The organism is Saccharibacillus sp. WB 17 (genome assembly GCF_008634075.2).
Lineage (GTDB): Bacteria > Bacillota > Bacilli > Paenibacillales > Paenibacillaceae > Saccharibacillus > Saccharibacillus brassicae.
The window spans coordinates 313,332-394,686 of record NZ_VPFK02000020.1; the positions used below are offsets into that span (position 1 = coordinate 313,332).

At 59.6% G+C, this 81,355-nt stretch carries 69 protein-coding genes and 1 tRNA gene (1 of these 70 running past the window's edge); 47 read left to right on the plus strand and 23 right to left on the minus strand.

All coding sequences use genetic code 11. From position 1 onward, the window contains the following. Nucleotides 1-217 carry the end of a PepSY domain-containing protein gene (locus tag FTE24_RS10745; protein ID WP_150233407.1) on the plus strand. The gene continues 485 nt to the left of window position 1, outside the view, so the window shows 217 of its 702 coding nt (coding positions 486-702); the start codon falls outside the window, past its left edge; its stop codon occupies nt 215-217. Nucleotides 218-434: 217 nt separating this feature from the next. After that, the gene (locus FTE24_RS10750) at nt 435-1,445 is read left to right on the plus strand and encodes a DUF418 domain-containing protein (RefSeq protein ID WP_150233409.1); all 1,011 of its coding nucleotides are present in this window, start codon (nt 435-437) and stop codon (nt 1,443-1,445) included. Nucleotides 1,446-1,513: 68 nt separating this feature from the next. On the opposite strand, the gene FTE24_RS10755 is transcribed toward FTE24_RS10750, so the two are convergent. The 11 genes from FTE24_RS10755 to FTE24_RS10805 all read right to left on the minus strand — a co-directional run bounded on the left by FTE24_RS10755 (nt 1,514) and on the right by FTE24_RS10805 (nt 13,704). Further along, the gene (locus FTE24_RS10755; RefSeq protein WP_160441725.1) at nt 1,514-2,182 is read right to left on the minus strand and encodes an S-layer homology domain-containing protein; all 669 of its coding nucleotides are present in this window, start codon (nt 2,180-2,182) and stop codon (nt 1,514-1,516) included. Nucleotides 2,183-2,320: 138 nt separating this feature from the next. Continuing rightward, on the minus strand, nt 2,321-3,394 hold the full coding sequence (locus FTE24_RS10760; RefSeq protein ID WP_150233414.1) for a hypothetical protein: 1,074 nt from the start codon (nt 3,392-3,394) through the stop codon (nt 2,321-2,323). Between the two features lies 1 nt (nt 3,395). Further along, a complete protein-coding gene (locus FTE24_RS10765) occupies nt 3,396-5,219 on the minus strand; it encodes an HSP90 family protein (RefSeq protein ID WP_150233416.1) in 1,824 nt (607 codons plus the stop codon). A gap of 204 nt (nt 5,220-5,423) precedes the next feature. Then, complete coding sequence (locus tag FTE24_RS10770) at nt 5,424-6,725, minus strand: pyrimidine-nucleoside phosphorylase (RefSeq protein WP_150233417.1); 1,302 nt, start codon at nt 6,723-6,725, stop codon at nt 5,424-5,426. Nucleotides 6,726-6,847: 122 nt separating this feature from the next. Next, complete coding sequence (deoD, locus tag FTE24_RS10775; protein ID WP_141446525.1) at nt 6,848-7,555, minus strand: purine-nucleoside phosphorylase; 708 nt, start codon at nt 7,553-7,555, stop codon at nt 6,848-6,850. Between the two features lie 139 nt (nt 7,556-7,694). Then, complete coding sequence (gene deoB, locus FTE24_RS10780) at nt 7,695-8,876, minus strand: phosphopentomutase (RefSeq protein ID WP_150233420.1); 1,182 nt, start codon at nt 8,874-8,876, stop codon at nt 7,695-7,697. A 43-nt stretch (nt 8,877-8,919) separates the two neighbouring features. Further along, entirely contained in the window at nt 8,920-10,113 is a 1,194-nt protein-coding gene (locus tag FTE24_RS10785) for a NupC/NupG family nucleoside CNT transporter (protein ID WP_150233422.1), read from the minus strand. A 178-nt stretch (nt 10,114-10,291) separates the two neighbouring features. Continuing rightward, nucleotides 10,292-10,690: a cytidine deaminase gene (locus tag FTE24_RS10790; RefSeq protein WP_150233580.1), complete on the minus strand. Its 399-nt coding sequence runs from the start codon at nt 10,688-10,690 to the stop codon at nt 10,292-10,294. 160 nt (nt 10,691-10,850) lie between these two features. Beyond that, entirely contained in the window at nt 10,851-11,516 is a 666-nt protein-coding gene (gene deoC / locus FTE24_RS10795) for a deoxyribose-phosphate aldolase (RefSeq protein ID WP_150233424.1), read from the minus strand. A 159-nt stretch (nt 11,517-11,675) separates the two neighbouring features. Beyond that, a complete protein-coding gene (locus FTE24_RS10800) occupies nt 11,676-12,626 on the minus strand; it encodes a hypothetical protein (RefSeq protein ID WP_150233426.1) in 951 nt (316 codons plus the stop codon). A gap of 139 nt (nt 12,627-12,765) precedes the next feature. Next, complete coding sequence (locus FTE24_RS10805) at nt 12,766-13,704, minus strand: sugar-binding domain-containing protein (RefSeq protein ID WP_150233582.1); 939 nt, start codon at nt 13,702-13,704, stop codon at nt 12,766-12,768. Between the two features lie 378 nt (nt 13,705-14,082). On the opposite strand from FTE24_RS10805, the gene FTE24_RS10810 reads away from it, so the two are divergent. From FTE24_RS10810 to FTE24_RS10820, 3 genes are all read left to right on the plus strand, one after another. Further along, nucleotides 14,083-20,883 (plus strand): non-ribosomal peptide synthetase, encoded by a 6,801-nt coding sequence (locus tag FTE24_RS10810; protein ID WP_150233428.1) that lies wholly within the window; start codon nt 14,083-14,085, stop codon nt 20,881-20,883. Between the two features lie 132 nt (nt 20,884-21,015). Continuing rightward, nucleotides 21,016-21,360, plus strand: a complete 345-nt coding sequence (locus FTE24_RS10815) for a hypothetical protein (protein WP_150233431.1) — start codon at nt 21,016-21,018, stop codon at nt 21,358-21,360. Between the two features lie 165 nt (nt 21,361-21,525). Beyond that, nucleotides 21,526-22,761 (plus strand): methyl-accepting chemotaxis protein, encoded by a 1,236-nt coding sequence (locus FTE24_RS10820; RefSeq protein ID WP_150233433.1) that lies wholly within the window; start codon nt 21,526-21,528, stop codon nt 22,759-22,761. 196 nt (nt 22,762-22,957) lie between these two features. Here FTE24_RS10820 and FTE24_RS10825 read toward each other — a convergent pair whose 3' ends face one another. Together FTE24_RS10825 and FTE24_RS10830 are read right to left on the minus strand one after the other, a co-directional pair. Next, nucleotides 22,958-23,218 carry a GlsB/YeaQ/YmgE family stress response membrane protein gene (locus FTE24_RS10825; RefSeq protein WP_150233435.1) on the minus strand — a complete coding sequence of 87 codons (261 nt, stop codon included), beginning with the start codon at nt 23,216-23,218 and terminating at the stop codon, nt 22,958-22,960. A 225-nt stretch (nt 23,219-23,443) separates the two neighbouring features. Continuing rightward, complete coding sequence (locus FTE24_RS10830; protein ID WP_150233437.1) at nt 23,444-24,682, minus strand: outer membrane protein assembly factor BamB family protein; 1,239 nt, start codon at nt 24,680-24,682, stop codon at nt 23,444-23,446. Nucleotides 24,683-25,089: 407 nt separating this feature from the next. Between FTE24_RS10830 and FTE24_RS23015 the strand changes: the two genes are divergently transcribed. The 3 genes from FTE24_RS23015 (at nt 25,090) to FTE24_RS10835 (ending at nt 26,529) form a co-directional block, all read left to right on the plus strand. Next, entirely contained in the window at nt 25,090-25,245 is a 156-nt protein-coding gene (locus FTE24_RS23015; protein WP_202111823.1) for a hypothetical protein, read from the plus strand. Between the two features lie 168 nt (nt 25,246-25,413). Then, a complete protein-coding gene (locus tag FTE24_RS23020; protein ID WP_202111824.1) occupies nt 25,414-25,725 on the plus strand; it encodes a hypothetical protein in 312 nt (103 codons plus the stop codon). Nucleotides 25,726-25,812: 87 nt separating this feature from the next. Next, nucleotides 25,813-26,529 carry a class I SAM-dependent methyltransferase gene (locus tag FTE24_RS10835; protein ID WP_160441726.1) on the plus strand — a complete coding sequence of 239 codons (717 nt, stop codon included), beginning with the start codon at nt 25,813-25,815 and terminating at the stop codon, nt 26,527-26,529. Nucleotides 26,530-26,783: 254 nt separating this feature from the next. On the opposite strand, the gene mnhG is transcribed toward FTE24_RS10835, so the two are convergent. Genes mnhG through FTE24_RS10870 form a run of 7 tightly spaced genes read right to left on the minus strand, consistent with a single transcriptional unit; the run spans nt 26,784 to nt 32,935 of the window. After that, on the minus strand, nt 26,784-27,284 hold the full coding sequence (mnhG, locus tag FTE24_RS10840) for a monovalent cation/H(+) antiporter subunit G (RefSeq protein WP_141446514.1): 501 nt from the start codon (nt 27,282-27,284) through the stop codon (nt 26,784-26,786). Then, the gene (locus tag FTE24_RS10845) at nt 27,256-27,546 is read right to left on the minus strand and encodes a Na(+)/H(+) antiporter subunit F1 (protein WP_141446513.1); all 291 of its coding nucleotides are present in this window, start codon (nt 27,544-27,546) and stop codon (nt 27,256-27,258) included. Before FTE24_RS10845 ends, mnhG begins: the two co-directional genes overlap by 29 nt. Beyond that, complete coding sequence (locus tag FTE24_RS10850) at nt 27,546-28,025, minus strand: Na+/H+ antiporter subunit E (protein ID WP_141446512.1); 480 nt, start codon at nt 28,023-28,025, stop codon at nt 27,546-27,548. Before FTE24_RS10850 ends, FTE24_RS10845 begins: the two co-directional genes overlap by 1 nt. A 6-nt stretch (nt 28,026-28,031) precedes the next feature. Further along, a complete protein-coding gene (locus tag FTE24_RS10855; protein ID WP_150233441.1) occupies nt 28,032-29,510 on the minus strand; it encodes a Na+/H+ antiporter subunit D in 1,479 nt (492 codons plus the stop codon). Beyond that, nucleotides 29,507-29,863, minus strand: a complete 357-nt coding sequence (locus FTE24_RS10860; protein ID WP_141446510.1) for a Na(+)/H(+) antiporter subunit C — start codon at nt 29,861-29,863, stop codon at nt 29,507-29,509. The genes FTE24_RS10855 and FTE24_RS10860 overlap by 4 nt, the downstream gene beginning before the upstream one ends. Beyond that, on the minus strand, nt 29,863-30,288 hold the full coding sequence (locus FTE24_RS10865; protein ID WP_150233442.1) for a Na(+)/H(+) antiporter subunit B: 426 nt from the start codon (nt 30,286-30,288) through the stop codon (nt 29,863-29,865). The genes FTE24_RS10860 and FTE24_RS10865 overlap by 1 nt, the downstream gene beginning before the upstream one ends. Next, nucleotides 30,281-32,935, minus strand: coding sequence for a Na+/H+ antiporter subunit A (locus FTE24_RS10870; RefSeq protein ID WP_150233444.1), 2,655 nt, complete (start codon nt 32,933-32,935; stop codon nt 30,281-30,283). Before FTE24_RS10870 ends, FTE24_RS10865 begins: the two co-directional genes overlap by 8 nt. 180 nt (nt 32,936-33,115) lie before the next feature. Here FTE24_RS10870 and FTE24_RS10875 point away from each other — a divergent pair, with 180 nt between their 5' ends. Next, the gene (locus FTE24_RS10875) at nt 33,116-33,874 is read left to right on the plus strand and encodes a GNAT family N-acetyltransferase (protein WP_150233446.1); all 759 of its coding nucleotides are present in this window, start codon (nt 33,116-33,118) and stop codon (nt 33,872-33,874) included. A gap of 200 nt (nt 33,875-34,074) precedes the next feature. On the opposite strand, the gene FTE24_RS10880 is transcribed toward FTE24_RS10875, so the two are convergent. Both FTE24_RS10880 and FTE24_RS10885 read right to left on the minus strand, forming a co-directional pair. Further along, nucleotides 34,075-35,268, minus strand: coding sequence for an asparaginase (locus FTE24_RS10880; protein WP_150233448.1), 1,194 nt, complete (start codon nt 35,266-35,268; stop codon nt 34,075-34,077). A 335-nt stretch (nt 35,269-35,603) separates the two neighbouring features. After that, on the minus strand, nt 35,604-36,557 hold the full coding sequence (locus tag FTE24_RS10885; protein ID WP_150233450.1) for a bifunctional helix-turn-helix transcriptional regulator/GNAT family N-acetyltransferase: 954 nt from the start codon (nt 36,555-36,557) through the stop codon (nt 35,604-35,606). A gap of 333 nt (nt 36,558-36,890) precedes the next feature. On the opposite strand from FTE24_RS10885, the gene FTE24_RS10890 reads away from it, so the two are divergent. The 6 genes from FTE24_RS10890 (at nt 36,891) to FTE24_RS10915 (ending at nt 44,814) form a co-directional block, all read left to right on the plus strand. Beyond that, nucleotides 36,891-37,856, plus strand: coding sequence for an ABC transporter permease (locus tag FTE24_RS10890; protein ID WP_150233452.1), 966 nt, complete (start codon nt 36,891-36,893; stop codon nt 37,854-37,856). 37 nt (nt 37,857-37,893) lie between these two features. Beyond that, nucleotides 37,894-38,781 (plus strand): carbohydrate ABC transporter permease, encoded by an 888-nt coding sequence (locus FTE24_RS10895; protein WP_141446504.1) that lies wholly within the window; start codon nt 37,894-37,896, stop codon nt 38,779-38,781. 55 nt (nt 38,782-38,836) lie between these two features. Then, complete coding sequence (locus FTE24_RS10900; protein WP_150233454.1) at nt 38,837-40,492, plus strand: extracellular solute-binding protein; 1,656 nt, start codon at nt 38,837-38,839, stop codon at nt 40,490-40,492. A gap of 166 nt (nt 40,493-40,658) precedes the next feature. Continuing rightward, nucleotides 40,659-42,554: a cache domain-containing sensor histidine kinase gene (locus FTE24_RS10905; RefSeq protein WP_150233456.1), complete on the plus strand. Its 1,896-nt coding sequence runs from the start codon at nt 40,659-40,661 to the stop codon at nt 42,552-42,554. After that, entirely contained in the window at nt 42,551-44,119 is a 1,569-nt protein-coding gene (locus FTE24_RS10910) for a response regulator (RefSeq protein WP_150233458.1), read from the plus strand. Before FTE24_RS10905 ends, FTE24_RS10910 begins: the two co-directional genes overlap by 4 nt. Before the next feature lie 113 nt (nt 44,120-44,232). Further along, complete coding sequence (locus FTE24_RS10915) at nt 44,233-44,814, plus strand: copper amine oxidase N-terminal domain-containing protein (RefSeq protein ID WP_150233460.1); 582 nt, start codon at nt 44,233-44,235, stop codon at nt 44,812-44,814. Between the two features lie 117 nt (nt 44,815-44,931). Here the strand turns inward: FTE24_RS10915 and FTE24_RS10920 are convergent. Continuing rightward, nucleotides 44,932-45,005 (minus strand) — tRNA-Arg (locus FTE24_RS10920). Nucleotides 45,006-45,333: 328 nt separating this feature from the next. On the opposite strand from FTE24_RS10920, the gene FTE24_RS10925 reads away from it, so the two are divergent. From FTE24_RS10925 to obgE, 32 genes are all read left to right on the plus strand, one after another. Next, nucleotides 45,334-46,176, plus strand: a complete 843-nt coding sequence (locus FTE24_RS10925; protein WP_202111825.1) for a hypothetical protein — start codon at nt 45,334-45,336, stop codon at nt 46,174-46,176. 174 nt (nt 46,177-46,350) lie between these two features. Then, nucleotides 46,351-47,667, plus strand: a complete 1,317-nt coding sequence (gene tig / locus FTE24_RS10930; RefSeq protein WP_141446498.1) for a trigger factor — start codon at nt 46,351-46,353, stop codon at nt 47,665-47,667. A gap of 277 nt (nt 47,668-47,944) precedes the next feature. Continuing rightward, nucleotides 47,945-48,535, plus strand: a complete 591-nt coding sequence (clpP, locus tag FTE24_RS10935) for an ATP-dependent Clp endopeptidase proteolytic subunit ClpP (RefSeq protein ID WP_150233463.1) — start codon at nt 47,945-47,947, stop codon at nt 48,533-48,535. Nucleotides 48,536-48,554: 19 nt separating this feature from the next. Then, nucleotides 48,555-49,811 carry an ATP-dependent protease ATP-binding subunit ClpX gene (clpX, locus tag FTE24_RS10940; protein WP_150233465.1) on the plus strand — a complete coding sequence of 419 codons (1,257 nt, stop codon included), beginning with the start codon at nt 48,555-48,557 and terminating at the stop codon, nt 49,809-49,811. A 157-nt stretch (nt 49,812-49,968) separates the two neighbouring features. Further along, nucleotides 49,969-51,111 carry a flavodoxin-dependent (E)-4-hydroxy-3-methylbut-2-enyl-diphosphate synthase gene (gene ispG, locus FTE24_RS10945; RefSeq protein WP_141446495.1) on the plus strand — a complete coding sequence of 381 codons (1,143 nt, stop codon included), beginning with the start codon at nt 49,969-49,971 and terminating at the stop codon, nt 51,109-51,111. A gap of 170 nt (nt 51,112-51,281) precedes the next feature. Continuing rightward, entirely contained in the window at nt 51,282-53,645 is a 2,364-nt protein-coding gene (lon, locus tag FTE24_RS10950) for an endopeptidase La (RefSeq protein ID WP_150233467.1), read from the plus strand. An 85-nt stretch (nt 53,646-53,730) separates the two neighbouring features. Next, a complete protein-coding gene (gene yihA, locus FTE24_RS10955) occupies nt 53,731-54,450 on the plus strand; it encodes a ribosome biogenesis GTP-binding protein YihA/YsxC (protein ID WP_237401721.1) in 720 nt (239 codons plus the stop codon). 168 nt (nt 54,451-54,618) lie between these two features. Further along, entirely contained in the window at nt 54,619-55,206 is a 588-nt protein-coding gene (locus FTE24_RS10960) for a non-ribosomal peptide synthetase module (protein WP_150233469.1), read from the plus strand. 144 nt (nt 55,207-55,350) lie between these two features. Next, on the plus strand, nt 55,351-56,706 hold the full coding sequence (gene hemA / locus FTE24_RS10965; protein ID WP_150233471.1) for a glutamyl-tRNA reductase: 1,356 nt from the start codon (nt 55,351-55,353) through the stop codon (nt 56,704-56,706). 12 nt (nt 56,707-56,718) lie between these two features. Continuing rightward, nucleotides 56,719-57,546, plus strand: a complete 828-nt coding sequence (ccsA, locus tag FTE24_RS10970; RefSeq protein WP_150233473.1) for a cytochrome c biogenesis protein CcsA — start codon at nt 56,719-56,721, stop codon at nt 57,544-57,546. A gap of 4 nt (nt 57,547-57,550) precedes the next feature. Continuing rightward, nucleotides 57,551-58,201, plus strand: a complete 651-nt coding sequence (locus FTE24_RS10975; protein ID WP_150233475.1) for a precorrin-2 dehydrogenase/sirohydrochlorin ferrochelatase family protein — start codon at nt 57,551-57,553, stop codon at nt 58,199-58,201. Between the two features lie 2 nt (nt 58,202-58,203). Continuing rightward, nucleotides 58,204-59,136, plus strand: a complete 933-nt coding sequence (gene hemC / locus FTE24_RS10980) for a hydroxymethylbilane synthase (protein ID WP_150233476.1) — start codon at nt 58,204-58,206, stop codon at nt 59,134-59,136. A gap of 4 nt (nt 59,137-59,140) precedes the next feature. Further along, the gene (gene cobA / locus FTE24_RS10985) at nt 59,141-60,703 is read left to right on the plus strand and encodes a uroporphyrinogen-III C-methyltransferase (protein ID WP_150233478.1); all 1,563 of its coding nucleotides are present in this window, start codon (nt 59,141-59,143) and stop codon (nt 60,701-60,703) included. 298 nt (nt 60,704-61,001) lie between these two features. Next, nucleotides 61,002-62,009 carry a porphobilinogen synthase gene (gene hemB / locus FTE24_RS10990; protein WP_141446487.1) on the plus strand — a complete coding sequence of 336 codons (1,008 nt, stop codon included), beginning with the start codon at nt 61,002-61,004 and terminating at the stop codon, nt 62,007-62,009. Nucleotides 62,010-62,058: 49 nt separating this feature from the next. Further along, nucleotides 62,059-63,360 carry a glutamate-1-semialdehyde 2,1-aminomutase gene (gene hemL, locus FTE24_RS10995; protein ID WP_150233480.1) on the plus strand — a complete coding sequence of 434 codons (1,302 nt, stop codon included), beginning with the start codon at nt 62,059-62,061 and terminating at the stop codon, nt 63,358-63,360. Continuing rightward, the gene (locus FTE24_RS11000) at nt 63,360-64,370 is read left to right on the plus strand and encodes an RluA family pseudouridine synthase (RefSeq protein WP_150233482.1); all 1,011 of its coding nucleotides are present in this window, start codon (nt 63,360-63,362) and stop codon (nt 64,368-64,370) included. The genes hemL and FTE24_RS11000 overlap by 1 nt, the downstream gene beginning before the upstream one ends. A gap of 501 nt (nt 64,371-64,871) precedes the next feature. Next, nucleotides 64,872-67,544: a valine--tRNA ligase gene (locus tag FTE24_RS11005; RefSeq protein WP_150233484.1), complete on the plus strand. Its 2,673-nt coding sequence runs from the start codon at nt 64,872-64,874 to the stop codon at nt 67,542-67,544. Between the two features lie 12 nt (nt 67,545-67,556). Continuing rightward, the gene (locus FTE24_RS11010) at nt 67,557-68,930 is read left to right on the plus strand and encodes a bifunctional folylpolyglutamate synthase/dihydrofolate synthase (protein ID WP_150233486.1); all 1,374 of its coding nucleotides are present in this window, start codon (nt 67,557-67,559) and stop codon (nt 68,928-68,930) included. 8 nt (nt 68,931-68,938) lie between these two features. Then, complete coding sequence (gene murC / locus FTE24_RS11015; RefSeq protein ID WP_150233488.1) at nt 68,939-70,318, plus strand: UDP-N-acetylmuramate--L-alanine ligase; 1,380 nt, start codon at nt 68,939-68,941, stop codon at nt 70,316-70,318. Between the two features lie 350 nt (nt 70,319-70,668). Further along, the gene (locus FTE24_RS11020) at nt 70,669-71,286 is read left to right on the plus strand and encodes a Maf family protein (RefSeq protein WP_237401722.1); all 618 of its coding nucleotides are present in this window, start codon (nt 70,669-70,671) and stop codon (nt 71,284-71,286) included. Nucleotides 71,287-71,392: 106 nt separating this feature from the next. After that, nucleotides 71,393-72,085, plus strand: a complete 693-nt coding sequence (radC, locus tag FTE24_RS11025; RefSeq protein ID WP_150233492.1) for a RadC family protein — start codon at nt 71,393-71,395, stop codon at nt 72,083-72,085. 95 nt (nt 72,086-72,180) lie between these two features. Beyond that, nucleotides 72,181-73,212, plus strand: a complete 1,032-nt coding sequence (locus FTE24_RS11030; RefSeq protein WP_141446479.1) for a rod shape-determining protein — start codon at nt 72,181-72,183, stop codon at nt 73,210-73,212. 62 nt (nt 73,213-73,274) lie between these two features. Further along, entirely contained in the window at nt 73,275-74,159 is an 885-nt protein-coding gene (gene mreC, locus FTE24_RS11035; RefSeq protein ID WP_202111826.1) for a rod shape-determining protein MreC, read from the plus strand. Next, nucleotides 74,156-74,686: a rod shape-determining protein MreD gene (gene mreD / locus FTE24_RS11040; protein ID WP_141446477.1), complete on the plus strand. Its 531-nt coding sequence runs from the start codon at nt 74,156-74,158 to the stop codon at nt 74,684-74,686. Before mreC ends, mreD begins: the two co-directional genes overlap by 4 nt. An 84-nt stretch (nt 74,687-74,770) precedes the next feature. Next, the gene (minC, locus tag FTE24_RS11045; protein ID WP_150233496.1) at nt 74,771-75,457 is read left to right on the plus strand and encodes a septum site-determining protein MinC; all 687 of its coding nucleotides are present in this window, start codon (nt 74,771-74,773) and stop codon (nt 75,455-75,457) included. 3 nt (nt 75,458-75,460) lie between these two features. Then, on the plus strand, nt 75,461-76,258 hold the full coding sequence (gene minD / locus FTE24_RS11050; protein ID WP_141446475.1) for a septum site-determining protein MinD: 798 nt from the start codon (nt 75,461-75,463) through the stop codon (nt 76,256-76,258). A 170-nt stretch (nt 76,259-76,428) separates the two neighbouring features. Continuing rightward, nucleotides 76,429-77,667, plus strand: coding sequence for an Rne/Rng family ribonuclease (locus tag FTE24_RS11055; protein ID WP_150233498.1), 1,239 nt, complete (start codon nt 76,429-76,431; stop codon nt 77,665-77,667). Between the two features lie 167 nt (nt 77,668-77,834). Beyond that, entirely contained in the window at nt 77,835-78,146 is a 312-nt protein-coding gene (gene rplU / locus FTE24_RS11060) for a 50S ribosomal protein L21 (protein WP_141446473.1), read from the plus strand. Nucleotides 78,147-78,160: 14 nt separating this feature from the next. Further along, complete coding sequence (locus FTE24_RS11065; RefSeq protein WP_141446472.1) at nt 78,161-78,493, plus strand: ribosomal-processing cysteine protease Prp; 333 nt, start codon at nt 78,161-78,163, stop codon at nt 78,491-78,493. A 22-nt stretch (nt 78,494-78,515) separates the two neighbouring features. Further along, nucleotides 78,516-78,827, plus strand: a complete 312-nt coding sequence (gene rpmA, locus FTE24_RS11070; RefSeq protein WP_141446471.1) for a 50S ribosomal protein L27 — start codon at nt 78,516-78,518, stop codon at nt 78,825-78,827. A gap of 205 nt (nt 78,828-79,032) precedes the next feature. After that, nucleotides 79,033-79,770 carry a Spo0B domain-containing protein gene (locus FTE24_RS11075; protein WP_150233500.1) on the plus strand — a complete coding sequence of 246 codons (738 nt, stop codon included), beginning with the start codon at nt 79,033-79,035 and terminating at the stop codon, nt 79,768-79,770. A 152-nt stretch (nt 79,771-79,922) separates the two neighbouring features. Further along, the gene (gene obgE / locus FTE24_RS11080; RefSeq protein WP_150233502.1) at nt 79,923-81,233 is read left to right on the plus strand and encodes a GTPase ObgE; all 1,311 of its coding nucleotides are present in this window, start codon (nt 79,923-79,925) and stop codon (nt 81,231-81,233) included. The last annotated feature ends 122 nt before the right edge of the window (nt 81,234-81,355 follow it).

Below are 81,355 nucleotides of genomic sequence, written 5' to 3' on the forward strand. Positions count from 1 at the left end.
CGTCGGCAGCGGCACCGTAACCGACAACGACCTCGATCGCGACGACGGCCGTTACGTTTACGAGATCGACATCCGCACCGCGACGGGCAGCGCCGACGTCAAAATCGACGCCAACACGGGCAAAGTGCTGTGGAGCGATATCGATAACGACGACGATGACCATGACGACGATCGTTACGACGACAACGATGATGACAACGACGACGACGATAACTAAGCGCGCGTAAGCGGACGAAGAAGCGGGATTTCCCGCTTCTTTTTTTGCGTCCGCTATTCCGGGCGTGCCGCTCTCCGATCCGATACAGCCGAACGCCGGCTTACTTCCGCTGTAAGCCGGGCGTAAGGAACATCGCTGGCGGCTCGCGGCTTGAAGCGGTAGGCTGGTCAGGAGAATAAGCGGACCGGGAAGATCCGTATACAGCGGAGGGATATTTATGAAAAGACTGGAATCGATCGACATCGTCAGGGGATTCGCCCTGCTGGGCATCCTGTTCGTCAACATGCAGCAGATGCTGTATCCGAATACCGATATCGACGCAAGCTGGACAGACCGGTTGTTGTTTAATACGTTGGAATATGGCATCAGCCACCGGTTTTTCGTCATTTTTGCGTTTTTGTTCGGGACCGGTTTTTATTTGTTTATGCAGAGCGCACAGCGAAAAGGACTGCGCGCAGGATCGTTGTTCGCACGCCGGCTGCTGATTTTGCTGCTGATCGGCCTCGTTCACCATCTGTTCCAGCCCGGCGAAGTGTTGGTGTATTACGCCATCCTCGGATTTTTGCTGCTTCCGTTTGGCCGGGCCAAGTCGTGGATGCTGCTTGCGGCCGGTCTTGTCGTCAGTGGACTTGGCCTCTATATGGGCTCGATCATCCTCACGTACGGCATGTTCCTGCTCGGCTATTGGGCCGGCCGGATCGGCCTGTTCGAACCGGGCCGGCACGTCAAGGCGTTGTCGGCGGCGTTGGTCGTTGCACTGCTGCTGATCTATCCCGCCGCCAGGCTCCAGCAGTTCGTCATGGATCAGACCGGCCTGTACGATACGGCAAGCGCGCTCGGCGGCCTGCCGCTCAGCGTCTTTTACGTCACGGCCCTTATGCGGCTGTGCGATTTCGCGGCTGTCCGCCGAAAGCTTGCGCCGCTTGGGGCGATGGGCCGCATGGCGCTGACGAACTATTTGCTGCAGACGGCAATCATAGTGTCGCTGTCCGCGGCGTTCGGCTGGAGGGAAAATATTACGCTGCCCGTGCTGTGCGTGGTCGCGATCGCCATTTTGATCGTGCAGGCGGCAGGCAGCATGCTGTGGATGCGCTTCTTCACGATGGGGCCGTTCGAATTTCTGTGGCGGCTCGGCACCTACGGCCCGAAGTCGGTTCATTCGCTGCGGCGGCCGAAGAACGAACAGATGCGCAGCGCGACACCTGACCAGGAAGTTCGTTCCGAATAAAAAGCGTCTCCCCGCGGGGAGACGCTTTTTGACTTCCGATCTTGCCGATCCTGCATGGGCAAGCCGCTTTACTGTTCTTCGATCACGTTCGCCAACACGGCTGCGCGGTACAGAATATCCGCCGCCGCGGCCCGCGTCAGCTGCTCGTTCGGGCGAATGTTTCCTTGGTCGTCCAGCTCCAGCAGGCCGAACGCGAGCGCTTCCTGCATCGGTCCGCTGCTGCCGTCCGGAATGGACGCTTCGTCCGTGATCCGGACCGGAATCAGCTTGAATACCGGCAGGGCGCTTTCGTTCTGGCCGGCCCGAATAAGCAGGGAAACGAACGAAGCGCGGGTCGCCGCGGCGTTCGGATCGAGGTCTTTGGGCAAATCGAGGTCGTTGTACGACGCGATGACGAGCGCTTCGGCGTACCAGGCTTGATCGTCGGCTTTGGGGAAATAATCGGACGCTTCCGGTTTGCGGACGAACTGCAGCCCGCCGAGGTCCAGATCGAACATGTCCACGACGAGCCGGATCGCCTGGGCGTTGGTCAGCGTGCCCTGCGGCCGGAACTGGCCGTCCGCCGAACCGTGCACGAGACCGGCCTGCTGCAGCGCGCGGATCTTGGACGCTTCCGGCACCTGGTTCAGGTCGCCGAACGGCGACGCCGCGTAGGCCGATCCGCCGGACAACGCCGTGAACAGAATCGCCGAAGCGGCTCCGATCGAGATCCATTTCGGTGCGGGTTTCTTTTTCATCATCAGATGCTCCTCTCGCTGCCTGTTATGTCTTCCAGACGGCTGTTCGCGCAAGAAGGTTGCAGCGTGGGTCAAAAAGGAAACGGGGCGCAGGTCCGCTTTCCGATCGCAAACGGCTCAAAAAAAGGAGAGGGGCGCTCAGCCTCTCTCCTTCAGCAGGTTATGACCGTACTCCGCATAGTAGACATTGCCGTTGCGCCGGTCGAGCGCGGCAGCCGTCTCGAACGCTTCGCTCTCAAGCTTCGCGCGCAGTTCGTCCGGCCGGTCCGCCAGCTCGTAGAAGCGCGAAGACGGAGGCAGGTTGAGCACGAAAGGTTCGCCGGTGCGGATCAGCTTGCCCAGCAGTGCGGCAGCGTTGAGCAGGAACATCATCCGGTTCAGCGGATCTTCGTGCGATTCTACCTGCGGCAGATGACGTTCCACCAGCGGCAGGCCGCGCTGCGGATCGACAATCGACAGGTAGCCGATGTGCTCGCCGAATTCGTGTGTAAATTGCAGGTTGTCGCGGATCAGCCTGTAGCTCTTGGGCTGCATGGCTTCGGCTTCTTCGGTTCGTCCCAGACGATGCAGCGGCAGCAGCAGAAACGGAAGCGTCGCGTGCGGCACATGCGCGCAGCTCTCGCGGCCGTCGATGATCGGCTTCGCTTTGCGCACGGCGGCTTCGTCCTGCCCGGTGAGCAGCAGGTAGCGGACCTGTTCGTCCAGCTCGCAGGCGGAACAGTCGCTCATTTCATCTTTTTTGAGCTTGCCGAATTCCCGGAGCGATTCGCCGGCTTTGCCGAGATCGCCCATGTACATCGCCAATCGGAAGCGGTAATACCAATACGTGCGCTCGCCGGCGCCGTAAGCCTGGTAGCGGCGGCGCAAATCCTGCAGCAGCGATTCGATCTGCTCGCCCGGGACGTCGGGGAACGACGGCACGTCGTCGATGACCCATTTGTAGCTCCAATGCAGCGTGTGCGCGTCGAACGCGTCCGGATTGCGGTCGTATTGGCCGAGCATCCAGGAATAGGCGACGATCGCTTTCATCGGGAAACCGCCGAAGCTCGCCGCTTCCACGATCGCTTCGCGTGCTTCGTACCCGGCTTCGACGTCTCCGGCGAGATCGGCGATTTCCGCGGCGCGTTCCAGCAGGGCGATCTTGGCCGCTCCGTTGGGCAGGTCGTACGCCTGTTCCATCAAATCTTCGAATTCCATCATGAAGTCTTCCACGTTATTCTCCTCCTTGTTCCGATTCCATGCTCCAATCGATCAGCGACAGGATGCCCGCGTTGAGCAGAGCCAATTCCTGGCGGCTCATCGGATAATGGCCCATCATCAGCGCGTTGGCGTACAGCATCTCGACCAGCGTAGGCAGCTTCGCGTTCGGCGGGCCGGCGAACAGTTTGTCCACGACCGGATTATTCAGATTCAGGTACAGGATCGACTGCGCGCTGCCCTGCATGGAACCGCCGAGGCTGCCGAGCACCGAAGCGAACGCCTGCGGGCTTTCTTCGCCGGCGCGTTCGATCGAGCGCAGCGTCGCGGCTTCTTCCGGCAGCGTGAACAGGGCAGGCAGTTCTGTCGGCTTGAACCGCTTGAGCAGCACCCGGCAGCGGAAACGCTGAAGCGAGAGGTCGGCCGCGCGGGCGGCCTGCAGCGTCGCCGACCGTTCTTCCGCGTTCAAGTCGGTAAAAGCGAGCGAGACGTCTTCCGGCAGCAGCCTGCGCGTATCGGCTCCGCCTACGATGCGGGGCAGCGACTGAAGCAGCTCCGCTTCATAGATGTAGCCGCCGTTCACGACGAGCAGCGACTGCGCGGAAGCGACGTGGCGCAGCTGGCGGTAATGGTCGAGCGAAGCGGTGTAATACAGTGTCCGGCGTTCGTCGAGCAGCTCGCCGAGCGTCTTGTGGCCGTATGTACTTTCGAACGGCAGCCAGCGGTAGATCATGCGGTAAAATTCGTCGTCTTCCACGGCCAGGCTTTTCATCGAGAGCGCGTGCAGTTCGAGGATGCGGCGCAGCCGTTGCTGATCCGAGGCACCCATGCCGATCAGTTCGGAGCGGATCGATTCGCCGAGTTCGCCGCGTACCCGTTCAAGCTGTTCGTTCTCGTAGAAGTGTTCGCGCGAAGCGGTCGGCTGCAGCTCGTCGGTCCAGATCAGGCATTTGACGAAAAAAGCCCACTCCGGCAAAATATTGTCCGCCTGTTCCGAGATCAGCATGCGCTTCAAATAGACTTTGTGCGAACGTTTGGCGTTCAGGCTGACGGCATGCGGCAGCACGTAGGCGATACCGCCTGTGCGCCCGTTCGCTGTCCGCAGCGGGATAAAGTCGCGGAAGCGTTCGCCGAGCCGTTCTTCGCCGAAGCGAAGCACTTCGTCCCGATGGACGTCGGCCAGATCCGGGCTGAAGATCCAGGCCGGCGGTTCCGGGTTGATCCGGCGTTCCCGGCCGCCTTCGGCCAGGCGGATCGGATACGGCAGCAGGGCGCCGTAATGGAGCAGATCGAGTTCGACGGTCCCGGCTTCGAAAAAGAGGTCGGTCTCCGGCTTGGCGCGCAAATACACTTTGGTGCCGGGCGTCAGCGACGATTCGAGCTTGCGCAGCGTATACGTGCCGTCCGGTCTGCCGCGCCATTCGATCGACGGGCCGCCCGAAGCCGATTGGGTCAGCATGACGATCTCGTCGCTGACCATGAAGCAAGACAGCAGGCCGATCCCGAAGCGGCCGATAAACGACGTCTCGCCCAGCAGTTCGGTGCCGCCGCGCTTCGACGAATGGCCGATCATGGCGAGAAATTCATGCACATCGTCTTCGGTCAGGCCGACGCCGTTATCTTGAAGCAGCAGCGTCGAATTTTCGCCGGAGCCGGCCAGTTCGACGAATACTTCGCCCCGGTGCCCCGGCTCCGAATCCAGGCGCGCCGTAATGGCGTCGGTCGCGTTTTGCAGCAGTTCGCGCAGGAAGACGCGCGGACTGCTGTAGAGGTGGTTCGATAAAATGTCGATCATTCCGCTCAGATTGACCTGAAAGCGGTATTCCTCGGAATCGGACATCGGGAAGCCTCCTTGTTTCGCTCGTATGCTTTCTTTCGTATTTTAACGCGTCCCGGTTTGTTTTCCAAATTCCGATCTGCCGATCTTCGCGGGAACCCTCAAAAAAGCCGCTTCCGATCCCCGAAGGGACAGAAGCGGCTTTTTGGCTGTGGCGTATGATCGCCGGGCTTCGATATTGGAGCTGCGAAGCCCGGGAATTCGGAATTATTCGGTAATCGTGCCGTAGATCAGCGTCGGCGCTTCGGCGCTGTCCGCGATCGAGATCGCCGCGAGGATTTTGGCCTTCACGTTATCGACGTCTTCGCTGTTCGCGTGAATGGTCACGAGCGATTCGCCTTCCTGCACGGCTTCGCCGACCTTTTTGTTCAGCATCAGGCCGACCGCGAGGTCGATCTCCGATTCTTTGGTCGCGCGGCCCGCGCCGAGCCACATGGCGGCTACGCCGATTTCGTCGGCGACGATCTCGGACACGACGCCGCTGCGCGGAGCCGGTACTTCGATCTTGTAAGCGGCCTGCGGCAGGCGTTCCGGATGGTCGACAACCGAAGCGTCGCCGCCCTGGTTCGCGAGGAAATCGCGGAACTTGTCGAGCGCTTTGCCGTTCGCGATCACTTCGCGCAGCTTGTTCTCCGCGTCTTCAAGCGAGGAGGCTTTGCCGGCGAGGAAGACCATCTGGCTGCCGAGTGCCAGGCACAGGTCTTCCAGGTCTTTAGGGCCGTGGCCTTTGAGCGTGTCGATCGCTTCCTGCACTTCCAGGGCGTTGCCGATCGCGGCGCCAAGCGGTTGGCTCATGTCGGAGATGACGGCCATCGTGCGGCGGCCGACGTTGTTGCCGATGCCGACCATGGCGCGCGCCAGGTCTTTGGAGCCGTCGAGCGTCTTCATGAACGCGCCCGCGCCGGTCTTGACGTCGAGCACGATCGCGTCCGCGCCGGCCGCGATCTTCTTGCTCATGATCGAGCTTGCGATCATCGGGATCGAATCGACCGTCGCGGTTACGTCGCGCAGGGCGTACAGCTTTTTGTCGGCTGGCGTCAGGTTGCCGCTCTGGCCGATAACGGCGATTTTGTGCTCGTTGACGAGCTTCACGAACTCTTCGTTCGTGATCTCGACGTGGAAGCCGGCTACCGCTTCCAGCTTGTCGACGGTGCCGCCCGTATGGCCGAGACCGCGTCCGGACATTTTGGCGACCGGCACGTCAAGCGCCGCGACAAGCGGAGCGAGCACGAGCGTCGTCGTGTCGCCGACGCCGCCGGTGGAGTGCTTGTCGACTTTGACGCCTTCGATCGCCGACAGGTCGATCGTGTCGCCGGAGTTGACCATCGCCATCGTCAGGTCGGCCCGTTCGCGCTGCGTCATGTCTTTGAAAAAGACGGCCATCGAGAAGGCGCTCACCTGGTAATCCGGAATTTCTCCCTTGGTGTAGCCTTCGATGATGAAGTTGATTTCTTCCGTCGTCAATTCTTTGCCGTCGCGTTTTTTCTCGATCAAGTCTACCATTCTCATATGTGTAGGCCTCGCTTTCGTTAAATGAATCCGGCCGTCTTGCGCGCTGTGCGGAAGTCCGGCCGGTCGATGCGTATTGCACGGTACGTGTCGTATTGCAGGATACTCGTTACCGATTGTTTTTACAGGGTCAGGGCTGTCTCCAGCGCCACTTCCATCATGTCGCCAAACGTCGATTGACGCTCGGCCGACGTCGTCTCTTCGCCGGTCAGCAGGTGGTCGCTGACGGTCAGGATCGTCAGGGCGTTCACGCCGAATTTCGCGGCCAGCGAGTACAGCGCCGTCGTCTCCATCTCGACGCCGAGCACGCCGTGCTGCATCAGCTTGGTCGTGACCGTCTTGTCGTCGCGGTAGAAGATGTCGGAGCTGAGGATGTTGCCGACGTGCACGTTCAGGCCTTTGGCCACGGCGCGCTCGTACGCTTCCTTCAGCAGGCCGAAGCTTGCGATCGGAGCGAAGTCGAAGCCCGGGAACGTGTTGCGGTTCATGCTGGAATCGGTGCAGGCGGCCTGCGCCAGAATGACGTCGCGCACGCGTACGCTTTCCTGCATGCCGCCGCAGGTGCCGACGCGGATCAGGTTCTTCACGCCGTATTCGCTGATCAGCTCATTGGCGTAGATCGCGAACGACGGGATGCCCATGCCGGAACCCTGAACGGAAATGCGCTGGCCTTTGTACGTGCCGGTGAAGCCGAGCATGCCGCGGACCTGGTTGTAGCAGACGACGTCTTCGAGATATGTGTCGGCGATAAATTTCGCTCTCAGCGGGTCGCCGGGGAGCAGGATCGTTTCGGCGATATCGCCGACTTTGGCTTCGATATGAACACTCATGGGATGAAAACCTCCGGTTTGGGGATGTGGGATGCGAAAGCTGTCAATAGATGGACGCTGCGAATGGGACAGGCCTGCAATGGCCGCTCACAGATGCCTCCTGTTCGCTTCGTTCAATTCCGTCGGGTTCAAAACGCGTTTACTTCAAATCGCCGAGGAAGCTGGTGCCGTATTCCGGCATCTTGACGCCGAAGTTCTCGGCGACGGTGGCGGCGATATCGGCGAAAGTGGTGCGCACAGGCAGTTTGGTGCCGCCATTTTGGAAGCTCGGCGAGTAGGCGAGCAGCGGGACGTATTCGCGCGTATGGTCGGTGCCGCGGTACGTCGGGTCGTTGCCGTGGTCGGCGGTGATCAGCAGCAGGTCGTCGCCGGTCATATTGGCGAACACTTCCGGCAGGCGGGCGTCGTATTCTTCGAGCGCCTGGCCGTAGCCCTGCGGATCGCGGCGATGGCCGAACAGGGCGTCGAAATCGACGAGGTTCAGGAAGCTGAGACCGTGGAACGGCTTGCCCATTTCCTCGACGAGCTTGTCCATGCCGTCCATGTTGGACACGGTGCGAACGGATTTGGTCACGCCTTCGCCGTCGTAGATATCGGCGATCTTGCCGAGGGCGATCACGTCGAAGCCGCCGTCTTGCAGTTCGTTCATCGTCGTGCGGCCGAACGGTTTGAGCGCGTAGTCATGCCGGCCGGACGTGCGCTTGAACGCGCCGGGTTCGCCGACGAACGGACGGGCGATGATGCGTCCGAGCATGTACGGATCTTCCAGCGTGATCTCGCGGCAGAACTCGCAGATTTCATACAGTTCCTTGAGCGGAACGATGTCTTCGTGCGCGGCGACCTGAAGCACGGAGTCGGCCGACGTATAGACGATCAGCGCGCCGGTCTTCATATGTTCTTCGCCCAGTTCGTCGAGAATCTCGGTGCCGCTGGCCGGCTTGTTGCCGATCACTTTGCGTCCCGTTTTCTGTTCGATCCGGGAGATCAGCTCGTCGGGGAAGCCGTCCGGGAATACGCGGAACGGCGTATCGATATACAGGCCCATTATTTCCCAATGGCCGGTCATCGTGTCTTTGCCGCGGGAAGCTTCCTGCATTTTGGTGTGGTAGGCGAGAGGGCGGTCGGCTGCGGGCACGCCCTGTACCTCCTCGATGTTGGACAGGCCAAGCTTGGCCATGTTCGGCATGTTCAGGCCGCCCATTTCGCGGGCGATATGGCCGAACGTGTCGACTCCGAAATCGTCGAACTCCGCGGCATCCGGCGCTTCGCCGATGCCGACCGAGTCCATGACGATCAGATGAATGCGTTTGAATGTGGACATGGTTTAAGCTCCTTTCGAAAGATTCTATTCTACACCTTGCGCGTTAAATGAACAATCCGACGATGATGGCGGACAGCATGCTGACCAGCGTCGCGCCGTACAGGAGCTTGAGGCCGAATCTTGCGACGACGTTGCCCTGTTTTTCATGCAGGCCCTTCACCGCGCCGGCGATAATGCCGATCGAGGAGAAGTTGGCGAACGAGACGAGGAAGACGGACACGATGCCGATGGTGCGGTCGCTCAGGCTTCCGCCTTCGATCAGCGTTTGCAGGCTTACCATCGCGGCAAATTCGTTGGTCATCAGCTTGGTAGCCATGATGCCGCCGGCCGTTACAGCTTCGTTCCACGGCACGCCCATGACGAAAGCGAACGGCGAGAAGACGTAGCCGAGCATTTCCTGGAACGAGATGCCGAAGATTGCGGCGAAGATACCGTTCAGCATGGCGATCAGGGCGACGAAGCCGATCAGCATCGCGGCCACGATAATCGCGACCTTGAAGCCGTCCATGATGTATTCGCCGAGCATTTCGAAAAACGACTGCTTCTCTTCTTCTTCCTGCACTTCCAGTATATCTTCTTCCGGCTCGACTTTATAAGGATTAATGATCGAAGCGATGATAAATCCGCCGAACAGGTTGAGCACGAGCGCGGTGACGACGTACTGAGGCGGAATCAGCGTCATGTAGGCGCCGACAATCGACATGGAGACGGTCGACATGGCCGAGGCGCACAGCGTGTACAGCCGGTGCTTGGGCAGCAGACCGATCTGTTTTTTGACGGAAATGAACACTTCGGACTGGCCGAGTACGGCCGATGCGACCGCGTTGTACGATTCCAGCTTGCCCATGCCGTTGATCTTGCTCAGCACGAGCCCGATGTAGCGGATAATAAACGGCAGGATGCGCAGGTATTGAAGAATACCGATCAGCGCCGAGATGAAGACGATCGGCATCAGCACGTTCAGGAAGAATACGGACGGACCGTCTTCCGGCACGAGACCGCCGAATACGAAGTTGATACCCGCTTTGGCGTAATCGAGCAGCGCTTCGAACGTCGTGGATACGTACGTAATCAACGTCGTGCCGAGCACGGTGTTGAGCAGCAGGAACGCCAGCAGCGCCTGCAGCACGACCATGACGATCAGCGGACGGTACCGGATTTTGTTTCGGCCGTTGCTGGCGACGAAGGCGAGGCCGAACACGATGGCCAGGCCGAGCAGAGCGATAAGAATATTCATGGACGCAGATCTCCCGGAAATTATTTTTTTGGGTAGCCCACATGGGCAGCACATACACATAAATGAAAAGCAAGAAAAAGATTGAAGCGGTTACAAAAACAGTGAAAGAACGAAAATCCGGACAAGCCGGTAACCGGTCCGCCACCGCTCGGGGCGCGGCGGAACGGCCGTCAGCCGTTTAGTTCGTCTTGTCCATGTCTTTGGCCTGGAAGTATCCCGGAAGCAGACGGTCCATCGTCCATTCCTCGGTGTTGCCGTGCAGGTTCGTCAGGTAGATGAGCGTATGCTCGTCGGCGAATTCGGCAATGACCTGACGGCAGGCGCCGCAGGGCGAGACCGGGCCGGCGGTGTCCGCGACGATCGCGATTGCTTCGATCCGGCGAACGCCTTCGGAAGCGGCTTTGAAAATGGCGGTGCGTTCCGCGCAGTTCGTCAGGCCGAACGATGCGTTCTCGACGTTGCAGCCGGAGTAGACGGTGCCGCCGGCAAGCAGCGCGGCGCCGACTTCGAAGTGGGAATAAGGCACATAAGCGGACGACCGGGCTTCGATCGCGGCTTCGATGAGACGGTCTTTCATGGGATGGCTCATAGCGGAAGACCTCCTGGGATCATGGATGGTTAACAAAGGGCGAAACGCTTACAAAGGTCCGCCGCGGCGAGGTCCCGTTCAACGATCGACGGGACCTTGCAGCGAAGCGGGCAGCGGTTACCGACGACAGGGGGCGAGGAGACTTCGATCAGTACGAAGAGTCGGACTGGCCGCCCTGCATGATCTTCACGCCGGAGCTTGCGCCGATGCGCGTCGCGCCTGCCTGGATCATCGCTTCCATGTCTTCGCGGCTGCGTACGCCGCCGGAAGCTTTGACGCCGAGGTCGGGGCCGACCGTTTTGCGCATCAGGGCCACGTCTTCGGCCGTTGCGCCGCCTGTGGAGAAACCGGTGGACGTCTTGACGAAGTCAGCGCCCGCCCGGACGGACATTTCGCAGGCGAGCACTTTTTCTTCGTCGGTCAGCAGGCACGTCTCGATGATGACTTTGACGATCGCTTTGCCCGAAGCCGCTTCCACGACTGCGCGGATATCGCGTTCGGCCAGTTCGACGCTGCCGCTTTTGAGGGCGCCGATATTGAGCACCATGTCGATCTCGCCGGCTCCTTTTTCAATGGCGTCGCGGGTCTCGAACGCTTTGGTCTCCGGCGTGGACGCGCCCAGCGGGAAGCCGATCACGGTGCATACTTTCACTTCGGTTCCGGCCAGACGTTCCGCCGAGTACGCGACCCACGTCGGGTTGACGCAGACGGACGCGAACTTGTACGTCTTCGCTTCTTCGATCAGCTTGGCGACTTCGCTCTCTACGGCGTCGGCGCGCAGAAGTGTATGGTCGATCATGGATGCAAGATTCATGTTGGATCTCTCCTTCGGATTCGGATATACGTCTATCATACCATCTTCGTGAACAAATGCAAAAGGTTACATGAAATTTTGTTCAAAGAAAATGAAAGCGCAACAAAGCCCGCTATCGTCCGTCTCCGCAGGGAGAGTCAGAAGATAGCGGGCCTGCTGTTATTTCTTTTTGGAGACCGGCTTTTTCGCGACCGGCTTCGCCGCCAGTTGGCTCGCGGACGGCTTGGATAGCAGCGTTTTCCAGCCTTCGTAATCGTGCACGTCGAATCCGGCGAACGCCGGGCTTTGCTTGAACGTCCGCCGGGTGTCTTCCAGCTGGGCGTTCAGTGCGTCCGGGCCTTCTTCGTAAAAGGTGACCTTGGGCGTCTCGGCGGAGCGGTTCGTCTCGACGGCGATCCGGACCGGCTTGCCGAGCTTGTCGCCTTCGGCCAGTTCGGCGCGGGCCGCTTCGACGATCGCTTCCGCGGAATCGCGGTAAGCCATAATCGTCACGCCGTCGAAACGGTCGATGATCCATGCGCTCAGCGTCGAGGTCTCGTCGGGCATGGCCTGTTCGTGGAACCAGAACGGAATATCGGCCTCGGCGCTCAGATGCAGTCTGCGCGCTCCGGCCAGCACGACGTTCATGTGGGTCTTCCAGGACCGCAGCAGCGCGTCCCTGCCGGTCGTCCATTCCGGCAGCAGATACGGTTCCACGTCGATATGGATACCGGAGAACCGTTCATTTGCCTCGGCGGAGTCCTGATACCCGGTCAGCCAGGCCAGGAAAGCTTCCGGCAGCCGGCGGTCCGTCGCCCAGGCCGGCGCGCCGTCGAGCGCGTGCACCTCGATCCGCTGCGACGAAGCGCGGCGGATAAAGGCCGCGTAATCCGCCGCCGCAAGTTCCGGGTCGATCTGCACGTAGAGCGTCGTCACGCCGTTTGCGGCTGCAAAGCGCAGCAGTTCGTCGGGCGACGAGCGCAGCAGCCACGGATTCCAGACCCACGTCGAGAATCCGTTCGTTTCGCGGGAAGCGGCGCCTGCCGCGCTGCCCGGCGCAAGCGAACCGGCGGTCCAGGCCAGCAGCAGGCACACAAGCAGGCAGCGGGGAAGGGAGTGGCGAGTGTTCATGGGGATTCCGCCCCTTTCGATAGATCCGTGAATCGGAGAGTTGTTCGTTCGGTCTGTAGCTGAGCCGTCCGTCTCGCGCAGACAGCAGGGCGCATCGATCCGCGCCCTGCTGTCTATATCGGTCGTTCGGGCGGCAAATTCAATCCGCCAGCAGCGACAGCGCCGTAAATTGGTCGGTCACGAGAATGTTGGCGTAGCGTCCGGCCAGAGCGGCACGGATCGCGCGAATCTTGCGCGGACCGCCGGCGACGAGAATCGATTTTTCTTTGCGGCGCAGTTCCGGCAGGTCGATGCCGACCGTGCGGGCATTCACTTCCTCGCTACAGATCCGGCCCTGGTCGTCGAAGAAGCGGGAGCAAATATCGCCGGCCCCGGTCTCCTGCAGCTTCTGCCTCTGGCGGTCGTCGAAGTAGCCGAGGCGAAACAGCAGGGCGTCTTCTTCGACCGTGCCGACCGTGAACACCGCCACGTTCGCCTGCCGGCCCAGCTCGATGATGCGCTGGATATGGCGGTCTTCCTCGACCATCCGCTTGAGTTCGACGCTGTCGAAGATGACCGGCAGCGGCAGATAGCGGGCGACGGTGCCGAACGCCTCGGCGAACATATTGGCCGTTTCCGCCGCGTAGGTCGGCACCTGCGAATGGCTGACGCCGCCTTTGAGCTGGACGACTTCGACGCCCCGTACCGGCTTGTGGCGCAGACCGAGCGCGAGGGCGTGCATCGTCGTGCCCCACGTGATGCCGATGATGTCCCCGTCCTGGATCGTCTCGTCCAGGTAGGCCGCGGCTTCCGCCGCGATCCGTCCGCGAATCTCGCGATAATCGTTTTGCGGCGAATGGCAGACCCGTGCGGCCTGAAGCCCGAAGCGCCGCGAAAGCTCCATGCCCAGCGCGTCGAGGTCTTCCAGCGGATCGGAAATGCTGATGCGGACGAATCCGTTCTCTTTGGCGTGCTGGAGCAGGCGCGAGACGGTCGGGCGGGAAACGCCGAGCCGGGTCGCGATCTCCTGCTGGCTGTAATCCGACATATAGTAGAGCCGCGCAGCCTCTATGCTGAGCCGCTGTCTGTCCAGATCGATTTTGTCCGTCATGATCGTCCCTCGTTTTTTAGGTTCATTATACGTGCCCGCTTTGCCGTTTGCACGGAAGAAAGAAAGAGAGCTTGAAGCTTGGCGTAAAAAATGGGTCAAAAGGATGAAAAGAGGTTTTTTTCTTGAAAGTATTTCATTTTTCAGTCCATGTTCCGATAAAGTTTGTATGAGTTTTTTTGGTATCGTAGGGACGAAGAACGAATTCTTTGCTTTTTGACTGTCTTTTTCGGGAAGCGGAGAAGGAGCTTGGTGCCTATTGACGTTTGGCCCGTTACTTTGTATGGACTCCCTTGAAGGAGCCAATCACAAGCCGCGGAGCAAGAAAATACAAAGGTTACCATATTCGGAAGGGGAAAAACAAGAGCGATGAATGTTGAGTTGAAACAGGTTCCGGGAATCGAACAATATTGGTTGGAGCAGCTGCGTGCGGTCGAAGAAAAGACGCGTTTGGTTGGGCAGACGCCGCCGACGGCGGAGGAAGGAATCGGCAGCGTGCAGCGCGATTTTCTCGCCGTCGATCCGGCCCTGCTGCGCGGAGGCGCGCTGCCTGCGGCCTGGTCGGTGCTGCTGCAGCGTTATTTGCGCGCCCGCGAACTGTCGTTTGCCGTACATAGTTCGGCTGCGGACGCCGCTTTTCCGCTGCTGCTGAGCGTCGATCCGGCGGATACGCTGCGCGAACGTACCGAACGCGCGGAAGCCGCCCTGCGGAAGAGCGGGGAACGTCCGCTTGAGGCATCCGTTCTCGGACAGTGGCAGGCCGCGGGCACGATCGAGCTTCCCTACAATACCGGCATCGGATTGAATCCGGCGCTGAACGCCGCCGAAGCGCTTGCGGCGTCGGGCTGCGACCTGTTCATCGTCTTCTCCGGCACGGAGCGCATCCGCGCCCACGCCGCGTTCCGCCGGTCGGTCTTCGGCGAAGACTTCGTACAGGAAGCGCTGGCGCATCTGCAGGGCATCGTCGTTCGCATGAGCACCGAACCGGAAGCCGCCGTCGGCCGGGAGGACCTGCTGGACGATCAGGAACGGGAGATTTTGCTCAATCTCTGGAGCGGCCTCGACGCGGCCGCCCCGTTCAAGGCGGACGTTCCGATCCACCGGATGATCCGGGAGCAGGCGGCACGTACGCCGGATCGCGCGGCGGTCATCCATGCGGCAGGCGAAGCGCTGACCTATGCCCAGCTGGACCTTCGCTCCGACGTGCTGGCGGCCGAACTGCGCGAAGCGGGACTCGGCCGCGGCGACATCGCGGGCATTCTGGCCCGTCCGTCGGCCGAAATGATACTGTCGGTGCTGGCCGTGCTCAAGACCGGCGCTGCCTACCTGCCGATCGATCCCGAATACCCGCAGGAACGGGTGCGCTTCATGCTCGAAGACAGCGCCGCCGGGCTGCTGCTGCTCACGCCGGGCCTTGAAGCGCCGGCCGCTTACGCGGGACCTTCGCTGCGCGTCGACAACGGCCGCGATTGGACGGCGCCGGCCGGAAGCGTCGGCGATTTCGGCACGCCCGACGATCCCGCCTACGTGATCTATACGTCGGGTTCCACCGGCACGCCGAAGGGCGTCGTGGTCGAGCATCGCTCGCTGATCAACCTGGCGCAGTGGCATATCGACCATTTCCGGATCACCGAAGAAGACCGGACCGTCAAGTATGCCGGATTCGGCTTCGACGCCTCGGTCTGGGAAATTTTCCCGTACCTGCTGAGCGGAGCTTCGATCCATATGATTCCGGAAGACCTGCGTCTCGATCCGGCGGGATTGAACGATTACTTCAACGCGGAAGGTATCACCGCCGCGTTCCTGCCGACCCAACTGTGCGAGCAGTTCATGGACCAGGACAATTATTCGCTGCGCGTCCTGCTGACCGGCGGCGACAAGCTCAAGACGTTCCGCCCGCGGCCGTACGAGCTGCACAACTGCTACGGTCCGACCGAGAACACGATCGTGACCACGTCCCATCTCGTGACCGAGATGGAAGACAATATTCCGATCGGCAAGCCGGTGCGCGGCTCGCAGATCCTCATCCTCGACGACTACGGCCATTTGCAGCCGATCGGCGTCGCGGGCGAACTGTGCGTCGCCGGCGACGGCCTGGCGCGCGGTTATCTCAACCGTCCGGAACTGACGGCGGAGAAGTTCGCGGCCCATCCGTACCGCGAAGGGGTGCGCATGTACCGGACCGGCGATCTGGCCCGCTGGAAACGGGACGGCACGATTGAATTTCTCGGCCGGCTCGATCATCAGGTCAAGATCCGGGGCTTCCGGATCGAGATCGGCGAGATCGAGCAGCGCATTCTGGAGCGCGAAGGGGTGCGCGACTGCGTCGTCGTCGCCCTCAGCGACGACCGCGGCGACGCGTATCTGTGCGCGTACGTCGAAGCGGACGCGGAGCGCAGCCACGCGCAGTGGAGCGCCGACCTGGGAGAGATGCTGCCGGATTATATGGTGCCGGCGCATTTCGTCACGCTGCCGAAGCTGCCGGTCAACGCCAACGGCAAGATCGACCGGCGCGCGCTGCCCAAGCCGCAGGCGCGGCAGGCGGCTGGTTCCGCCGCTCCGGTCGGGGAGACCGAAGAAGGGCTGCATGTTCTGTGGAGCGGCATTCTCGGCCACGACCGCTTCGGCGCGGCGGACTCTTTCTTCGAGATCGGCGGGCATTCGCTGCAGGCCGCCATGCTGAGCGCGCGGATCGAGCGCCGGTTCGGCGCGAAGCTGTCGATTCGCGAGCTGTTCGAACATACGACGGTCCGGGCGCAGGCGGCCGAGATCGCGAGCCGCGCGGGCGAAGCGGCACCGGCGCCGGAGCTGCCGGTGCTGTCCGCGCCGGAATCGGCGGACGGGCGTTACCCGGCTTATCCGGCGCAGAGCCGCCTGTTCCTGATCGAGCAGATGGAAGGCGCCGGCACGGCGTACAACGCGCCCGTGCTGCTGCGCGTCGAAGGCGAACTGGACGCCGCGAAGCTTGAGCGGTCGCTGCAGCAGTTGATGCTGCGGCACGAAGCGCTGCGGACGTCGTTCGAACTGCTCGGCGAATCGATCGTGCAGCGCGTCCATCAGGACGTGGAGCTGCGCCTTGACGTTATGCAGGCGCCGGAAGAAGACGTCCGGGCGCTGATGGACGACTTCGTGCGTCCGTTCGATCTGGGCGCCGCGCCGCTGATGCGGGCGGGACTTGTCTCGTGCGGGGAACATCTGCATTTCATCCTGCTCGATTTTCATCATATCGCCGTGGACGGCGTCTCGATGCATGTCTTTTTCGAGGAATGGTCGCAGATTTACCGCGGCGAATTCCCGGAGAGCGCGCCGGCTCAATTCAAGGACTTTGCGGTCTGGTACGAGCGCGAAGGCGCATCGGCGATCCGCGAATCGCAGTTCGGCTACTGGCGGGAGCGCCTGTCGGGCGAGCTGCCGATGCTTCAACTGCCGACCGACAAGCCCCGTCCGGACAAGCAGAGTTTCCGGGGCGACACGCTGCATACGGCAATCGGAGCTGCGCTGCAGGCCGATCTCAAGCAGTTGGCCGAGCGGACGAACACGACGCTGTTCATGGTCATGCTGGCCGCCTACGGCACGCTGCTCAGCCGCTATGCGGGCCAGGAAGACCTGATCGTCGGCGTGCCGGTCGCGAACCGCGGCCGTGAAGAGCTGCACGGCGTTATCGGCATGTTCGTCAACACGCTGCCGCTGCGGACGTACCCGGACAAACGCAAAACGTTCGCCCGTTATCTCGAAGAAGTCCGGGCCGAACTGCTCGGCGCGTTCGACCATCAGGAATACGAGTTGGGCGAGCTCGTGAACGAGCTGAACGTTCCGCGGATCGGCGGACGCAGTCCGCTGTTCGATACGATGTTCGTCATGCAGAACACCGGCAGTCTGGCTCCCGAGCTGGAAGGCAGCCTGACCGCGGTCTCGACGTACGCGCCGAAGATCGCCAAGTACGATCTGATGGCCGACGTGACCGAGCACGAGAGCGGCATCCGGGTCGATTTCCAATACTGCACCGAGCTGTTCGACGAATCGACGATCCGGTCGATGGCGAATCAGTACGCGGCGCTGCTGGAAGCGGCCGCAAGCAACGAACACCGCGCGCTGCACGAACTGCCGATGCTGAACCGCGAAGAAAACGCCGACCTGGCGTTCGGGCTGAACGATACGGCTTCGCCGTACGAACGGACGCTGACGATTCAGGCAGCGTTCGAGCGCCGCGCCGTCGAACGGCCGCAGCATCCGGCCGTGACGTTCGAAGGGACGACGCTGACCTATGCGGAGCTGAACGAACGCGCCAACCGATTGGCGCATACGCTTATCGAAAAAGGCACGGCTGCCGATAAACTGGTAGGATTGATGGTGGATCGTTCGCCGGAGATGATCATCGGCCTGCTCGGCATTCTCAAAGCGGGCGGCGCGTACGTGCCGATCGACCCGGAATACCCGGAAGACCGGATCCGCTACATGCTGGAGAACAGCGGATCCGATCTGCTGCTGACCCAGCGGCATCTGGTCGGCAGGGTCGATTTCGCGGGGCAGAGCCTCTGCCTCGACGAAGCGGAAGCCTACTCGCCGCGGACGGACAATCCGCGCGATCGCAGCGCCGCCGCCGATCTGCTGTACGTCATCTACACGTCCGGCACGACCGGCCGTCCAAAAGGCGTCATGCTGGAGCACCGCAACATGGTCAATCTGCTGCATCACGAATATACGCATACGAACATCGACTATTCGGGCCGGGTGCTCCAGTTTACGACGCTGAGCTTCGACGTATGCTCGCAGGAGATCTGGTCGACGCTTGTCGCGGGCGGCACGCTGTGCATGATCCGCAGCGAGACGCGGCGCGAAGTCGGCGAGCTGCTGGATCTGATCGAAGAGCGGCAGATCGGCGTCCTGTTCATGCCGGTCTCGTTCCTGAAGTTCATCCTGAGCGAAAAAGAATACGAAGAACGGTTCCCGACGTGCATTCGCCATATCGTCACGGCGGGCGAGCAGTTGGTCGTGCCGGAGAAATTCCGGGAGCATCTGCGCCGCAACGGCATTTTCCTGCACAATCATTACGGACCGTCGGAGACGCACGTGGCGACCGCCCATACGGTCGATCCGTCGGGCGATATCCCCGAGCTGCCTCCGATTGGCAAGCCGATAGCCAATACGCGCGTTTATCTGCTCAATGACGCTCTTCAGCTGCAGCCGAGAGGCGCGGCCGGCGAGCTGTACATCGCGGGCGAATGCGTGGGTCGCGGCTATTACAACCAGCCGGAGCTGACGCTGGAGCGTTACCTGCCCGATCCGTTCGAAGCGGGCGGACGCATGTACAAGACCGGCGATCTGGCCCGCTGGAACGGCGACGGCGATCTGGAATTCCTCGGCCGCCTCGACCATCAGGTCAAGATCCGCGGCTTCCGTATCGAGCTCGGCGAGATCGAGACGGCGCTGCTGGAACATCCGTCCGTCAAGGAAACGATCGTGCTGGCCAAGGAAGACGGCACGGGCGGCAAGTATTTGTGCGCCTACACCGCTTCTCCCGCCCAGCCGTCCCAGCGCGAACTGCGCGACCATCTGGCGGGACGCCTGCCGGATTACATGATTCCTTCGTACTTCGTGCAGCTGGGCAGCATGCCGCTGACGCCGAACGGCAAGATCGACCGCCGGGCGCTGCCGGAGCCTCAGCCGGGAGAACTGGCGACGGGAACCGAATACGCGGCGCCGCAGTCCGAAGCGGAGCGCCGGATCGCCGAAGTGTGGCAGACGGTGCTCGGTATCGGCCGGGTCGGCCTGCACGACAACTTTTTCGAACTCGGCGGCCATTCGCTGAAAGCGGCCGTCATGGTCGCGCGCCTGCAGGAGCAGTTCGAACTGAGCATCAACGACGTGTTCGAGCATCAGACGCTGTCGGCGCTGGCCGCGGTCGTCAAGCCGGCTTCGGGCCGGATCGCGGAGAAGCTGGCGGAACTCAAGGAAGCGAGCCTGCGCAGCGGGGAAGATACGCTCGTCGAAGACCGCCGCAGCTATCTGGACCGCGCCCGCCGGGACGCGGAAGCGGTCGACGTCGCGCCGCTGCGCGATTACCGCAGCGTCCTGCTGACGGGAGCGACCGGGTACGTCGGCGCGCATCTGCTGCGCGACATGCTGGAGCATACCGACTGGACCGTGTACGCGATCGTGCGCGGGGAAGACGACGAAGCCGCTTTCGGGCGTCTTCGGGCGAAGCTCGGCTTCTATTTCGGCGCCGAAGCTTTGAACGGTCTGCGTTCGCGTCTGGTCGTCTTCGCCGGCGATCTGTCGGAAGAGGCGATGGGGCTCGGCGAGGAGCCGTATGCCGCGCTGCGATCGGAGATCGACGCTATCGTGCACGCGGCGGCGACGGTCAAGCATTACGGCAGTTACGAAGACTTCAAGCGCCACAACGTCGAAGCGACGGAGCGGCTGCTGGAACTGGCCGAATCAGGGCGCCGCAAAGACATGCACCATGTGTCCACGCTCGGCGTGGCGACCGGCATCATCGCGGAGCGCAGCGAAGCGTTCTTCGGCGAGTATGATCTCGACCTCGGGCAGGAATACGAGAACTATTATGCGAAAACGAAATATGAAGCCGAGCAAAAAGTCGTCGAAGCCAGACAGCGAGGACTGCGCACGAGCATTTACCGCCTCGGCAACGTCGTGTTCCATTCGGAAACGGGACGCTTCCAGGAAAATATCGCGGAAAACGCGTTCTATACGATGATGCAGTCGTTCGTGCGGCTCGGTCTCGTCCCGGAAATGCAGCCGGATACGGACTTCTCGTACGTGGACGGAATCAGCCGGTCGATCCTGCTGCTCATGCGGCCGGAAAGTTTGCAGAACGAAATTTTCCACCTGCTGAATCCGAACCTGAAAAGCATGCACCGGATTTTGAGCGAAGAACAGGTCGGCCGCCCGATCCAAACGCTCGAATTCGCAAAATTTGTCGACAAAATCGGCGAGAAATTTGCGGCGGGCGAATCGCGCGAAGAGATCGACAAAATCATGCTGCATTACGGCTGGCTGGAAAGCGCCCAGATTCAGACTTCGTTCGAAATTGCGTCGGACCGCACCACGGCTTACTTGAAAAAGCTCGGGTTCGAATGGAAACCGATGGACGAAACGATGACGCGGCGAATGATGGATTACGCGAAACAAACCGGTTTTTTGGATTAAGGTTACAAAACATTTACACTTGAATGAAAATGAAGAACTTTAAAGAAAATATGCAATTTTTTTCTTTGAATTCGACAATTTTTTTAGTACACTGTATAAGAAGGTCTATCATTGAATCGAGGGGGATTTACCATGTTTAAGATTGAATATTTTCCAGCCAAAAATCGCGTAGTTTGTACCGTAGAGAGCATCACGATGGACGAAGTGGCTTCGTACCAAAAAGAGTACACCGAAGCGATGAAAAAGGTTAAACCCGGCTTTACCGGATTGACCGACCTGAGCAAAGGCAAACTGTTCACGCAGGAAGTCGCGGTGGCGCTCGCTCCGCTGGGCGAAATGTCCGTCGAAAAAGGCTTGACCAAATGGGCATACTACACTGGTTCCGCCGTGTCGAAAATGCAAATGAAGCGCATGTTCGGCGATATCGTCGTGTCGTTCGAAAAGCTCGAAGACGCGGAAGCTTACCTGAACAGCTAATTCGATACGTGCAGCAAAAAGTCCGCGCCGGGGAACGCCCCCGGAGCGGCGGAAGCAAGCCCGGCATGCCGGGCTTTTTTCGTGGACGTTGCGGGGGAGCCGGTAGTTCGAAACGTTTCGGTCAGACGGAACGGAACGCAAAATAAGGGAGTCGTGGGGGAAACCATGAATACGGAAACCAATAAACGCATGATTTGGATCGGGGCGGGAGCTGTTGCCCTGTTGGAAGTCTTGATCGCGCTGCTGTTCATGATGCCGGGCCGAGGCTGGGGGAGCTTCGTGCCGGGCCTGATTCTGGGCGCCGCGTTGGGCGGCGGAGCGTTCGTGGCGGGCATCGTGCTCGTGCTGCGCGAAGCGGATCGCAGAGCGTCGCAGATGAACGGCATGTTCGCCGCGTCGGGCGCGGGAGAGACGGCGGAAAGCACCGAATCGCACGAGCCGGGGCAGGCTTCGCACAAAACGATGGAACGCATGCAAACGTATTTGCTGGACATCGATCAGAACGTGGAGCAGGTCAAATCGAGCGCCGATGTCGGCGTGTTCGTCTCCGACCTCATCGCAGAGTCGGCCCGCAGCGCGTCCGCGCGCTCGCTTGAACAGAGCGAGAAGATGAAGGAAATCGCGCGGACGACGAACGAGATGACCGCGGCGGTGCAGCAGGTGGCCGGCAGCGCCGACGAAGTGGCCAGCGCGACGCTTGTCACTTCGGAACAGGCGTCCACCGGTTACGGCCAGCTGGTCGACGCGATGGAGCAGGTGCGCAAGACCGACGGCACGATCCAGACGCTGCTCACGCAGGTCAATCGTCTCGACGAGAAATCGGGCGAAATCGAATATTTCGTCAGCATCATTACCGAGATCGCGTCGCAGACCCATCTGCTTGCGTTGAACGCGGCGATCGAAGCGGCCCGCGCGGGCGACTACGGACAGGGCTTCTCCGTCATCGCGTCGGAAGTGCGCAAGCTGGCCGAGCAGTCTTCGGAGTCGGCCAAGCGCGTCTCGACGATCAATGCGAGCATCCAGCAGGATACGAACGAAGTCGTCGGAACGTCTTCGCGGGTCGCCGACGACATGAAGCAGGGCATCGGTTCGCTTGAAGAAGCCGGACGTTCGTTCCAGTTCATCCAGGCGGCGGTCGACGAAGTGAACGTGCAGATGCAGGACGTTTCCGCCGCGGTAGAGCAGATTGCCGCCCACACCGAACAGGTAAGCGACACGATTGCCCGCGCGGAAGAAATGGCGGCCAGCACGTCGGAAGAAGTGGCGACGGTGCAGCAGGCGGCCGAAGAGCAGCTGTCGGGCATGCAGCAGCTGTCGGAGACGGTCGGCGGATTGTCCGAGCTGACCGGCGGCGTCAAGCAGGCCGTCGAACATTTTCGCGAGCTGCAGACGGCCAACTGAGCCGGCATAATTTTACGGCTGCTCCGGCGAAGCCGGAAGCATCTGCTGCGAACTTTGCCGCGCCATCTCGCAAAAAGCAAAAAAAAGAGCACATTTCCGGTTAACGGAATGTGCTCTTTTTTATCGGTACGCATGCGCTTGGAAGAGATCGAGTAAGTGTACGCGGCGTACCCGAAGGGGGAAAGATCCGTGACGGTTACGCCCGGTTTCTACGACCCATCGAACGCATGATCAGGCTGACTACAGCTACCAGTACGATAGCGCCGATCAATGCCGGAATGATGTAGAATCCGCCCATTTCCGGACCAAGTTCACCCAGAATGACTCCACCGAGCCAACCGCCGATGAATCCGGCGATGATGTTCCCGATGATACCGCCAGGAATGTCTCTGCCCACGATGAGTCCGGCCAACCAACCGATGATGCCGCCAATAATTAACGACCAAATGATACCCATTTTGTATCGCCTCCGCTTATGTTTTTGTTTGCTCAACTACAACTTAACCTTCTAGCAAGCATTTGAATAACAAGTTACCAATTTTATTTTGAAACAATCTGAATAAAGGTATTTTCAACAGCGCTTTCATAGGGGGATTCGGCTCGAAAAAGCGGCGTCGGGCCTAACAAAAAACGGGTTTCCTCATTATAGCGAGGAACCCGTGTTTGATGCGGCTTATCTTTTTTAACTCTTGGATTTTTCCAACACATATTTGACGAGCGAACCGTTCTCCGCAGCATACAGCGTGCCTCCGGCGTAAGCGAACGCGTAATCGGAACGCAGCGGACGGTTCGATACGGCCTGCACGATCTCCAGTTTGTCCGGATCGAGCACATACAGCGTATCGGCCATGTCGATCTGCAGTCCGCCGTCGTCGGACTGTTCCAGCACGACGATCTGGCCGGGCTGATCGTCGAGCTTGCGTTCGGCGAGCTTGCCTCCGAGGGTAAACGCGGTCAGCGTGCGATTCGAATACGTGACGTAGCCGCTGCCCGTCGAAGCGATAACGGAGTCGGCCGGAATCGTGCGTCCCCAGAGCACTTGGCCCTGCGGCGACAACGCGATCAGCTTGTTGACCGTTCCGGCGATCGAACCGCGGAAGATGACGGTGCCGTCGGCCTGCACGAGAATCGGCGGCCCGCCGCCGTCGCCGAGCAGGTTGATGCTGGATGGGAACTTGTAGGCGTACACGCGCTTGAGATCCGGCGTGTACACTTCGACGGACGGGCTCGGGGAGCGGTCCCAGACGCCGCCGCTTTTGACGAGGCGGCTGGCGTCGACCACGATGCGTCCGCCTTCGGCGGTCAGTACGCGGCCCGTCAACGTCTTCGAAGCGAGCGTTCGGCCGTCGGAGCCGCAGCGGACCACCGCTGTTTTGGCTGTCCCGCGGCTGTCCGTGCCGAGTTGCGACGCGATCAGCAGGCTTTCGTCGCCGAGCAGGTAGACGTCGCTGCCGAACGGAAGAGAGCGGCTCCAGAGCTGTCGGCCGTCCGGCTTGAGCGCATACAGCGTCTGGGTCTTGTCGGAGAAGGTGCCGGTGAAGTACAGCGTGCCGTCGCCGGCGTACAGGAGGGAGCTTGCGATCGTGTACGGACCCGCTTTGTCATGAAAAGTCCGCGACCATTTCTGCACGCCTGTCGAGGCGTCGAAAGCGGTCACGGTCTCCAGATACCAGTCGTAGGAAGTTTTGGACGAGCTTTTTTTGACGTTTTGCACGGTGTGGGTATAGACGAGGCCGCGCGATTTGACGAAACGGACCTCATGCGCCGATGCGGACGAAGTGTCGTAGACGGAAGCGGATGTCCAGCTGGGCTGGGGAAGCGTGCTGTCCGCGACGATTCCGGCGGCGTGCGCATAACCGGGGGCGCTCAGCAGCACGGCTGCGCTGAGGACAAAAGCGCCCCATTTCTCGGTTGATTTCATAAAAGAGTTTCCATTCCTTTCCCTGAATCTAACGCCCGGTGTGAATTGGCTATGCTGATTATACACGCTGCCTGCGGCGTTTACCAGAAGTTTACGTTTGTAAACGTTTATACCTAGAACATCTTTCTTCTGATTCAAAGTGCCGGGTTTTTTATGATTTTTGCCAGCCGATAGACTTGGTTTACGCTTGTAAATAGCCTTTTTTACAAAAAAAGGACGTTTTCTTGCTCTCTAGTTACCAAGTCTCATGCACTGTGGCTGCGGTTGCAATTTGCTCCAAAACCGTAGACCTTTATCCCTGAAAAGCGTGAAATCGGTTTATTTGCAGCGGGGTCCGGTTATATAGTCGTAACGAGAAAGCGAGCGACTGATAACGGCTGCAGAGGCGGCAGAAGGAGAGAGCGAACATGAACTTGAGCATACATAATCTGATGGCCTTCAACCCCCATCACTTCAGAGCGCAGGCTACGGTAACCCCGCAAAAAGGCACGGATACGGACAAGGAAAAAAGTTTCCAGGACATCCTGAACGAGAAAATGGCGCGTCCGTTGACAACGCGGTAACGCGAAGTGGCCCGGCGGCCGGGTCAAATGTTGGGCGGCCGTGTATAATGAATAAGTACGGACAGGGCAAAGAGAGCGTGCGGCGTTCTCTTTCCCATCGTGCAGGCGCCCGGGCGCCTGCCGTTTTGTCGTTGTATGCAAGCAAGTTCAGGAAAGGGGGCGAAAAGCATGGAATTCGATTACGCGACGATTGTGCTGGCGATTATCGTCTTTTCGCTGATGCTGATGGTAATTCGGCTGCGCTTCGACGTGAGGCAGCTGCGCGAGGAGATCGACCGGATCGCTTCGGGACCGCGCCTGTACCGGCCTGCGCCTTCCGGGATGCAGGAAGGGGAACGGGGGTCGCGCACAGCCGCGGGCGGCGACGAGGAGCTGCGTACGCTCGTGGCCAAAGGCCGCAAGATCGAAGCGATCAAGGAAGCGAGAGAGAGATATAACCTGTCCCTGAAGGAAGCCAAAGATTACGTGGAGTCTTTGTAGCGCCGCCGCCTGCGGCGGATGCCGCACCGCACGCTATCGCGGCATCGCGGCGTACAAGTCGGCTTGAGGAAGTCGGGAGGAATGTCCATGTTCGATTCGACGCGGTTCCCGGGCGACGGCGAAGCGGGAAGCTATTCGCCGCCGCGCACCGAAGACGGCTTCGTGTACGCGATCCGGCCGCAGCAGATGCGGCTGTCCAATGCCAGGGCGATGGCGCTGTACGACCGGATCGCGCGTTTTCACGCGGTGGCGAACCGGCTGTACCTGAAGCTGCGCTTCGGCGGAGAGATTCATTACCGCTGGACGTTTCTGTCGCAGCTGGACGTCCGGCGCGGCGAACGGGTGCTCGAAGTGTCGGTCGGCACGGGCGGCAATCTGCCGCTGCTGCCTGCGGGCGCGCATCTGTACGGGCTCGATCTGTCTCCCGCCATGCTGAGGCAGGCGGCGCGGCATTTGCGGGAATGGGGCACCGAGGCGGAGCTGATCCACGGGGAAGCGGAACATCTGCCTTTTCGCGGCGATACGTTCGACTGCGTGTACCATATCGGCGGACTGAGCGAGTTCGGCGATCCGGCTCTTGCGCTGCGCGAGATGATCCGCGTAGCCAAAAGCGGCACTCGTATTCTGGTCGCCGACGAAGTCGACCGGCGCACCCGCGCGCGCCGGCCGCGCATTTCGCTGGCCAAGCCCGGCGATCTTCCGCGGCCGGACGTGCTGCGCATGCTGCCGGCCGGCATGCTGGACGTCCGTTACGAAGAAGTCTGCAAAGGTCTCATGTACCGCCTGACGTTCCGCAAGCCTTGACGGTGGGGGCAGCCGGTGTATTCCGCCGGCCCGGCAGCTTGCAGCCCGGCAGCTGCCTCGTCGATCACTGCGGCATCGATACATAAGCCGCGGAAGCCGGATTGCCGCGGCACGCACAAAAGCGCTTTTCGATCGCGAGAGGTTCTTTCCACGGAAAGAACCTCTCGCGCCGAAAAGCGCTTTTTGATTTTGGAAAATGTGCGCGGCGCTCTCTAAGCTTTGTTCTATGCGCGGTGTTCGCCGGACTTCGGACTTCATAAATCGTCTGGTTCCGGAGGCTCCTGCCGGCCGCCGCGGCGTTCGCCGGGCTTCTCCGCCGGAGGAGGACCGCCCGGCATTTCGTCGGGCAGGGCGCCCGGCGCAAGCTCGGCCGTCGAAGTGCCGGCATCGGGCACGCCCGACGCTTCGGCGGCTTCGGCCAGCTCGTCCTGAATACTGCCGGTCCACAGCGGCACCCCGCTTCGGTGCGCGGCCCGGCCGTTCAGATGGCCGGCCACGGGCGCCGTGATGAAGAAGAAGACGATACCGAGCAAAATGTTCATGCTGGCCGTCTGCATGCTGGAGGCGAAATACAGGAACACGCCGGTCAGCACGCAGAGAACGCCGAGCGTGGAGCTTTTGGTAGCCGCATGGGAGCGCAGGTATACGTCCGGCAGCCGGATCAGGCCATAGGCGCTGAACACGCTGAGCAGGGCGCCCAGCAGGATCAGCAGCACCGAGATCCATTCAATCATCAGTTGAATCGTCTGGAGCATTCAGCACCCGCCCCCTTTCCATGTAACGGGCCAAAGCCACGGTGCCGAGAAAGGCAAGGATGCCGATCAGCAGCACCAGTTCGAAGTACGCGGTAGAGCGCATATAGGCGCCCGCAACGGCGACTTCGGCGGCGACGTTGACGCCGATCGTGTCAAGCGCCGCGATCCGGTCGGCGATCGAAGGGCCTTTGAGCACCCGGTAGAGGCAGCCGCCGATCGCCAGCGCCAGCAGAATCATCGAAATCAGCAGGACGGTTTGCATCAGCTTCGGGTCACCTCCATGATCGCTTTTTCGAACGTTTCGCGGATATGTTTCTCTACGCCGTGGGCTTCCTGCATGTCCATCGCATGAATGTATAGCGTCTTCTCGTCATGGCTGACTTCGAGCAGCAGCGTGCCCGGCGTCAGGTTCATCAGCGCGCACAGCAGCGTCAGTTCCCAGCCGGGATGCAGTTCCGTCTCGTAAGCGAAAATGCCCGGAGACAGCGTCAGCTTCGGCTTGACGATCTGGCGAATGACGGCGAACGAAGATACGACCAGTTCTTTGAGCAGCAGTCCGAGCAGTTTGACGCAGGCCCACACTTTGCGCGGATAAAAAGGCCGGGGGAAAAATCGCCGCATCAGCGTCATCAGCAGCAATCCGATCAGCAGGCCCACGAGGAAGCCCGATATCGTCATGTCGCGCATGAGCAGCATCCAGACGAAAGCGATCGCGAGATTGAGCAGCAGTTGAAAAGCCAAGGGCATCTACTCCTTAAATACGGCTTGAATATAGATCGTCGGATCGATCAGCACATTCGAAGCGCTCTCGATATACGGCATGACCGGTTCGGCGAACAGGCCGAGCAGTACGATCAGCAGCATCAACGGGGCGGAACCGAGCAGCAGCTTGCGCGATTGTTTCCACTGCGCTTCGCGCGGCCGGCGCGGTTTGCCCCAGAAGCCGAGAATGAAAATTTTGATCAGCGAGTACAGCAGCATCAGGCTCAGCAGCACGCCGGCCGCGGCGATGACGTATTGGCCGTTCTCCAGGCTGCCCTGGATAATGAGCAGCTTGCCCGGGAACCCGCTGAGCGGGGGAACGCCCACGACGGCGAGCGAAGCGATCAGGAACATCCAGCCGAGCAGCGGGGAATGGGTCAGCACGCCGCCCATCCGGTTGATCCGCTCGGTGCCCGTCTCGGCCACGAGAATGCCGGCCAGCAGGAACAGCAGCGCTTTGACGATCATGTCGTGTACGAGATAGAACACGGCTCCCTTGAGCGCGTCTTCGTTGGAGACGGACAGCGCAAGCGACATGAAGCCGATACTGGCGATAACGTTGTAGCCGAGAATCCGGTTGACGTTCGTCTGGGACACGGCGCCGAATCCTCCGAGCACAATCGTGGCGATTGCCATCGTGCCGATCAGCATATGCGTCACTTCGGTCTGGTGATAGAAGATCAGCGTGAACGTGCGGATCAGGGCGTACATCCCGACCTTGGTCAGCAGCGCGCCGAACAGCGCGGAGATCGCGGCGGGCGGCGCGCCGTAGGAGCCGGGCAGCCAGAAGAACAGGAACAGCCCGGCTTTGACGCTGAACACGACGAGCAGCAGCGCGGAGACGACCGTGATCGGTCCGGTCTGGCCGCTCTCGGCGATGCGCATCGACAAATGCGCCAGATTGAGCGTGCCGGTCGCGCCGTACAGGTAAGCGACGGAAGCGACGAACAGCGTGGACGACAGCACGTTGATCAGGATGTAATGCAGCGTCTCCCGGAACTGCCGCTTCGTTCCGCCGAGTACGATCAGCGCATAGGAAGACATGAGCATCAGTTCGAAGCAGACGAACAGGTTGAACAGGTCGCCGGTCAGGAACGAGCCGTTGACGCCGGCGATCATGAAGTGCACGAGCGAATAGAAATAATGGCGTTCGCGCTGCTCGTCGATCCCGCGGAACGAGTAGAGCAGGCAGCAGGCGGTGACGATCGAAGCGGTCAGTACGAGCAGCACCGCGAACATGTCCGCCACGAGCACGATGCCGTACGGCGGCGCCCAGCCGCTCATATTCAGCGTCTGGATGCCGGTATGCTGCACCTGGTACAGCAGGAACACGGCCACGGCCACGTTCAGCAGGGCGCTCAGCAGGCTGATCCAGCGCTGAAGCTTCAGCTTGTTATGCAGAAAGATCAGGATGACCGCCGTAAACAGCGGGATGAGCATCGGAGCGACTACCCAGTTGTTCATTGGCGACGCCCCCTATGTCTGGACGATTCGCTGCGCATCCGTTCCATGTCGGTCGTATCGAGCTTCTGGTAAGCCCGGTAGGACAGGACGAGGAAGAAAGCGGTGATTCCGAAGTTGATGACGATCGACGTCAGAATCAAAGCCTGCGGCAGCGGATCGACGAATTGTTCTTTGCCACGGCCCAGCAGGGGCGCCGCGCCGGTCTTGAGCATGGACATGGCCATTAACAGGAGGTGCACGGCATGGGTCAGCAGCGAAGTGCCGAGTACGATGCGCAGCAGGTCCTGGGTCAAAATGAGATAAATGCCGACGGCGAACAGCACGCCGACGATCACGGCTACAATGACTTCCATCAGCTATCCTCCCCAATCGTGAGCAGAATCGTCATGGTTACGCCCACGACGGCCAGATACACGCCCAGATCGAAGATCAAAGCGGTATGCAGCTCGGTCTCGCCGAGCAGGGGGAGCTGGAAATAACCAAAAGCATGCTTGAGGAAAGGCTCCCCGAAAAAGAGGGCACCGGTTCCGGTGCACAGGGCGATCAGCAGGCCAAGCGCCGTAATCAGCTTGAAATCGAACGGAATGACTTTGCGCACCGTTTCGATATCGTAGGCGAGCGCCAGCAGCAGCAGCGCGCCCGCGCTCATCAGCCCGGCAATGAATCCGCCGCCGGGGCTGCCGTGGCCGGTGAAGAACAGGTACAGGGCAAAAGCCAGGACGATGAAGACGACGATTTTGGAAATGTTTTGCAGGAAAATATCGCTGCCTCTAGGCATCGGAATTTCCTCCTTTCGGGCGTTCGCCGACGCTGTCGGCTCCGTCGGCCGCGTCGACTTCGTCCAGGTCCTCGGCATCGCCTTGGGCAGGAGCGTCGGAATCGGAAGCGTGCGGGCCGAAGTCTTCGTGGGAAGACCCTTTTTCGTGCACGTCTTCGCCGGGACCGTCGTGTCCGTACTGCGATCTGCGGAACAGGGCCGCATCGTCGTCGGACTCGTCTCCTTCGTGGGAGACGTGGCGCGAACCGACGTCGGTCGCTTTGCGCCGCAGCTTGATCATGTTGTAGATGCCGATCGAAGCGACGCCGAGCACCATGATCTCGATCATCGTATCGAAGCCGCGGAAGTCGACGAGAATGACGTTGACGATATTTTTGCCGCCGGCCGATTCGTAGCTTTCGCGTACGTAGTAATCCGAGACGGGATCGAACGGATTGGTGCCGAGTACGGCAAGTGCGACGAGCGTCATCAACACGCCGACGGCAATCGCCACGAGGAAGTTGGGCAGCCGGAACCGGACGGCCTGCTGCTCGGTACGCAGCTTGGGCAGGTGGTAGAAGCACAGCAGGTACAGCGTGACGGAGATCGATTCGACGACCATCTGCGTGAGCGCAAGGTCCGGCGCGCGCAGGAAGACGAACATCAGCGTCATCATGTACCCGACCGTGCCGGTCAGGATGATCGCGACCGGCCGCGATTTGGCGAACGGAACCGCAAGCGCTCCGGCGGCCAGTCCGAGCAAAATGACCCATTCGTACGGGGCGATCTGCGCGTAGGCGCCGACCCGGAACGTAATGTCGGTCGAATTGAACAGGATGAAGCCGAGCACGAGCATCATGAAACCGAGAATGTATTTGACGTAGCTGCGCGAAGAACCGTTCATATAGAGCGCGGTAACGCGCACCGTGATCCGTTCGAAGAACCGCAGGCTGGAATCGTAAAAGCGGTTGATCGACATGCGGCGCGGCACGAACGAATACAGCTTGATCCAGTATCGGACCGTCAGCGCGAGCGCCGTGCCGACGCCGATCACGCCGATCGTCATCCACAGCGCCGGCGTGAAGCCGTGCCACAGCTTGATATCAAGCGGCAGGTTTTCCCCGGAAGCGGTCACGATCGGCATCATCGCTTCGGCCGCCGGGCGGACGAGCGAATAGGCGACCAGACCCGGGAACAGTCCGAGCGCGAGGGCGAGAAATGCGAGAATCGCCGGCGGAATGAACATGAGCGGCGGAGCCTCGTGAATCTTTTTGCTCCGCAGCGCTTTTTTGCGCGGGCCGAGGAACGTGCGGAACACGAACAAGACGGAATAGACGAACGTGAGCACGCTCGCGATCCAGGCGATGACCGGGAACAGCGCGGCCCATGTCTCCAGTCCGAACACTCCGGCATGCAGCGGTTCGATGACCGCTTCAAGGAACATTTCCTTGCTGAGGAATCCGCCGAACGGAGGCAGCCCGGCCATCGAGAGCGCGCCGAACAGCGAAATCGTGAACGTGACCGGCATCAGCTGGGCGAGTCCGCCAAGCTTGCGGATATCGCGGGTGCCGGTCTCGTGATCGACGATTCCGGCGGCCATAAACAGCGCGCCTTTGAACACGGCATGGTTAAGCAGGTGGAAAATGGCGGCGGTGCCGGCCGCGGCATACAGCATGCGTTCTTCGCCTTCGAAGACGCCCGCCAGCGAAGACAGGCCGAGCAGGCACATGATCAGGCCGAGCTGGCTGATCGTCGAATAGGCCAGAATGCCTTTGAGGTCGGTCTGCCTGACTGCGGCGATCGATCCGTACAGCAGCGTGATCAGCCCGCCGAGCGAGACGATCCAGAACCATTCGGACGCGCCGGCGAATACCGGGCTCATCCGCGCGACGAGATACAGTCCCGCCTTGACCATGGTGGCGGAATGCAGATACGCGCTCACCGGGGTCGGAGCCTCCATCGCGTCGGGCAGCCAGATATGGAACGGGTACTGTGCCGATTTGGTAAAAGCGCCGAACAGGATCAGGATCATCGCCGGCAGGAACAGGGGGTGCGAGGCCAGCGGCGCTCCGGCTTCGAAAAGTTCGCGAATCCGGTAAGTGCCGCTCATCACATACAGCAGGATAAAGCCGCTGAGCAGGCCGAGTCCGCCCGCCATCGTGATCAGCATCGACTTGAGCGCGCCGTAGCGCGATTTGTGCTTCTCATGGTTGTAGCCGATCAGCAGGAATGACGTGATGCTGGTCAATTCCCAGAAACCGTACAGAGTCAGTAGGTTATCCGACAGCACGAGTCCGAGCATCGCGCCCATGAACACCAGAAGAAAAACGTAAAATCGCGTCAGCGGATCTTTGGAAGCATCCATATAGGCAATCGAATAGAGGGAGACGAGGGCTCCCATTCCGGTAATCATGAGGGCGAACAGGAGAGACAATCCGTCGAGATACAGAGTGAACGAGATGCCCAAGGACGGAATCCAGGCAAACGATTCGTTAATCGGGGAACCGGCGCGAATATTGGCCGAGTAACCGAGCAGGGCTGCGAAGACCAGCACCGACAATGCGGCGGCAAACCATCCTTTGTGCAGACGGGGGACCGCTTTCCCGAGCAGCGGGAGCAGAGCGGCGAGCAGGAACGGCGACAGCGTCAAGAGATGGAGTAGGGACAAACGGCTTCTCCTTTCCGCTTCATAAATTTTGCGGCTCGGCAGCTTTCAACCAAGCTTTACTTTTTAATATTACCCGACTTTTGGTAAGATAAAGCTAACAAAATGGTTTTTTATACAAAAACATCGTTCGCGCGCCCTCCGAAAAGAGAGGAATAAAGCGAACGGAAGGAGAGAATCGCTTTGAACGAAAACAAGTTCGGGCAAGCAGACAAGTCCAGACAAATGCAAGATTACGATCTGATGGATCGGCAGGCGCGAACGCTGTTCGTGCATACGCCGAACGGCCGGCTCGCCGCGGTCAACGAACCCGGCGGCGGAGAAGCGCCGCTGTTCTTCGTCAGCTCCGCGCCGGGCGTCCGGCTGCTGCGGTTCGCGGACAGTCTGTCCGCGGCAGCCGAACGCCGCATTGCGCATCAGCTCGATCGCGAAGCCGATCCGGGCGCCGCGCTGCGCGCGCTCGGCGGCGGCCTGCGCGTTCGCGCCGTCTGGTCCGGTCCGGCTTATCTCATCCGGACCGGACCGACCTTCGGCAGCGCGGCGCCGCTGCCGCGGTCTGTCCGCGTCGAAGCCGTGCATGCCGGCAACGCGCAGGCGCTCGGCGCGCATTTTCCGCGGCTGCGCGCGGCGTGGAGTGCGCGTCTGCCGATGGCGATGGCGACGCTTGACGGCATCGCCGTCTCGGTCTGCTTCGCCGCGCGCCGAGGCGAAGAGGCCGCGGAAGCCGGCCTGGAGACGGCGTCCGCTTTCCGCGGACAGGGGCTGGGCCCGGCCTGCACGTTGGCCTGGGCGGAGCAGGCGCAGGCCGAAGGGCTGCTGCCGCTGTACAGCACTTCGCACGACAACGCGGCTTCGCGGCGCATCGCCGAGAAGCTGCGGATGCGCGCTTACGGCACGAATTTTCACGTGACCGGCGATTGGACCGGAGGCTGGCCGGGTTGATCCCAATAGTTCCAATGGTCCGAATCGTCCGAATGGCCCAAATCGTTCGAATGATCCGAATAGCCCGAATGAAGGATCGGACCTGAAGGAGGTCCAGCCACGTTCGTTCGCCTGAAGCGCACGCAAAAAGCTCGGGACACCTGCCGTCCCGAGCTTTTTGCGTGCGAACCGATAGGAGCGGGGCCGCGCCTCTTCAGGCGTTATTTTTTCGGCACGCTTACCTGTCCGGCTCCGTACGTGTCGAACCAGCCTTTGATCGTGTCGAAGTCGCTGGAGAAAGACAGCGACAGCAGCAGCATCAGGCGGGCATGCACCGCGTTCAGATTGTCCCCGGCAATGATATTGGCGCCGCTGGAGTAGTTGCTGCCCGATCCGGTTCGGGTCGTGGCGACGAAGATCGTATCGTGCTCCGCGATCGCCGCGGTCCGCTCGGCGCTCATCGCCCGCGAAATGCCGCCCGCGCCGGTGCCCGCCGTCACGATGCCGTCGGCTCCGTCCGCGACAAAAGCGGAGATGGCGCCTGCGCCGGCATCCTGGTACGAATAGGCGATCTCGACTTTGGCCAGACTTTTTTTGTCGAGCTTGGCGAGATCGAACGGCGTTTTCCAATCGGCGGCGCCCAGCAGCGCCCGATACGGCGCGCGGTAGACGCGCACGCCGGCTTCGTCGATATAACCGAGTGCGCCGAGTTCCGGCGTGACGAACGTGTCCGTCCGGTAAGCATTCGATTTCGTCACTTCGCGCGCGGCATGGAATTCGTCGTTCAGCATAAGCACCGTGCCGAAGTATTCCGTTTTGCCGCTTGCCGCAAGCTTGATAGCGTTGTACAGATTGGCCTGCGCGTCGCTGCCGATTACGGTCCAGGGGCGCATCGAGCCGGTGACGACGACAGGCTTGGAGCTGCGGACCGTCAAATCGAGGAAGTAGGCGATTTCTTCCATCGTGTCCGTGCCGCTTGTGACGACGACGGCATCCTGCGTTTCCAGCGCTTTGTCGACGCGCAGCGACAGGTCGTACAGGTCGGGAATGCTGTAAGCGCTCGAACCGGAATTGCCGAATTGGTATGTACTGACCTGCGCGATCTTGTTTTTGTCCGGAAGCTCGGCGACCATGTCCGCGATCAGCAGCGTGCCGGCCCGGTAGTTGGCGAAGCTCGTGGCGTCGGCGGATTGTCCGGCGATCGTGCCGCCGGTGGCGATCACTTCGACTTTGGGCAGCGTTTTGGCGGCCGGGGTCGCGGAAGTTCCCGCCGGGGCCGGCGTGCTCGCGACGACCGTGCCGGGGATCGTTTCCGCCGCGGAAGCGCCGGGCAGGCGTACGACCGGGGCCGCAGCCGCGGCGGTGACTCCAAGGGCAAGAACCGCTTTCATGACTTTCATGGACAATGTGGACATCAAACTCCTCCTTGGTAGTCAAATGAGCCGGAAAGAGAGATAACATAACGCTGCTTGCTTCCCGATGTCCATAAATATAAATCGGTGTCAGTTTATTTAACAAATCCAGAAAAAGACCGATTAAGCGCTTTATTCGTGTTTATTCGTCAAATATTGCTGAATATCTGCCTTTTTCTAAATCGTTTTTTTATTTTTTACAGCTAAAAAGTCGAATGTGCCTGTACCATTGTCAGGAAAATTAACTTAATCGACTTCCGAAAATCAAAAGCGATATATTCATCTTTGCATATGAATATATATACGTTAAATAGAATTAATATTCAACATGCGCACATTTAGGCTTGCTCGCTTTGCAGATCCAATTGCCACGTTTCGACCTCGAACTGAATGCCGTAATACAGCACGACAGATTGTTCTGCCAGCTTGAAGCCTTTTTTGGACAGCAGCCCCTGCAGTCGGCGTTGATCCCGGATGACCCATAACAGCACTTGGGAACGGCCGGCACCCCGGGAGAAAGAGATCGCTTCGTCGAGCAGACTGCCGCCGATGCCGAGTCCCCTGCGCTTGGATTCGACCATGAACAGCTTGATTTGGGCGCGCCGGGCGTCCAGCAGGTCGAGCACGATCGAACCGGCGCTTTCGCCGTTCATCTCCGCGATCCAGCAGCGCGCCGACGGTTCTCCCGAAGCGCCGAACAGCTGGGCGGCCGTATCGGTCAGCACGAGGCGGAATTGTTCGGACGGGCCGAATGTCTGCTCGAACAGCGCTTCGTACGCCTGGACGATACGGTCGGCGTCCGACGGTTCGGCTTCGCGCAAAAAAAAGCGAATATCGAGCGTATGCGCGGAGCGCGCTGCGTTGATCTCGTCGATCGTCCGGATCGCGTCCATCAAGCGAACCTGATCCGGCTCGGACAGGCCGGCGAGATATTCCGCGACGTCGTCGTCGACCCGTCGATGGAGCAGGCGGGCGATCCGGACGCCTTGTTCGGTCAGCTTCAGCACCCGTCTGCGTGCGTCGCGTTCGCTGCGAGGGCGTTCGATAACGCCGCCCGACTCCAAGCGGCCGAGCAGCCGGCTGAGATAACCGGGGTCGAGCCCGAGATTGCGGCTCAGGTCGGTGGCGGTCAGGCGGGGCTCCCGCGAGATTTCCAGCATGATGCGCGATTCGGTCAGCGAATACGAGCTGTGCAGCAGCCGTTCCCGCAGTACGCCGGCCTGCATCGTGTCGCTGTAGTTGAATGCGCGCAGCGTTCGAATCCTTTTTTTCCAGATCAAAGGGTCGGGCATCGGTTCACTTCCTTTCCCGGCTTGGAGAGCCGGTCGCCATTTATAGAGATAGAGGTAGATTTGGCAGCACCTTCCGATTATAACAAGAAAGACAGCCGGGAAAAAAGAACGCCTGATCCGAAATTTTGTGACTAGGTTACAAATTTCGAATCTACACTTGATCCGAAATTTTGTGACTAGGTTACAAATTTCGAATCTATGCCCGATCCGAAATATTGTAACTCCAATATGAAAAATGAAGCCTTACCGCAGCGCCAAACGAACGATACAATAAATTTAGAAAATGTAAGCACTTACAAAATGAACCGGTTACAGACCGGAGGGGGTCGGAAGATGGAGAGAAAAATTGCGGCGCGGACGGCGGAACTGCCGTCCGATCGGGAAGGGAAAGCGCGCAGATGGTGGAGAAGGCTGCTTCAGCAGCGGCATTTGCAGACGATGGCGCTGCTCGGCATCGCCTGGATGTTCGTCTTCAACTATATTCCGATGTACGGCATCATTATCGCGTTCAAGGAATACAATATCGTCGACAGTATCGCAAATTCGCCGTGGGTCGGCCTGACTCATTTTCGCGAGTTTTTGCAGGACGACGAACTGGCCGGAGTCATCCGCAACACGCTCGGCATCAGCTTGATCAAGCTTGTGATCGGGTTTCCGCTGCCGATTATCTTCGCGCTGTTCCTCAACGAACTGCGTTCGGTCCGCTTTAAGAAAACGGTACAGACGATCTCGTACCTGCCGCACTTTCTGTCCTGGGTTATTCTCGGCGGCATTCTCGCGACGTGGCTGGCCGACGTCGGCATCATCAACAATGTACTGATGGGCCTCGGCTTGATCAGCGAACCGATCTCCTATCTGGCGGAGCCGAAATATTTCTGGGGCATCGTCATCACGTCCGACATCTGGAAAGAGCTGGGCTGGTCGGCGATCATCTATCTGGCCGCCATGGCGAGCGTCTCGCCGGAGCAGTACGAAGCGGCGACGATGGACGGAGCCGGGCGGTTTCAGAAAATGTTCTACGTCACGCTGCCGAACATCCGCCCGACGATCGCGATTCTGTTCATTCTGGCGGTCAGCGGCGTGCTGAACTCCAACTTCGACCAGATTCTCGTGCTGCGCAATTCGCTGAACGAGAGCGCCAGCAGCGTTATCGATATTTACGTGTACCAGACCGGTATCCAGCAGGGCCGCTTCTCGTATTCGACCGCGGTCGGACTGCTCAAATCGGTCATCGCGCTCATCCTGCTGCTGATCGCGAACGGCGTGACCAAAAAATTGAACAACACTTCGCTTTTCTAAGCCGATTTTCTAAACAAACGGAAGGAGGAACCGCGGCATGTTAACGTTAAAACGCAAAACGAGAAGCGAAGCGATTTTCGATTTTCTGAACGTCGTCGGGATGGCGCTGATCTGCTTCGTGACGATCTATCCGATCTGGTACGTGCTGGTCAACTCGTTCAACGACGGCACGGACGCGATGCGCGGCGGCATTTACTGGTGGCCGAGACAGTTCAGCCTGGACAATTTCGGCGCCGTGTTTCGCAGCGAAGGAATCATGATGGCGATGGGCGTGACGGTAGCGAAGACGCTGGTCGGTACGGTCGCCCACGTTTTTTTCACCGCGATGGTCGCTTACGCTTTTTCCCGCAGAGGACTGATCGGAGGCAAAATCTACATTCTGATCGGAACCGTTACCTTGTTTTTCGGAGGAGGGCTTATCCCGACCTATCTGCTGATCCGGGACCTGCATCTGCTCGACAATTTCCTGGTCTATATCATTCCGGTGCTGTTCAGCTTTTTCGATCTGATCATCTTCATGACCTTCTTCCGGGAAATTCCCGAAGGACTGGAAGAAGCGGCGCGTATCGACGGGGCGAACGACTGGTCCATTTTTCTGCGAATCGTGCTGCCCGTCTCGATGCCGGTACTCGCCACGATCGCGCTGTTCCACGGCGTCTATCAATGGAACGATTATTTTACCGGGATGATCTATATCAACAATACCGATTTGCAGCCGATCCAGACGTATCTGTACCGGGTCGTGGCGGAATCCAGCTCCAACCAGATGATGGCGGCAGTCCCGGGAGGCGTTACGCGTTCGGTCACCTCGCAGTCGATCAAGCTTGCGACGATGGTCGTGACGACCGCGCCGATCGTGTTCGTGTATCCGTTCCTGCAAAAATATTTCGTCAAAGGCATGATGATCGGCTCGATCAAAGGTTAAGCACAGACAGACCGCTGCACCCGGCAGTACCAACCTAAAGAAAAGGGGTACACACATGAAAAAAAGAGGGAAAAAGTTCTCCATGCTGCTCGCGGCGATGCTGATGATCTTCAGCACGGCCTGCTCGTCGGGCGGACAAAGCAAAGAAGCGGCGGAAAAAGAAGAAGCGGCGCAGGCGGCGGTCGATCCGAGCCAACCGTCCTGGAAAAACGACACGTCGCCGATCACGTTCGACTGGTACATCAACTTCGCGTGGTACACCGGAACCGACTGGGGCAAAGACCTGACCAGCCAGTATGTGACCAAAAAGACCGGCACGAGCCTCAACTTCATCGTGCCGGCCGGCAACGAAGCCGAGAAGATGAACACGATGATCGCGTCCGGCAAACTGCCCGACTTCGTCACGATCGCCTGGAGCGACGACGCGGTCAAAAAAATGATCGAAGGCAAACTGGTGCTGCCGCTGAACGAGCTGGCGGACAAATACGATCCGTTTTTCGTGTCCAACGTCGCCGATCCGGCCAAGCTGTCATGGTACACGCAGGAAGACGGCAACGTCTACGGCTATCCGAACGCGTCGTCTTCGCCGGCCGATTTTGAGAAATACGGCGAAAACTACGTGTCCAACCAGGTGTTTGTCGTGCGCAAAGACATGTACGAAGCGATCGGCAAGCCGGATATGAGCACACCGGAAGGGTTCCTCGCGGGACTTCAGGCTGCCAAAGACAAGTTCCCCGACGTCAACGGCCAACCGATGATCCCGATCGGCCTGCACGAGTTTACCGACAACGGCAACTATTCGCTTGAAGGCTACCTGCAAAACTTCCTGGCGATTCCGCAGCAAAAAGACGGCAAGCTGTACGACCGCCAGACCGATCCCGAATATATTCGCTGGCTCAAAACGTTCCGGCAGGCGAACGAGAACGGGCTGCTCGCCAAAGACATCTTTATCGACAAGCGGGCGCAAATGGAAGAGAAAATCGCACAGGGCCGCTATTTCGCCATGATGTACCAGCGCAGCGACTTCACGAACCCGCAAAACGCGCTGTTCGCGAACGACCCGAATTCCGTCTACATGGCGATCGACGGACCGGCCAACGCCGCTTCCGACGAACCGACGCTGTCGGGCCCGGGCATCTCCGGCTGGACGCTGACGCTGATCTCCAAAGACGTGAAGGACAAAGCACGCGCGATCGGCTTCCTGGAATACCTGACAAGCGAAGAAGGCCAGCGCGACCTGTATATGGGCGAAGAAGGCGTGACGTACGACATGGACGGCGACAAGCCGGTGTTCAAGCCGGAAGTGCTGGAGATGCTCAATAGCGACCGGGCCGCGTTCGACGCGAAATACGGCGCTTCGCACAAATACTGGATGATGATGGACACGAACGTGACCGATCAATGGGCGCCCGCGCCGGTTGATCCGTTCAAGCAGATGATGGACTGGACCCGCGGCAAAACGGTCAGCGCGTCCGAGTTCGACCAGATCAATCCGACCGGCAACTCCAAGGAAGGCATCGCCAATACGAAGCTTGGCCAGCTGTGGGGCAAGACGCTGCCGAAGCTGCTGCTCGCCGCTTCCGATGCGGAGTTCGACCAGCTCTGGAGCGATTACGAAGCGAAGCGGGCTTCGACCGGCCTCGCCGAAGTGCAGGCTTACCAGCAGACGGAATACGAGAAAAATCTCGAAAAGCTCGGCGGCACGAAATAATCGACCGGTTCCAACCTGCCTCCCGCCTCACCCCGACGAGTCCCGAGCCCCGGCCGCATGCGCCGGGGCTCGCGGGCCGTGTCGGGGTTTTGGGTCTTGTCAGCGTCCCCGGCCGCTTTGTATGATAGGAAGACTCGCCGTATGAAAACGGATACAGGGGGAGCCGATGGGACGAAGATGGAGAGAAGCCGGGAACGCCGCCCGGCGCTGGATGCAGACCCGTTCACTGCAAAGCCGCCTCGTGGCAGCTTACGCGCTGCTGATTTTGATACCGAGCACGCTGCTGTCCACGTATGTCTATACCGATATCCGGGACAGTTATATCGAAGATACGGCCGTCAAAAGCGAATATTTAATGCAGATCGAGAAGCAGGTGATCGTGAACCAGATCGAGACGATGGAGCGGGCCGCCCAGCTTCCGCTGTCCGATCAGAGCGTGCGGCGCTATTTGACGGAAGAGAACGATCCGACGACGGCGGAACTGGTCGATTTCAATAATACCGCCTATGCGAACCTGGCCCGGATTCCGCTCAACAATCCGGCCATCTTGCATCTGCGTCTGTATACGGCGAACGAGCGCAATTACGAGATCTGGCCGATCATTTTCCGCGAGAGCCGGGTGCGCGAACAACCGTGGTTCAAGCTGACGCAGGGATTGGGCGAACGCCAGGCGTGGCATTTTCGGCCCGAACCTTCCCGGCCGGACGTCGGCGGTTCGGAAGAAGAGCCGCCCAAGCTGTCGCTGCTGCGCGAGATCAACCTGCCCAAAGACCGGCATATCGGCGTCGTGCAGGTGGATATGCGGCTCGACCAATTTTCGCCGCGCACGTTCGGGGAGCTGCAGGAAGACGGTTCGCGCATGCTGCTCGTGACGGAAGACGGCGTCTATACGCGGAAGTCGGAGTCGTCGCTGTCCGGCGATTCCCCGGCGGCGGCGTACGCGGTGTCGCGTATCCGCGCGCTCGGCGATCCCGGCAGCGTGCCGAATATCGCCGACGATTCTTTTCGCTACGACAAAGACGGCACTTCCTACCTGATGACGTACACGCCGCTTGAGCGCATGGACGGTTATCTGCTGAACGCCGTGTCGCTGGAAAAAGTGCTCAAAGACGTCAACCGCACCCGCGGCATGCTGATCTACGCCAATATCGGCTTCGTGCTCGTGCTGGCGCTGCTAACGTACATCATGAATTCGTTTATTCTCAAAAATCTCAAACAGCTGGCCGACGCGATGAAAAAAGTGCGCAAAGGCGAACTCCAACCGGCGCTCGACCTGGGCGGAGGCGGCGAAATCGGCGATCTGGCGCATCATTTCAACAAAATGACGCTGACGATCAACGAGCTGATCGCCGAAGCGGTGCGCAAGCAGGCTCTAATGAAAGAAGCGGAACTGCGCACGCTGTACAACCAGATCGATTCGCATTTTCTGTATAACACGCTCGAAAATATCAAGATGCTGGCGGAGATCGAAGACCAGCGGCAGATTTCGGATGCGCTGACGTCGCTCGGCGGCATGATGCGCTACAATTTCAAATGGACCGGCGAATACGTCAAGCTCAAAGACGAGATCCGGCATATCCGCAATTACGTGGAAGTGACCAATATCCGCTTCGACGAGCCGGTGGAGCTGATTTGCGACATGCCCAAAGCTTTTCTCGAACTGGAGATTTTGAAAATGTCGCTCCAGCCCATCGTGGAAAATGCCGTCAAGCATGCCTGGCAGGAGCTGGGCGAAGCCGGAAGCCGCACGTTTTCGATCGAAGCGCGCGAGATCGAAGCGTCGAAGATCGAAATCCGTATGACGGACAACGGCAGCGGCATGGACGCCCGGCGATTGGCCGAACTGAACGCCGAGATCCGGCAGATCGAAAGCGAAGGAACGGGTTCGGCGTATACCGGCATCAAGCTCGGCGGGATCGGGCTGCGCAACGTGCATCAGCGTATCCGGCTTTTTTACGGGAACGAATACGGCCTGGCGCTGGAAAGCGGGGAAGGCGCGTATACGCGCGTCGTGCTGACGATTCCCAAAGTGCTGCTTACCGGAGGAGGAGGGGACGAATGAGACAGCTGCTGATCGTGGACGACGAGAAAAATATCCGCCACGGCCTGAAAGTGATGATCGAGCGGGAAATGGGCGATGCCTGTCAGATTCGCCTGGCGGCGAACGGGCGCGAAGCGCTGGAACTGCATGCGCGGCAGGCAGCGGAGATCGTCATTACCGATATCCGCATGCCCGTCATGGACGGCATGGAACTGCTGACGCAGCTGCGCCTGATGCAGCGCGCGTCGGAAGGCCCCGTCGTGCTCGTGCTGAGCGGCTACGACGAATTCGAATACGCCAAGACGGCGATCCGGTATCAGGTACGCGATTACCTGCTGAAGCCGATCCGGCGCGAAGACCTGTTCGGCGCGCTCGGCCGCGCGCTGGAAGAACTGGACGGCCGCGTCTCCGAACACGAGCGGGTCAACGCCGTGCAGGAGTACAAGCAGCGGCTGCGCCTGGCCGCGCTCGGCCGGCTGATCGAAGCGGAAGGCGGAGAATTGGAGCGCCTGCTCGGGGAGCTGGAAGCGGACGAAGCGGGGCTGCCGATGCCGTTCTCGCTGGCCGTGCTCGCCTATCGGCACGAGCAGGGCGGCAGCATGGAGCGGAGCGAACTCGAAGCCGTCATCGAACGGCTGGACGGCCCGCCGGGCCGCGCCTATGCGGCCGCCCTGTGGGACCGGGAAGGCCGCCTTGTGCTGATCGACCGCTCGGCCGAACGCTTTGCGCAGCTGGCGGAACTTGCGGAGCGGCGCGAGCTTGGCGGACTGCTGATCGGCCTCGGCCTGCCGGGCGCGCGGCCGCAGGATCTGCCGGCCAGCTACCGGACCGCCTGCCGGGCGCTGCAATATACCTTTTTGCATCCCGGCGTCCATCTGGTCGATGCGCGGGCCGTCGGGAGCGGGCGGCAGATGTTCGAGCCGCCCGAAGAAGAGATCCGGCTGCTTGGCAACCTGCTCGGCACCGATCGCAAAAAAGAGATCAACGAACGGCTGTACCGCATTTTCCGGATTGACGGTCTGGCCCGGATCGATCTCTCCTATATTGAACGGACCGCCCGGTTGATCAACGAAAAGGTGCTCGACGAAGTGTTCCGCCGCTACGGCGAAGCTTCGATGGAAGTGCTCAAGCTGTACCGCAAAGTCGGGAACTGGAACAACTTTCGGTATTTCCACGATTATTTCCGCAGCCTGGAAAATCTGCTGTGCAGCCTGAACGATTATATCAAGCAGGTGCGCCTGGCCCATACGGAGAACGAAAACCTCAAGGAAGCGGTGGAGTTCATCGAAGCCCAGTACGCCCGCCCGCTCAATATGGCCATGGTCAGCAACCACGTGTCGCTCAATTATTCGTATTTCAGCGAAGCGTTCAAAGCGTATACGGGCGAAAGTTTCGTCGTCTATCTCAAAAAAGTCCGGATCGAACGCGCCAAGCAGCTGCTCGCGGACCATGCGCTCAAAACGGCCGAGATCGGCGAAGCGGTCGGGTTCGAGAACGTCAAGCAGTTCGCGCGGGTGTTCAAAGAGCTGGAAGGCATCTCCCCGCACGAATACCGGAGCAAAGCCCATGCGCCGCATTTCGGCTGAACGTTGGGGTCTGCCGGCGCTTTCGCGCGGGCATACCTGCAAAAAGGCAGGGCCCGAACCGCGTTAAACCGTGCTCAACCGGTTAAAAATGGGTAGAAGAAGGGAGCGTGCCGATGATGAAGAACAGATTCGAAGGGCAGAAGAAAAAAGCGCTGCTTGCGGTGCTGGCCGCTGCGCTGATCGCGCCGCTGCCGCTGCTGCCGCAGGCGGAGACGGCTTCGGCCGCGGCGGGGGCGACAGTCTACATAAACGGGAGGGTCGCTTCGGGCGACGTGCTGTTCCGGAAAGGGCGCACGTATTTGACGCTGACCGACATGAAAGCGCTGGGCGACTATACGTTCCGCTACAACAAGACGTGGAAGACGATTACGATTACCGGGGGAGACGACGGCGCGCGCCACGTCCTGACGCTCGGCAGCCGGGAAGCCCGCCGCAACGGGCAGAACCTGACGCTCGAAGCGGCGCCGCTGTCGTACGAGAACAAGACGATGATTCCGGTCCGCGCCGCGGCGCAGCTGTTCGATGCCGAACTGGAATGGGACGAGGCCGGCAATCGCATCCTGCTGACGAAGGAGCCGGAGACCAACGGCTCTTCGACGCGTCCGCCGACGTCGCCGTCCCGTCCGCCCGTCTCGCCGCCGGGGCCTTCCGGGCCGTCGGTGCCGAAGCCTCCGACGCCGCCTTCGATACGCTGACAAAAAGTCCGGGCTCCCTTTGCGGGAACCCGGACTTTTTGGGTGAGCGCGGCCGGAATCGCCGCGATCGGAACAACGAAAAAAGAGCCTTCCCGAAGGAAGGCTCCCGCTCTTGTACGTCCCAGGAGGGATTCGAACCCCCGACCGTGCGCTTAGAAGGCGCATGCTCTATCCGACTGAGCTACTGGGACAAAAGTGAAAAACAGAACAGAAATTAATATACCACGTACGGAGGTTTCTTGCAAGCTTATTTGCCTAAAAAGCTGCGCGACCCGTTCTGCATTCCGTTTGCTACATCTAATAGCGGATCATGGCGGGGAAGGCCGGCGGCATGGCCGCAAGACAAGGCGACTGCCGCCGGTTTGTGCTATAATTTAACCTCACGATCATCTTGCGAGCGGACACGGGCCTGCAGCCGAGAAGGAGGGATGACTTATCGATCATGTAACAAAAAAGGACAAGGCGGGCGTCGTCCTGCTGCCCGGAACGCTTGACCATTACCAGGAGCAGGTTACCGGCATGCTGGAGACCGAGCGCTACGGCGAAGCGATGCAGACGCTGGAATTTCTGCTGAGCTGCGAAGGGCAGGATGAGCGGCGGCGCCAGGAATGGAGCACGCTGCTCGAATGGCTGCGCGTCGCGTTTCCCGGAGGGGCCGGGGACGCTTACCGCAACGAAGCGGTGCTGGCCGGCGAAGAGCCGGAAGACGCGTCGCGGGCGCTCAAGCGGCGGACGCTCGAGAAGCACCGGGAAGATGCCGGCTACGCGGAGCGGCTGCTGCTGCGAGTGACGCAGGAACCGATGACGGAACGCGGCCAGATCGCGCTGGAGCAGCTGTCTTATCTGGAAGACGCCGGCACGGATGCGAAGCTTGCGGACTGGATGGAGCGGGAGACGCTGCATCCGCTGCTTCAGTTCCGGGTGCTGCAGACGCTGCGCCGCCGCGGAGCGACCGGAACGGTCCGCCTGCCGCGCGGGGGCATCGCGCTGGAGCTGGAGATCGAGCGGACGCCGCTTGAGCCGCACGAGTTCCCGCTCGCCGTCGCCGAAGTGCTGTCGCGCGTATCCCACCAGACGGAGAACGAAGATCCTTCGCTGTTTTATTTTGCGCGGGAATTGTGGATGCAGTTCATGATGGCGACGTACGGCACGGCCGATTACGAGAATCTGACGCGCGGCGCGGAGAGCGAGCTGGACGCCTGGGCGGCGGCGCTGCATGCGCAGGCGTCGGAGACGCTCGAAGGCGGCGGCAAAGCGGAGCGGATCCGGGACGCCTACGGGATCACGGGCGAGCTGCGCTTCCTGTGCGAGCGCGCGGAAAAGTCGCTGCGGGCGTTTTCCCGGGGAACGCTCCAAAGATAGCGTGCCCGGAAACGGTTACTTTTTTGCCCGAAACGGCGTCTTTTGGCGTGGCATTGGCGTTTGCGCTTGAAATCTGCTTCGCATTTGGGTATGATAAGATGGTTGTTGCGAACGTGAAAGCAGTATGTTAAATTTACTTAATTGATAGCTAATTGTTGGAGGGGAATACTCAATATGACAGCAAGTTGGGAAAAAACCGAGAAGAATCTTGGCGTTCTTGAAGTTGAAGTTGCAGCGGACCGTGTTGAAGCCGCGCTTGATAAAGCATTCCAGAAAGTCGTAAAGAAAGCGAACGTTCCTGGTTTCCGCAAAGGCAAAGTGCCGCGTTCGATCTTCGAAGCGCGCTTCGGCGTGGAAAGCCTGTACAACGACGCAATCGACATCCTTCTGCCTGAAGCTTACAGCGAAGCGGTAGAAGAAGCGGGCATCTTCCCGGTCGACCGTCCTGAAATCGACATCGAGCAGTTCGGCAAAGGCCAAACGCTGAAATTCAAAGCGAAAGTAACCGTTAAGCCGGAAGTTACCCTGGGCGAATACAAAGGCGTGGAAGTGCCGGTATCCGAAATCAGCGTAACGGACGAAGAAATCGCGTCCGAACTCGAGCGTCTGCAAAGCCGTCATGCCGAGCTGATCGTCGTTGACGAAGAAGCGGCAGCGAACGGCGACACCGTATCGATCGATTTCGACGGATACGTGGGCGACGAAGCGTTCGAAGGCGGCAAAGCCGAGAACTATTCGCTCGAACTCGGATCGGGTTCGTTCATCCCGGGCTTCGAAGAGCAGGTCGTGGGCATGTCCACGGGCGATTCCAAAGACGTTACCGTAACGTTCCCGGACGAATACCATGCGGCCGAACTGGCCGGCAAAGAAGCGGTCTTCAAAGTGAAGCTGCACGAAATCAAACGCAAACAGCTTCCTGAGCTGGACGACGAATTCGCCAAGGACGTTAGCGAATTCGAAACGCTGGACGAGTACAAGGAAGACCTCAAAAAGGAAGTAGCCGACCGCAAAAAACGCGAAGGCGATGCAGCGCGTGAAAACGCCGTTGTTGAAGCCGTAGCGGCAGCCGCGGAAGTCGAAGTTCCCGAGTCGATGGTCAACGGCGAAGTCGAGAACATGATGCGCGACTTCGACAACCGTCTCCGTCAACAGGGCATGAACCTGGAAATGTACACGAGCTTCTCCGGCCAGACGGCCGAAGATCTGCGCGAACAGATGAAGACGGATGCCGAGAAGCGCGTCCTGAACAACCTCGTGCTTGAAGCGATCGCCAAAGAAGAGAACATTTCGGCATCCGAAGAAGACGTCGAAAAAGAACTTCAAACGATGGCCGACATGTACAAGCGCAGCCTGGACGAAATTCGCGGCATTTTGGGCGCCAACGGTTCGCTGGACAGCCTGAACGACGAAATCACGATGCGCAAAACGATCGAGTTCCTGCTGGCTAACAGCAAGGAAGTCGCGGCTCCGGCCGAAGAATCGGCCGAGTAAGCTTACTTCCGCACCGCGGAACAAGCCTCGGGGGCAAATCGAATAATTTGACTTGCCCGGGCAAGGCACGTATGATTTTATGCGTGCCTTGCCCTTTTGTATGCGGCAGAGCCGATCCGGGGCTTTTTCCGAAGATAGCGAGCCATCGACGAATTGTTCGACCGAAAAATGACATCGGCATTTGAAAATGGTAAACTAAAAGCGTAGGATGAAAGCAGGGTCGTAGCCGACCGCTTCGTCTTTTAAGAAACTGCCCGATGAAAGAGAGGTTGATCGCATGAGTTTAGTCCCTACAGTTATTGAACAAACAAGCCGCGGCGAGCGCTCTTATGATATTTATTCGAGACTGCTCAAAGACCGGATCATTCTGCTTGGCGATGCGATCGACGATCATGTAGCCAACCTGATTATCGCGCAGCTGCTGTTTTTGGCAGCCGAAGATCCGGAGAAAGACATCTATTTGTACATCAATTCCCCTGGTGGTTCTGTGACTGCGGGCATGGGTATATATGATACAATGCAATACATTAAGCCGGATGTGTCCACGATTTGTGTCGGTATGGCGGCAAGCATGGGTTCGCTGCTGCTGACGGCCGGAGCGCCGGGCAAGCGCTTTGCGCTGCCGAACAGCGAAGTCATGATTCACCAGCCGCTCGGCGGCGTCAGCGGACAGGCTTCGGACATTCTGATCCATACGGATTGGATCATCAAGACGAAGCACAAGCTGAACAAGATCTATGTGGACACGACAGGTCAGCCCCTTGAGAAAATCGAGCGGGACACGGACCGCGACTTCTTCATGACTGCGGAAGAAGCCAAGTCTTACGGACTGATCGACAAGGTTCTTGAGCGACCGATTAATTCTTAATTCTCGAAGGGGTGGTTAGATGTTTAAATTTAACGAAGAAAAGGGTCAGCTGAAGTGCTCCTTCTGCGGCAAAACGCAGGAGCAAGTGCGTAAGCTCGTAGCCGGACCCGGCGTATATATTTGCGACGAGTGCATTGAACTGTGCACGGAGATCGTGGAAGAGGAATTGGGCCACGAAGAAGAAGTGGATCTGAAGGACATTCCGAAGCCGCAGGACATCCGCGCCATTCTCGACCAATACGTGATCGGCCAGGACCAAGCCAAGAAGTCGCTTGCCGTAGCCGTATACAATCATTACAAACGCGTTAACGCGCAGAGCAAGTCGGAAGACGTGGAACTGTCGAAGAGCAACATCATGCTGATCGGACCTACCGGTTCGGGCAAAACGCTGCTGGCGCAAACGATGGCCCGCATCTTGAATGTGCCGTTCGCGATCGCGGATGCCACTTCCCTGACGGAAGCCGGCTATGTCGGCGAAGACGTGGAGAACATCCTGCTCAAGCTGATTCAAGCTGCCGATTACGACGTGGAAAAAGCCGAACGCGGCATTATCTACATCGACGAAATCGATAAAGTGGCGCGCAAGTCGGAGAACCCTTCGATTACGCGCGACGTATCGGGCGAAGGCGTTCAGCAGGCGCTGCTGAAAATTCTCGAAGGTACGGTTGCTTCCGTTCCTCCGCAGGGCGGACGCAAGCACCCGCATCAGGAATTCATTCAGATCGATACGACGAACATCCTGTTTATTTGCGGCGGCGCTTTCGACGGCCTGGAGCAAATGATCAAACGCCGGATCGGCAAAAAAGTGATCGGCTTCAATGCGGACGGCGAAGGCCAACGCGAACTGAAAGCCGGCGAGTACCTGATGATGGCACTGCCGGAAGACTTGCTCAAATTCGGCCTGATTCCGGAGTTCGTCGGACGTCTGCCGGTTATCTCGACGCTGGCTCCGCTGGACGAAGAGACGCTGGTACGCATCCTGTCCGAACCGAAGAACGCCTTGACCAAGCAGTACAAAAAATTGCTTGAGATGGACAACGTCGATCTCGTGTTCGAAGAGGCGGCTCTGCTCGCGATCGCCGAAGAAGCGATCAAGCGCAAGACCGGTGCCCGCGGCCTGAGAGCGATCATCGAAGGTTTGATGCTCGACGTCATGTATGAAGTTCCGTCGCGCGACGACGTGACCGAGTGCGTGATTACCGAGAAAGTCGTCAGAGAAAAGGTCGTTCCTGAACTCGGCGAAGGCAAAAACAAAAAACGGGAAGAAAGCGCCTAACGCTTTCTTGCCCATGAAATAGGTCTCATGCCGAGCCGGTCAACCCTACATGGTTTGGCCGGTTTTGTATGAGAAGCCAAAATGCCGTCCAGAAGCTGCGGTCTCGCGTCCTTGAGCGACGCTATCTTGCTTGTTCCGATTTGGAGGTCGAATAAAAATGTATTTAAGACATCAGACACGGCCCGTAAAGGTCGGTAACCTGGTCATCGGCGGCAGCGACGAAGTCGTCATCCAGAGTATGTGCACGACCAAGACGGCCGACGTCGAAGCGACGGTCGCCGAAATTCTTCGTCTCGAAGAAGCCGGCTGCCAGGTTGTGCGCGTCACGGTCAACAACGACGAAGCGGCCGACGCGATCAAAGAGATCAAGAAGCGGATCCATATTCCGCTTGTCGCCGATATCCATTTCAATTACAAATTGGCTCTGAAATCGATCGAGAACGGCATCGACAAAGTCCGGATCAACCCGGGCAACATCGGCAAGCGCGAGAAAGTCGAAGCGGTCGTCAAAGCGTGCAAAGAAAAAGGCATTCCGATCCGGATCGGCGTCAACGCCGGTTCGCTCGAAAATCACCTGCTTGAGAAATACGGGTATCCGACGGCCGACGCCATGGTCGAAAGCGCCCTGTTCCATATCGGCATTCTGGAAGAACTCGATTTCCACGACATCATCGTGTCGCTCAAAGCGTCCGACGTGCCGATGGCGATCGAAGCTTACGGCAAAGCGGCGCAGGTCATTCCGTACCCGCTGCACCTCGGCATTACCGAAGCGGGCACACTGCATGCCGGCACCATCAAAAGCTCCGCCGGCATCGGCGCGCTGCTGTCGATGGGTATCGGCTCCACGGTGCGGATCTCGCTCAGCGCCGATCCGGTCGAAGAAGTCAAAGTCGCGCGCGAGCTGCTCAAGACGTTCGGCCTGATCACGAACGCGGCCACGCTCGTATCCTGTCCGACGTGCGGCCGTCTGGACATCGACCTGTTCTCGATTGCGAACGAGGTCGAAGAATACATTTCCAAAATCAAGGTTCCGATCAAAGTCTCGGTGCTCGGCTGCGCGGTCAACGGACCGGGCGAAGCGCGCGAAGCGGATATCGGCATCGCCGGTGCACGGGGCGAAGGCCTGCTGTTCCGCTACGGCAAAATGATCCGCAAAGTGCCGGAAGCGGACATGGTGCAGGAACTCAAAAAAGAAATCGACGCGATTGTGGTCGCTTACGAAGCGACGGGCAAAATTCCCGGCCGCGAAGAGCGCCATCAGCCGCAGTCGGCGCCGGTTCAAGCGGAAACGGCGAAGTAACCCAGATCAGGCAGCAAGGCGGCAGGCGGGCATCCCCCGTCATGCCGTCTTTTTTTTGCCGGATCCGTCCTTCTTTTTTGCGGGGCGAAGCGGCGGTATGCTACACTTAACACACGCGTAACAGCCGCAGGCCGTATATGCGCGATAAGCCTTTTGGGGGTGTGAAAACGATGGGATTGAACAAACAGAAAAACCGCCGTTTTCCGTTGCTGCCTTTGCGGGGGCTTCTTGTCTATCCGAGCATGGTGCTTCATTTGGATGTCGGACGGGAACGCTCGGTCAAGGCACTGGAAAAGGCGATGGTTGACGATCATTTGATCCTTCTCTGCTCGCAGTCCGAGGTGAATATCGAGGAACCGACGCAGGATGACATATTCCGAATCGGAACGGTTGCAAAAGTCAGACAGATGCTCAAACTGCCGAACGGCACGATCCGCGTGCTCGTCGAAGGGCTGGAGCGGGCCGAAGTGCTGGACTATATCGAAGACAATTCGGAGTTCTACGAGGTCTATGCCCGGGAATTGAAAGAGCCGGAATCGGAAGATCCCGAAGTGGACGCGCTGATGCGCACGGTGCTGAGCCAATTCGAACAGTATATCAACCTGTCGAAGAAGATCACGCCGGAGACGCTTGCGGCCGTATCGGACATCGACGAGCCGGGACGTCTCGCCGACGTCATTACGAGCCATCTGCCGCTCAAGATCAAGGACAAGCAGGCGATTCTGGAGACGGTAGAGTTCCGCCCGCGTCTGGAGAAGCTGCTCGACCTGCTCAACAACGAGCGCGAAGTGCTGGAACTCGAACGGAAGATCGGCCAGCGCGTCAAAAAGCAGATGGAAAAAACGCAGAAGGAGTATTACCTGCGCGAACAAATGAAGGCGATTCAAAAAGAGCTCGGCGAAAAAGAAGGCCGGGCCGGCGAAGTCGAGGAACTGCGCGAACAGCTCGAAAACGGGGAGTTCCCGGAAAAAGTGCATGAGCGCATCAAAAAGGAAATCGACCGGCTGGAACGCATGCCGACGAGCGCGGCGGAAGGCGGCATCATCCGCGGCTACGTCGACTGGCTGCTGGCGCTTCCATGGGACAAGCACACGGACGACGTGCTTGATATCGTCCGCGCCGAAGACATTCTGAACGAAGACCATTACGGGCTGGAGAAGCCCAAAGAGCGCGTGCTGGAATACCTGGCCGTGCAGCAGTTGGTCAAGAAGCTGAAAGGGCCTATCCTGTGTCTTGTCGGCCCTCCGGGCGTCGGCAAAACGTCGCTTGCCCGTTCGATCGCCCGTTCCCTCGGCCGCGAATTCGTGCGCGTGTCGCTGGGCGGGGTTCGCGACGAAGCCGAGATCCGCGGCCACCGGCGCACGTATGTAGGCGCGATGCCCGGCCGTATTCTGCAGGGCATGCGCACGGCGGGCAGCTCGAACCCGGTGTTCCTGCTGGACGAGATCGACAAGATGGCGTCGGATTTCCGCGGCGATCCGTCCGCGGCGCTGCTTGAAGTGCTCGATCCCGAGCAGAACAACACGTTCAGCGACCACTTCGTCGAGATCCCTTACGATTTGTCCAAAGTCATGTTCGTGACGACGGCCAACATGCTGCAGGGCATTCCGCGCCCGCTGCTCGACCGGATGGAGATTCTCAATATTCCCGGTTACACGGAATTGGAGAAGCTGGAAATCGCCAAGCGCTATTTGCTGCCGAAGCAAAAGCGCGAGCACGGGCTAAGCGAAGAGCAGCTGGACCTTCCGCAGGAAGGGCTGCTGCAGATCATTCGCGAATATACGCGCGAATCCGGCGTCCGCAACCTGGAACAGCAGATTGCGGCTATCTGCCGCAAAGCGGCCAAGCATCTCGTCTCCGGCCATGGCGACAAGATCGAAGTCACGCGCGATTCGCTCAAGGACTATTTGGGCAGCCCGAGATTCCGCTACGGTCTGGCCGAAGCGGAAGACCAGGTCGGCAGCGCGACAGGCCTGGCCTGGACCGAAGTCGGCGGCGAGACGTTGACAATCGAAGTGAGCGTGCTGCCCGGCAGCGGCAAGCTGACGCTGACCGGCAAGCTCGGCGACGTCATGAAGGAGTCGGCGCAGGCGGCGTTCAGCTATACGCGTTCGCGCGCGGCGCAGCTCGGCATCGACAGCCAGTTCCACGAGAAGAACGACGTGCATATCCATATTCCCGAAGGCGCCGTTCCCAAAGACGGCCCATCGGCGGGCATCACGCTCGCGACGGCGCTGATCTCGGCGCTGACCGGCCGCGCCGTGTCCAAAGACGTGGCGATGACCGGCGAAGTGACGCTGCGCGGCCGCGTGCTGCCGATCGGCGGCCTCAAAGAGAAGTCGCTTGCGGCGCACCGGGCCGGCTACAAAAAGGTGCTGCTGCCGGGAGACAACGAACGCGACCTGCGGGACATCCCGGACAGCGTGAAGGAAGCGATCCAGTTCGTGCCGGTATCGCATATGGATCAGGTGCTGGAGCACGCACTGCTCGCCAAAGTCGTCGAGCCGCCTTCCGAGCCGTCCCAGGCGCATTAGCAAGCCGTACGAGAAGTAACGGAGAACAAGGACGGCCGCCCGGATGTCGGGCGGCCGAGCCGGTTCCGGAGAGGATTTTTTAACAATGAATGTAACAAGTTCCGAATTCAAAATCAGTGCGGTCGGACCCGACCAGTACCCGGAGGACGGCCTGCCCGAGATCGCGCTTGCCGGACGCTCCAACGTCGGCAAGTCGTCGCTGATCAACCGTCTGCTGCGCCGCAAAAATCTGGCCCGGACAAGTTCCGTACCCGGCAAGACGCAGCATATGAACTATTATCTGATCAACCAGTCGTTCTTTTTCGTCGACTTTCCGGGCTACGGCTTCGCGAAAGTGTCGAAGCAGCAGCGCGAAGTATGGGGACAGATGATCGAGCGGTACATGCTGGGCCGCGAGACGCTAAAGCTCGTCATTATGGTCGTCGATCTGCGCCATCCGCCGAGCAAGGAAGACATCATGATGTACGAATGGCTGACGCATTACAACCGTCCGATCTGCGTCGTCATGACCAAAGCGGATAAAGTGCCGAAGACCCGCTGGCCCAAGCACGCGAAGGTCATCAAGCAGGATCTCGGCATGCGTCCCGGCGACCCGTTCGTCCTGTTCTCTTCGGACACCGACATGGGCAAAGAAGAGCTGTGGACGATCGTCGAAGGGTATCTGGGCGAGCTGAAAACGCTGGATCAGCGCGCCGCGGAAGCCGAAGCGCTGGCCGAAGCCGAATTCGCTGCCCATGGAGAAACGGAAGACGGCACGCCCGCTGCGAACGGCATGACCGATCCGGACGAAGAAAAGTACGAATAAAGAAGCAATAACGAGCATACGGGAAGTTAACGCTTTCAAAAACGATTTTATCCCCTTGAAACGCACGTATTCGAGGACTGGACGGCTCCGGCAGCGGAGCCGTTTTTTGGCATGAAACGGGTATAATAAGAATGTATCCCATCCACAAAGGAATCGAGGAGATCCCCCATGGCGCAGCGCTTAGCCACGGAATTCGTCAAAGCCCGTTTACTGCTGCCGGAAAACCAGATGTCGAAGTTTATCGAACATATCAAAGACCCGCTCATCCGTCACCGCGTGCGGGTGCTCGACGGCGGGAGCCGCGAGATCGTGCTGGAAGACGAGAACGGGGAAGAAGTCAGCCTACCGTTCGACCGGAGGCGGCATCTGTTCGTGTGCGAGCTGTCTTTTCGGCTCGTCAATCCCCGGCTGACGCATCTCGTTCGCCGGCTGTTCGTCGCGTTCAAGGGAGACGGCCTCGTTCGGCGTATCTACCCGGGCTTCGTCATGCTCGATTTCTATACGGAAGGATCGGTGCGGCGCATCATCGAGCTGACGAAAGGGGCGAGCCGCCTCGTGTTCGAGCATCGCGATCAGCTGCCGGAGCTTGAATACCGCTTCCTCTCGACCGATATTGAGAAAGAGATCGAAGAGATCCGCCTGCGCGTCGACCGGCTGCTCGATCGCAGGCGAAGTTGTGCCGACGCCGCGGAGATCGGGCGGGTCGACCGGCTGCTGAGGGCGGAGGCGGAGCGATTGTTTCGACTGGAAGCCTGAAGGCGGGGATTTGCGATTTTGCGAAACATTCATAAACATTTCATTTATTTTGTCCGAATAAACAAAAACGTTGTGATATACTTTATATAGTTTAGTGATACGTATTGGCGTGGCAGCAATCTTAGATCAGGCGGTGAACTTGTTATGCACATTATGGTAGTCGGATTGAATTACCGCACGGCTCCAGTCGACATCAGAGAACGGTTTACGATTGCCGAACAAGACCTTCCGGAGGCGCTCGATCGACTGAAAGACACTAAAAGCATCCTCGAAGGCGTAATCGTAGGCACTTGCAACCGGACCGAGTTGTACGTCGTGGTAGACCGGCTGCACATGTGCGCTTTTCATATCCACAATTTCATGGAGCAGTGGTTCGGCATTCCCAAAGCCGAGTTCACCCAGCACTTGTATACGTACGAAGACGAACGGGCGGTCGAACACTTGATGAACGTCGTCTGCGGGCTCGATTCGATGGTACTCGGCGAGACGCAGATTCTCGGTCAGGTCAAGCAGGCATTCCTGACAGCACAGACGGAGAAAGCGACCGGAACGTGGTTCAACATGCTGTTCAAGCAGGCGGTGACGCTGGGCAAGCGGGCCCATTCCGAGACGTCGATCGGCGAAAACGCGGTCTCGGTCAGCTATGCGGCAATTGAGCTGGGCAAGCGCATCTTCGGCATGTTCACCGACAAAACGGTGCTGATTCTCGGAGCCGGCAAGATGAGCGAGCTTACGGTGAAGCATCTGTACGCCAGCGGAGCGGCCCAGGTTATCGTGGCCAACCGGACGCTGGAGAAAGCACGCGAGCTGGCCGGCAAGTTCAACGGCGTGCCGTGCACGCTGGACGAAGGTATCCGCATGCTCGGGGAAGTCGATATCGTGATCAGCTCGACCGGATCGTCGGATTACGTGCTGACGCGCGAACAGGTCAAGCAGCTGTCGGCGGCGCGCCGTTCGCGTCCGCTGTTCATGATCGATATCGCCGTGCCGCGCAATATCGATCCGGCGATCGCCGAGCTGCCGGGCGTCTTTTTGTACGACATCGACGATCTGGAAGGCATCGTGGAGAGCAATATGGAACTCCGCCGCGCCGAAGCGGTCAAGATCCAGCGCATGATCGTGCAGGAATCCGACAATTTCTACGGCTGGCTGAAGACGCTGGGCGTTCGCCCGGTCATTCGCGCCCTGCAGGACAAAGCGACCGATATTCACCAGGAGACGCTGGAGAGCCTGTTCAACAAACTGCCGGAACTGGACGAGCGCCAGCGCAAAGTCATCGGCCGATTGATGAAAAGCGTCGCCAACCAGATGATGCACGATCCGATCAACCGGGTCAAAGAAATGGCGGCGGACAAAGGCGGAGCCGAAGCCGTCGACATGTTCACGAAAATCTTCGCCCTGGAATCGAGACTTGAAGAAGCCGAACCGGCCGTGGAAAAACAAGCGGTAAAATCGACCGTGGACAGCCCGGCGTTTACCTTGCGTCCGGCCGTCTTGTAGGCGGTGAGCGGAATGCTGCTGCTGACGAGTCTGATCGAGCTGATGATTTACATTTATGCCCTGAGCCTTCTGTTCTATTTCTCCGATTGCGTAAGCCGCAGCGTGAGATCCCGGCGGATCGGCGCGGGGCTTCTTGGCGTCACGGCCCTGCTGCAATTTTCGGTCATCCTCGTGCGCATCGCGCTGGAAGGCCGGGTACCGCTGTTTTCCGTCTATGATTTTCTGTTCCTGTTCGTATTCATGCTGACCGCGGCGGGCTTCGGGCTTGCGCTGACGCAAAAAGCCGAGTTCGTCGTGCTGATGCTCGGCATCGTCGGATTCACGGCAAGCGTGCTGAACGAGTTCTGGTTCCCGGTCGGCGAACATGCGGAGCATATCGGCTATACGCAGCAGCTGCTGCTGATCCTGCACGTCGTGCTGGCGAATCTCAGCCTCGTGGCGCTGACGATCGCCGCCGTGTTCGGCATCCTGTACCTGTTTCTGTACGCGATGCTCAAAAAGAAAAAGTGGAACGATACGATCCGGCGCCTGCCGAGCCTGGAACAGGCGGAGCGCTGGGCGCATCTGTCGGTCTTGACCGGCACGCCGCTGTTGATCGTGTCGCTGCTGGTCGCGTTTCTGCTGATCGTGGCCCAGAAGCGCTGGGAGATGCTGCTCGACGTCAAAGGCATCACGACGTTCGCCGCGCTTGCGGTCTACGGCCTGTATTTCGTGCTCAAGCGCACGCACAAATATTCCGGGTTTTCGATCGCGAAATGGACGCTTGTCGGTTATGCGCTCGTGATCGTCAATCTGCTGAGCAACGCTTTTTCCGAGTATCACAAATGGAACGGGGGTTGAGCGGATGACGGACTATATGCCGATCATGCTCGATGTCCGCGGCATGGACGTGCTGCTGATCGGCGGCGGCAAAATCGCGGGCCGCAAAGCCCGCCAGCTGGCCGCCGGAGGCGCTATCCTTACCGTCATCAGCCCGGAAGCGGGCGCGGACATCCTGGAGCTTGAAGCGGCGGGCAAGCTGCGCTGGATCGGCCGCGAAGCGTCCGAGAAGGACGCGGCGGGCTACCGGCTGGTGTATGCGGCAAGCGGGGACGAAGCGCTGAACGAACGGCTGGCCGAAGCGGCACGCGGCGCGGGGGCGCTCGTGAACGTGTCCAGCCGCGCGGAAGCGGGCAATTTCATTCATCCGGCCGTTCTGCGGCGGGGCAGGCTTGTCGTGGCGGCTTCGACGTCCGGGGCCGGCCCGTCCGCGGCGTCCGCGCTGATTCGGGAGCTTGACGAACGTTTCGGCGACGAATACGAAACGTTTGTCGAGTTCCTTTTTTTCATGCGCAGACAGGTCAGGCAGAAGGTGGAAGAACCCGAAATCCGGCACCGGCTGATGCGAAAGCTGTCGGAAAGGGCTATACTGGACCAGATTAGAAAACAGACATTCGTACCGTGGAGCGAGGCCGAGGCCGACGCATGGATCGCGAAGGAGCGGGAGGAAAAATAGGAATGCGTACAATCGTGGTAGGAACGAGACAGAGTGCACTGGCTTTGACGCAGACGAATCAGGTCATCGCGGCGTTGGAACAGCTGGCCGGCGATCTGGACCTGAACGTCGCTTTTGAAGTGAAAAAGATCGTGACCAAAGGCGACCAGATTCTCGATGTCACCTTGTCGAAGGTCGGCGGCAAAGGACTGTTCGTCAAAGAGATCGAACAAGCGCTGCTGAGCGGCGAGATCGATATGGCCGTACACAGCATGAAAGACATGCCGGCGCTGCTGCCGGAAGGCTTGGTCAACGGAGCCGTGCCGCTGCGCCAGGATGCGCGCGACTGCCTGATCTCCCGGGAAGGCGTCGATCTGGACGGCCTGCCCCACGGAGCGAAAGTCGGCACGAGCAGCCTGCGCCGTTCCAGCCAGCTCTTGGCGTACCGGCCGGACCTGAAGCTGGAATGGATTCGCGGCAATATCGATTCGCGTCTGCGCAAGCTGGAGACGGAAGGCTTCGACGCGATTCTACTGGCGGCGGCGGGCCTCAAGCGGATGGGCTGGGAAGACCGGATCACTTCCTATATCCCGGTCGAGATCTGCCTGCCGGCGGTGGGACAAGGCGCGCTCGGCATCGAATGCCGGGAGAACGACGCCGAACTGCTGGAACTGCTCGGCCGTTACCAGGACGGGAAGACGGCGCGCACGGTAGCCGCGGAACGTTCGCTGCTGCTGTCGCTCAACGGCGGCTGTCAGGTTCCGATCGGCGCTTACGCCGTGCTGGGCGAAGACGGGGAATCGGTTCATCTGACGGGGATGGTCGGCCGTCCGGACGGCAGCCTGCTGCTCAAGGAATCCGCAAGCGGCACCGACCCGGAAGCGTTGGGACGCGAAGTGGCCCGGATGCTGGCGGAACAAGGCGCGGACGAGATTCTTGAACAGGCGAGGGGCTGAACGCATGGGTAACGGAAAAGTGTATCTGGTCGGAGCCGGACCCGGCGATGCCAAGCTGATTACGATCAAAGGACTGGAATGTATCAAAAAAGCCGACGCCGTCGTGTACGACCGGCTGGCCAGCCCGAGATTGCTGCGGCAGATGAAGCCGGGTGCGCGCAAGATCTACGTCGGCAAACGGACCGAACGCCATACGATGCAGCAGGAAGACATCAACAAGCTGCTCGTCGAATTGGCGCTCGAAGGTCTGGTCGTCGTCCGGCTCAAAGGCGGCGATCCGACCGTGTTCGGGCGCGTCGGCGAAGAAGCCGAAGAGCTGCGCAAGCACGGCATCGTCTACGAGATCGTGCCGGGCATTACGTCTTCGATCGCCGTGCCGGCCTACGCGGGCATCCCGGTGACGCACCGCAACCTCGCTTCGTCGTTCTCGGTCATTACCGGCCACGAAAATCCCGAGAAACTCGACAAGATGATCAAATGGGACAAAGTGACGAACGCGACGGGCACGCTCGTGTTCATGATGGGCGTGGCCCAGATCGGCCATATCACGGCGCAGCTGCTCAAGCACGGCCGCCCGGCGACGACGCCGGTCGCGCTCGTGCGCTGGGGTACGCGGGCCGAGCAGGAGACGCTCGTCGGCACGCTGGCCGATATTGCCGGGAAAGTGGCGGAGCACGATTTCAAGCCTCCGGCCGTCATCGTGGTCGGCGACGTCGTCGGCCAGCGGGACCGCCTGCGCTGGGCGGAGCAGATGCCGCTGTTCGGACGCCGGATTCTCGTCACCCGCTCGCGCAGCCAGGCGAGCGAGCTGGTCGACCGGATCGAAGAGCTTGGCGGCGAGCCGTACGAATTCCCGGTCATCGAGACGGTGATGCCGGAAGGCGAAGCGAAGCTCGGCGCGATCCGGACCGCCCTCGCCGAAATCGGCAGCTACGATTGGGTCTTCTTCACGAGCGTCAACGGCGTCGATTATTTCTTCGACCATTTGGACCGCGAAGGGCTGGATATCCGCTCCATGCACAAGGCGCGGATCGCGGCTGTCGGGCCGGCGACGATCGAAGCGCTGCGCGCGCGCGGTATTCGCAGCGAAGCGCCGCCGCAGACGTTCGACGCGGAAGGCATGCTGGCCGCCTACGGCGACCAGATGCTGCCGGGCCAGCGCGTTCTGCTGCCGCGGGGCGATCTGGCGCGGACCTGGTTGTCCGATACGCTGATCGAGCGCGGCCTTGACGTCACCGGACTCGACACGTACGAGACGGTCATGACCGGCGAAGACGACGAAGAGCTGCTGGAGCTGCTCGAAGAAGGCAAAGTGCACGCCGTAACGTTCACCAGTTCGTCGACCGTCCGCAATCTGATTGCGGTACTCAAGCGGATGGGCGCCTCCGATCCGGCGGCCCTGCTCAACCGATCGACGATTGCCTGCATCGGTCCGCAGACGGCCAAAACGGCCGAAGAAGCCGGTCTGAATGTACATCTGCTGGCCAAGGAAGCGACGATCGAAGGCTTGATCAACGTGCTGTGCGACTGGAAAGCGGCAACGGAAAAAGGCCGCGGCGGATTCTGAAGCCGAACAATAGTCTATCGAACTCGGTCATTGATCGAACGGCCGGAGTCCTCGCGGATATCCGGCTGTTCGAGCGCGGTCCGGCTTGCCTGCCGGACCGCGCCCGCTTCGCGTTATGACGTTGTCCGGGATAGAGGCCCGGAGAACGGTTAATAGAAAGCAGGGCCGGCGTCGATCGCAACATTCCGAAGCCGGCCGGGTCAGCATTTTTATATCCTTTTCATGATTGGCATTTGCTTTCCGTTACAATCTTATTCCCGTTACAACCTTATTCCCATTACAAAAGGAGTCTTTTATTATGGCATTCCCTACAGTCAGACATCGTCGTCTCCGCCGCACGGCCGCCCTGCGCAGCATGGTGCGCGAAACGGCGATCAGCGCGGACGATTTTATTATGCCGATCTTTGTCACTTACGGCGAAGGCGTCAAGAACGAGATCGGTTCCATGCCGGGCGTGTACCATTTCTCGCTCGATACGCTGCGCGGCGAAGTGGACGAGATCGTGGAACTCGGCATCAAAGCGGTCATCCTGTTCGGCATTCCCGAGAGCAAAGACAGCCTCGGCACGGAAGCCTACGCGCAGGACGGCATCATTCAGCAGGCGACGCGCCGGATCAAAAGCTGGTACCCCGACCTGCTCGTCGTGGCCGACACCTGCCTGTGCGAATTTACCGACCACGGCCACTGCGGCATGGTGCATACGTTCGAACGCGACGGGCATGTCCACGGCGATGTGCTGAACGACGAATCGCTGGAACTGCTCGTGCGGACGGCTGTCGCCCAGGCGGAAGCGGGCGCCGATATCATCGCGCCGTCGAACATGATGGACGGCTACGTCCAGGCGATCCGCGAAGGGCTCGACGCAGCCGGATACGACCAGATTCCGATCATGGCGTATTCTGTCAAATACGCGTCGGCATTCTACGGCCCGTTCCGCGAAGCGGCCCAGTCGGCGCCGCAGTTCGGCGACCGCAAGACGTACCAGATGGACCCGGCGAACGCGCTGGAAGCGATTCGCGAAGCGGAGAGCGACGTGCTCGAAGGCGCCGACATGCTGATGGTCAAGCCGGCGCTTGCGTATATGGACATCATCCGTACGATCAAAAACGAATTCGACCTGCCGCTCGTGGCGTACAATGTCAGCGGCGAATATTCGATGGTCAAAGCGGGCGCGGCCAACGGCTGGATCAACGAAAAAGCGATCGTGCTGGAACTGCTGACCGGTCTGAAGCGGGCCGGTGCCGATATCATCATCACGTACCATTCCAAAGACGCGGCCCGCTGGCTGCGCGAAGAACGAAGCTGAATCGATCGAATCCCATTTCGGCCCCATCCATTTTCGAAGGAGTGATTTTATGAGCGAGTCCGTATCCAAACGCGTCGACGTCCGTTCGGGCGAAGCGTTCGCGGAAGCCAAAAAATATATTCCCGGCGGCGTCAACAGTCCTGTCCGGGCGTTCAAATCGGTAGGTCTGACCCCGGTCTACATCGAGCGCGGCGAAGGTCCCCGTGTCTACGACATCGACGGCAATACGTTTATCGACTATGTCGGATCGTGGGGCCCGCTCATTATGGGCCACGCGCATCCCGACGTCGTGCGCGCCCTGCAGGAAACGGCGGCCAAAGGCACCAGCTTCGGCGCGCCGACGCTGCTGGAGACACAGATGGCGAAGCTCGTCGCCGAGCGGGTGCCGTCGGTCGATATCGTCCGGATGGTCAACTCCGGCACGGAAGCGACGATGAGCGCGATCCGGCTGGCCCGGGGCGTGACCAAACGCGACAAAATTTTGAAATTCGAAGGTTCGTACCACGGCCACGGCGACAGCCTGCTGATCAAAGCCGGTTCGGGCGTCGCGACGCTCGGCCTGCCGGACAGCCCCGGCGTGCCGGAATCGGTCGCGTCGAACACGATCACGGTTCCGTACAACGATCTGGATTCGCTTCGCGTCGCGTTCGACAAGTTCGGCGAGCAGATCGCCTGCGTCATCGTCGAGCCGGTCGCCGGCAATATGGGCGTCGTGCCTCCCAAGGCCGGCTTCCTTGAAGGACTGCGCGAAGTGACGGAGCGCCACGGCAGCCTGCTGATCTTCGACGAAGTCATGACCGGCTTCCGCGTCGGCTTGAATTCCGCGCAGGGACGCTTCGGCGTCACGCCCGATCTGACCTGCTTCGGCAAGGTCATCGGCGGCGGCCTGCCGGTCGGCGCTTACGGCGGCAAGCGGGAGATCATGGAACAGATCGCGCCGAGCGGCCCGATCTACCAGGCCGGCACGCTGAGCGGCAACCCGCTGGCGATGGCCGCGGGCTACACGACGCTCAAGCTGCTGACCCCGGCCGTGTACGACCGGCTGGAAGCGGCCGGCGCGCGGCTCCAGGCGGGCTTCGAGCAGAATGCCCGCGAAGCCGGTATCCCGGTGACGATCAACCGCGTCGGCTCGATGGTCTGCCCGTTCTTCAACGAAGGGCCGGTCGTCGATTACGACACGGCCAAGTCGAGCGATCTGGAACGGTTCCGCCGTTACTTCGGAGCGATGCTCGACCGCGGCGTCAGCGTGGCGCCGTCGCAGTTCGAAGGCATGTTCATCTCCGGCGTGCATACCGACGCCGATATCGATCAAACGATCGAAGCGCATCGCAGCGCGTTGAGGTCGCTATAATGGCGCGTTCGTGGACGCGCCGGGGCGAATGGATCGAGACCGCGCTGCCTGCGGCCGGCTCCCCGGCGGGCGGCGCCGAAGCCGCAGCTCCGGCGGCGGCCCAAGCGGAAGACGCCGCGCAGGCAGCGGCGCCGCTTGCGGAGGCGAATTCTGCCGCCTCCGCCGAAGTGCCGGCCCAAGCCGGAGGCATCGGGCCGGAGAACGCGGCCGCCGCTGCGCTCGGCGTGCCGGAGAAACTGGCCCGCCGCCTGCGGCATGCGGGCGAGATCCAGGTCCGGGGCAGCCGCGTGAAGCTGCGGCTGCGCCCGGACGAAGACCTTGGCTTCGAACCCGTCTGGACGGAAGACGGGCTCGAAGCGCTGCACGAGGACGACTTCTGCCTCGTCGTCCGCAAGCCTGCCGGGATGCCGGTTCATCCCGACGGAGGCGCGAAGCGCCTGACGCTTGCGAACGTCGTCGCCGCGCATCTGCAAATGCACGGCGAAGCGTGCGCCGTGCATCACGTGCACCGGCTGGACGAACACACGTCCGGGCCGGTGCTGTACGCCAAAGGCGAGCTCGCGCGGCTGGCGCTGGACGAGCAGATGCGCGAGAAAAGCATCTCCCGCGTCTATCTCGCGATCGTCGAAGGCAAATTCCCGAATTCCCTGCGCGTCATCAACGCGCCGATCGGCCGCGACCGGCATCATAACAGCCGACGCCGGGTCTCGCCGGGCGGACAGGAAGCAGTCACGCGCGTCCGGCTCGTCCGGACGTTGGCCGGCGGCCGCGCCAGCCTGGTCCGGCTCGTGCTGGAGACGGGGCGGACGCATCAGATCCGTGTCCATATGGCGCACGCCGGCTATCCGCTGATCGGCGACGTGCTGTACGGCGGGTCCGACGAGCTGCTGGACCGCCAGGCACTGCACGGCGAGAGCCTCAGTTTCAAGCATCCGTTCAGCGGCGAACTCATCGAAGTGTCCGATCCGCTTCCGGCGGATCTGGAAGCGCTGCTTCACCGCCTGACATGACGTGGCATAGTTCGCGCCGAATCATTGACGAGCGCGGGCGCGCGCGGTATGATAAAGGATATTCATGAGTTTGTCATTAACCTCATTAACCTGACCAAAGACGCGGAAAGGGAAGAGTAGGCAGCAGACCCTGCAGAGAGCGGAATCCACAGGCTGGAAGATTCCGTAGGACGTTGGCTGGCCGAAGTCGCCCCGGAGTCGTTTTCCTGAACCTTGCGGCTGTTCGTTTCGAACAGCCGGATGAAGCTAGGGAAGACCGGTTTACGGCCGTTATCCGTATGAGTGTCGCAGCTGAAATCTCTTATAAGGTAACCGATTTTCCTACGGAAAACGAATAGGTGCCTTTTATAAGGTAACCGATTTTCCTACGGAAAACGGTTGGCTGCGGAACAAAGGTGGTACCGCGAAAGCAAGTCCTTTCGTCCTTTGCGACGAAGGGCTTTTTTTATTGCCTTTTTCAACCCAAAAGCATGTCAATTATGAATAACGGGGGGCTGTCCGATGTCTGAACTTCAAAATAACGAGCACCAAACGTCGCTGCCGACGACTTACGATCCGAAGTCCGCGGAGCAAAAATGGTATACCTATTGGATGGAGAACGATTTCTTCAAAGCCGGCCGGGTGCCGGAAGCGAAGCCTTACACGATCGTTATTCCGCCGCCGAACGTCACGGGCGTGCTGCATATCGGCCACGCGCTGGACTTTACGCTGCAGGATATTCTCGTGCGCGCAAAGCGCATGCAGGGATACGACGCGCTCTGGCTGCCGGGTTCCGACCATGCCGGGATCGCCACGCAGGCCAAAGTCGAACAGAAACTGCGCGAGCAGGGCGTTACCCGCCACGATCTGGGCCGCGAGAAATTTCTGGAGCAGACCTGGGAATGGAAAGAGACGTACGCCGCCAACATCAAAGCCCAATGGGCGAAGATCGGCTTGTCGCTCGACTATTCGCGCGAACGCTTCACGCTCGACGAAGGATTGTCCGAAGCGGTCAAGGAAGTGTTCGTCAAGCTGTATGACAAAGGCTTGATCTACCGCGGCAAACGTATTATCAACTGGGACCCGGCCGCACGCACCGCGCTGTCGGACATCGAAGTCGAATACAAGGAAACGCAGGGCCATCTGTATCATCTGGAGTATCCGCTCAAGGACGGAAGCGGGTCGATCACGGTCGCCACGACCCGTCCGGAGACGATGCTGGGCGATACGGCCGTCGCCGTTCACCCGGAAGACGAGCGGTACCAGGGCATGATCGGCAAGACGCTGCTTCTGCCGATTCTCGGCCGCGAGATTCCGGTCATCGCCGACGAATACGTCGAGAAAGACTTCGGCAGCGGCGCCGTGAAGATTACGCCGGCGCACGATCCGAACGACTTTGAGGTGGGCCAGCGCCACGATCTGCCGCAGATTATCGTCATGGACGAAGGCGGCATCATGAACAGCGAAGCAGGTCCGTACGAAGGACTGGACCGCTCGGACTGCCGCAAGAAAATCGTGGCCGATCTTCAGGAACAGGGCGTCCTGATCAAGATCGAAGACCATCTGCATCAGGTAGGACACAGCGAGCGTACCGACGCCGTCGTCGAGCCTTATTTGTCCACGCAGTGGTTCGTCAAAATGCAGCCGCTCGCGGAACCGGTCGTAAACGCGCAAAAATCCGGCGAAGGCGTCAAGTTCGTGCCGGACCGTTTCGAGCGGACGTACCTGCACTGGATGGAAAACGTACGCGATTGGTGCATTTCCCGCCAGCTGTGGTGGGGACACCGCATCCCGGCCTGGTATTGTCAGGAGACGGGCGAGATGGTCGTAGCCAAAAGCGAAGCGGAAGCGCGCGAGAAACTCGGCCGCGACGACCTCGTGCAGGACAACGACGTACTCGACACATGGTTCAGCTCGGCGCTTTGGCCGTTCTCGACGATGGGTTGGCCGGACGAAGACAGCGCGGACTTCAAGCGCTACTATCCGGTGGACGTGCTCGTTACCGGCTACGACATCATTCCGTTCTGGGTATCGCGCATGATTTTCCAGGGTTATGAATTTACCGGCAAAATGCCGTTCAAAGATACGCTGATCCACGGCCTCGTGCGCGACAGCGAAGGACGCAAAATGTCCAAATCGCTCGGCAACGGCGTCGATCCGCTCGAAGTGATCGAGAAGTACGGCGCGGACGCCATGCGTTTCATGCTGTCTACCGGCATCACGCCGGGACAGGACCTGCGCTTCCGCTGGGAACGCGTCGAGCAGATCCGCAATTTCGCGAACAAGATCTGGAACGCTTCGCGTTTCGCGCTGATGAATCTCGAAGGCTTCACCTACGACCAGATCGACATTACCGGCGACCTGACGACGGCCGACCGCTGGATTTTGCACCGCATGAACGAGACGTCCCGCGACATCACGCGTCTGATCGATTCGTACGAATTCGGGGAAACCGGACGCCTGCTGTATAACTTTATCTGGGACGATCTGTGCGACTGGTACATCGAGTTCGCCAAGCTGTCGCTGTACGGCGAAGACGAGGCGGCGAAGAAGAAAACGCAGTCCGTGCTCGCGTACGTACTCGACCGCACGATGCGCATGATCCATCCGTTCATGCCGTTCATCTCCGAAGAAATCTGGCAGCATCTGCCGCACGAAGGCGAGACGATTACGCTGGCCCAATGGCCGGACTACGACGAATCGTTCGAGAACCCGGCGTCCGCGCGCGAAATGGAACTGCTGATGGAGATCATCCGGTCGGTCCGCAATATCCGCGCCGAAGTGAACGTGCCGATGAGCAAAAAGATCGAGCTGAACATCAAAGCCACTTCGCCGGAGATGCTGGATATCCTGAGCGCCAACGAAGGCTATATCCGCCGTTTCTGCAACACGTCCGAATATGCCAGCGGTCTCGACCTGCAGGCGCCGGACAAAGCGATGACGTCGGTCATTACGGGCGCCGAACTGTACCTGCCGCTTGCGGGCCTGATCGATATTGCCCAGGAGATCGTCCGGCTGGAAAAAGAAGTGAAGACGCTGACGTCCGAAGTGGAGCGCGTCGACAAAAAGCTCTCCAATCCGGGCTTCACGTCGAAAGCTCCCGCGCAGGTCATCGAAGAAGAACGCGCCAAGCAGGCCGATTATTCCGACAAGCGCGACAAAGTGCTGGCCCGCATCGCCGAATTGAAAGGGTAAGGTGGGTCAGCCATGGACAACAACGACCGGGGCGCTTCGGCGTCCCTGACTTCCTACGCGGAAGCGGTAGACTGGATCAACGGGCTGATTCCGTTCGGTATCCGTCCGGGTCTTGAGCGGATCGAAGCGCTGATGGAACATTTCGGGCATCCGCACCGGCGCCTGAAGTTCGTTCACGTCGCCGGCACGAACGGAAAAGGCTCGACCTGCGCTTTTCTGACCCGGGCGCTGATCGCCAACGGCTATGACGTCGGTACGTTTACGTCGCCTTATATTACGAAGTTCACGAACCGTTTCCAATATAACGGGGAAGATATTCCGGACGACGTGCTGCTTGAACTGTCGAACCGGCTGCGTCCCGTCGTGGAGCGTCTGGCGGAGACCGAACTCGGTTCGCCGACCATGTTCGAAGTGTCGACGGCGCTTGCGATTTTGTATTACGCGGAAGTGTGTTTCCCGGATATCGTCATCTGGGAAACGGGACTCGGCGGCCGCATGGACGTGACGAATATCGTCAATCCGGTGCTGTCGGTCATTACGAACGTCGGCCACGATCATATGGACATTCTCGGCGACACGCTGGAGAAGATTGCGGCGGAAAAAGCGGGCATCATCAAGCCGGGCGTGCCCGTCGTCACGAGCGTCAGCCAACCGGAAGCGCTCGACGTTATCAAGCGGGCGGCACTGCGGTGCAAAAGCGGCTGTTACGTCGCGGGCGAGCAGTTTTCCTACGAGAAAACGCAGGCCGGCAGCGAGTCGCAGAGCCTGCATTTCAAAGGGCCGTTCCGCGAATTCGACCTGTCTCTTTCCCTTCGGGGAGACTACCAGCTGGAGAACGCGGCGGGCGCTTTCATGGCGCTCGAAGTGCTGCGCCAATATATGGCGTTCCAGCTTGACGACGAACTCACGGCCGCCGGCTTCCGGGATACGTTCTGGGCCGGGCGCATGGAACTGGTGCGTCAGTCTCCCCGGATTTTGATGGACGGCGCGCACAATCCCGAAGGGGCGGCGGCGCTGGCCCAAAGCCTGCAAAGCGGCTGGACCTACGGCCGGCTGGTGCTCATGATGGGCATGCTGTCTACCAAAAGCCACGAAGATTATTTCAAATCCATTCTGCCCCTGGTCGACGAACTGATCTTGACGGAACCGGATTTTCGCAAGAAAATGGAAGCTTCGGCACTGGCCGACATTGCGGAGGGACTGCGCGCGGCTTACGCCAAGCCGGACCTTCGCATCGTCGTGCAGCCCGATTGGACCCGAGCGTTGGCCCAATTCGAAGCTTCGATCGGACCGGACGACCTTGGGGTCGTCTCCGGGACGCTGTATTTGATTTCCGACGTGCGTGCGCAGCTGCTGCACCAGGCCGATTCTGAGAAAGGTTGGTGAAACGCAATATGAAAAAGACAGAACACATCCATTTCATCGGCATCGGCGGTTACGGCATGAGTGCGATCGCCCGGGTACTGCTTGAGATGGGATACAAAATTACGGGGTCCGACGTGGCCGAACAGAACCTCACCCGCAAGCTGGTCGAAGGAGGCGCCGTTATCCATTACGGCCATGAAGCCGGGCACGTGCAGGGCGCCGACACGGTCGTCTATTCGACCGCGCTGCCGGAAGACAACGTGGAGCGCGTGGAAGCGCAGCGCCTCGGCATTCCGACGCTGCACCGTTCGCAGATGCTGGCGCGCCTGCTCAACGAGCGCAAAGGCATCGCGGTAGCGGGAGCCCACGGCAAGACGACCACTTCGTCGATGACCGCGCTCGCGATGGAAGAATGCGGAACCGATCCGACCTATATTATCGGCGGCGAGATCGTGGGCTTCGGCACGAACGCCAAAGCCGGCAAAAGCGAATACGTCGTGGCGGAAGCCGACGAAAGCGACGGCACGTTCCTGCAGTATCATCCGTACATCAGCATCGTGACCAATATCGAAGCCGACCATCTGGAAAATTACGAAGGCAGCTTCGAGAAGATCAAGGAAGCCTACGTGCAGTTTCTTAACCAGACGCGAAGTGAAGGTTGCGCGATCGTCTGCGCCGACGACGAGAACCTGCGCGAGATGATGCCCAAGCTGACCTGCAAACTCGTGACGTACGGCATGGGCGAAGAAGCCGATTACCGGATTTCGGACATCGAGCTGGGCGACCGCCGTTCTTCGTTCACCGTGAGCACGGAAGGACGGGAGCTTGGACGGGTCAACCTGTTTGTGCCCGGCAAGTATAACGTCTATAACGCGACGGCTGCGCTGATCGCCTGCATCAAGTCGGGCATTCCGTTCGAGCAGGCGGCCGAAGGGCTGTCGAAGTTCAACGGCGCGAAGCGGCGCTTCCAGGTGCTGGTCGATACGGCCGGCGTGCTGGTGGTAGACGATTACGCCCACCATCCGACAGAGATCGAAGCGACGCTGCGCGCCGCGAAATCGACAGGCAAACGGATCGTGGCCGTGTTCCAGCCGCAGCGCTACACGCGTACGTTTTTCCTGCTCGACGCGTTCAGCCGCGCTTTCGGAGATGCCGACGAAGCGATTATCGTCGATATCTACTCCCCGCCCGGCGAGCAGCCGATCGAAGGCGTGAACTCGGCCGCGCTGACCGAATTGATCCGGCAGAACAGCAACGCCGATGCCCGTTATCTGGCGACGAAGGAAGAAGTGCTCGAAGATCTGACCGGCCGTATCCAGGATGGCGATCTCGTCATCACGATGGGCGCTGGCGACATCTGGAAAGTGTCGCATGCGTTTGCCGAGGACTGGAAAGCCAAGCACGCGTAATTTCGGGCCTGCCCGAAAGGCCGCGAGTGCGCCATGAATGACGAGAGCCGTTCCCCAAGCCGCGCGAAGCGGCCGCGGAACGGCTCTTTCGCCACTCGGCGGGGCGCTCGGGCGATTAAGTTTGTATTGCCGCCCGATAGCACGTATAATAATGTTTGTTCTGAACCCTTATGGGCGCCGAACAGACCCACGGAGCTGCGCTTCGGCTTTGCCGAAGGCTTGGCGCAGCTGTATTCCGGTTATGGAGCGGACCGCCAGACGGTTCGTCGCGCGGACGCCCAAGCCGTCCCGAAGTACCGGTTGAACGCGAAGCGAACGCGGCGCGACCGGCTCAAAGGAGTTTCTTCATTTTGGACAATCAATCGAAATCAACGCACGCCCGTCAGATCATACTTGCTTCCGCTTCTCCGCGCAGGCGCGAACTGCTGGCTTCGCTCGGCGCGAACTTCGTCGTCGAGCCCAGCCTGTCCGGCGAAGACGTGCCGGCGGACTGGGAACCGGCGCGCATCGTCGAGGAGCTGGCGCTTCGCAAAGCCCGATCGGTGCTTGCGCGCCGCTCCGGCGCGGGCGTGATCGTCGGCAGCGACACGATCGTCGTGCTCGAAGGCGCGGTGCTCGGCAAGCCCGATGACGCGCAGGACGCGGTTCGCATGCTGGACATGCTGCAGGGCCGCGAACATCTCGTGTATACGGGCGTAGCCTGCATCGACGAAGCAAGCGGACGCGAAGACGTTCGGCACGGCTCCACGCGCGTGCGCATGAAAGCTTTAAGCCGGCGGCGAATTGAAGATTACGTGAAAAGCGGAGAGCCGATGGACAAGGCGGGCGCTTATGCGATACAAGGTCTCGGAGCGCTGCTCGTCGATTCGATCGAAGGCGATTATTTTACGGTAGTCGGTCTTCCGCTGGCTCTGCTGGGCGAAATGCTCGAAGGCTTCGGAATCGGCCTGATGCCGTCCAATCCATAGAGGTTCCGTATTTTCGGCTGCCCCGAGGTAGGCGTACATAAGCTGGATTTCCGCTTGAGAAACGCATGAGGACCCGTTTTCGGAGACCCGAGAAATGAGGCAGGTCATGGAGTCGCATACAAGCCGTCCGCTGCGCGGCGTTCCGGGCGAAGACAGACCCCGGGAGCGCATGCTTCAATACGGCGCGGGAGCGCTGAGCCACACCGAACTGCTCGCCATTTTGATTCAGACCGGCATGCAGGGTGAATCGGCGGTGCATCTGGCCCAGCGTGTCCTGAACGAAGCCGGCAGTCTCAAGGGACTGGCGGATTTGAGCCTGACGGAATTGATGCAGATCAAAGGCATCGGCCCGGCCAAAGCGGTCCAGCTCAAAGCCGGGATCGAGCTCGGCCTACGCCTGTCGCGCCGAACTTTCGGCGAACGTGTCATCGTGCGCAGTCCGAGAGACGCGTACGAAGCCGTTGCCGAAGAATTGCAGGATCTGCGCAAAGAGCATTTCGTGTGTTTGTTTTTGAATACGAAAAATCACGTCATCGGCCAGGAGACGCTGTCGGTCGGAAGCCTGAACGCCTCGATCGTGCATCCCCGCGAAGTGTTCCGGGCGGCGATCAAGTGCAGCAGCGCTTCGATCGTATGCGCGCACAACCATCCGAGCGGCGATCCGGCCCCGAGTCCGGAAGACATTTCGCTGACCAAAAGACTTGTCGAAGCGGGCCGGATCGTCGGCATCGACGTGCTGGACCATATCGTGGTCGGCGACGGCACGTACGTGAGTTTGAAAGAGCAGGGCTTGATGTGAACGATGTGAACATTCCGTCTTATGCAGACGGATTTTATTTATGCACGCGGAATTGAACCTACAAACAATCCGAACGAGAAAGGGAGTTTAAAAGAATGATGGGCAATAAAGATCTGGGAATCGATTTGGGCACCGCCAACACGCTGGTATATGTACGAGGAAAAGGCATTGTCGTGAGAGAACCTTCCGTAGTCGCGATCCGCACGGACACGAAAACGATCGAAGCGGTAGGCGAAGACGCGAAGAAAATGATCGGCCGCACGCCGGGCAACATCCGCGCGATCCGTCCGATGAAAGACGGCGTTATCGCCGATTTCGACACGACCGCCACGATGATCAAATACTTCATCAATCAGGCGCAGAAAAAGCGTTCGTTCTTCCAGCGCCATCCGAACGTGATGGTCTGCGTGCCGTCCGGCATTACAGCCGTTGAACAGCGCGCGGTCGAAGACGCGACGAAGCAGGCCGGAGCGCGCGAAGCGTTCACGATCGAAGAGCCGTTCGCGGCGGCGATCGGCGCCGATCTGCCGGTGTGGGAACCGACGGGCAGCATGGTCGTCGATATCGGCGGCGGCACGACGGAAGTGGCCGTCATTTCGCTCGGCGGCATCGTAACGGCGCGTTCGGTACGCGTAGCCGGCGACGAGATGGACGAGTCCATCATCCAGTACGTCAAGCGTCAGTACAACCTGATGATCGGCGAACGCACGTCGGAAATGCTCAAAATGGAAATCGGTTCGGCGATCCAGCTGGAGACGCCGGAAACGATCGAAATTCGCGGACGCGACCTCGTCAGCGGCCTGCCGAAGACCATTTCGATCACTTCGCAGGAAATCACCGAGGCTTTGGCCGATACGGTGAGCGCGATCGTCGAAGCGGTCAAAGTAACGCTGGAGAAATGTCCGCCGGAACTTGCGGCCGACATTATGGACCGTGGCATCGTCCTGACAGGCGGCGGCGCCCTGCTGCGCAACCTGGACAAACTGCTGGCCGGCGAGACCGGAATGCCGGTCATCGTGGCCGAGAATCCGCTGGACTGCGTCGCGATCGGCACAGGCCGCGCGCTCGACAATATTCACCTGTTCAAATCCCGCGGAACGAGCAACTCGCGCTCCAAGCGCGGCTGATTCGAGGCGGCACATGCTTACGGACAATTCAGCGATGTTAGAGGGTGTTCGAACTGTTTAGAATGTTTGGAAATCGCAAGCTGTTTATCCTGCTGATCGTGCTGGTGCTGTTCATCGCCCTCATGGGCGTGACACTCGGCGATCGCATCGGTTTGACCTGGCCGGAGAAATTCGTCAAGGATACGGTCGGCTATACGCAAAAACTCGTCAGCAAGCCGGCATCGGCGGTGTCCGGATTTTTCGAAGACATCTCGGAGCTCAGCGGCGTGTACAAAGAAAACGAAAAACTCAGAATCAAAGTGGCGGAACTGGATCGGGAACTGATCAATTACAACTCTCTGCGAGCCGAGGTGGTAGGACTCCGCGACGGTCTGAATTTTACCAAAAACCAGTCGGATAAAGTTTCTAAGCATCTTCGGTTTGCACAGGTCATTTCCGTCAACGAAGATGTGAACAATCCGACCGTGAATATTGATGTCGGCTCCAAAGACGGCGTCGGCGTCGGCATGGCGGTGACGAGCATCGAAGGTATGGTGGGAGTAATCAGCACGACGACCGACTATACGTCGACGATCCAGCTTATTACCTCTCTCAGCCTTACGTCGCCCGACAGCTACGCGATCTCCGCGACAGTTACCGGCAAGCCGGGCACGTTCGGGATCGTCGAGACGTACGACGTGAAGCAGAAGCGTCTGATCATGAGCGGTATTCAGAACAACGATCCGACCAAACCGAAAGTCGACGTCAACGATATCATCGTTACCTCGGGCAGCGGCGGCGTATTCCCGGCGGGCATCGTGCTCGGTGAAGTCATGGCGGTCGAGCAGAGCGAGTTCGGCCTGAGCGATACGGCCAAAATCCGTCCTTCGGCAAGCTTTACGGAATGGAAGGAACTGTTCGTCGTGGTTCCGGGACCGGAGCCGGCAGCGGGAGACGATACGCCATGACCTGGCGCAAACAGTTTCTCGTCCTGCTGCTGTTCATCTTGTTCCTGATCGAAACGAGCGTGCTGCCGTGGTTCATGCCGCAGAGCTGGATTCCGCATCTGATGCCGAACCTGGTGTTCGTGTGCATTCTGTTCGTGGCCGTTTACCGTCACCGCTATGCGGCGATGGCGCTTGGCGTCGTGTTCGGCATGCTGCACGACGTCGTCTTTTACGGCGCGATGCTCGGACCTTATTCGTTTACGATGGGCTTTACCGCCTATTTGCTCGGACTGGTGTTCCAGCTTCCGAAAGCGCCGCTTCCGGTCATGCTCAGCGTCGTCATGCTCGGCAGTTTTATTTTGGACAGTATGCTGTTCGGGATCTATACCGTGTTCAACTTCAACGAACAGTCCTACGACTGGGCGCTCGTCCAGTACATCGTCCCCGACCTGCTGCTGCGAACGGTATTCGCGCTGATCGTCTACGTGCCGATCCGCCGACAGTTCGACAAGATGCCGCTGCGTGCGAAAAAAGAAGACAACAAATAGGCGCGGCGGCAACTTTTATGCGATTCGTGCAGGAGAAAGGAACCTTCGTCTCGAAAAGATTCAGTCGAAGGGGGAGCGGGGGAGATGTCCATCAAACGAAGTCTCGTGACAATCAAGGGAATCAAGGACGGCCTCGTGTTTCGTCTGGACGAACAATGCGATTTTGACGAACTGGTGTCCGAGCTTCAGGATATGCTGGAGCACAGCCACCAGGCGATTTTGAGCGGTCCGCTCGTCGCGATCGACGTGCAGTACGGCAGCCGCGACCTGACGGACGAACAGAAGCTGGATCTTTTGGACGTGCTGCGCACGAAGCGCAATTTGCTCGTCCGCTCGATCGAAGGCGCCAAGTTGATCGAAGTGCGGGAGAACGCGGTACTGCGCACGCCGATCACGACGATGAGCGGCATGGTCCGTTCCGGGCAGGTGCTCAGGCAGGAAGGCAATCTGCTGTTTCTGGGCGATGTCAATCCGGGAGGCTCCATCGTATGTACCGGCGATATTTATATTCTCGGGGCACTGCGCGGAATGGCTCATGCCGGTTCGGAAGGCAGCGAGCACGCGATTATCGGGGCTTCGTATCTGGCGCCGACCCAACTGCGGATCGCGGAAGTGATCAGCCGCCCGCCCGACAGCGGCGAAGAACAGAGTTCCCATCCGCACGAGACGCAGATGGAATTCGCCTACCTCAAGGACGGGCAGATGCAGATTGACAAAATGGCGAATATTGCCCGGCTGCGCCGGGATCTGAATGTGTTCAAAGGAGTGTAGAGAATGGGAGAGGCTATAGTCGTCACTTCGGGAAAAGGCGGCGTCGGCAAAACGACGACCACGGCCAATATCGGAACGGCACTGGCACTGCTCGGCAAAAAGGTCTGCCTGGTCGATACGGATATCGGCCTGCGCAACCTGGACGTCGTGATGGGACTGGAGAACCGGATCATTTACGATATTTGCGACGTGGCCGACGGCCGATGCCGTCTGCACCAGGCGCTGGTCAAAGACAAACGCTTCGAAGAGCTTTACATGCTTCCGGCCGCGCAGACCAAGGACAAAAATGCCGTGTCGCCGGAGCAGATCCGCGATATCATTCTCGAATTGAAGAACGAATTTCAATACGTGCTGATCGATTGTCCGGCCGGCATCGAGCAGGGCTTCAAGAACGCGATTGCCGGAGCCGATCAGGCGATCGTCGTCACGACGCCGGAGAATGCGGCGGTACGCGATGCCGACCGGGTTATCGGTCTGCTTGAAAGTTCGCACGTCGCTTCGCCGAAGCTGATCGTCAACCGGATTCGTCCGAACATGGTCAGAGCCGGAGAAATGCTGGACGTCGACGAGGTGCTGCAGGTGCTTAATATCGACCTGCTCGGCATCGTGCCCGACGACGAGATGGTCATCAAAGCCGCCAACACCGGCGAGCCGACCGTCATGAATCCGGATTCGAAAGCGTCGATCGCCTATCGGAACATCGCCCGGCGCATTCAGGGGGATACCGTTCCCCTGATGCAGCTGGACGAGAAAAAAGGCCGCTTCAATCTGTTCAAGAAAATTTTCGGCGTCGGAAGATAAGGTTCCGGCTTCGGCGCCGCGGACCCTTTGCCTTGCGGCGAAGGGTCTTTTTCGTAATTGAGCGCAGGAATGAAACTTTTGGAGGCCGGACCGCGTTTAGACAAACGGAAGCGGATCGCGCGGTTCATGCCGTGCCGAATACCGACAATATGCCGGGCAAGAGGTGACCGATGAAACAGCTGGTTGTGCATAACGAATCGGAATGGACGCAGGCGGCGCTGCTGGACGACGGGCGGCTGATCGAATTTGCGGCGGAACGTCTAGAGGAACACGGAATGGCGGGCAGTTTTTACAAAGGCAGGATCGTGAACGTCCTCCCGGGCATGCAGGCCGCTTTTGTCGATATCGGGCTGAAAAAGAACGCTTTTTTGTATATCGACGATCTGCTGCCCGCACATACGGAGAAACATCCGCCGGAGAAACCTTCGATCGAGCAGATGGCCCGCAAAGGGCAGCAGCTGCTCGTGCAGATTACGAAAGAGCCGTTCGGCGGCAAAGGAGCGCGGGTCACGACGCATTATTCGCTGCCCGGCCGCTACCTCGTCTACATGCCGGAAGCGGATTACGTGGCGGTGTCCAAAAAGATTTCGCCCGAAAGCGATCGTGTCCGCATGAAAGCGTTCGGGGAAAGGATGCGCCGTCCGGGAGAAGGGCTGATCCTGCGTACGGTGGCCGGCGGCGAGAGCGAGGACAAGCTGGCCGAAGACCTGGACGCGCTGCGTCTCCGGTGGGAGGAAATCGTGGCCGCCTCGGAGCGGGTGGACGCGCCGAAAGAGCTGTACCGCGATCTCGATCTCGCGCAGCGCATGATTCGCGACGTCTACGATCCGCTGACCGACGAACTGATCGTCGACGATGCGAATCAGGAGAGCAAACTGTCCGCCTTCGTGCGGGAGATGCTGCCCGGCGCCAAGCCGCGGGTGCGACTGCATACGGAATCGATGCCGATGTTCGAACGCTACGAAGTGGAACATCAGCTGCATCGCGATTTCGGCCGTAAGATTCGCCTGCCCGGAGGAGGAACACTGATCTGGGACCAGACCGAAGCGCTGACTGTCGTGGACGTCAATACCGGCAAGTTCACGGGAGCGGACGACAGCCTGGAGACGACGGTGACGGATACGAATCTCGAAGCCGCCGAAGAGATCGCCCGCCTGCTGCGCCTGCGCGATGTCGGCGGCATCGTGATCGTCGACTTCATCGACATGCGGGAAGAACTGAACCGGACGCGCGTCCTCGAACGATTGAGGGAACGTCTGGCCCGCGACCGGACGCAGTCCCAGATCGTCGGTTGGACCCAGCTCGGACTGCTCGAAATGACCCGCAAAAAGGTGCGCGAGAGCGGCGCCGGCCTGTTCTACAAAGTCTGTCCGTCCTGCGAAGGAACGGGCCGAATCATGATTCGATAATGGGTTGACTTCTGTAGGAGTCCATGCTAAGATACGTTGGTATGTGTGCCGGTGTATTCCACTATTGCACAACATGCTGTAACCGCACAGGCCGGGTTGAAGCGATCTCCGCTCGCGGAGCATCCACCCGAACCAGGCGAGTCTGAGACATGAGGAGGTGCAAGAAGATGTACGCAATTATCGAAACAGGCGGTAAGCAGTACAAAGTCCAAGAGGGCGACGTATTGTTCATCGAGAAGCTTGAAGCCGTAGACGGCGAAAGCGTGACGTTTGACCGTGTCCTGGCCGTTTCCCAAGAAAACGGACTGACAGTCGGAGCACCGATGGTATCGGGAGCAACCGTAACGGCAAAGGTTGAGAAGCACGGTAAAGGCCAAAAGGTTGTTGTATACAAATACAAGCCTAAGAAGAACTACCACAAGAAACAAGGCCATCGTCAACCGTATACTAAAGTAACGATCGAAAAAATCCAAGCATAATTGAGGTTGATAACTTGGTTATCGTCCAAATTGTCAGATCGCCGGACGGGAAGATTACGGCTTTTAAGGTTAAGGGACATGCAGGTTACGCCGATCGCGGCGAGGACATCGTCTGTGCAGCCATTTCCGCCATTACGGTCGGAACGGTCAACTCGGTCGAGGTGCTTACCGGAACGGTGATGAAGACCCGGATGAAGAACGGTTTTCTCAGCGGAAGCCTTCCGCCGATACAATCGGACGAACTCAAAGCCAAAGCCGAACTCATTCTCGACTCGATGGTGGTCATGCTGGAGGCAATCGTGAATTCTTACAGTGCATATATTCGGATCGATCAGGTTACAAAATAAGCAAAGAAGGAGGTAGACCACTATGTTGAAATTGGATCTCCAGTTATTCGCTTCCAAAAAAGGTGTAGGTTCGACTAAGAACGGACGGGACAGCCATTCCAAGCGCCTTGGCGCTAAACGTGCGGACGGTCAAGCGGTACGCGGCGGCGGCATCATCTTCCGTCAGCGCGGAACGAAGATTCACCCGGGCACAAACGTAGGTATCGGCAAAGACGACACTTTGTTTGCTCTGGTTGACGGCGTTGTAAAATTCGAACGTCTCGGCCGTGATCGCAAAAAAGTCAGCGTCTACCCTGTACAAGTTGCTGAAGTAGCAGCTTCCGTAGAGGCCTAAGACCTAACGGGTAATGAAGAAGCCTTCGGTATTCGTACCGAAGGTCTTTTTTTGTTGAGAGGCGATAGAGGGTCGGGCAAACCGCCTGCCGTGTGCGCGGCGGCTTGGATTTTGTCCGGATTCTGGGTATACTCAAAGTTGACCGATCCCCGCAAAATCCTTGAAAACCACGTGTTTTGACTATGATCAGAAACGGAGAGAGCCGATGAAAAGGTGGAGGGACCTATCCCTATTGATGCCGCTGTCTGCCGCAGTTCCCCTGGTTCTGGCCTACCTTTTTCCCACAGCCATGATGTTCGTTCTGCTCGCCGCCTGGCTGGCTGCCGTATTCGTGTTGGTATTGCGCCACGAGAAACGGCGAAAAGAACGCGAAATTCAGGAATTGAGACAATCGCAGCAGCAGTTTTTCATGCATGTGCTGAGTCATCAGCGGCATGACTGGATGAACGATCTTCAATTGATTTTCGGTTATGCCCGCATGGGCAAAAATGACCGGGTCGAAGAAATCGTGGCTCGCGTTAGCGATGACATGCATAAAGAGGGCCGGATCGCGAAGCTGGGACTGCCGGATCTCGTATTCTATCTGATGACGTTCAAAGGCGAAAACCGGGAGATCGGTCTGCATGTCCGGGTCGACGAAGAACTGCATTATGCCGGAAGTTTGACGCCGGACGAGCAGGAAGGGTTGATTCGGGCCGTAAGGTCTTCAATGGCGGCGTACCGGTATTCGGGGCTTGCCGCGAAAGTTTCCGTGCCCGCGCTGCGGATCGTGTTCGGCGAAGAGGGCGGGGAAGCGACTTTGTTCATCGAACCGGAAAACGATCCAGAAGCGGTGCCTGTGCTGCATCGCGCGGTCGAGGAGGCGCTTGCGCCATACTCGCTGACAGCGCAAGCGGACGAAAAAGGTACACGGATTCGGTGGAAACTGCCGGCCCGAACTTAAGTGTGCGCAAGCGGATCGGCCCCGTTCGAAAGCAATAGATTGTCAGGCGCAGAGATAGGCGCCTTAGTACGCGAGGTCTTTTCGGAACGAAACGATTCCAGAGCCCGGGCCGATCGGCGATTTGCGTACACCAAGCAGAAGAGGTGAAGTTCATGTTTGTAGATAAAGCGAAGATTTATGTAAAAGCCGGCGACGGCGGAGACGGCGTCGTTGCGTTCCGGCGCGAGAAATACGTACCGAACGGCGGACCTGCCGGCGGCGACGGCGGTAGAGGCGGCGACGTCATTTTCCGCGTCGACGAAGGTTTGCGTACGTTGATGGATTTCCGGTACCAGCGCCATTTCAAAGCGAAACGCGGAGAAAAAGGGCGCAATAAAAACCAGTACGGATCAAACGCCGAGCATCTGGTCGTGCGTATTCCTCCCGGCACGCTGATCATCGATGACGATACGCAGGAAGTGCTGGCGGATCTGACCCGTCACGGCCAGGAGATTGTCGTAGCCCGCGGAGGACGCGGAGGACGCGGCAACGTGAAGTTGGCCACGCAGAACAATACCGCTCCCGAACTTGCGGAGAACGGCGAAGAAGGCAAAGAGCGCTATATCGTGCTTGAGCTTAAAGTCATGGCTGACGTCGGTCTGGTCGGCTTCCCGAGCGTAGGCAAGTCGACGCTGCTGTCGGTCGTATCCGCGGCAACGCCGAAGATAGGCGCTTACCACTTCACGACCATTACGCCGAACCTCGGCGTAGTCGGCATCGACGAAGGCCGCAGCTTCGTTATGGCCGATCTGCCGGGATTGATCGAAGGCGCGCATGAAGGTGTAGGCCTCGGCCACGAATTCCTGCGCCACGTCGAGCGGACCCGGGTCATTATCCACGTGGTGGATATGTCCGGCTCCGAAGGACGCGATCCGTTCGACGACTGGCTGAAGATCAACGAAGAGATCAAGCTGTACAATGCGGAGCTTGAGAAGCGTCCGCAGATCGTCGCGGCGAACAAAATGGACATGCCGGATTCGGAAGAAAACCTGCGCGTGTTCAAGGAAAAAGTGGCGGAGATCCATCCGGATCTCGAGATCATGCCGATTTCTTCGCTGACCCGTCAGGGCGTCAAAGAACTCATGTACCGGGCAGTCGACGTGCTGGATTCGATCGCCGTCGCTCCGGGCATCGAAGAAGCCGCCGACCAGACGGAACGCAAAGTGTACCGCGTCGAAGAAGCCAAGGAAGAAGGCTTCACGATTCGCCGGGAGAACGAAATGTTCGTCGTGGAGAGCGTGCAGATCGAGCGCATGATGAAGCGTATGCAGCTCACTACGCACGATGCCATTCTCAAGTTAGCCCGCACGCTGCGCCATATGGGCGTCGACGAAGAACTGCGCAAGCGCGGTGCGAAGGACGGCACGATCGTCCGGATCGCGGACTTCGAGTTCGAGTTTGTTGAGGGTAGCAGTTACTATTGAGGGGGCGAGCGGTTTGCGCTTGTCGCTCCGGGTTGTTTTCCGCTGCGGACTCTAATCGATTCCGGCAGTAAGGGGAAAGCCAAAAGTCGCTCCAATCGCAAACCGCTCGCCTGGGCGGGGGG

What these genes read in the sequence shown, in the direction of transcription:
- FTE24_RS10750 (WP_150233409.1), top strand. Translation starts at nt 435, where the DNA reads ATGAAAAGACTGGAATCGATCGACATCGTCAGGGGATTCGCCCTGCTG.
- FTE24_RS10755 (WP_160441725.1), bottom strand. Translation starts at nt 2,182, where the DNA reads ATGAAAAAGAAACCCGCACCGAAATGGATCTCGATCGGAGCCGCTTCG.
- FTE24_RS10765 (WP_150233416.1), bottom strand. Translation starts at nt 5,219, where the DNA reads ATGTCCGATTCCGAGGAATACCGCTTTCAGGTCAATCTGAGCGGAATG.
- FTE24_RS10770 (WP_150233417.1), bottom strand. Translation starts at nt 6,725, where the DNA reads ATGAGAATGGTAGACTTGATCGAGAAAAAACGCGACGGCAAAGAATTG.
- deoD (WP_141446525.1), bottom strand. Translation starts at nt 7,555, where the DNA reads ATGAGTGTTCATATCGAAGCCAAAGTCGGCGATATCGCCGAAACGATC.
- deoB (WP_150233420.1), bottom strand. Translation starts at nt 8,876, where the DNA reads ATGTCCACATTCAAACGCATTCATCTGATCGTCATGGACTCGGTCGGC.
- FTE24_RS10785 (WP_150233422.1), bottom strand. Translation starts at nt 10,113, where the DNA reads ATGAATATTCTTATCGCTCTGCTCGGCCTGGCCATCGTGTTCGGCCTC.
- FTE24_RS10790 (WP_150233580.1), bottom strand. Translation starts at nt 10,690, where the DNA reads ATGAAAGACCGTCTCATCGAAGCCGCGATCGAAGCCCGGTCGTCCGCT.
- deoC (WP_150233424.1), bottom strand. Translation starts at nt 11,516, where the DNA reads ATGAATCTTGCATCCATGATCGACCATACACTTCTGCGCGCCGACGCC.
- FTE24_RS10800 (WP_150233426.1), bottom strand. Translation starts at nt 12,626, where the DNA reads ATGAACACTCGCCACTCCCTTCCCCGCTGCCTGCTTGTGTGCCTGCTG.
- FTE24_RS10810 (WP_150233428.1), top strand. Translation starts at nt 14,083, where the DNA reads ATGAATGTTGAGTTGAAACAGGTTCCGGGAATCGAACAATATTGGTTG.
- FTE24_RS10815 (WP_150233431.1), top strand. Translation starts at nt 21,016, where the DNA reads ATGTTTAAGATTGAATATTTTCCAGCCAAAAATCGCGTAGTTTGTACC.
- FTE24_RS10820 (WP_150233433.1), top strand. Translation starts at nt 21,526, where the DNA reads ATGAATACGGAAACCAATAAACGCATGATTTGGATCGGGGCGGGAGCT.
- FTE24_RS10825 (WP_150233435.1), bottom strand. Translation starts at nt 23,218, where the DNA reads ATGGGTATCATTTGGTCGTTAATTATTGGCGGCATCATCGGTTGGTTG.
- FTE24_RS10830 (WP_150233437.1), bottom strand. Translation starts at nt 24,682, where the DNA reads ATGAAATCAACCGAGAAATGGGGCGCTTTTGTCCTCAGCGCAGCCGTG.
- FTE24_RS23015 (WP_202111823.1), top strand. Translation starts at nt 25,090, where the DNA reads ATGAACTTGAGCATACATAATCTGATGGCCTTCAACCCCCATCACTTC.
- FTE24_RS23020 (WP_202111824.1), top strand. Translation starts at nt 25,414, where the DNA reads ATGGAATTCGATTACGCGACGATTGTGCTGGCGATTATCGTCTTTTCG.
- FTE24_RS10835 (WP_160441726.1), top strand. Translation starts at nt 25,813, where the DNA reads ATGTTCGATTCGACGCGGTTCCCGGGCGACGGCGAAGCGGGAAGCTAT.
- mnhG (WP_141446514.1), bottom strand. Translation starts at nt 27,284, where the DNA reads ATGCTCCAGACGATTCAACTGATGATTGAATGGATCTCGGTGCTGCTG.
- FTE24_RS10845 (WP_141446513.1), bottom strand. Translation starts at nt 27,546, where the DNA reads ATGCAAACCGTCCTGCTGATTTCGATGATTCTGCTGGCGCTGGCGATC.
- FTE24_RS10855 (WP_150233441.1), bottom strand. Translation starts at nt 29,510, where the DNA reads ATGAACAACTGGGTAGTCGCTCCGATGCTCATCCCGCTGTTTACGGCG.
- FTE24_RS10860 (WP_141446510.1), bottom strand. Translation starts at nt 29,863, where the DNA reads ATGGAAGTCATTGTAGCCGTGATCGTCGGCGTGCTGTTCGCCGTCGGC.
- FTE24_RS10865 (WP_150233442.1), bottom strand. Translation starts at nt 30,288, where the DNA reads ATGCCTAGAGGCAGCGATATTTTCCTGCAAAACATTTCCAAAATCGTC.
- FTE24_RS10880 (WP_150233448.1), bottom strand. Translation starts at nt 35,268, where the DNA reads ATGTCCACATTGTCCATGAAAGTCATGAAAGCGGTTCTTGCCCTTGGA.
- FTE24_RS10885 (WP_150233450.1), bottom strand. Translation starts at nt 36,557, where the DNA reads ATGCCCGACCCTTTGATCTGGAAAAAAAGGATTCGAACGCTGCGCGCA.
- FTE24_RS10890 (WP_150233452.1), top strand. Translation starts at nt 36,891, where the DNA reads ATGGAGAGAAAAATTGCGGCGCGGACGGCGGAACTGCCGTCCGATCGG.
- FTE24_RS10895 (WP_141446504.1), top strand. Translation starts at nt 37,894, where the DNA reads ATGTTAACGTTAAAACGCAAAACGAGAAGCGAAGCGATTTTCGATTTT.
- FTE24_RS10900 (WP_150233454.1), top strand. Translation starts at nt 38,837, where the DNA reads ATGAAAAAAAGAGGGAAAAAGTTCTCCATGCTGCTCGCGGCGATGCTG.
- FTE24_RS10905 (WP_150233456.1), top strand. Translation starts at nt 40,659, where the DNA reads ATGGGACGAAGATGGAGAGAAGCCGGGAACGCCGCCCGGCGCTGGATG.
- FTE24_RS10910 (WP_150233458.1), top strand. Translation starts at nt 42,551, where the DNA reads ATGAGACAGCTGCTGATCGTGGACGACGAGAAAAATATCCGCCACGGC.
- FTE24_RS10915 (WP_150233460.1), top strand. Translation starts at nt 44,233, where the DNA reads ATGATGAAGAACAGATTCGAAGGGCAGAAGAAAAAAGCGCTGCTTGCG.
- FTE24_RS10925 (WP_202111825.1), top strand. Translation starts at nt 45,334, where the DNA reads ATGCTGGAGACCGAGCGCTACGGCGAAGCGATGCAGACGCTGGAATTT.
- tig (WP_141446498.1), top strand. Translation starts at nt 46,351, where the DNA reads ATGACAGCAAGTTGGGAAAAAACCGAGAAGAATCTTGGCGTTCTTGAA.
- clpP (WP_150233463.1), top strand. Translation starts at nt 47,945, where the DNA reads ATGAGTTTAGTCCCTACAGTTATTGAACAAACAAGCCGCGGCGAGCGC.
- clpX (WP_150233465.1), top strand. Translation starts at nt 48,555, where the DNA reads ATGTTTAAATTTAACGAAGAAAAGGGTCAGCTGAAGTGCTCCTTCTGC.
- ispG (WP_141446495.1), top strand. Translation starts at nt 49,969, where the DNA reads ATGTATTTAAGACATCAGACACGGCCCGTAAAGGTCGGTAACCTGGTC.
- lon (WP_150233467.1), top strand. Translation starts at nt 51,282, where the DNA reads ATGGGATTGAACAAACAGAAAAACCGCCGTTTTCCGTTGCTGCCTTTG.
- yihA (WP_237401721.1), top strand. Translation starts at nt 53,731, where the DNA reads ATGAATGTAACAAGTTCCGAATTCAAAATCAGTGCGGTCGGACCCGAC.
- FTE24_RS10960 (WP_150233469.1), top strand. Translation starts at nt 54,619, where the DNA reads ATGGCGCAGCGCTTAGCCACGGAATTCGTCAAAGCCCGTTTACTGCTG.
- hemA (WP_150233471.1), top strand. Translation starts at nt 55,351, where the DNA reads ATGCACATTATGGTAGTCGGATTGAATTACCGCACGGCTCCAGTCGAC.
- ccsA (WP_150233473.1), top strand. Translation starts at nt 56,719, where the DNA reads ATGCTGCTGCTGACGAGTCTGATCGAGCTGATGATTTACATTTATGCC.
- FTE24_RS10975 (WP_150233475.1), top strand. Translation starts at nt 57,551, where the DNA reads ATGACGGACTATATGCCGATCATGCTCGATGTCCGCGGCATGGACGTG.
- hemC (WP_150233476.1), top strand. Translation starts at nt 58,204, where the DNA reads ATGCGTACAATCGTGGTAGGAACGAGACAGAGTGCACTGGCTTTGACG.
- cobA (WP_150233478.1), top strand. Translation starts at nt 59,141, where the DNA reads ATGGGTAACGGAAAAGTGTATCTGGTCGGAGCCGGACCCGGCGATGCC.
- hemB (WP_141446487.1), top strand. Translation starts at nt 61,002, where the DNA reads ATGGCATTCCCTACAGTCAGACATCGTCGTCTCCGCCGCACGGCCGCC.
- hemL (WP_150233480.1), top strand. Translation starts at nt 62,059, where the DNA reads ATGAGCGAGTCCGTATCCAAACGCGTCGACGTCCGTTCGGGCGAAGCG.
- FTE24_RS11000 (WP_150233482.1), top strand. Translation starts at nt 63,360, where the DNA reads ATGGCGCGTTCGTGGACGCGCCGGGGCGAATGGATCGAGACCGCGCTG.
- FTE24_RS11005 (WP_150233484.1), top strand. Translation starts at nt 64,872, where the DNA reads ATGTCTGAACTTCAAAATAACGAGCACCAAACGTCGCTGCCGACGACT.
- FTE24_RS11010 (WP_150233486.1), top strand. Translation starts at nt 67,557, where the DNA reads ATGGACAACAACGACCGGGGCGCTTCGGCGTCCCTGACTTCCTACGCG.
- murC (WP_150233488.1), top strand. Translation starts at nt 68,939, where the DNA reads ATGAAAAAGACAGAACACATCCATTTCATCGGCATCGGCGGTTACGGC.
- radC (WP_150233492.1), top strand. Translation starts at nt 71,393, where the DNA reads ATGGAGTCGCATACAAGCCGTCCGCTGCGCGGCGTTCCGGGCGAAGAC.
- FTE24_RS11030 (WP_141446479.1), top strand. Translation starts at nt 72,181, where the DNA reads ATGATGGGCAATAAAGATCTGGGAATCGATTTGGGCACCGCCAACACG.
- mreC (WP_202111826.1), top strand. Translation starts at nt 73,275, where the DNA reads ATGTTTGGAAATCGCAAGCTGTTTATCCTGCTGATCGTGCTGGTGCTG.
- mreD (WP_141446477.1), top strand. Translation starts at nt 74,156, where the DNA reads ATGACCTGGCGCAAACAGTTTCTCGTCCTGCTGCTGTTCATCTTGTTC.
- minC (WP_150233496.1), top strand. Translation starts at nt 74,771, where the DNA reads ATGTCCATCAAACGAAGTCTCGTGACAATCAAGGGAATCAAGGACGGC.
- minD (WP_141446475.1), top strand. Translation starts at nt 75,461, where the DNA reads ATGGGAGAGGCTATAGTCGTCACTTCGGGAAAAGGCGGCGTCGGCAAA.
- FTE24_RS11055 (WP_150233498.1), top strand. Translation starts at nt 76,429, where the DNA reads ATGAAACAGCTGGTTGTGCATAACGAATCGGAATGGACGCAGGCGGCG.
- rplU (WP_141446473.1), top strand. Translation starts at nt 77,835, where the DNA reads ATGTACGCAATTATCGAAACAGGCGGTAAGCAGTACAAAGTCCAAGAG.
- rpmA (WP_141446471.1), top strand. Translation starts at nt 78,516, where the DNA reads ATGTTGAAATTGGATCTCCAGTTATTCGCTTCCAAAAAAGGTGTAGGT.
- FTE24_RS11075 (WP_150233500.1), top strand. Translation starts at nt 79,033, where the DNA reads ATGAAAAGGTGGAGGGACCTATCCCTATTGATGCCGCTGTCTGCCGCA.
- obgE (WP_150233502.1), top strand. Translation starts at nt 79,923, where the DNA reads ATGTTTGTAGATAAAGCGAAGATTTATGTAAAAGCCGGCGACGGCGGA.